Annotated in this window: 113 protein-coding genes, 1 other RNA gene and 2 riboswitches (1 of these 116 cut by a window edge); of the genes, 89 read left to right on the top strand and 25 right to left on the bottom strand. The window is 41.3% G+C overall.

Annotated features, from left to right (window positions below; translation table 11 throughout):
* Positions 1-156: 156 nt before the first annotated feature.
* From ssrA to MKY11_RS16225, 13 genes are all read left to right on the top strand, one after another.
* Positions 157-519, top strand: a transfer-messenger RNA (tmRNA) gene (ssrA, locus tag MKY11_RS16285).
* A 398-nt stretch (positions 520-917) separates the two neighbouring features.
* Positions 918-1415: a hypothetical protein gene (locus tag MKY11_RS16280; RefSeq protein WP_256688717.1), complete on the top strand. Its 498-nt coding sequence runs from the start codon at positions 918-920 to the stop codon at positions 1413-1415.
* A gap of 11 nt (positions 1416-1426) precedes the next feature.
* A complete protein-coding gene (locus tag MKY11_RS16275; protein ID WP_024719826.1) occupies positions 1427-1972 on the top strand; it encodes a hypothetical protein in 546 nt (181 codons plus the stop codon).
* 377 nt (positions 1973-2349) lie between these two features.
* Positions 2350-3948: a histidine kinase N-terminal 7TM domain-containing protein gene (locus tag MKY11_RS16270; RefSeq protein WP_073412728.1), complete on the top strand. Its 1599-nt coding sequence runs from the start codon at positions 2350-2352 to the stop codon at positions 3946-3948.
* 254 nt (positions 3949-4202) lie between these two features.
* On the top strand, positions 4203-4658 hold the full coding sequence (locus MKY11_RS16265) for a DUF6376 family protein (RefSeq protein ID WP_342501610.1): 456 nt from the start codon (positions 4203-4205) through the stop codon (positions 4656-4658).
* 97 nt (positions 4659-4755) lie between these two features.
* Positions 4756-5061, top strand: coding sequence for a metal-sensing transcriptional repressor (locus MKY11_RS16260; protein WP_017359234.1), 306 nt, complete (start codon positions 4756-4758; stop codon positions 5059-5061).
* An 83-nt stretch (positions 5062-5144) separates the two neighbouring features.
* Positions 5145-5351, top strand: coding sequence for a copper chaperone CopZ (copZ, locus tag MKY11_RS16255; RefSeq protein ID WP_017368060.1), 207 nt, complete (start codon positions 5145-5147; stop codon positions 5349-5351).
* Between the two features lie 84 nt (positions 5352-5435).
* Positions 5436-7871, top strand: coding sequence for a heavy metal translocating P-type ATPase (locus MKY11_RS16250; protein WP_342501609.1), 2436 nt, complete (start codon positions 5436-5438; stop codon positions 7869-7871).
* Positions 7868-8065, top strand: a complete 198-nt coding sequence (locus MKY11_RS16245) for a hypothetical protein (protein ID WP_342501608.1) — start codon at positions 7868-7870, stop codon at positions 8063-8065. The genes MKY11_RS16250 and MKY11_RS16245 overlap by 4 nt, the downstream gene beginning before the upstream one ends.
* A 242-nt stretch (positions 8066-8307) precedes the next feature.
* Positions 8308-9585, top strand: a complete 1278-nt coding sequence (locus MKY11_RS16240; RefSeq protein WP_045034049.1) for a cation:dicarboxylase symporter family transporter — start codon at positions 8308-8310, stop codon at positions 9583-9585.
* Positions 9586-9601: 16 nt separating this feature from the next.
* Positions 9602-11047, top strand: a complete 1446-nt coding sequence (aspA, locus tag MKY11_RS16235) for an aspartate ammonia-lyase (RefSeq protein WP_035701391.1) — start codon at positions 9602-9604, stop codon at positions 11045-11047.
* 117 nt (positions 11048-11164) lie between these two features.
* Positions 11165-12481 carry a sensor histidine kinase gene (locus MKY11_RS16230; RefSeq protein ID WP_058336926.1) on the top strand — a complete coding sequence of 439 codons (1317 nt, stop codon included), beginning with the start codon at positions 11165-11167 and terminating at the stop codon, positions 12479-12481.
* Positions 12478-13410, top strand: coding sequence for a response regulator (locus MKY11_RS16225; protein ID WP_039168273.1), 933 nt, complete (start codon positions 12478-12480; stop codon positions 13408-13410). Before MKY11_RS16230 ends, MKY11_RS16225 begins: the two co-directional genes overlap by 4 nt.
* A 13-nt stretch (positions 13411-13423) precedes the next feature.
* Here MKY11_RS16225 and MKY11_RS16220 read toward each other — a convergent pair whose 3' ends face one another.
* Entirely contained in the window at positions 13424-14032 is a 609-nt protein-coding gene (locus MKY11_RS16220) for a TetR/AcrR family transcriptional regulator (RefSeq protein WP_047945415.1), read from the bottom strand.
* Between the two features lie 88 nt (positions 14033-14120).
* Between MKY11_RS16220 and MKY11_RS16215 the strand changes: the two genes are divergently transcribed.
* Entirely contained in the window at positions 14121-14669 is a 549-nt protein-coding gene (locus tag MKY11_RS16215; RefSeq protein ID WP_017368056.1) for a hypothetical protein, read from the top strand.
* A gap of 37 nt (positions 14670-14706) precedes the next feature.
* On the opposite strand, the gene MKY11_RS16210 is transcribed toward MKY11_RS16215, so the two are convergent.
* Genes MKY11_RS16210 through MKY11_RS16200 form a run of 3 tightly spaced genes read right to left on the bottom strand, consistent with a single transcriptional unit; the run spans position 14707 to position 17274 of the window.
* Positions 14707-15645, bottom strand: coding sequence for a metal ABC transporter substrate-binding protein (locus MKY11_RS16210; protein WP_342501607.1), 939 nt, complete (start codon positions 15643-15645; stop codon positions 14707-14709).
* A gap of 13 nt (positions 15646-15658) precedes the next feature.
* Positions 15659-16540, bottom strand: coding sequence for a metal ABC transporter permease (locus MKY11_RS16205; RefSeq protein WP_342468111.1), 882 nt, complete (start codon positions 16538-16540; stop codon positions 15659-15661).
* Positions 16531-17274, bottom strand: a complete 744-nt coding sequence (locus MKY11_RS16200) for a metal ABC transporter ATP-binding protein (RefSeq protein ID WP_342467597.1) — start codon at positions 17272-17274, stop codon at positions 16531-16533. The genes MKY11_RS16205 and MKY11_RS16200 overlap by 10 nt, the downstream gene beginning before the upstream one ends.
* Positions 17275-17697: 423 nt before the next feature.
* Here MKY11_RS16200 and MKY11_RS16195 point away from each other — a divergent pair, with 423 nt between their 5' ends.
* The 7 genes from MKY11_RS16195 to MKY11_RS16165 all read left to right on the top strand — a co-directional run bounded on the left by MKY11_RS16195 (position 17698) and on the right by MKY11_RS16165 (position 26175).
* Positions 17698-19797, top strand: a complete 2100-nt coding sequence (locus tag MKY11_RS16195) for a heavy metal translocating P-type ATPase (RefSeq protein ID WP_039168260.1) — start codon at positions 17698-17700, stop codon at positions 19795-19797.
* 116 nt (positions 19798-19913) lie between these two features.
* The gene (locus tag MKY11_RS16190; RefSeq protein ID WP_342501606.1) at positions 19914-20630 is read left to right on the top strand and encodes a DsbA family protein; all 717 of its coding nucleotides are present in this window, start codon (positions 19914-19916) and stop codon (positions 20628-20630) included.
* Positions 20627-21040: a disulfide oxidoreductase gene (locus MKY11_RS16185; RefSeq protein WP_007500241.1), complete on the top strand. Its 414-nt coding sequence runs from the start codon at positions 20627-20629 to the stop codon at positions 21038-21040. The genes MKY11_RS16190 and MKY11_RS16185 overlap by 4 nt, the downstream gene beginning before the upstream one ends.
* Before the next feature lie 344 nt (positions 21041-21384).
* Positions 21385-21996: a trimeric intracellular cation channel family protein gene (locus MKY11_RS16180; protein WP_041507768.1), complete on the top strand. Its 612-nt coding sequence runs from the start codon at positions 21385-21387 to the stop codon at positions 21994-21996.
* A 316-nt stretch (positions 21997-22312) separates the two neighbouring features.
* On the top strand, positions 22313-24328 hold the full coding sequence (locus MKY11_RS16175; RefSeq protein ID WP_024719813.1) for a Na+/H+ antiporter: 2016 nt from the start codon (positions 22313-22315) through the stop codon (positions 24326-24328).
* A gap of 63 nt (positions 24329-24391) precedes the next feature.
* Complete coding sequence (locus MKY11_RS16170) at positions 24392-25261, top strand: ROK family protein (protein WP_274660935.1); 870 nt, start codon at positions 24392-24394, stop codon at positions 25259-25261.
* A 68-nt stretch (positions 25262-25329) separates the two neighbouring features.
* Positions 25330-26175, top strand: a complete 846-nt coding sequence (locus MKY11_RS16165) for an aldo/keto reductase (RefSeq protein ID WP_041507765.1) — start codon at positions 25330-25332, stop codon at positions 26173-26175.
* A 219-nt stretch (positions 26176-26394) separates the two neighbouring features.
* Here MKY11_RS16165 and modB read toward each other — a convergent pair whose 3' ends face one another.
* The 4 genes from modB to MKY11_RS16145 form a co-directional block, all read right to left on the bottom strand.
* Positions 26395-27060, bottom strand: coding sequence for a molybdate ABC transporter permease subunit (gene modB, locus MKY11_RS16160; protein ID WP_024719810.1), 666 nt, complete (start codon positions 27058-27060; stop codon positions 26395-26397).
* Complete coding sequence (gene modA, locus MKY11_RS16155; protein WP_193803845.1) at positions 27060-27836, bottom strand: molybdate ABC transporter substrate-binding protein; 777 nt, start codon at positions 27834-27836, stop codon at positions 27060-27062. Before modA ends, modB begins: the two co-directional genes overlap by 1 nt.
* A 115-nt stretch (positions 27837-27951) precedes the next feature.
* Positions 27952-29802 (bottom strand): LTA synthase family protein, encoded by a 1851-nt coding sequence (locus MKY11_RS16150; protein ID WP_342501605.1) that lies wholly within the window; start codon positions 29800-29802, stop codon positions 27952-27954.
* Positions 29803-29925: 123 nt separating this feature from the next.
* Entirely contained in the window at positions 29926-30417 is a 492-nt protein-coding gene (locus tag MKY11_RS16145; protein WP_342501604.1) for a metal-dependent hydrolase, read from the bottom strand.
* A 170-nt stretch (positions 30418-30587) separates the two neighbouring features.
* Here MKY11_RS16145 and MKY11_RS16140 point away from each other — a divergent pair, with 170 nt between their 5' ends.
* From MKY11_RS16140 to MKY11_RS16130, 3 genes are all read left to right on the top strand, one after another.
* Positions 30588-31016 carry a MarR family transcriptional regulator gene (locus MKY11_RS16140; RefSeq protein ID WP_342501603.1) on the top strand — a complete coding sequence of 143 codons (429 nt, stop codon included), beginning with the start codon at positions 30588-30590 and terminating at the stop codon, positions 31014-31016.
* An 82-nt stretch (positions 31017-31098) separates the two neighbouring features.
* A complete protein-coding gene (sspJ, locus tag MKY11_RS16135; protein ID WP_008347117.1) occupies positions 31099-31242 on the top strand; it encodes a small acid-soluble spore protein SspJ in 144 nt (47 codons plus the stop codon).
* Positions 31243-31364: 122 nt separating this feature from the next.
* Positions 31365-31543, top strand: a riboswitch (Lysine riboswitch).
* A gap of 192 nt (positions 31544-31735) precedes the next feature.
* Positions 31736-33145, top strand: coding sequence for an amino acid permease (locus MKY11_RS16130; RefSeq protein ID WP_035701368.1), 1410 nt, complete (start codon positions 31736-31738; stop codon positions 33143-33145).
* A gap of 37 nt (positions 33146-33182) precedes the next feature.
* Here MKY11_RS16130 and MKY11_RS16125 read toward each other — a convergent pair whose 3' ends face one another.
* On the bottom strand, positions 33183-34121 hold the full coding sequence (locus tag MKY11_RS16125; protein ID WP_282745716.1) for an ABC transporter substrate-binding protein: 939 nt from the start codon (positions 34119-34121) through the stop codon (positions 33183-33185).
* 259 nt (positions 34122-34380) lie between these two features.
* Between MKY11_RS16125 and MKY11_RS16120 the strand changes: the two genes are divergently transcribed.
* The 20 genes from MKY11_RS16120 to pdxA all read left to right on the top strand — a co-directional run bounded on the left by MKY11_RS16120 (position 34381) and on the right by pdxA (position 59638).
* Positions 34381-35433: an iron ABC transporter permease gene (locus MKY11_RS16120; RefSeq protein WP_008347113.1), complete on the top strand. Its 1053-nt coding sequence runs from the start codon at positions 34381-34383 to the stop codon at positions 35431-35433.
* The gene (locus tag MKY11_RS16115) at positions 35434-36456 is read left to right on the top strand and encodes an iron ABC transporter permease (RefSeq protein WP_007500263.1); all 1023 of its coding nucleotides are present in this window, start codon (positions 35434-35436) and stop codon (positions 36454-36456) included.
* Between the two features lie 21 nt (positions 36457-36477).
* Positions 36478-37293, top strand: coding sequence for an ABC transporter ATP-binding protein (locus MKY11_RS16110; RefSeq protein ID WP_017368048.1), 816 nt, complete (start codon positions 36478-36480; stop codon positions 37291-37293).
* A 179-nt stretch (positions 37294-37472) separates the two neighbouring features.
* Positions 37473-38195 carry a response regulator transcription factor gene (locus MKY11_RS16105; RefSeq protein ID WP_047945406.1) on the top strand — a complete coding sequence of 241 codons (723 nt, stop codon included), beginning with the start codon at positions 37473-37475 and terminating at the stop codon, positions 38193-38195.
* 3 nt (positions 38196-38198) lie between these two features.
* Entirely contained in the window at positions 38199-39953 is a 1755-nt protein-coding gene (locus MKY11_RS16100) for a HAMP domain-containing sensor histidine kinase (RefSeq protein WP_024719802.1), read from the top strand.
* A gap of 136 nt (positions 39954-40089) precedes the next feature.
* Entirely contained in the window at positions 40090-41526 is a 1437-nt protein-coding gene (gene uxaC / locus MKY11_RS16095) for a glucuronate isomerase (RefSeq protein WP_342501602.1), read from the top strand.
* 67 nt (positions 41527-41593) lie between these two features.
* Positions 41594-42604, top strand: a complete 1011-nt coding sequence (locus MKY11_RS16090) for a LacI family DNA-binding transcriptional regulator (protein ID WP_058213615.1) — start codon at positions 41594-41596, stop codon at positions 42602-42604.
* A gap of 58 nt (positions 42605-42662) precedes the next feature.
* The gene (locus MKY11_RS16085) at positions 42663-44114 is read left to right on the top strand and encodes a tagaturonate reductase (protein ID WP_268372742.1); all 1452 of its coding nucleotides are present in this window, start codon (positions 42663-42665) and stop codon (positions 44112-44114) included.
* On the top strand, positions 44111-45604 hold the full coding sequence (locus tag MKY11_RS16080) for an altronate dehydratase family protein (RefSeq protein ID WP_017359255.1): 1494 nt from the start codon (positions 44111-44113) through the stop codon (positions 45602-45604). The genes MKY11_RS16085 and MKY11_RS16080 overlap by 4 nt, the downstream gene beginning before the upstream one ends.
* 20 nt (positions 45605-45624) lie before the next feature.
* Positions 45625-47016, top strand: a complete 1392-nt coding sequence (locus MKY11_RS16075) for a glycoside hydrolase family 28 protein (RefSeq protein WP_039168216.1) — start codon at positions 45625-45627, stop codon at positions 47014-47016.
* A gap of 171 nt (positions 47017-47187) precedes the next feature.
* Positions 47188-48138 (top strand): ABC transporter substrate-binding protein, encoded by a 951-nt coding sequence (locus MKY11_RS16070; protein ID WP_342501601.1) that lies wholly within the window; start codon positions 47188-47190, stop codon positions 48136-48138.
* On the top strand, positions 48104-49162 hold the full coding sequence (locus tag MKY11_RS16065) for an iron ABC transporter permease (RefSeq protein ID WP_342501600.1): 1059 nt from the start codon (positions 48104-48106) through the stop codon (positions 49160-49162). Before MKY11_RS16070 ends, MKY11_RS16065 begins: the two co-directional genes overlap by 35 nt.
* Entirely contained in the window at positions 49159-50445 is a 1287-nt protein-coding gene (locus MKY11_RS16060) for a heme ABC transporter ATP-binding protein (RefSeq protein ID WP_342501599.1), read from the top strand. Before MKY11_RS16065 ends, MKY11_RS16060 begins: the two co-directional genes overlap by 4 nt.
* Positions 50446-50624: 179 nt before the next feature.
* Positions 50625-51527, top strand: a complete 903-nt coding sequence (gene dapA, locus MKY11_RS16055; RefSeq protein ID WP_342501598.1) for a 4-hydroxy-tetrahydrodipicolinate synthase — start codon at positions 50625-50627, stop codon at positions 51525-51527.
* Between the two features lie 4 nt (positions 51528-51531).
* Positions 51532-52704: an iron-containing alcohol dehydrogenase gene (locus tag MKY11_RS16050; RefSeq protein WP_342501597.1), complete on the top strand. Its 1173-nt coding sequence runs from the start codon at positions 51532-51534 to the stop codon at positions 52702-52704.
* Positions 52705-52775: 71 nt separating this feature from the next.
* Positions 52776-54179 carry a sodium:solute symporter family protein gene (locus MKY11_RS16045; protein ID WP_008347100.1) on the top strand — a complete coding sequence of 468 codons (1404 nt, stop codon included), beginning with the start codon at positions 52776-52778 and terminating at the stop codon, positions 54177-54179.
* The gene (locus MKY11_RS16040; protein ID WP_160758009.1) at positions 54179-55354 is read left to right on the top strand and encodes an exo-alpha-sialidase; all 1176 of its coding nucleotides are present in this window, start codon (positions 54179-54181) and stop codon (positions 55352-55354) included. Before MKY11_RS16045 ends, MKY11_RS16040 begins: the two co-directional genes overlap by 1 nt.
* 147 nt (positions 55355-55501) lie before the next feature.
* Positions 55502-57286: a PrpR N-terminal domain-containing protein gene (locus MKY11_RS16035; RefSeq protein WP_342501596.1), complete on the top strand. Its 1785-nt coding sequence runs from the start codon at positions 55502-55504 to the stop codon at positions 57284-57286.
* Positions 57287-57311: 25 nt separating this feature from the next.
* The gene (locus tag MKY11_RS16030) at positions 57312-58658 is read left to right on the top strand and encodes a four-carbon acid sugar kinase family protein (protein WP_138278990.1); all 1347 of its coding nucleotides are present in this window, start codon (positions 57312-57314) and stop codon (positions 58656-58658) included.
* Positions 58634-59638 (top strand): 4-hydroxythreonine-4-phosphate dehydrogenase PdxA, encoded by a 1005-nt coding sequence (pdxA, locus tag MKY11_RS16025; RefSeq protein ID WP_138826415.1) that lies wholly within the window; start codon positions 58634-58636, stop codon positions 59636-59638. The genes MKY11_RS16030 and pdxA overlap by 25 nt, the downstream gene beginning before the upstream one ends.
* A gap of 36 nt (positions 59639-59674) precedes the next feature.
* Here pdxA and MKY11_RS16020 read toward each other — a convergent pair whose 3' ends face one another.
* A complete protein-coding gene (locus MKY11_RS16020) occupies positions 59675-60421 on the bottom strand; it encodes a 3-oxoacyl-ACP reductase family protein (protein WP_039168189.1) in 747 nt (248 codons plus the stop codon).
* Between the two features lie 189 nt (positions 60422-60610).
* Between MKY11_RS16020 and MKY11_RS16015 the strand changes: the two genes are divergently transcribed.
* The 7 genes from MKY11_RS16015 to MKY11_RS15985 all read left to right on the top strand — a co-directional run bounded on the left by MKY11_RS16015 (position 60611) and on the right by MKY11_RS15985 (position 65891).
* On the top strand, positions 60611-61180 hold the full coding sequence (locus MKY11_RS16015) for a cob(I)yrinic acid a,c-diamide adenosyltransferase (RefSeq protein ID WP_138278988.1): 570 nt from the start codon (positions 60611-60613) through the stop codon (positions 61178-61180).
* A 165-nt stretch (positions 61181-61345) separates the two neighbouring features.
* Positions 61346-61741: a hypothetical protein gene (locus MKY11_RS16010; protein WP_024719792.1), complete on the top strand. Its 396-nt coding sequence runs from the start codon at positions 61346-61348 to the stop codon at positions 61739-61741.
* Positions 61742-61756: 15 nt separating this feature from the next.
* Positions 61757-62422 carry a PspA/IM30 family protein gene (locus tag MKY11_RS16005; protein ID WP_138278987.1) on the top strand — a complete coding sequence of 222 codons (666 nt, stop codon included), beginning with the start codon at positions 61757-61759 and terminating at the stop codon, positions 62420-62422.
* A 111-nt stretch (positions 62423-62533) separates the two neighbouring features.
* Entirely contained in the window at positions 62534-63403 is an 870-nt protein-coding gene (locus MKY11_RS16000) for a DUF4097 domain-containing protein (RefSeq protein ID WP_039168176.1), read from the top strand.
* 30 nt (positions 63404-63433) lie between these two features.
* On the top strand, positions 63434-64198 hold the full coding sequence (gene liaF / locus MKY11_RS15995) for a cell wall-active antibiotics response protein LiaF (RefSeq protein WP_007500301.1): 765 nt from the start codon (positions 63434-63436) through the stop codon (positions 64196-64198).
* On the top strand, positions 64195-65259 hold the full coding sequence (gene liaS, locus MKY11_RS15990; RefSeq protein ID WP_007500303.1) for a two-component system sensor histidine kinase LiaS: 1065 nt from the start codon (positions 64195-64197) through the stop codon (positions 65257-65259). Before liaF ends, liaS begins: the two co-directional genes overlap by 4 nt.
* Positions 65256-65891, top strand: a complete 636-nt coding sequence (locus MKY11_RS15985; RefSeq protein ID WP_007500305.1) for a response regulator transcription factor — start codon at positions 65256-65258, stop codon at positions 65889-65891. The genes liaS and MKY11_RS15985 overlap by 4 nt, the downstream gene beginning before the upstream one ends.
* 42 nt (positions 65892-65933) lie before the next feature.
* On the opposite strand, the gene MKY11_RS15980 is transcribed toward MKY11_RS15985, so the two are convergent.
* The 4 genes from MKY11_RS15980 to MKY11_RS15965 are packed head-to-tail and all read right to left on the bottom strand — an operon-like array spanning position 65934 to position 69963.
* On the bottom strand, positions 65934-66302 hold the full coding sequence (locus tag MKY11_RS15980) for a hypothetical protein (RefSeq protein WP_007500307.1): 369 nt from the start codon (positions 66300-66302) through the stop codon (positions 65934-65936).
* Between the two features lie 37 nt (positions 66303-66339).
* Complete coding sequence (locus tag MKY11_RS15975; RefSeq protein ID WP_135226260.1) at positions 66340-67461, bottom strand: Ger(x)C family spore germination protein; 1122 nt, start codon at positions 67459-67461, stop codon at positions 66340-66342.
* Positions 67458-68552, bottom strand: coding sequence for an endospore germination permease (locus tag MKY11_RS15970; RefSeq protein WP_008347081.1), 1095 nt, complete (start codon positions 68550-68552; stop codon positions 67458-67460). Before MKY11_RS15970 ends, MKY11_RS15975 begins: the two co-directional genes overlap by 4 nt.
* Entirely contained in the window at positions 68539-69963 is a 1425-nt protein-coding gene (locus MKY11_RS15965; protein ID WP_008347079.1) for a spore germination protein, read from the bottom strand. The genes MKY11_RS15970 and MKY11_RS15965 overlap by 14 nt, the downstream gene beginning before the upstream one ends.
* A gap of 113 nt (positions 69964-70076) precedes the next feature.
* Between MKY11_RS15965 and MKY11_RS15960 the strand changes: the two genes are divergently transcribed.
* Both MKY11_RS15960 and fumC read left to right on the top strand, forming a co-directional pair.
* On the top strand, positions 70077-70244 hold the full coding sequence (locus MKY11_RS15960; protein WP_017359274.1) for a YvzF family protein: 168 nt from the start codon (positions 70077-70079) through the stop codon (positions 70242-70244).
* 87 nt (positions 70245-70331) lie between these two features.
* Positions 70332-71726 (top strand): class II fumarate hydratase, encoded by a 1395-nt coding sequence (gene fumC / locus MKY11_RS15955; RefSeq protein ID WP_017359275.1) that lies wholly within the window; start codon positions 70332-70334, stop codon positions 71724-71726.
* A 112-nt stretch (positions 71727-71838) separates the two neighbouring features.
* On the opposite strand, the gene MKY11_RS15950 is transcribed toward fumC, so the two are convergent.
* Positions 71839-72717 carry a TetR/AcrR family transcriptional regulator gene (locus tag MKY11_RS15950; protein ID WP_017359276.1) on the bottom strand — a complete coding sequence of 293 codons (879 nt, stop codon included), beginning with the start codon at positions 72715-72717 and terminating at the stop codon, positions 71839-71841.
* Between the two features lie 192 nt (positions 72718-72909).
* Between MKY11_RS15950 and spxO the strand changes: the two genes are divergently transcribed.
* A complete protein-coding gene (spxO, locus tag MKY11_RS15945; RefSeq protein ID WP_096881830.1) occupies positions 72910-73074 on the top strand; it encodes an anti-adapter protein SpxO in 165 nt (54 codons plus the stop codon).
* 20 nt (positions 73075-73094) lie between these two features.
* Here spxO and MKY11_RS15940 read toward each other — a convergent pair whose 3' ends face one another.
* The gene (locus tag MKY11_RS15940) at positions 73095-74426 is read right to left on the bottom strand and encodes a HAMP domain-containing sensor histidine kinase (protein ID WP_058336905.1); all 1332 of its coding nucleotides are present in this window, start codon (positions 74424-74426) and stop codon (positions 73095-73097) included.
* Positions 74423-75097, bottom strand: coding sequence for a response regulator transcription factor (locus MKY11_RS15935; RefSeq protein WP_072367965.1), 675 nt, complete (start codon positions 75095-75097; stop codon positions 74423-74425). Before MKY11_RS15935 ends, MKY11_RS15940 begins: the two co-directional genes overlap by 4 nt.
* Before the next feature lie 337 nt (positions 75098-75434).
* Between MKY11_RS15935 and MKY11_RS15930 the strand changes: the two genes are divergently transcribed.
* Entirely contained in the window at positions 75435-76805 is a 1371-nt protein-coding gene (locus MKY11_RS15930; protein WP_017359279.1) for a trypsin-like peptidase domain-containing protein, read from the top strand.
* A 41-nt stretch (positions 76806-76846) separates the two neighbouring features.
* On the opposite strand, the gene MKY11_RS15925 is transcribed toward MKY11_RS15930, so the two are convergent.
* A complete protein-coding gene (locus MKY11_RS15925) occupies positions 76847-77689 on the bottom strand; it encodes an oxidoreductase (RefSeq protein WP_342501595.1) in 843 nt (280 codons plus the stop codon).
* 113 nt (positions 77690-77802) lie between these two features.
* Between MKY11_RS15925 and MKY11_RS15920 the strand changes: the two genes are divergently transcribed.
* From MKY11_RS15920 to MKY11_RS15910, 3 genes are all read left to right on the top strand, one after another.
* The gene (locus MKY11_RS15920; RefSeq protein WP_171465740.1) at positions 77803-78249 is read left to right on the top strand and encodes a YusW family protein; all 447 of its coding nucleotides are present in this window, start codon (positions 77803-77805) and stop codon (positions 78247-78249) included.
* A gap of 145 nt (positions 78250-78394) precedes the next feature.
* Positions 78395-79225 carry an ABC transporter ATP-binding protein gene (locus tag MKY11_RS15915; protein ID WP_008347057.1) on the top strand — a complete coding sequence of 277 codons (831 nt, stop codon included), beginning with the start codon at positions 78395-78397 and terminating at the stop codon, positions 79223-79225.
* A 72-nt stretch (positions 79226-79297) separates the two neighbouring features.
* Positions 79298-79549, top strand: coding sequence for a YusU family protein (locus tag MKY11_RS15910; RefSeq protein ID WP_017359282.1), 252 nt, complete (start codon positions 79298-79300; stop codon positions 79547-79549).
* Positions 79550-79580: 31 nt separating this feature from the next.
* Here MKY11_RS15910 and MKY11_RS15905 read toward each other — a convergent pair whose 3' ends face one another.
* Genes MKY11_RS15905 through MKY11_RS15895 form a run of 3 tightly spaced genes read right to left on the bottom strand, consistent with a single transcriptional unit; the run spans position 79581 to position 80340 of the window.
* Positions 79581-79928, bottom strand: a complete 348-nt coding sequence (locus MKY11_RS15905) for a spore coat protein (protein WP_060832634.1) — start codon at positions 79926-79928, stop codon at positions 79581-79583.
* Positions 79929-79940: 12 nt separating this feature from the next.
* Positions 79941-80192 carry a hypothetical protein gene (locus MKY11_RS15900; protein ID WP_060698253.1) on the bottom strand — a complete coding sequence of 84 codons (252 nt, stop codon included), beginning with the start codon at positions 80190-80192 and terminating at the stop codon, positions 79941-79943.
* Between the two features lie 10 nt (positions 80193-80202).
* Complete coding sequence (locus MKY11_RS15895) at positions 80203-80340, bottom strand: YuzL family protein (RefSeq protein ID WP_008347049.1); 138 nt, start codon at positions 80338-80340, stop codon at positions 80203-80205.
* 199 nt (positions 80341-80539) lie between these two features.
* Between MKY11_RS15895 and MKY11_RS15890 the strand changes: the two genes are divergently transcribed.
* From MKY11_RS15890 to sufB, 19 genes are all read left to right on the top strand, one after another.
* Positions 80540-82927: a 3-hydroxyacyl-CoA dehydrogenase NAD-binding domain-containing protein gene (locus tag MKY11_RS15890; protein ID WP_342501594.1), complete on the top strand. Its 2388-nt coding sequence runs from the start codon at positions 80540-80542 to the stop codon at positions 82925-82927.
* A gap of 12 nt (positions 82928-82939) precedes the next feature.
* The gene (locus tag MKY11_RS15885; protein WP_058336902.1) at positions 82940-84115 is read left to right on the top strand and encodes an acetyl-CoA C-acetyltransferase; all 1176 of its coding nucleotides are present in this window, start codon (positions 82940-82942) and stop codon (positions 84113-84115) included.
* A 14-nt stretch (positions 84116-84129) separates the two neighbouring features.
* Positions 84130-85911 carry an acyl-CoA dehydrogenase family protein gene (locus MKY11_RS15880; RefSeq protein WP_024719779.1) on the top strand — a complete coding sequence of 594 codons (1782 nt, stop codon included), beginning with the start codon at positions 84130-84132 and terminating at the stop codon, positions 85909-85911.
* A gap of 110 nt (positions 85912-86021) precedes the next feature.
* Complete coding sequence (locus MKY11_RS15875; RefSeq protein ID WP_008356673.1) at positions 86022-86378, top strand: arsenate reductase family protein; 357 nt, start codon at positions 86022-86024, stop codon at positions 86376-86378.
* A gap of 66 nt (positions 86379-86444) precedes the next feature.
* Positions 86445-86828 (top strand): glycine cleavage system protein GcvH, encoded by a 384-nt coding sequence (gene gcvH / locus MKY11_RS15870; RefSeq protein ID WP_008347039.1) that lies wholly within the window; start codon positions 86445-86447, stop codon positions 86826-86828.
* 44 nt (positions 86829-86872) lie between these two features.
* Positions 86873-87109 (top strand): YusG family protein, encoded by a 237-nt coding sequence (locus tag MKY11_RS15865; RefSeq protein ID WP_008347037.1) that lies wholly within the window; start codon positions 86873-86875, stop codon positions 87107-87109.
* A gap of 127 nt (positions 87110-87236) precedes the next feature.
* Positions 87237-87581 (top strand): toprim domain-containing protein, encoded by a 345-nt coding sequence (locus tag MKY11_RS15860; RefSeq protein ID WP_008347035.1) that lies wholly within the window; start codon positions 87237-87239, stop codon positions 87579-87581.
* Positions 87582-87592: 11 nt separating this feature from the next.
* On the top strand, positions 87593-87895 hold the full coding sequence (locus MKY11_RS15855; protein WP_007500346.1) for a thioredoxin family protein: 303 nt from the start codon (positions 87593-87595) through the stop codon (positions 87893-87895).
* A gap of 120 nt (positions 87896-88015) precedes the next feature.
* Positions 88016-88357: an SCP2 sterol-binding domain-containing protein gene (locus MKY11_RS15850; protein WP_008347033.1), complete on the top strand. Its 342-nt coding sequence runs from the start codon at positions 88016-88018 to the stop codon at positions 88355-88357.
* 102 nt (positions 88358-88459) lie between these two features.
* Positions 88460-88568, top strand: a riboswitch (SAM riboswitch).
* Positions 88569-88723: 155 nt separating this feature from the next.
* Positions 88724-89749: a methionine ABC transporter ATP-binding protein gene (locus tag MKY11_RS15845; RefSeq protein ID WP_024719778.1), complete on the top strand. Its 1026-nt coding sequence runs from the start codon at positions 88724-88726 to the stop codon at positions 89747-89749.
* Entirely contained in the window at positions 89742-90410 is a 669-nt protein-coding gene (locus tag MKY11_RS15840) for a methionine ABC transporter permease (protein ID WP_008347031.1), read from the top strand. Before MKY11_RS15845 ends, MKY11_RS15840 begins: the two co-directional genes overlap by 8 nt.
* A 14-nt stretch (positions 90411-90424) precedes the next feature.
* On the top strand, positions 90425-91246 hold the full coding sequence (gene metQ, locus MKY11_RS15835) for a methionine ABC transporter substrate-binding lipoprotein MetQ (RefSeq protein ID WP_007500351.1): 822 nt from the start codon (positions 90425-90427) through the stop codon (positions 91244-91246).
* 309 nt (positions 91247-91555) lie between these two features.
* Positions 91556-91924 carry a carboxymuconolactone decarboxylase family protein gene (locus tag MKY11_RS15830; protein WP_003212803.1) on the top strand — a complete coding sequence of 123 codons (369 nt, stop codon included), beginning with the start codon at positions 91556-91558 and terminating at the stop codon, positions 91922-91924.
* A gap of 215 nt (positions 91925-92139) precedes the next feature.
* Positions 92140-92277 carry a hypothetical protein gene (locus MKY11_RS15825; RefSeq protein WP_162835676.1) on the top strand — a complete coding sequence of 46 codons (138 nt, stop codon included), beginning with the start codon at positions 92140-92142 and terminating at the stop codon, positions 92275-92277.
* 211 nt (positions 92278-92488) lie between these two features.
* Positions 92489-93274 carry a Fe-S cluster assembly ATPase SufC gene (gene sufC / locus MKY11_RS15820; RefSeq protein WP_007500355.1) on the top strand — a complete coding sequence of 262 codons (786 nt, stop codon included), beginning with the start codon at positions 92489-92491 and terminating at the stop codon, positions 93272-93274.
* Positions 93275-93292: 18 nt separating this feature from the next.
* Entirely contained in the window at positions 93293-94606 is a 1314-nt protein-coding gene (gene sufD, locus MKY11_RS15815; RefSeq protein WP_058336898.1) for a Fe-S cluster assembly protein SufD, read from the top strand.
* Positions 94606-95826, top strand: coding sequence for a cysteine desulfurase (locus MKY11_RS15810; protein WP_058336897.1), 1221 nt, complete (start codon positions 94606-94608; stop codon positions 95824-95826). Before sufD ends, MKY11_RS15810 begins: the two co-directional genes overlap by 1 nt.
* Complete coding sequence (sufU, locus tag MKY11_RS15805; RefSeq protein WP_003212941.1) at positions 95816-96262, top strand: Fe-S cluster assembly sulfur transfer protein SufU; 447 nt, start codon at positions 95816-95818, stop codon at positions 96260-96262. Before MKY11_RS15810 ends, sufU begins: the two co-directional genes overlap by 11 nt.
* 17 nt (positions 96263-96279) lie before the next feature.
* Positions 96280-97677 (top strand): Fe-S cluster assembly protein SufB, encoded by a 1398-nt coding sequence (gene sufB / locus MKY11_RS15800; protein ID WP_007500362.1) that lies wholly within the window; start codon positions 96280-96282, stop codon positions 97675-97677.
* Between the two features lie 1079 nt (positions 97678-98756).
* On the opposite strand, the gene MKY11_RS15795 is transcribed toward sufB, so the two are convergent.
* Both MKY11_RS15795 and MKY11_RS15790 read right to left on the bottom strand, forming a co-directional pair.
* A complete protein-coding gene (locus MKY11_RS15795) occupies positions 98757-99068 on the bottom strand; it encodes a hypothetical protein (protein ID WP_342501593.1) in 312 nt (103 codons plus the stop codon).
* Positions 99055-99180, bottom strand: coding sequence for a hypothetical protein (locus MKY11_RS15790; RefSeq protein WP_342501592.1), 126 nt, complete (start codon positions 99178-99180; stop codon positions 99055-99057). The genes MKY11_RS15795 and MKY11_RS15790 overlap by 14 nt, the downstream gene beginning before the upstream one ends.
* 401 nt (positions 99181-99581) lie before the next feature.
* Between MKY11_RS15790 and MKY11_RS15785 the strand changes: the two genes are divergently transcribed.
* Together MKY11_RS15785 and MKY11_RS15780 are read left to right on the top strand one after the other, a co-directional pair.
* Positions 99582-100148 carry a TetR/AcrR family transcriptional regulator gene (locus MKY11_RS15785; RefSeq protein WP_048002053.1) on the top strand — a complete coding sequence of 189 codons (567 nt, stop codon included), beginning with the start codon at positions 99582-99584 and terminating at the stop codon, positions 100146-100148.
* Between the two features lie 57 nt (positions 100149-100205).
* Positions 100206-102062, top strand: a complete 1857-nt coding sequence (locus MKY11_RS15780; protein WP_342501591.1) for an alpha/beta fold hydrolase — start codon at positions 100206-100208, stop codon at positions 102060-102062.
* A 78-nt stretch (positions 102063-102140) separates the two neighbouring features.
* Here the strand turns inward: MKY11_RS15780 and MKY11_RS15775 are convergent, their stop codons facing one another.
* Positions 102141-102785, bottom strand: coding sequence for an NAD(P)H-dependent oxidoreductase (locus tag MKY11_RS15775; protein ID WP_024719774.1), 645 nt, complete (start codon positions 102783-102785; stop codon positions 102141-102143).
* An 83-nt stretch (positions 102786-102868) separates the two neighbouring features.
* On the opposite strand from MKY11_RS15775, the gene MKY11_RS15770 reads away from it, so the two are divergent.
* On the top strand, positions 102869-103801 hold the full coding sequence (locus MKY11_RS15770) for a WYL domain-containing protein (protein ID WP_342501590.1): 933 nt from the start codon (positions 102869-102871) through the stop codon (positions 103799-103801).
* Positions 103802-103984: 183 nt separating this feature from the next.
* Positions 103985-105991, top strand: coding sequence for a DUF6270 domain-containing protein (locus MKY11_RS15765; protein WP_060811905.1), 2007 nt, complete (start codon positions 103985-103987; stop codon positions 105989-105991).
* A 123-nt stretch (positions 105992-106114) separates the two neighbouring features.
* On the opposite strand, the gene MKY11_RS15760 is transcribed toward MKY11_RS15765, so the two are convergent.
* Entirely contained in the window at positions 106115-107329 is a 1215-nt protein-coding gene (locus MKY11_RS15760) for a DUF418 domain-containing protein (RefSeq protein ID WP_039168976.1), read from the bottom strand.
* Positions 107330-107579: 250 nt separating this feature from the next.
* On the opposite strand from MKY11_RS15760, the gene MKY11_RS15755 reads away from it, so the two are divergent.
* The 8 genes from MKY11_RS15755 to MKY11_RS15720 all read left to right on the top strand — a co-directional run.
* Entirely contained in the window at positions 107580-108275 is a 696-nt protein-coding gene (locus MKY11_RS15755) for a response regulator transcription factor (RefSeq protein WP_039168974.1), read from the top strand.
* Positions 108262-109569 (top strand): HAMP domain-containing sensor histidine kinase, encoded by a 1308-nt coding sequence (locus MKY11_RS15750; RefSeq protein ID WP_039168972.1) that lies wholly within the window; start codon positions 108262-108264, stop codon positions 109567-109569. Before MKY11_RS15755 ends, MKY11_RS15750 begins: the two co-directional genes overlap by 14 nt.
* A gap of 37 nt (positions 109570-109606) precedes the next feature.
* Positions 109607-110035, top strand: coding sequence for a phosphate-starvation-inducible protein PsiE (gene psiE / locus MKY11_RS15745; RefSeq protein ID WP_008346998.1), 429 nt, complete (start codon positions 109607-109609; stop codon positions 110033-110035).
* A gap of 291 nt (positions 110036-110326) precedes the next feature.
* Positions 110327-111238, top strand: a complete 912-nt coding sequence (locus tag MKY11_RS15740) for an alpha/beta hydrolase (protein WP_342501589.1) — start codon at positions 110327-110329, stop codon at positions 111236-111238.
* A 71-nt stretch (positions 111239-111309) separates the two neighbouring features.
* Positions 111310-112212 (top strand): alpha/beta fold hydrolase, encoded by a 903-nt coding sequence (locus tag MKY11_RS15735; protein ID WP_061420116.1) that lies wholly within the window; start codon positions 111310-111312, stop codon positions 112210-112212.
* Positions 112213-112351: 139 nt separating this feature from the next.
* Positions 112352-113305, top strand: a complete 954-nt coding sequence (locus MKY11_RS15730) for an iron-siderophore ABC transporter substrate-binding protein (protein ID WP_342501588.1) — start codon at positions 112352-112354, stop codon at positions 113303-113305.
* Between the two features lie 70 nt (positions 113306-113375).
* The gene (locus tag MKY11_RS15725; RefSeq protein WP_008346988.1) at positions 113376-114392 is read left to right on the top strand and encodes an iron ABC transporter permease; all 1017 of its coding nucleotides are present in this window, start codon (positions 113376-113378) and stop codon (positions 114390-114392) included.
* Positions 114385-115343, top strand: the 5' portion of a protein-coding gene (locus MKY11_RS15720) for an iron ABC transporter permease (RefSeq protein WP_039168968.1). It continues 79 nt past the right edge of the window; only the first 959 of its 1038 coding nucleotides appear in the window; it begins with the start codon at positions 114385-114387; its stop codon lies beyond the right edge, outside the window. Before MKY11_RS15725 ends, MKY11_RS15720 begins: the two co-directional genes overlap by 8 nt.

Raw genomic sequence — 115343 nt, 5'->3', positions numbered from 1 at the left:
CGGAAGCATTATGCTACAATATGTTATGCAGTAAACAATCATCGTCGTTTTTTTACAGAAACCACCAGTTGTTTCGAGCGATGAGATTGTTATAATAGTCATATACGGAAGCAGTTAAGCGAAAGAACGTTTCCATCCCGTATATCCCTTTTACAAGGGGACGTTACGGATTCGACAGGGATGGTTCGAGCTTAGGCTGCGAGCCGAGAGGCGATCTCGTTAACACGCACCTAAATGTAACTGGCAAAACTAAAAGTTTTAACCAAAACTTAGCACTAGCTGCCTAATAAGCGCAGCGAGCTCTTCCTGACATCGCCTATGTGTCTGTGAGGAGCCCAATGAAGTAGGCTACGCTTACGTTTTCGTCTGAGGACGTAAGAAGAGATCCATCAGACTAGCTCTCCAAGCGCCCGTCAGCAGGCATGAGGATGAGTGAACACGAAATATGTTGACTACGCTCGTAGACGCTTAAGTAATCGATGTCTCTGGACGTGGGTTCGACTCCCACCGTCTCCATCAAAACTTTTAGAATGCAGTCGTATCAAGGGTTTTAAAAGCCCTTGGTGCGGGTCTGGTATCATGAAAATCTAATTACTCAAAAAAAAGACGCTATGAATAGCGTCTTTTTTTATGTTTTTATTTAATAATAGTTGTTTGTTTAAAAAACATAGGATATCTTCCAATATAGTATTTTTATGTTATAAAAATTGAATTAATTTCTAAACAAACATCTTCATTTAGCCGATGATGAAATGTAGGGATATTTAACCATTACTATATTCTTACGAAAATTTATTTAATTAAATGAAGAAGATAGAACAAATTGTTCAATGTAAAAGCAGAAAATTGCGAACAAACTCGGTATTTGGAAAAATCTCAACAAAAATGTTGAAAGTAAACTAGGAGGATAAGTACTTATGAAATCAGGAAATAAAAAATCGATATTGGCAGTAATTATGATGTCAGTCATGCTTTTAGCATTTGGTGCAGCATGCGGTGACACAAAAGCCTCAGAAAAAGAATACGCTGATTGGTACGAATCAAATCGAAGCGATCTTGAAGATGCTATGCTTACATACGCAAAGCGTATGATGGAGGCTGACCCTACCGACGACCAATGGGCTAAAAACGTTAAAAAATCACTAGATGTTCTGCAAAAAGTTGTCGATGACGTAAAAGCGAAAAAGAACGCACCTGCTGCTTACAAAAAAGCACATGAGCATTTGGTCAAAGCAAGCGAAGGGTATCAATACTTAATTGATGAAACACCTAAAACGATTAAGACAATCGATGAAAATACGGTAGATGGACTCAATGTGATTGAGCACAGACTTGATAAAGCCCTTGAAGAAACGAAGAAAGCAGACGACGAAGTTGAAAAAGTAGCAAGCGATTCAAAAAACGATAAGAAATGAGGAAACAGACCTTGAAAACAAACAAAAAGTCGATCATTGCAACAATCCTTTTAGTATTCGTATTAGCGCTAACAGCAGCGTGTGGTAAAACAGAAACAACATCAGAATTAAGTCGTAAAGAAGCGAATGCTGCGTCAAAACCAAAAGAAACAAAAGCCGAGCAAGAAGCCTATGTTGATTGGTATGACGCACATATGGATGCCCTTGAAGATGAAATCATCGTTTATGAAGACCTTTTAAGAAATTCCGTGGCGGGGGATAAAGTATGGATGTCAAAAGTTGATAAATCTATTGCAAGAGCGCAAAAAATAATCAATAAAGCACAGAAAAAAGAAGCCGTTCCAGCAACATTTAAGACGGCTCATAAGCACACACTCCGTGCCGGAAAGGAATATCAATTCATTGTTGATAATACAGATGAAATGCTGTCTGAATATGATCCCGAACTCAAACTCATGCAAGAGGTAGTGAACACGATTGATGAAGTACATGCTGAAATTGAAAATGCAGACAACGAAGTCGATCGTCTTGTAGATGAAAAACAACTAAAACAATAAAAATGAGTTACTAGCATGAATGCAATCAACCCAGTAGCTATTGATGCAGAACACAGCGGTTATGCTGCTGTGTTTTTTTATAGTTTTTTAGTGAAGATACCTTTAATCTAGAATCTATTGAGAAAGCGCTGTAAATCGATTTGTCCTAATAGATGAAACTTATGAAAACGATTAGACATTGATATTTCTCCTATCACAATATGCTTCTCCAAGTGAAGCATAAAAAATAGTGAAAAGGATAAGGCCTCATGAACAGAAAACATTCGAAACTTTCCAAAAAACCGCCAACCAAATCAAAATCACATCTTCCCATTTGAGACTTCCTCATATATAGTAAGATTAGACTAGTTCTAAATAACTGAAATTGGGGCGTTTACATGGATTCGATTGTTTTACATTTTATTGTGATCATGAGTGTTTCTGGCATTCTGTCCGTAATATTATCAATCATTGCTCATGCAAATCGCCATCGGTATATTGGCTGTCAATTGTTTATGTATATGTCTGGAGCAACTGCGATTTATATTTTTGGACATACATTTGAATTATTGGCGCGCACCCCTCAAGAAATTACATTCTGGGTTAGTTTTCAATACATAGGTCTTCCGTTTATTGCACCGTTCAGCCTGATGATTGTGCTGCAGTTTACTGGTTTCCATCAATATGTAACAAAGCGCCGCGTGCTTCTCTTCTTGTTGATTCCAATTTTAACCACCATTCTGGTGTTCACCAATTCTTTTCATTCACTCTTTTACCGAAGCATCACGATGAATACAGTAGACGGGTTTTTATTAGCTGATTTTACCATTGGTTATTGGTATATCATTCATGGGGTCTATACATTTGGCTGTTCTATGCTCGCTATTTTTATGCTGCTTTGGTTTTTACGTGTGAAGAAAGAATATTTGAAACAGGTGCTGATCTTGCTCGTTGGAATATTATTGCCGATCACGACCTCTTTTATCTATTTATTAGGTGTCACGCCTTTTCACATTGACCCAGTACCAGTGGTGATGTTTTTAACCAACGCACTCTACTTATGGGCGATTATGTCTTTTCATCTCTTTAAGCTCTCTCCCATTGCAATGGAGCGTGTGTTTGAACATATGTCAGAAGGTGTTCTTCTATTGGATCGATACCGAACACTGATTGATTATAACCCTGCGGCTGCATTGATCATTCCTGTGCTCGCTAAAAAGGGAATCGGCTATAAAATCGATGATATATTCTCAGGGATCATCAAAGAGCCAGCGTTTATACAGTGGCTGCGTTCTCCGAAGGATCATTCACAGTATGATTTAATGTGGGAAAAAGAGCAGCCCTTCTATTATCATCTCACTGCTTCTTCTCTTTTTAATAGAAGAGGCGAAGTCGAGGGCAGGCAAATTGTGATCAGCGATGTTACGGAGCAGCGACTATTGCAGGAAGAGCTGGAGCGTCGAGCGTATATTGATGGTTTGACGAATATCTTCAATCGGTCTTCCTTTATTGAACGAACGCAGATGTTATTGGAAGAGGATGCGCAGGATACTGCGATATTGCTATTTGATATTGATTTCTTTAAACAAATCAATGATACGCATGGACATCATATTGGAGACGAGGCGCTGCGTCATGTTGTGTCCATTTGTCAGCAGCATTTGAAGATGGATGATTTATTTGGCCGATATGGTGGAGAAGAGTTCGCCATTTGTCTACCACATCATTCATTTGAAGAGGCATGTCATATTGCGGAACAGATGAGACATTCATTTGAAGTGAGTTTCTTTCAGACAGATGAGAAAAAAGTAAGAGTGACAGCAAGCTTTGGCGTCGCCCATACTGCGAATGATCCCTCTATATTAGAAACGCTTCTATTTGAGGCAGATCAAGCCTTGTATATGTCAAAACGCCAAGGACGTAATCGGATTTATGCATCAACTGGTTCGGACTATATGCTATACCAAAAGCAGGATCTTCCGCCTGCTTCTCATTGACTGTTGTCCTTCATTTAGATATGATAAACGTAACATTTGAACGGTTTCCTAAAGGGGAGTAGCTTTTACGGTTTGGTCGTCATTACAGAAACATCCGTTGTTTCTCGGCCATTCCGGCATGAACATGTTAGCCAGACCTTTGCCTATCACACATGAGGCAAAGGTCTGGCTTTTTTTAAGGTCTTTTTGCATCTGTGTGGTTGGGAGCTGGACAAATGAGGGGTTTCAACATACAGATGAAAGGATGATGGATCTTGAAACAATATGTGATGGCGTTTCTATTTACCGGTACGTTTTTGTTAAGTGGATGTTCAGGACTGCTAGACCAAGTAAACGATACAACGACATATGTCACAGAGGCAAATGAGTATGTGACGGATATTCAGCAATTCACAGAGGATTTTCCACAGCTTGCGGAAGAAGCTGTACAAGATGCTGCCAAAAGAGCAGATTTGACGCAGCAACTGGAATCATTGAAAGTAGACATTCAAGAATTTAATGAACTCACAGCCCCATCAATAGCAGAAGACCTGCATGCACAAATCATAGAGAAAAATAAAGTGCTGTCAGAGGAGATTCAAACCTATTTACAGCAATTGAAAATGGACAACTTCGATGCTGCAGCTATTTTAGAGGATCAGCAAGGCCTCATGAAGCAGCATCAGCAATCGGTCAGCCTTTTGCAAGATATTGAACAACTAACAAACTAGGATAAGCAAACGGTCATCACAGCATATCTTTGCCTTTTCAGGTGAAGATATGCTTTAATTGAATGTAACACAAGTATGATAGAAAAAAGGTGATCAGATGACAGAACATGAAGAAAGACATATCGCTTCGCCTAGAGCTGAGAAGGAAAAAGAGCAATTAATCAATCGCTTAAAACGAGTGGAAGGTCAAGTGCGAGGGATTCAGCAAATGATTGAAAACGATCGTTACTGCATAGATGTCGTGAATCAAATTTCTGCTGTCAATGCAGCTTTAAAAAAAGTGAGTCTTCAATTAATGGAAAAGCATACACATCACTGCGTAGCGGATGCCATTAAGAGCGGTAATGGGGATGAAGCCATTGAGGAATTAATGAATGTCTTCACGAAGCTGACAAAATCGTAGCAAAAAGCGGATCATTTATGTTTACAATGATACCCTACTGGGGTATAGTAAAAATAGAAAATGATTGATGGAGGCGATGAGAAGTGGAACAAGCAACACTACAAGTGCAAGGCATGTCTTGCGGACATTGTGTGAAAGCAGTCGAAGGAAATGTAGGAGAATTAGCAGGTGTTGAATCTGTGAAAGTCCATTTAGATAAGGGTCAGGTGGAGGTTTCCTTTCACCCAGATCAAATTACGTTACACCAGATCTCTGATGTCATTGAAGAACAGGGATATGATGTCGTATAAAATGAGCATACGTGCTGCATAAGACAGCACGTATTTTTTAAAAAATAACAATACCCCCATGGAGTATGTGGAGAGGTGAGATAAATGAAAAAAGAAATTGATTTTCAAATTACGGGAATGACTTGCGCCGCCTGTGCAGGCCGCATTGAAAAGGGCTTGAACAGGTTGGAAGGTGTGGACGACGCCAGTGTGAACTTTGCGCTTGAAACATCCCACATTGTGTATGAAACAGAACAACTCACAGCAGAGGATATAAAACAAAAAATTCAATCTCTTGGCTATGATGTGGTGGTGGAGCAAGCCGAATTTGATATAGAGGGAATGACATGTGCGGCTTGTGCAAACCGAATTGAGAAAAAAGTCAACCGGATGGATGGTATTGATCAAGGATCAGTGAACTTTGCGCTTGAGTCACTTCAGGTGACATATCATCCAGGGAAAATATCTCCAAGTGACATAAAAGAGGCTGTGAAATCCATTGGATATTCATTAATTGAACCAGCCGAAGAGCATGCAGAGGAAGGGAAAAAAGACCATCGCCAAGTAGCGATTGAGAAACAAATGGCACGCTTTTTGTTCTCGATGATTTTGTCATTGCCTCTTCTTTGGGCAATGGTCAGTCATTTTTCTTTCACATCGTTTATTTGGCTGCCAGAAGCGTTTATGAATCCATGGGTTCAGCTCGCATTAGCAGCGCCCGTACAGTTCATTGTCGGATGGCCTTTTTATGTAGGTGCTTATAAAGCGTTGAAAAATAAAAGTGCCAATATGGATGTCCTTGTGGCACTAGGGACATCGGCTGCTTTTTTCTATAGTTTATATGAAAGTATTCAGTCAGCGGTTCAAGGCACACATGAAGCGGCCCTTTATTATGAAACGAGTGCTGTGCTGATTACGTTGATTGTGCTCGGAAAGTTAATGGAAGCAAGAGCGAAAGGGAGATCATCAGAAGCGATTCAAAAACTGATGGGCTTACAAGCGAAAGAAGCTGTGATAGAGCGAGATGGGAAAGAAATGACCGTTCCTATTTCTGAAGTGAAAGTGAATGATCTTGTGTTCGTCAAGCCAGGTGAAAAAGTCCCGGTAGACGGAGAAATCATCGAAGGAACAACAGCGATCGACGAATCGATGATTACAGGAGAAAGTCTGCCGGTTGATAAAACCACAGGAGATACAGTCATCGGGGCAACCATCAATAAAAATGGATTTGTGAAAGTGAAAGCAACAAAAGTAGGAAAAGAAACGGCTCTTTCACAAATTATTCGAGTCGTCGAACAAGCGCAAGGCTCAAAAGCACCAATTCAAAGAATGGCAGATCAAATTTCAGGGATATTTGTCCCCATTGTTGTAGGATTGGCTGTGCTCACTTTTCTGATTTGGTATATCTTTGTTGATCCAGGAAATGTGACATCTGCACTTGAAACCTTTATAGCGGTCATCGTCATCGCATGTCCTTGTGCGCTTGGCCTTGCTACACCGACCTCTATTATGGCAGGCAGCGGCCGGGCAGCTGAATCAGGGATTCTGTTTAAAGGTGGAGAACACTTAGAGGTAACTCAATCACTCGATACAGTAGTGCTAGATAAAACAGGGACTGTGACAAAAGGGGAGCCGAGTCTTACAGATGTGATCGCGTCTGCCAATTGGACAGAAGGTACGCTGCTTCAGTTAGTAGGATCGGCAGAACAGCAGTCAGAGCATCCACTTGCCAGAGCGATCACAGAAGGCATGAAGAACCGGGGTCTCCAAGCGGTCGAGGTAGAAGCCTTTCAAGCAGATCCTGGTCATGGAATTGAAGCAAGAGCTGCAGGACATGAGCTTTTGATTGGCACACGGAAACTCCTAAAGAAACATCATATCAGCTGCGAAGCACTAGAAGCAGTTGTGACTGAGCTTGAAGAACAAGGAAAAACGGCGATGCTCATTGCCATTGACGGCGAGCCAGCAGGTATTGTCGCCGTTGCTGATACAATCAAATCGTCTTCTTCTCAAGCGGTCGCTCGTCTCAAAGAGCAAGGGATTCACGTCGTGATGATGACAGGAGATAACAAACGCACAGCAGAAGCGATTGCGAGTGAGGCAGGCATAGATCATGTCATCGCTGAAGTTCTTCCAGAGGAAAAAGCGGCTCATATTGCAGCGCTTCAGAAACAAGGAAAAAAGGTGGCGATGGTTGGAGACGGCATTAATGATGCCCCTGCCCTTGCAACAGCAAATATCGGGATGGCTGTCGGAACAGGTACAGATGTTGCCATGGAAGCGGCAGATATTACGCTCATGACTGGAGATCTCCATGCCATTGCAGATGCACTTGAATTTAGCAGAAAAACGATGAGAAACATTAAACAGAATCTATTTTGGGCACTTGCTTACAATTGTATTGGCATACCAGTCGCCGCATTTGGGTTCCTGGCACCATGGCTTGCAGGAGCGGCAATGGCCTTTAGTTCTGTATCGGTTGTGCTGAACGCACTAAGATTACAGCGATTGAAACCTGTCAGAGAGGGTGTGGCAAAATGAAGCTGAATGTCAAATGGGTGTGGACGTTGAGTGCTTTGATTTATGTAGCCTTTGTACTGATAGGCTATGCGATTTATGTCGAACTTTCTCCTCTTCAAGAGCTGCCAGCTGATCATATGCAACATGAGACTTCATCAGAAGCGAAGTCCTCGCATTCGGTGTCAGTCCTGCGCTTCGGTGCTCGCCCTTTCTAGACTTCAATGGATTTCTATCACAAATAGCTAACATAAAGTTCATTTTAGCTCTTTCTCAACAACCTGAGACTTCGCCAAAAGCGAAGTCTTTTTTTAACAATTTTGTGGAAAAACCCACCTTTTAAAAGATTTTTCATAAAAAATTCACTTCTTTTTGTTCCTTTTTGTCGTTTTTTGTAGGTTCATCGTTAAGATGCGATTAGGCAACAAAGAAAGCGTTATCAAAAAAAGGGGGTCCACGTATGAAAAAGTTAGGGTTAGCTTCTCAAATACTCATCGCACTTGTTTTGGGTGTTGTCGTAGGAGCACTATTTTATCAAAATGAAACCGTTATTAATGTGTTAACGCCGATTGGCGATATATTCATCCACTTAATTAAAATGATCGTTCTTCCAATTGTTATTGCTGCATTGATTGTAGCCGTTGCAGGTGTAGGCGATATGAAAACCATCGGAAGACTCGGTGGGAAAACGATTCTTTACTTCGAAATTGTGACAACGATTGCATTAGCAGTTGGACTGCTTGCAGCAAACGTTTTCCATCCTGGTACAGGAATTGATATGAGTAACATGGAAAAGGGCGATATCTCTAAATATGAAGAGACATCGAAAGCTTCTTCCGAAAAAGCAAGTTTCTCAGAAACGATTGTTCATCTAGTGCCAACAAACGTGTTCCAATCCATTGCAGAAGGTGATCTATTACCAACAATCTTCTTTACAGTGTTATTCGGATTAGGAATTGCAGCAGTTGGAGACAAAGGAAAACCAGTGTTAGGATTTTTTGAGGGCATCCTCGAAGCGATGTTCTGGGTGACCAATAAAGTGATGAAGTTTGCACCATTTGGTGTATTTGCGCTCATCAGTGTGACGGTGATCAAATTCGGGGTCGGAGCGCTTCTCCCGCTAGGTAAACTGGTACTTGTCGTTTACGGCACAATGGCATTCTTTGTTATTGTCGTACTTGGCATTATCGCAAAATTAGCTGGAACAAGCGTCTTTACACTATTTAGAGTGTTAAAAGAAGAAATCATTCTTGCATTCTCAACAGCAAGTTCAGAAGCTGTATTGCCTAGATTAATGGACAAAATGGAGAAGTTCGGCTGCCCGAAAGCGATCACGTCGTTCGTTATCCCAACAGGCTATACCTTTAACTTAGATGGAAGTGCCATCTATCAATCCATTGCCGCCATATTTGTTGCACAAATGTACGGCATGCCTCTTTCCATCTATGAGCAAATTACGTTACTATTAATCTTAATGCTCACATCAAAAGGAATGGCTGGTGTACCAGGTGCATCGATCGTTGTTGTGATCACAACACTTGGAGCAATGGGACTTCCACTTGAAGGACTTGCCTTCATCGTTGGGATCGACCGTATCCTTGACATGGTTCGTACAACTGTTAACGTATTTGGTAACTCACTTGCAGCCATTGTCATGTCTAAGTGGGAAAAAGTGTTTGATCAAGAGAAATCGAAGAAGTATATTGAGGAATTAAAACAACAAACAAAAGCAGCGTAAAAGGAGATCTTTTCAAATGACGAAGCTACAGGACAAGCAAGTTCGTATCGAACGAGACTTTCTAGGTGAAAAGGAAGTAGACACTCAAGCGTATTATGGAATTCAAACATTACGTGCAGTAGAGAACTTTCCAATTACTGGCTACCATGTTCATGAGGAACTCATCAAAGCATTAGGGATTGTCAAAAAGGCAGCCGCACTTGCAAATATGGATACAAAGCGACTATATGCTGGTCTTGGAGAAAAAATTGTTCAAGCCGCAGATGAGGTTATTGAAGGAAAATGGAACAATCAATTTATTGTCGATCCAATTCAAGGCGGGGCTGGCACTTCAATGAATATGAATGCCAATGAAGTCATTGCAAACAGAGCGCTTGAACTACTAGGAAAGGAAAAAGGCGCTTATACTGAGCTAAGTCCAAACACGCATGTGAACATGTCGCAGTCAACAAACGACGTTTTCCCAACAGCGATTCATATTTCAACATTGAATATGATTGAAAAACTACTTTATACGATGGAAAACATGCATCAAGTCATGACAGAAAAAGCGCAAGAATTCGATCATGTCATCAAAATGGGACGTACGCATCTTCAGGACGCTGTTCCAATCAGACTTGGTCAAGAGTTTAGTGCATATGCAAAGGTTCTTGCTCGTGATATTAAACGAATCAAGCAGTCTAGACAGCATTTATATGAAGTCAATATGGGCGCAACAGCAGTTGGAACAGGACTGAATGCTGATCCTAAATATATTCGCCAGGTAGTTGGTTATCTAGCTGACATTAGCGGATTGCCGTTAGTTGGAGCAGAAGATTTGGTCGATGCTACGCAAAATACAGATGCTTATACAGAAGTATCAGCTGCACTGAAAGTATGTATGATGAATATGTCCAAAATGGCAAACGATATTCGTTTGATGGCTTCAGGTCCTAGAGCAGGCTTTGGTGAGCTGCACTTGCCGCCGAGACAGCCAGGTTCATCTATCATGCCAGGGAAAGTCAACCCAGTGATGCCTGAGGTCATGAACCAAGTGGCATTCCAAGTCATTGGAAATGACCACACGATCTGCCTTGCATCAGAGGCTGGTCAGCTTGAACTGAACGTCATGGAGCCAGTTTTAATATTCAACTTACTACAGTCTCTCAGCATGATGAAAAATGTATTTGAATCCTTTGTCGATAACTGCTTGCGTGACCTAAAAGCAGATGAATCTAGATTAAAAGAATATGTAGAAAAGAGTGCTGGTGTCATGACGGCGGTCAATCCGCATATTGGTTATGAAGCTGCTGCACGAATTGCGAGAGAAGCGATTCTTACAGGCGTATCTGTACGTGAGCTTTGTCTGCAAAATGATGTGTTATCAGAGGAAGAGCTTGATGTCATCTTAAATCCTTTTGAAATGACGAAACCAGGTATTGCTGGTGCATCACTTTTAGAAAAGGATCGTTTAGAAGATTAAGCGGCATCATGAGAAGCGCACACCGACAAATGTCCGGTGTGCGTTTTTTCATGGACTGTTTGTTTTTCTGAAGCTCACATAGTATACTATCGTCAATTATTAGGGATGTGACTGCGTTTGAATCTACTGAAAAAATGGTTGAATACAGAGCCTTATTTAATTATCATGCTCATTGTTCTGACTCCGATTGGGGGAGAGCTGAAATTTTATCCATTTGAGGATAGCTTTCGGGTCAGCTTTGGAACCGTTGTCTTTTTCTTTATTCTGCTTCAAATGAAAAAATTCCCGGCATGGGCAAGCGGCATCATTGCGGGGGGATCAGTGTTTGCATTCCGGGTGCTTCTTGATACTGCTGTGTCAGGCCACTTAGCGCTGGAAGAGGCCGTTTCTTTAAGATTTCCTTCCCTGCTGTATTACGTCGTCTATGGTACGCTTTTTTATGTATTACAGGTCAGACGTTTCCGTGATAAGCCTTGGCTCATTGGGGCAACAGGGATCATCATGGAACTATGTGCAAGTGTAGTCGAAATGATTGCACTCAGGGGAGCCATTGATGAAATTTTAACAGTGAGAACGCTGTTTCAACTATTTGTATTGGCGATTTTCAGAAGCTTTTTCGTATTGGCTTGTTATACGATGATTCGATTATACGAAGAACAGGCGAGAGAGCGCCAAATGAAGAAGGAAAAGGAACACCTGTTGATGCTGCTGTCAAATCTTTATACGGAATCTACATATTTTTATAAAACCCTTGCACATGCTGAGCACATTACAGCTACTTCATATCAATTGTATCAATCTCTGCATCATGCAAAGGATACGGAATCATTAGATTTGAAAAAACTCGGAAAAACAGCCCTGCAAATTGCAGGTGAGGTACACGAAATCAAAAAGGATAATCAGCGGATTTTTTCTGCCTTATCAAAACTGATTCATGAGGAAAACTTTCAGGAGTATGCAAGTCCTGCTCATATCGCTGGACTTGTGATTCGTATCCATGAAAATTACGCGGAATCTCTTAAAAAACAAATCGTTTTTCATTATGATGAAGATGGGCAGCATCCCGCTTATCACGTGTATACCATTCTATCTTTATTAAATAACATTGTATCCAATGCCGTTGAAGCCATTCCGGTGAATGGAGAGGTATCACTATCCATTTTGCGGAAAGAAAATGATGTGATTTTTCAAATCAGTGACAACGGGCCAGGCATTAAAGAGCGTAACCATCATGTGATCTTTAAACCGGGCTTCACTTTAAAATACGACCAAGCCGGGAACCCATCAAGCGGCATCGGTCTTTCCTATGTGAAAGACACAGCCGAGAAGCTTGGCGGAAGTGTTGAAATGAAAAGTGTCCCAAATCAACAAACGATGTTCACTTTAACGATACCAATTGATCAAGTCAGCAGAAAAGAGGGGAATGGGAGATGAGATTTTTTATTGTTGATGATGATGAAGCTGTTCGTTCTTCACTGGCACAGCTCATTGAAGATGAAGAGCTTGGCATTGTGGCAGGGGAAGCAGAGGATGGTGCTGAAGTAACAGCGAGCTACTTAAATGATTTGCATATTGATATCTTGTGTATTGATCTTCTGATGCCGGAAAGGGACGGTCTTGAGACGATTCGAGCGATCAAAGATGAATTTCATGGGAAATATTTAATGCTGTCACAGGTAGAAACAAAGGAACTCATCGGCCAGGCATATACACTCGGTGTCGAGTATTATGTGACAAAGCCGATCAACAGGGTAGAGGTCTTAAGTGTGCTTCATCTCATGATTGAGCGGCTGCATCTAGAGCACTCGATTGAAAATATTCAGCATTCGCTCAAATCGGTCATGCAGTTCCAGCAGCGCGGACAGACGAAAACAAAGCAGCGCGGGAAAAGTCTTGCAGAGGCAGGTCAGTTTTTGCTCGCGGAACTTGGGATTGTCGGTGAAAAGGGGTCTAAGGATTTACTAGATATGATTCTTTTCACAGATCAGTATTTAGCGTTACATGCCGATCAGCACGACTCTTTTCCTTCATTAAAAGTGATTTTCACTGGCATCACAGAGGATAAATTAAACGAACCTTTTACATCAGCAGACATCGCAAGAGAAGCAAAAGCAGCGGAACAGCGGGTAAGACGTGCGATCAACCAATCATTGAAACACATCGCCTCGCTCGGGTTAACCGATTTTTCTCACCCAACCTTTGAAAACTATGCATCAAAATTTTTCGATTTTACCATTGTGCGTAAGAAAATGAGTGAACTCACAAAAGAGACAAGTGGAAGAGAAGAGCACACACGTATCAATGTGAAGAAATTTGTACAGGTGCTTTATTACGAGGCAAAACGTATTTTTATGGAAGATTAAAAAGACATGCTCTCTATAAGGAGGGCATGTCTTTTTTTGTGATGGATTGAAGATGCATCTGCAGCACGGAGCGCATGAGCTGAGGCGGTAAACGATGGGGCTGTACGATTCCATTCAATGCAAGCCCATTGATGACCGCATAAAGCCGCTCAGTTTCTAATAAAAGATCGATATGATCTAGCAGTAGCTTATCCTCTTTCAATTTCATTAAGCAAAATTGAACGGTTTGAAAAAGCTCGTCATACATCTTTGCATTGAGCGGCTGTAAATCTGGTTCAGTCAGTGCCTTGACTGTAAAAGCCTGCCACACCTCCATTTCAAATATTCGTTCTTCGTCTAGTGGAAGAACCTGCTCCAATAAAGTGAATACATTTTCCTCTGTTGAACCGTTTAATGGAAGCTTAGCAATTCGCTCCTTCACTCTTTCCTGAATTAAATTCATGGAGAATAGAAATAATTCTTGCTGTGTGGAAAAATAATGACGCATAGAGCCGGCTGAAATGCCAGCTTCAACGGCTATTTTTCGTACAGAAGCGCTTTCCAATCCCTCTTGTTTAATCACTCTCATAGCAGCTTGAGCGACCTTTTGTTTTTGTTTATGGTGATCGACGATTTTTGGCATACCTTGATTTTAGCACAGCTATTGTTTTTTTAACACAGTTGTGTTATTTTTTATTTAATACAATCGTGTTAAAAAGGATGTGGGGAAATTGGTCGGTTTATTGATTGTGGCATGTGAAATTGGTTTTTGGCTGTTTATTCTTATGGGCTTAACACTGCGTTATGTGTTTAAACAGAAAAAATGGGGTGCTTTCTTTCTTGTCTGTACGCCGGTTTTAGATCTCATCCTTCTTGCGGCTACTTATATAGATTTAAAGCAAGGGGCTGTGGCGAGCGTCATTCACGGGCTTGCGGCTGTTTATATTGGTGTGAGCCTGGCCTTTGGACATCAAATGGTGAAATGGGCGGATGCCCGGTTTGCTTATCGTTTTGCAGGAGGCCCTAAGCCAAAGGGGAAACCAAAGTACGGGAAGGAGCGGTCTTTGTATGAAATGGTGGGCTGGACGCGTCATTTCATCTCTTATGTCATCGGAGCGGGGCTATTATATGGATTGACCTATCTCATCCAAGCACCAGAACGAACGGAATCTCTGATGCAGCTTGTCAGTGTGTGGGGGATGGTCTTAACCATTGATTTCATCATTAGCATCAGCTACGTCATTTGGCCGAAAAAACACCCGGAGAATATAGCAGGATGACAAAAAAGACAGGCGGATTTACTCCACCTGTCTTTTCTTATGATGACAGTCCTTTATAAATGGTGTCAATATTCCATTTCATCATCTTATAGTAGCTGTCCCCATCTTCACCTTCTTTGCCAATAGAATCCGTAAATACTTTCCCCTTAATCTGAACTCCGGTTTCCTCAGATAGGCTTTCAAGGCTGCGCTTATCTACACTTGTTTCAAGAAAAAGGGCAGGAACTTGATGGTCTTTGACAAAATGAATGATGCGCTTCATTTGTCCAGGTGTTCCTTCACTTTCTGTGTTGATTTCCCAAATGTAGCCGGCTTTCAGTCCATACGCATCTGCAAAATATTTGAATGCCCCTTCGCTTGTGACAAGGAGTTTTTTGTCTTTTGGCAGTTGATCAAACTTGTCTTTTGCTTCATCGTGAAGCGTTTGAAGCTTTTTGATATAGGTTTCAGCATTTTTCTCGTAATCCTCTTTATGCTCAGGATCTGCTTGAATGAGCGCATCTCTGGCATTTTGCGCATAAAGAATCCCATTCTCGACATTCAGCCATGCGTGTGGGTCCTGCTGGCTTTCAAGCCCTTTTGAAGACAAATGCTTCACTTTGACACCTTTACTAAGCTCGGCTACAGGTGCATCATCCCCGTCCTTGCCGCTCGATTCAAGCAGTTTTTGAAACCAGCCATTCCCTGTTTCAAGGTTCAAGCCATTAGATAGAACAAGGTCTGCATCCGTCGTATACTGAACATCCTTTGGCAGTGGGTCAAATTCATGTGGGTCTGTACCAATGGGAACAATGCTGTGAATAGAGACATGCTGTCCTCCTACCTCCTTCACAATGTCATAAAGAATGGAGTAGGTCGTGACAACTTTTAATTTACCGTCATCTTTTCCGGAACTTTTTTGCTGAGTAGAACAGCCTGCGATGACCAAAAGGGCAATACATACTGCGGTCAAACGGATTGCTAATACCTTCTTCATATATGTCCTCCTTTTACATAGACGCTTCCTTTTTTAACTGTGTTCGTTTTCGCTTCGATTTTAAGGATCTCCACAATATCCCTTGTTTCGGTGAAAAGATAAAGGCACTGCCGAATAATATGGTCGCGACCAGCACAATGGAAGCACCAGACGACAAGTTATACGTAAAGCTGAGCCCAAGTCCTACGACGGCTGAAACTGCTCCAAAAAAAGCAGATAAATAAATCATGATCCATAGCCGGTCTGTCAATAAATAAGCGGTGGCAGCTGGTGTAATAAGCATTGCAACAACAAGAATAATACCTACAGTTTGCAGGGATGCCACGGTCACTAAGGTTAATAAGGTCATGAGGAAATAATGGATCATGCGATTTGGTAAACCGTAAACGGAAGAAATCACTGGATCAAATGAACTAATGAGCAGTTCTTTGTAGAAAACAATGACAGCCAGTAAAATGAAAATGCCGATGCCAAGCGTGATCCACATATCAGATGAACGAACGGCTAGTACGTTTCCAAACAAGATATGATATAAATCGCTGGAACTTTTTAAAAATGTAATCAAAATGATCCCAATGGAAAAAAAAGCAGTGAATACGATCCCGATGGCAGAATCATTTTTAATACGGCTGTTTTGACTGACATATCCGATGCCGATGGCTGTCAGTACACCAGTTAGAACCGCACCAAAGAAAAAGTTAATGCCGAGCATATAAGAGATGGCGACACCTGGAAGTACAGCGTGTGAAATCGCATCTCCCATCAAAGCCATTCCCCGTAAAATGATAAAGCAGCCAATGACGCCGCAGATGATCCCTACCATAACGGATGTAAATAACGCTTTTTGTAAAAACGCATATTCAAAAAGTCCGGTTAAGAATTCCATTACGCGTATCCTCCTGCTGATTTTAAAAATGGCAGCTGTGTTTCGTATGCTTGGAGCATGACCTCAGGACGAAGAATATCATGGACAGGCCCTGCTTTGACCAGCTTCTTATTTAGAAGAACGAGATGGCTGAAGTAATCATCGGCTTTACTTAAGTCATGGTGGACGACCAGAATGGTTTTTCCTTCATCTCGTAATTCCTTCAAAATGCGGATCATCGTTTCTTCACTTGCCATATCAATTCCGACAAATGGTTCATCTAAACAAAAGAGCTGTGCGTTTTGAGCGAGTGCTCGCGCAAGGAAGACACGCTGCTGCTGACCGCCGGATAATTCCCCAATCTGTCTTTTGGCAAAGTCCTGCATCCCGACCTTTTCTAAGCAATGGTACGCATAGGCACGGTCTTCTTTTTTTGGTCGTTTGATTAGTCCGAGCTTTGGGTATGTGCCAAGCAGTACGGTATCCAGCACATGGATAGGAAACGTCCAGTCTAGATCATTTCTTTGCGGTACATAGGCGATCTGTTTTCTCACTTGTTTAAAGGGTTGTTCAAAAAAACGAATGTCGCCTTGATCCTTTTCAATTAAATCCAAACATGCTTTCAATAAAGTCGATTTACCAGCACCATTTGGACCAATGATTCCAGTCATCGTTCCTTCCTGTATGGAAAGAGAGACGTTTTCTAGTGCATCCTGTCCGTGGTATGAGACATACAGGCGGTCGATTGTTAAAGCATATGACATCTCTTAAGGCCCCTTTCGATCATCAATTGCGTTTCCTAAAAATATATGCATACATTTAATAATTTTGACTAAAGGATGAAATGATTCTCTAACGCTAATTTGTTTCCTTAAGGAAACTTTTATCTTATTCTAATCGTATGTCCTTCTTTTGTAAAGAGAAATGCTGAATATTCCCATCAAGCGATCGTTTTTATGTTATGCGACGAAGAGGGGACATGAGCATGGATTATTGAAAAATTCACGTGACATCCTTGAATACGAAAAATCTCAAACATTTGCTTATAAATGATTGACAGTTTGTAAGAACTCCTCATATAATAAGGGTAATTCAATATATGAATATGTGCTCATATATAATATCTACAGCAGCTGATAGGTTTGATTGAATCAGGGAAGGCTACTTATATAGAAAAAGGTGAGAACATGAAAAAGATGAAGGATGAATACGTATTAAGCGGTCTCGATTGTGGAAACTGTGCACGTAAAATTGAAACAGGTGTCAGCAAACTCGAAGGAGTGGAAGCCTGCTCAATTAATTTTGCGACGGGTACATTAACTGTGACACATGCTGATGCACAAGAAACGATGTCAAAGCGTATTGAAAAAACCGTTCAGTCCATTGAACCTCATGTGAGTGTATCACCAAAAGAAGAAGGACATCACCACGATCACGATCATGGAACAAAGAATTTAAAAACGATTGTACTGAAATTAATTGGTGGTGCAGTCATTGGAACGGCGGCTTATTTTATACCTGACAATGGCTTACTGAAGTTCATCATGTTTTTCGCCGCGTATTTACTAGTTGGCGGAGATGTTGTCTTGAAAGCACTGAAAAATATTGTGCGTGGTCAAGTATTTGATGAGAACTTCTTAATGACCATAGCTACAGTTGGTGCTTTTGTGATTCAGCAGTATCCTGAGGCACTGGCAGTCATGCTGTTTTACCAAATTGGTGAACTGTTCCAAGGGGCAGCTGTGAACCGCTCTAGAAAATCAATTAGCGAATTAATGAATATCCGTCCAGAATACGCAAACCTCAAAGTGGGGCAAGAAACAAAAAAGGTAAAGCCGGAAGAAGTCAAAGCTGGTGACCGTATTGTCGTTAAACCAGGTGAAAAAATTCCTTTGGATGGACGCGTGATAGACGGTTATTCTCTTGTGGATACCTCTGCACTAACTGGGGAGTCTGTTCCAAGAGATGTGGAAGCAGGAAAAGAAGTGCTTGCTGGATTTGTGAACCAAAACGGCATTCTTGAAATTGAAGTGCAAAAAGAGCTCAGTGAGTCAGCCGTTACGAAGATTTTGGATTTAGTCGAAAATGCAAGCAGCCGTAAAGCGCAGACAGAAAACTTTATCACAAAGTTCGCTAAATATTATACACCTGCTGTGGTCGTGCTAGCTTTATTGCTTGCCTTTGTACCACCGCTTCTCATCCCATCAGCTCAATTGTCTGATTGGGTGTACCGGGCACTTGTCTTTCTTGTCATTTCGTGTCCATGTGCTCTCGTTGTATCCATTCCATTAGGTTTCTTTGGCGGGATTGGTGCCGCATCAAAACGAGGCATTTTAGTGAAAGGCAGTAACTACTTAGAAGCCTTGAACTCTGTCCGCTATGCGGTGTTTGATAAAACAGGTACTTTGACAAAAGGGAACTTTACAGTCACTCATATCGAAGCAGCGAATGAGAAATGGTCAGAAGAGGAATTGCTTTCTTTTGCAGCGCTGGCAGAAGCGCATTCTTCGCATCCGATTGCAGAATCGATTAAGGCGGCTTACGGAGCGTCTCTTGATGAGAGCCAGATCGAATCTTACGAGGATATTGCCGGTCATGGGATCAAAGCGACAATTCGCGGAGCTCATGTATTGGCAGGTAATCATCGCCTTATGGAACGAGAGGGCATTGCTTTTGAAAAAGAAAAACGAAGCGGAACGGTTGTGTATTTAGCAATAGACGGTGAGTTTGCGGGATCGATCTTGATTGCAGATGAAGTAAAGGACGATGCAGTTGAAGCGATATCTTCTCTAAAAGCTGCGGGCATTCAAACCGTGATGCTTACAGGGGATGCTTCGCAAGTAGGAAATGCAGTCGCACAGCAGATCGGCATTGACGAAGTTCACACTGAATTATTGCCACAGGATAAAGTCGCCAAAATCGAAGACATGTATGAGAAAAAAGCATCTCAAGACAAATTATTGTTTGTTGGTGATGGCATAAACGATACGCCGGTTTTGGCAAGAGCGGATATAGGTATTGCCATGGGTGGACTTGGTTCAGATGCAGCAGTTGAAGCGGCTGATATTGTGATTATGACAGATCAGCCATCGAAGGTAGCGGAAGCTATTGCTGTCGCTAAAAGAACGAGAGCCATCGTATGGCAGAATATTGCGTTTGCTCTTGGGGTGAAAGCCGTCTTTCTCATACTTGGTGCATTCGGTATTGCAACGATGTGGGAAGCCGTCTTCTCGGATGTTGGTGTCACTGTACTGGCTGTTTTAAATGCGATGAGGGTCATGAAATAAAATTGTAAGGAAAAATTCATGAATAGCGTCTTTCATAATAGACCCCCTCTTGTTAAAATAGAAGAAGTTGGATAATGGCATTTTCCTGAGCTGTTATCCTTTTTCTTTGTGAAGGAATGAATGAAAAAGATAAGGTAGGTGCTTTTGTGAGTAAAAAAAATAATCAATCTTCATCCATCAAGTTTGCAGTTATATTAACCATCATTGCAGCTCTTCTCATCGGTATTTTCGTTGTGATCGGTAACAACAACAGCCAAGAAGCACAAACAGTCGACAGTAAGCCGTCTATTAAAGGACAGCCTGTCATGGGAGATCAAAAGGCAAAAGTGCAAGTTGTCGAGTTTGGGGACTACAAATGTCCATCATGTAAATCATTTGAGACTGACATTTTCCCAAAATTGAAAGCAGACTACATAGATAATGGCGATGTATCCTTCTCATTTATTAACTTACCACTGCCTGTTCATGGGGACGGTGCGGTATTAGCAGCACTGGCTTCTGAAGAAGTGTGGAAAGAAGATCCGAAAAACTTCTGGGCATTTCATGAAGCGGTCTACAAAGCACAACCAGATAGTGAAGCAGAATGGGTAACGCCAGCAAAGCTCACCGAATTGGCGAAGAAGACAACGAAAATTGATACGGACAAGCTGAAAGATAACCTATCAAAGAAAACATATCAGCCACAGCTGAACACAGATGATCAGCTGGTGAATCAATACAAAGTAAATGCAACACCAACTATTTTCATTAACAATAAACAAGTCCAAAACTTTTATGACTATGATGAAATCAAAGAATTAATTGATCAAGAGCTGAAAGGGAAAAAATCATGAAAAATAAACTGATTTACTTATACAGTGCTTGGATCGTCTCAATTGTGGCGACGATGAGCAGCCTGTATTTAAGCGAAGTAAAGAAGTTTATTCCATGTGATATGTGCTGGTTTCAGCGCATTTTCATGTATCCGCTTGTGCTTTTACTTGGAATTGCTACATTCCGTGGCGATGTCAAAGTGAAGTACTACGTTCTCCCTTTGGCCGGGATTGGCGCTTGCTTTTCCATCTATCATTATATGGAACAAAAGATTCCAGGCTTTGCATCGATTCGTCCTTGTCTAAGCGGTATTCCTTGTTCCGTTGATTATCTGAACTGGTTTGGTTTTATCACCATTCCACTCTTAGCTCTCATTGCATTTATTCTGATCATCATTAGTATGCTGCTTTTAAATGCAAAAGAAGATTGAGGAGATAGCCTGCTTAAAAGCAGGCTATCAGCGTGTAGACAAACCCTCGCATTCGGTGTCATTCCTGTGCGCTGGTGCTCACGAATGTCAAATTCGCTCCGCTCCAGTGCTCGTCTTTCCTAGACTGCAAAGGTTTTCTATCACGCTGAAAGTAGACAAAGGGATAAAATCAAGATCATTTTATCCCTTTGTCAACAATCTGAGCCTGCTTAAAAGCAGGCTATTTTTTATTTTTGCAAAAAGATAAAATTTAAAGAAAATTTGTATTGCTTTTCATTTGTGTCAGATATACATTAAGGGGAGAGTGTTAGATGATCAGACAATGGTAAGGAGATAAGCGGAAAATGGCATGGGAAGTGTTAAGTATTATTGGCATTGTGGCATTCGCCATTAGTGGTGCGATTGTCGCAATGGAAGAAGAGTACGATATTCTTGGTGTGTACATTTTAGGGATTGTCACAGCATTTGGCGGGGGAGCAATTCGGAATCTATTAATTGGTCTTCCGGTGTCTGCTTTATGGTCGCAGGGCAAAATGTTTACCATTGCCCTTGTATCCATTACGATCGTGTTCCTATTTCCAAAGCTTTTGCTCAAGCACTGGAGCACGTGGGGGAATTTCTCGGATGCGATCGGTTTAGCAGCCTTTGCGATTCAAGGCGCATTATTTGCTGTACAAAGAGAGCTCCCGCTCAGTGCGGTCATTGTGGCAGCCATTTTGACTGGAAGCGGCGGCGGCATTGTGCGTGATTTATTAGCAGGACGAAAGCCACTTGTGCTAAAAGCAGAGATTTACGCAGTATGGGCAGCCCTTGGCGGCTTACTCGTCGGACTCGGCTTAGCGCAAGGAGAGTTTGCTTTATATCTGCTGTTTGTCATCCTTGTCATATGCAGGGTTTGTTCCTACTTATTCAAATGGCGGCTTCCCGCTAGGTCTTATTTTTTAAATAAAGGGTAAAGAAAAGGGCGATGTCGCTCTTTTTTTTATGTATTATTCGAGCTTGATGTCAGCAGGTCAAACTGTTTTCGTGTAAAATAAAAGTAGGTTCTTTATTCATCATTGGAACAATACACGAGATGAAAATATTGTCATTTGACTGAATATGTAGATTCAGTCTTTTTTTGCCTAGATGGATTGTTATGTGTTGGTTTCGCTTTTTGCGGGATACTAAAAAAACGCTCATGACCGAACGGATGGATCAGAAAGAAATGAACACATCTTTGCATGTAAGCAAAACATGACGGAAAAAATGAAATGGGAGGGACATGTACTAGTGGAGATTTTTTTGGCAGTGCTCGTACTACTAGCACTCATTGCATCATCTAATATTATCAATCGTTTTCTGCCCTTTATTCCAGTTCCATTAATCCAAGTGGGTTTAGGGATATTGGTCGCAGCTTTTCCTTCAGGTTTACATATTTCTTTAAATCCTGAGCTATTCTTCGTTTTATTCATTGCACCGCTGTTATTTAATGATGGGAAGCGTACCCCAAGGGACGAGCTGTGGAAATTAAGAGCGCCCATTCTTCTATTAGCTTTAGGGCTCGTATTTGCGACAGTCATTGTCGCAGGATATACCATCCATTGGATGATTCCAAGCATACCACTTCCAGCTGCATTTGCGCTTGCAGCGATTTTATCACCGACAGATGTAGTGGCTGTAAGTGCCCTTTCCAGCCGTGTGAATATGCCGAAGGGGATCATGAGACTGCTGGAAGGCGAAGGGCTGATGAACGATGCGTCAGGACTTGTTGCTTTTAAATTTGCTATTGCAGCAACGGTTACAGGGGCATTTTCCATTGCAGAGGCATCCTTTAGCTTTGTTCTGATTGCTGCTGGCGGATTATTGACCGGATTTATTCTGTCGTTTTTTATCATTCGTTTCCGCTATTTTCTCCGCCGTTTAGGCATGGACGATGTCACAATGCACATCATCCTGCAAATCCTCACGCCGTTTGTGATTTATTTAGCAGCGGAAGAAATTGGCGTATCCGGCATTTTAGCCGTTGTTGCCGGTGGTGTGACACATGCCATCGAGCAAGACCGAATGGAAGCGAATTTAGCAAAACTGCAAATTGCTTCTTCAAACACGTGGAATATTATTTTATTTATTTTAAATGGCCTTGTTTTCGTTTTACTTGGATTACAAATTCCTGATGTATCGACCGTCATTTTCCAAGATGAAGCCTTTAATAATATGCAGGTCATCAGTTACATTTTAATCATTACATTCTGTCTAATGATTCTCAGATTCCTATGGGTATGGCTGTTCTGGGCAGGGAACTGGAGTGTATCGAAAAAGAAGAACGCGAAAAAACCGAAGCTGCGTGCTTCCATGCTGATGACATTCTCTGGTGTTCGTGGTGCTGTTACATTAGCGGGTGCTTTTTCCATCCCGTTTACGCTTGCAGACGGATCACCATTTCCTGAGCGTCATTTAATTATTTTCCTCGCAGCAGGCGTCATTTTATGTACACTCATTTTAGCGAGTGTGCTACTGCCTATTTTATCGGAGAAAAAAGATAAGCAAGTGGATGTGGACTTAGATACAAAGATTCAGCACGCAAAACGGAAGCTGCTGAGAAGTGCCATTAAAACGTTAAAAGAAGGAATGAATGAGGACAATCGAGAAGTATCCCTTGCACTCATCAATGATTTCCGAATGAAGCTACGAAATATTCAGCGGGAACCGTACCAGTTTGGTATGAGAAAACAAGAGAGAAAAATCAGACTGCATGGTATTAAAGCAGAACAGATGAAACTTCAGCAGTTGATTGAGGAAGAGAAAATCGACAAAGAAGAAGCATATGAGCTGCAAGAGAGATTTCATGAGCTGGAAATGCTCTATTCCAACTCCTTTAAAATTCGTTTCTCAAAAGTGAAGTTTCTGCGCTTACTACAATGGCTTCAATTGTGGCGTCCGCATCAGCGTATTTCAAGCGGCATATTAGAAAACGAGGAATCGTATAAACAAATCCGTAAGAAAACGGCTGAAGCTGCGGTGGATTCTATTAAGCACCATATGACCGAAGACAATCAACAAACGTGTCATCAAGTCATTGGGTTTTACAATCAAGTGATTTTCCGCTGTGAACATGGTCCTTCTTTCTTCCAGCAAAAGGATCGTACGTTTGACCGGAAGAAGAAAGAGCTTAACTTCCAAGCCGTACAGACGATTCGTAATGAAATCCAAACTTTATATGAAAATGGCGAAATCAATCGTGATATTGCCCATCATTTAAGGGAATATATCAATGACATGGAAGCAGTCTTACTGACCAATACATGATGTTGTCATCTTCTCCCCTTTGTTTTATGATGAAAAAAAGAGACGAGCAGGGGGAGAGGCAGGATGACATATTACGGAGCGATTGAAGCTGGGGGGACAAAGTTCTGCTGTGCCATTGGTAATGAGCATGGGGATATCATAGAGGAATTAACCATTCCAACAGAGCACCCGGAAAAAACCATCCAATCACTTATTCCATTTTTTCAGCAACATGAAATTGTAGCATTAGGGGTTGGTTCCTTTGGACCGATTTGTGTCCAGAAAGACGATCCTTCTTACGGTTACATCATGAATACGCCGAAAGTTGAATGGAAGCATTACCCGTTGATACCTGAGCTGGAGAAACAATTAGGCGTACCAGTGTCCTTTACGACAGATGTCAACGCCGCAGCATTAGGTGAACTGACAAAAGGGGCCGCAAAAGGGCTAAGCAGCTGTCTGTATATCACGGTCGGTACGGGGATTGGTGCCGGGGCTGTTGTGAAAAATGAGCTTCTCCACGGTCACTCACATCCAGAAATGGGACACATCCTGGTCAGGCAGCATGAATCAGATCAGTTTGCAGGTGTCTGCCCGGCGCATGGTACTTGCTTAGAAGGACTGGCGGCAGGACCATCTATTGAGGCAAGGTGGGGAAAGCCGGCTAAAGAGCTTACCGAAGAAGATGAAGTTTGGTCTCTTGAAGCAGATTATTTAGCACAGGCATTAATGCAATACACGCTGATATTAAGCCCAGAACGCATCATAATGGGTGGAGGCGTCATGAAGCAAAAACAGCTATTTCCGCTCATTCGAGAGAAGCTGGCTGCGTATGTCAATGATTATGTCGACATGCCGCCGCTTGATACATACATTGTCTCTCCTGGACTTGAGGACAAGGCAGGTATGACAGGTGCTTTACTGCTAGCGATTGAAGCGAAGAGAAACGCCTGATAATAGAGTTTTCAAACGCAACATGAGATAATGAAAAAGATGGAATCTATGAAAAGGTGGTTGTTAACATGGTCAAAAGCTTGAATGATACCGTAACACTAAATAACGGAGTAGAAATGCCATGGTTTGGTTTAGGTGTATTCAAAGTGGAGGACGGCAACCAAGTGGTTGATGCCGTCAAAGCAGCCATACGAAACGGTTATCGCAGCATTGATACGGCTGCCGTTTATAAAAACGAGACAGGCGTAGGGAAAGCCATTAAAGAATCTGGCGTGAAAAGAGAAGAATTGTTCATTACGTCAAAAGTATGGAACACAGATCAAGGATATGACAAAGCACTCGCTGCATGCGACGCAAGCTTAAACCGGCTCGGTCTTGATTACTTAGACCTCTATTTGATTCATTGGCCTGGACCAAATGCAGATACATTTAAAGAGACATGGCGTGCGCTTGAGAAGCTTTATAAAGATGGAAAAGTAAGAGCGATTGGTGTCAGCAACTTCTACGTGCAGCATTTAGAAGAGCTGTTAAAAGATGCGGAGGTTGTTCCAGCGGTGAACCAAGTGGAGTTTCATCCAAAACTGACACTTGTAGAATTACGACAATATGCGAAAGAAAAAGGCATTCAAATTGAAGCATGGTCTCCGCTGATGCAAGGAAAGCTTTTGGATCATGACGTATTAAAGGAAATTGCAGCACAATACAACAAATCTGTGGCTCAAGTGATCTTGCGTTGGGATCTGCAAAGCGGCGTTGTCACCATTCCAAAATCAATCAATGAAGATCGCATTAAACAAAATGCCGACATTTTTGACTTTGAGCTTTCACAAGAAGACATGGAAAAAATCAATGCACTTAATAATAACGAACGTGTCGGGTCTAATCCAGAAACGATGACGGTTGGGTTTGAATAAATAAAATTATCCCCTTAGCGTGTAGACAAACCCTCGCATATTTTGTCAGGGCGTGCTGGTGCTCACGAATGTCAAATTTGCTCCGTGCCAGTACTCGTCCTTCTTAGACTAGCAAAGGTTTTCTATCACGCTGAAAAGAAGACAAAGGGCTAAAATTAAGTTCATTTTGGCCCTTTGTCAACAATCTGAATCCCTTTCTCTTTTTGAGAAGGGGATTTTTTAATTCCTGCTTCGGCGCACAGCCAACAGCATGAGGAAAGACAGGATCACAATACAAATCGTCCAAGCCCACGCAAGTTCCATTCGTCCAGAATCAATCGCCACATAGATGGCTGTTGGGAGGGTTTGCGTTTTCCCAGGAATGTTGCCAGCGAACATTAAAGTCGCTCCAAATTCCCCTAACGCCCTTGCGAAACTTAAAACTGCACCAGAGAGAAGAGATGGCAGTGCGAGTGGGACGGTAATATAGGCAAAGACCTGGAAAGAACGCGCACCATCAACTTTTGCAGCACCTTCAATGTCTGACTCAATCGTAGAAAATCCAGCTTTCGCTGATTGATACATGAGCGGGAATGCGACAACTGTCGATGCAATGACCGCTGCCCAATAAGTGAAGATGACAGGCTGATGGAAGATCCATTCAATCGCTTGTCCAATCACGCTGTTCTTCCCGAACGCAACGAGCAGCAGAAATCCTACGACCGTTGGCGGAAGGACAAGCGGCATCATGAGGAGCGTTTCCACGATCATTTTTCCTTTGAAAGATGTACGGGCCATCCAAAAACCAATGGACGTTCCTAAAACGACAGCCAATAATCCACTGAAAGCAGCCACTTGTACGGACAGCCAGATAGGTGAAAGAAAATCTTCGGTCAGCATCGGCATTATTTCACTTGAAAGCCGTACTTTTTAAAAATCGCTGCGGCTGGATCTGATTGGATATATTGAAAAAATGCTTTCGCCTCTTTCATGTGATCGGTCTGTTTAACAATGCCAACAGGATAAATGATGGGGGAATGCATGTCTTGATTTGCCTCATCTACTATCTTTACTTTGCGAGAAACGAGCGCGTCCGTCTTATACACGACACCAGCTTCCACATTTCCTGTTTCGACATAGTTTAATACTTGACGAACATCCTTGCCATAGACAGCGTTCTGTTTCACTTGATCCCATATATTCAGTTTTGTGAAAATCTCTTTTGCATATGTACCAGCAGGAACAGATTCAGGTGTGCCAAGCGCTATCTTTCCTTTTATGTGATCAACATCGCGAAAGGTTTTGATAGAAGAGGAACCTTCTTTTGGCACGATGAGGACAAGCTCATTTTGTATGACATCCTTTGCATGATCCTGATCAATGTCGCCAGATTGAACAAGGTCATCAAAAGGCTCTTCAGCTGCTGAGAAGAAGAGATCCGCTTTTGCTCCTTGAGCGATTTGCTGTTTCAATGCGCCGGATGACCCGAAATTATTCGTGAGTGTCACGTTTGGATGATCATCTTCATAGGCAGATTCAATCTCTTTCAAAGCATCCTGCAGGCTTGCCGCCGCTGAAATCACAAGTTCTGTTTTTTTGCTTTGATCTGATGACGTCGACTCCGTTTGACACCCAGTCAGGAGCAAACAGATGGTGACGTAGGTTAAGAATAAATATTTCATGATCACACCTCTTTATCATTCAACATCATGTGTATCCTTTATTATAATCAAACTTATTTGACCATTCATAGGCTTTCAGGAAAAGAGAAAAGAAAAAGCCGCCAGAGGGCAGCTTTTAATGCTGATAAAAACGTAGTAAGTTCCCGTTGATCACTTTATCTGATAGAGACAGCTCTTTATTGGCTTTTTCTATATAAGGCTGGCATACTTCATCTTCTTCAACAGGTTGTTTTGTTTTTTGATCATAGCACGTGTTCTTTGTATAAAGATAATCATCCGTAATAAAGTTTCCATTTCTCAGCACAGCGAACGGTGTCCGTTCATTGGAGAAAAGATCATTCCCAAATTGAATAGAATCTTTTGATTCAATGCCGAGTAAATGAAGAAGTGTCGGTTTGACATCCATTTGACCGGCTGTTTCAGAAATGGTTTGAGGGGCCTCGTCTGTCACCCCAGGAATGTAAATCAAAAAAGGGACCCGCTGCAGTTTAACCGCATCAAACGGTGTGATTTCATCCTGCTTTAGCAGCTCTGCCATTGCCTCATGATGTGCTTCTGAAATGCCATAGTGGTCTCCCAACAGGACAAACATTGTATTTTCATATAGTCCTTCTTCTTTCATTCGTTCAAAGAACCTTTTGATGGCTTCATCTTGATAGCGGACGGTGGTCACATAGCGGTTTAAAATGGTGCTAGTCGAATCGTATTCATCAATGAACTGATCCTTTGGATCAATTTCAAATGGGAAGTGATTGGTTAAGGTAATAAACGTGCTGTAATAAGGCGTCTTCAGCTTTTTTAAATAATCGATGGATTGGTCAAAAAAGTCGATATCCTTTAAGCCCCAGCCAGTCGAATTCTGTTCATTGACATCAAATGAATCGACATCATAAAAGCGGTCAATCCCAAGAGATTCATACATCACATCACGATTCCAGAACGTTTTATTATTCGCATGAAATTGGACGGATTGATAATTCTCTTTTTTCAATTGCTTGTACAGTGTGTCATATTCGTTGTCACTCGCTGTGAAAAAGACAGCGCCACTGCTAGATGGATAGAGGGAGTTTGCGACGATAAACTCTGAGTCCGACGTTTTGCCTTGCTCTGTCTGCTGATAAAATTCATCAAAATTGAAGCTTTTTTTGGCAAGTTCATTTAAAAATGGTGTGATGTATTGTCCATTCACCTTTTGATTCATGACAAATTGCTGCGTTGATTCAAGTGAAATGAACACGACATTTTTGCCTTTAGCAAGTCCAAAGTAGTCTTCATTCGGTGCACTGTAATCAGCTTTTGTGTAGTTTGCCACTGTTGAAAGTGTATCTTCGTCAGCAAAGGCTTTTTGTCCAATTCGTGCTGTTTGAGCGGCACCGTCATACAAATGGAATTGAAACAGCCCAAGGTTTCGTACAATGACTTCTCGATCATATGAGCTTGTCAAAAATCGAGGGTGGTCCATCAAAGCTGAGCTGACATGGAACAATAGCAAGCTGCAGCAAACCACATAGTATGTTTTGATTGTCTTAAAAGACGCTTTAGGTGATAACGGTTTCCGTTTTAAGAGCCATGCCAGCACCACAAAATCAATCAGCATGAGTATAAATAGCGGATGAAACAATTCAGTCATACTGCTGCCCATATCTCCCATGTTCTTTGCTTGAAATAAGACAGGAATGGTAATGAAATCAATATAAAAACCGTAAAAGATCGTATTCGATATCAAAATGGCTGTCAAAATAAAATTTGTGGTCAATAAAAAGACCTTTTGTTTCGTTTCATTTAAGAAAAGAGCAATCCCAAACAAAGGGAGCAAAAAGCTAAGTGGATTGATCAAAAGCAGCCATTCGTGAAACAGATTGGCCGTTCGTATATGAAATCCGAATTGATAAATGATGTATGTTTTCATCCACATAAAGAGGATGGAGTACACTAAAAACCAGTGATTTTTGAAAAACGCTTTCATTTATGTAACTCCTCACCATTCTGTATTCAGCTGCAAGGCAAAAACACTTATCTTAAAACTACTAAAAAAATGAGGAATGATCAATTCATATCCTGCTTTTTTGCAAAACTCTTTTTTCTTTTTCTAAAACGGCAATGGGATGGATATTCCGCAAATGAGAGCCATGTAATAGCAGGTGACAATGGTCAGAGCAGCTAGTACGACTTGTTCTCCTGTGCTGCCTGTTTTGACATAAAAGGGGAGACGTACTTTCATGGTTGCAGGGAACAAAAATTTAATACCGTTCACTGTGCCTGCATCAAGGATGAGGTGGCTTGCCATCCCAACTAGTAACCCGGTACTGAGGCTGTCATTTGGAATGTATGTTGTCGCAATAAAATAAATGATCAGCAGAAATAATAAACTATGTGTAAAGGTGCGGTGACCGAACACACTACTGATCAGTGTGGAAAGGAGCGGGAATTTCCTGCCGATTTTGCTTTTCGTATGACATAGATCTGGGATGAGGGCACCTACTGATCCAGCAGCAGCCATCGTCACTGGTTCGAATCCGTAATAATAGGCGACGGCTGTGGAGGCGGCAATTCCGCCCATAATATGTGTTTTTCCTGTCATGATGCGTACTCCTGTTCTGTTTTTTGTTCAAGTACTCACTATATCAAGGGTGATTCCATTCAGCAAGGCTTATTTCTAAAGAAAATGGGATAAAATAGTTGGCTGTTTGGAAAAACATTCTATAATAAGAAGGAAGTCATGTTGACACTAACGATAAGGATGCGATTCGGATGAGTAATGCAAACATTTTAAAAGAAATTGTTCTTGTACATTATGAAGTCAGCCGTAAATTAAACCGCAAGTTACTTGAGTTAGAAAAAGACATCACGCCTCCACAGATATATGCTCTTTCTATATTGATACAAGGAAAAGTATCACATGCTGAAGAGCTCAAACAAAGACTCTCTCTCAACCCAGGTGCCGCTTCCATAGCCCTCAATAAATTATGTGAGCAAGGCTACATTCAGAGAGAACGGGACAAGGACGATCATTCCCTTGTCCGGCTAGAAGCCACGGAAAAAGGGCTGGCTATTTATGAAAAGCATACACGTCTTTTTGGAAAGGTGATTCAGCATATGATGTCAGACTTCACAGAGGAAGACTTAAAGACCTTTCTAACGTATTTGCAAAAAATGAGACAGACCTTTCACGATGAATGAACCGCTCCTCTTTGTATAATGCTGAGCGCTGTAGCACAAATTAAACAGGCAAAGGCATTTTATGAAAAGGGGGGAAATAGCGATGTCATTTTTCCAAAAGGATAAAAAGGCGAAAAGCGAGAAAGACCATCAGCAGGTAGATCAGCTGTTAGAAGAAGCAAGTAAAGAACTAGCAGGCGATCCGCTTCAGGAAGCTGTCCAAAAGAAGAAAAACAACCATCAATAAGCTGACAAAAAGGCGGAGAATCATTTCTCTGCCTTTTTTCTATGTTTTTCCCTTTGACAGATATGAGAATGTTTGATAACCTTCGTGTAGTAAAAATGAATAGAAATCCTCACGCTATGTCTCAGTGAGGTAGAGGTTGCGCGGATGATGAGTCACTCATGGGAGAGATGGAATCGTTGATCATGAGAAAAAAGGCATCAGCGCCGAAGTGTAGAGAGAGCTCCAACTTTCTTTATGCTGGGTCTGCATTGAACAAATGCAGGACTGCCACGTCTTTGAAGCGTGGAGGGCTATCCGGAGATCAAGGTGTATGTTTTGAAAAGCATGGACTTTTGTTCAGGCTTTTTTTTATGTTCTGATTGCCTAAGAAAAGGGTATGCTGGTAAGAAAGTGACCCAACATGAACATAAAGAATGCAAGTCATTGCTTCACAAATATATCAATGAAGATACTGCCGGGTCTGGTCCAAAGTGAATATAACGGAGGTACGAAAATGGAACAGACAAAAAAATGGGGTTTTTGGTTATTGACGGCTTTTGTCGTCGGAAATATGGTAGGTTCAGGCATCTTTATGCTGCCTAGTACACTTGCCCAGCATGCAAGTCCTTTAGGTGTGACGATGGCATGGCTTGTCACAGGTGGCGGCGTACTGATGATTGCCTTTGTGTTTGGACATTTGTCCATTCATAAACCGCAGCTGACAGCTGGACCACAAAGCTATGCAAGAGCGCTTTTTAAAGATCCGAAAAAAGGAAAAGCAGCCGGTTTTACAATGGTTTGGGGATATTGGGTGGCAAGCTGGATTAGTAATGTCGCCATTATCACAAGCCTAGCTGGTTATTTAACAACCTTTTTCCCAATTTTAACCGTGAAAACGGAGATCTTTACTTTTGGAAAAGAAGCGATCACACTTGGTCAGCTCACAACGTTTATCGTATGTACAATCCTTCTATGGGGGACTCATACGATTTTAATTACAAGCTTAAGTGCAGCAAGTAAGTTGAACTTTATTACGACCTTTTCAAAGGTGCTTGGATTCGTCCTTTTTATTGTCGCAGGCTTATTTGCATTCCAAACCGCATTATTTGAACATTATTACTTCCCTGTTGAAGCAGCAAGTGGTGAAGGAGTGCTCGGACTTGGAGGCCAAATTCATCATGCGGCCATTTCCACACTATGGGCATTTATCGGCATCGAATCTGCTGTCATTTTATCAGGAAGAGCCTCTTCGCAACGTGATGTCAAACGTGCGACGATTACAGGACTTTTAATTGCACTGTCTATTTATATGATTATTACCTTGATTACAATGGGCGTTCTGCCGCATGATCAATTGCAAGGTTCTGATAAACCATTCGTAGACGTGCTTCAGCTCATTATCGGACCGGCTGGCGGCATTGTCATGGCACTTCTTGCGATCATTTGTTTATTTGGTTCGATGCTTGGCTGGATTTTGCTTGGTTCTGAAGTCCCTTATCAAGCAGCAAAAGCTGGCGATTTCCCAGCAGTGTTTGCAAAAACAAACAAAAAAGGCAGTCCTGTTTTTGCTTTGACTGTCACAAATATCATGTCACAGCTGTTTATTTTCTCAGTCATGTCACGTACGATTAATGAAGCCTTTACTTTCTTAACAACATCAGCGACACTTGCGTATCTCATTCCGTATATCGTGTCGTCGATCTACAGCTTTAAGGTCATCATGCAAGGTGACACATATGAGCTCCAAAAAGGAAACCGGACAAGAGACGGGATCATTGCGCTTGTGGCCATGGGGTATTCCGCTTGGGTCATTATTTCAGGCACAGCTGATTTAAAAACATTTGGTCTTGGTATTGGATTGTTCTTAGTTGGCATTTTACTCTACCCATTCATGTCCAAAAAATTTGCCAAAGGTACAGTTTAAAAAATACGTTTCTCCAGCATTGGAGAAACGTATTTTTTTATGAGGCAGATGTTAATCGATCCACAATAAATTCGAGCTGACCTTCTAGTGACACAGGGTCATTAAAGAAGTAACCGACTGTATCTGTTTCAAATACACGTTTGTTTTGGACCGCAGGAAGTGATGCCCAGATGCTGCTTTTATACACTTGATCGCCATTACTTTTTGAACCGCTCCATGGGCTTGTGAAAATATAATCACCTGCAAATTCTGGAAGCTTTTCAAGAGAAATGTTTGCATAACCGACACCACTGTCGATGGCTTCTTTTTGGACAGCCTTCGGAGCTTTTAATTTCAGCTCGTCATAAATGATTTCACCACCGCGTGCAAAAGTGTTACCGAAAATGTAAATGCCCTTATCGAATGGTGATACGATCGAAACGGTTTTGTTTCCTACAGCTTTTGTTACCTTTGGTTTCACTTCAGCAATTTTGGCATCCCATTTTGTGATCCAATCCGTTGCTTTTTTTGATGTGCCTGTCATTTTACCGAATTCTTTTAGCTGGTCTTTAAACGAATATTGATTGTATTGAATGGCAACTGTAGGTGCAATTTTTTTGTATTGATCAAATTTCTCATCTTCTCCCCAAGCAATGATCATATCCGGCTTCAAAGAGGCTACTTTCTCAACAGAGGGAGATTTTCCAATATTTTTCACTCCATCTGTTTTTCCTTTATAGAAAGGGTTTTTAAAGATGGGCGCAGTGGCAGCAATTGGGGTTTTGCCGAGTGTGACGAGATCCCCGTAATAGCTTTCCGCCAGAAGCACAATACGTTTTGGGTTTTGAGGCAGTTTCACGTCACCCTTTACATCTTGATAGGTGATCGTGTCATTTTTTTTGGCTCCCGATTCTTTATTGGAAGTGCTGCCGCAAGCAGCAGTAAAAATCATAAGGGTCATGAAGGAAATCAAAAGAAGTCCAGTTCGTTTTTTCACTAAAGTTCGCTCCTATTCAATTGTTTATGATAATGATTCTCATTCGCGATTATATCTTAACATGATAGAAGAAAAAATGCATCGGCTATTTTATGACCAAAATGAAAATGGTGAAATTCTCCCGGTTTTTTGATGAAAATAAAGAAATTTATTAGAACAAGGATTTCAAAACGTGAAGAAAGTGATATACTAGACTCCGAGATTGATAATCATTATCATTAATAACGAATAGATATGAACGGAAGGGAAGAGACTGGTTTTGGGCTCACAATCAAATAAACAGCTGTCAGCTAAAGATGATGCGATAGATATTGTGACAAAGCCTTTTGGTACAGCAGCTGTTGTCATCATAGGAATCATTGCTTTAGCATTTGGTCTTTTTTTATCAGTATCGCTAGGAGCGGCAAACATTCATTTACACACGGTATGGGAAGCCGTCTTTCATTTTGACTCACAACAAACCTCACATCAAATCATTAGGGAACTAAGGCTGCCGCGTACAGTTGGTGCCGCACTTGTCGGTGCCTTTTTAGCAGTATCAGGTGCCATCATGCAAGGCATGACAAGAAATGCGCTTGCGTCTCCTGAAATCATGGGTGTGACAAATGGCTCTGCATTTGCGATTGCCATTGCGTTTGCTTTTTTCCCAGGCCAATCTTCTTTTACATTAATTCTTTGGTCATTTTTGGGTGCAGCACTTGGCGCCTCTATTGTATTTGGGGTTGGAACCCTTTCAAAAGGGGGACTTACTCCTGTGAAGCTCGCATTAGCCGGTACGGCTGTTGGCGCACTTTTAAGCTCAATTTCCTCAGCGATTGCCATTCGATTTGACGTCGCGCAAGATATGAGTTTTTGGTACGCAGGCGGTGTGGCTGGTGTAAATTGGAGCAATATTAAGATCATCATTCCAGTTGCGGCTGTAGGACTGATCATCGCAATGATTCTTGCCCGCTCCATCACGGTTTTAAGCTTAGGTGATGAATTAGCAAAAGGGCTTGGACAATATACACGAACAGTCAAGGTACTTGGCATATTGGTCGTGATCCTTTTAACAGGTGCAGCCGTGTCAGTTGCAGGTTCTATTGGCTTTATCGGGCTTGTGATTCCTCATGTTACGCGTTTCTTGGTCGGCGTTGACTATCGCTGGATTATCCCTTGCTCAGCTATTTTAGGGGCTATTTTGCTCATTTATGCAGACATTGCGGCAAGGCTTGTCAATGCGCCGTTTGAAACGCCAGTTGGTGCCATTACAGCCATTATAGGCGTTCCTTTCTTCTTATATTTAGCGAGACGTGAAAGGAGCGGAATTTAAATGGAAATGGTACAGCAGGCAAAGAAAAAGAAATACAAACGAACGATGGTCATGATCTTTTTAGCCATCGTGGCTGTGTTCCTAATAAGTTTAAATACCGGAGAGATAAGGATTTCTCCGATGGATACATTCAAAACATTTTTTGGACTCGGAAGTGAAATGGATGAGCTTGTATTATTCGAGTTCAGACTTCCGAGGATGGTCATCGCTTTACTTGTTGGCGCTTCTATCGCTGTATCAGGAGCCATTTGGCAAGGTGTTTCTCAAAATGGTTTAGCTGATCCCGGCATTCTAGGTGTAAATGCGGGTGCAGGTTTTGCGGTTGTTTTGTTTATCTTTGCCTTTCAGGGCTCGATGTCGAACTTAGGTGATTTTACGATATTTGTACTGCCGCTTTTCGCTTTCGCAGGGGCAGCCTTTGCTGCATTTCTCATTTATGTGCTAGCGTGGAAAAAGGGCATTACGCCTGTTCGATTGATTTTAACTGGTATTGGGATCAATGCTGCATTTTCGGCAGCAATTGTGGTCATTCAATTAAAGATGAGCCCAAATGATTTTAACCAAGCCATTGTGTGGCTGTCAGGAAGTATTTGGGGCTCAAGTTGGACATATGTCTTATCAGTCGTGCCGTGGATGCTGATTTTTCTTGTATTAGCGATGGTGAGGGCACGCTACTTAAATATCATGAATTTGGGTGATCAGATATCTTATGGCTTAGGGATTTCAGTTCATAAAGAAAGAAGTTTTCTCATGCTGATTGCAGTTGCATTAGCCGGTGCAAGTGTCGCTGTTGCAGGGAGTATATCGTTCCTAGGGTTAGCGGCACCACACCTCGCAAGAAAGCTAGTTGGACCGAAACATCAAGGAATGATACCGGCGTCCGCTATGATTGGTGCACTGCTGTTATTACTTGCAGATACACTTGGGCGTGTCATACTTGCTCCATCAGAGGTGCCCGTTGGACTTGTCGTTTCTGCCTTAGGCGCACCTTACTTCATTTACTTATTGATGAAAACGAACTAATGAGGAAGGAGAGTACAACAGATGAAATCACTTGAAACAGAAAAGCTTTGTATTGGCTATCATGACCGTTTGATTGTAGACGATTTAAATATCAGCATCCCAAAAGGCAAGGTGACGACATTAATTGGGCCGAATGGGTGCGGGAAGTCAACGATTTTAAAAACAATGTCTCGTATTATGAAGTCCCATCAAGGTGCTGTTTATTTAAATGGCCAGGCTATCCATCAAACACCAACAAAAGAAATTTCAAAACAAATGGCCATCTTACCGCAGACGCCTGAAGCACCAAGTGGTCTGACCGTTTATGAGCTTGTGTCATATGGACGTTTCCCGCATCAAAATGGATTTGGCCGTTTATCAAATGAGGACAAACGAATCATCAGATGGGCACTTGAGGAGACGGGAATGATTGCATTTCATGACCGGCCAATTGAAGCACTCTCCGGTGGACAGCGTCAGCGGGTATGGATTGCGATGGCACTCGCTCAGGAAACAGAGCTGCTTTTATTAGACGAACCAACGACGTATTTAGATCTTGCTCATCAGCTGGAGATCCTTCAGCTATTAGAACGCTTAAACAGAGAGCAGGGCAGAACGGTGCTGATGGTGATTCATGACCTGAATCATGCTGCACGCTTTTCACATTACATGATTGCCCTCAATCAAGGGAAAGTCATTAAAGATGGTACGCCTCATGAGGTCATGACAAAAGAGGTGCTCAGTCAGGTGTTCCACATCGATGCAGAAATTGTTCTTGATCCGAGAACGAATAAGCCGATCTGTTTAACATATGACTTAATGAATCATGAAAGAAAGCTTGAAGCTGTGAACGGATAATAGATGGACAAAAAACTCGGTATGTATGACCGGGTTTTTTTTGCATTTTTTGATATTACCTTGTTATGCCATTTTCTCCAGTTGATCTTTTTTCGCTTTTATGCAGAAAAGAGGTACTTTTTTACTTTGGACAATGGTAATATACGGTTAGAGATCATAGCTAGAAAGGAAAGAGATGCGTGGAAACAGCAAAAATATTGATTGCAGATGACGAAGAAGCAATTGTAAAAATGGTTGAACGCGTATTAAAAAAAGAAGGGTTTCAACATATTTATAAAGCCTATCATGCAGATGAAGCATTAGATATTGTCAAAAACGAGGACATCCACCTCTTACTTCTAGATGTGATGATGCCCGGTAAGTCTGGCTTTGATGTTCTACCTGAAATCAGGAAAATGACGAAGGTACCGATTTTCTATTTAACAGCAAGAACGTCTGATGTAGACAAATTGACTGGATTTGCACAAGGTGCAGACGATTACATCACAAAGCCATTTAATCCGTTAGAGCTAGTAGCTAGAATTAAGGCGCACTTAAACCGAACTTATATCTCCTTACAGGAGGAGCAGGAAGAAGCGCACAGTCAATATGAATATGCTCATTTCTCGTACCATCCTCATGCAGCCGAGTTGAAAGTAAGGGGAAAGGTGACGGCTTGCTCAGCTCAGCTTTTGTCCTTGCTGAAGTATTTTTGTGACCATCCGAATGTGGTACTTTCAAAAGATCAAATCTATGAGAAAGTATGGGGTGTTCCGTCATATGGTGACAACAACACCGTCATGGTTCATATCCGAAAGCTGAGAGAAAAAATAGAGTTAGATCCAAGCCAGCCTGAATATATTGTGACGATCCGTGGTATGGGCTATAAGTTCATTCCGCAACCTGTGAAGGTTCTTCAATAGTTTATGAATTTACGAACAAAACTTTTCTTTCACTTTGTCGGACAAATGTTTATTGTCATCGTCATTCTGACGATCGGGCAAACATTCTCTGAAAATCTTTATTTTCAAAAGCGCTATGAGAATATGACTGAAACTGGTTTAACGAAGGCAGATGGAGATACACTCATGAGCTGGCTTTATTTTAACGAGGATGGAAAAATGGAAGCCGATGATCAGCTCAAACAAGCAGTGGAAAAACGTGATGGCTGGCTGCAAGTGATTGATTCCAAAAAACGCAACGTCTATAGCTATCAACTCCCTAAAAACATTCCAACATCCTATCAAAAGGATGAAATGATCAAGATCTTTGAAAAAAGACAATTTAAAGATTACAAGATGTACTTCTGGCCAATTGAGATTGATCAAGAAAGCTTTATCGTCTTATATGGATTTAAAACGAACAGCACAAAGGTAGCCAATTATCTCAAGCAGCATGAAAAAAACCTGGCTGCATTGTCTCAATATTCAGTTGAAACAAAAGAATTTTTGAAAAGAATGAATGGATCGGTGCATCTGTTTAATGAAGAAGGAAAATACTTAAAAGGTATCCGAGCCAAAAATAATTTGAAAAATAACGTAACGGATGTTGAACTGCTCAAGTATCAATCAAAGCCTTGGGAGTTTAGAAGTGACCTGTCTTATATCAGAGTGAATAAAGATCTGTATATGATTGTTTCGGTGCCAAACAAAGTATACAGCCCAGACGAGCTTTATGATAAAGAGACAGAGGCTTTAAACCAATATACAACGCTTTTGATTGCAGGTCTTGCGCTTACGATTATTATCGTTATGACATTATGGTACTCGTATCGCTATGGGCTACCGATCTATCACATTATCCGCTGGCTGATTTTCTTATCAAGAAATAAATTGCAGGAGCCAACAAATAGAAAAGGTATTCCAGTAAGTAAAAATAAAAAGGGCCGTATTAAGCGAGAGTATCGGCTGTTTGAGGATATCCTTAAAACAATGGATCAGCTCACCAATACGTTAAAAGAGAATGAAGCAAACCGAAGAAAAATTCAAACCACAAGGGAAGAATGGATCGCAGGGCTGTCTCATGATCTAAAAACGCCTCTTAGTACGATTTACGGCTATGGATTAATGCTAGAATCAGATCAATACCAATGGTCCAAGGAAGAAGTCATGGAAATGGGACAAGTCATTCGTGAGAAATCAGAATACATGTCGACCTTGATTGAGGATTTAAACCTCACGTATCGATTGAAAAATGGTGCATTGCCTATTAATCGAAAACCTGTTGAGCTTGGTGAATTTTTAGCCTCCATTATGGACGAGTTTTCAAGAAGCACGCTTTCTGAAGATTATATGTCATCCTTTGAAGATCAAACAGAGGGTGTCATGTTTGAGATCGATAAAGCCTGGTTTAGACGAGTCATTGAGAACCTGCTGGCAAACGCAGTGAAGCATAACCAGAAAGGTACTCTTATTCAAGCTGTTCTATCTGAAACAAATGATGAAGTTCGGATCGAAATGAAAGATAACGGACGCGGAATGGCGCAGGAAACGGTGGATCATTTATTTAATCGCTACTATAGAGGGACAAATACGAATGATCCAACAAATGGAACAGGATTAGGACTGGCGATTGCAAAAGAGCTTGTCTTGCTGCACGATGGCGATATTCAAGTAGAAAGTGAATTAGGTCAAGGAACAACTATTGCGATTATCCTAAAGAAAACACCATCTGTAAAATAGCCAAAAAACGATTTTCTTTTCTAAAGGAGATCGTTTTTTCTTGTTTTAGGATTGAAATCGATTTTGTAAACGATTACAATAAAATTGTTAACGTGAACAAAATCATTTTCATCATTATAAGAGATGGGGGAGTTAGATGAAAGCCTTTTTAGATGAGCAGTTTTTATTAAACAGTCAAACGGCGGAAAAGCTATACCATGAGTTTGCAAAGAACCTTCCGATTATTGATTACCATTGTCATTTAAGTCCAAAAGAAATCTATGAAAATAAAACGTTCCAAAATATAACCGAAGCATGGCTTTACGGAGATCATTACAAATGGCGCGCCATGAGAACAAATGGGATACCTGAAACACATATCACAGGAGATGCCTCAGATTATGATAAATTTTTAGCATGGGCGAAAACCGTTCCGATGACGATTGGAAATCCTCTCTATCACTGGACCCATCTAGAGCTAAGACGATATTTTGATGTCGAAGAACTGTTGAATGAAGAAAGCGCAGACATCATCTGGAAAAAAGTAAATGAAAAGTTGCAAGGAGATGGATTTGGTGCGAGAGATTTCATTGTGAAATCAAATGTTGAAACGGTTGTGACGACAGACGATCCGGTTGATTCGTTGATTTATCACCAACAACTGCGGGAAGAAGGCTTTTCTGTGCAAGTACTGCCAGGGTTTCGGCCAGATAAGGCATTAGATATCACAAATGATTTGTTTATCGAGTATGTTCATCAGCTGGCGGAGGTTTCATCTATCAAGATCGAATCCTATCAAGACTTCATAAAAGCACTTCATATGCGAATCGATTTCTTTCATGAACAGGGCTGTTTGATTTCAGATCATGCCATCAATGAAATGACGTACGAAGACACGACGGAAGAAGAAGCTACGATCATTTTTCATAAAAGAATGTCTGGACATTCATTGACGGAAAAGGAGAAGGTTCAATTTAAAACGCACACATTCATTGAACTAGGTCAGGCATATGCTCAGCGGGGATGGGCGATGCAGCTTCATATCAATGCGCTCAGAAACAACAATTCCAAAATGTTTGAGCGGCTTGGACCAGATACCGGATATGATGCAATGAATGATGAAGACATTGCAAAACCCCTTTGCCGCGTATTAGATCGGTTAGAACAAGCACATGCATTACCAAAAACCATCCTCTATTCCTTGAATCCAAGGGACAATGTGGTGATTTCAACAATAGCTGGAAGTTTTCAAGATGGAAAGACTCCTGGGAAAATGCAGCATGGAACAGCCTGGTGGTTTAATGATACAAAGCAGGGAATGACAGAGCAGATGATGGCACTCTCCAGTATCGGACTGATCAGCCGATTTATTGGAATGCTGACAGATTCACGAAGCTTCCTGTCGTACACAAGACATGAATATTTCCGTAGACTGTTATGTGACATCATTGGAGATTGGGTGGAAAAAGGTGAAGCGCCTAATGATCTCAATTTGCTAGGGGGAATGGTAAAAGGAATCAGCTATGAAAATGCAAAGCAGTATTTTCAATTTGAACGGGCAAATGAGCTTCCGCATAAAAGCAAGATGATATGAACAAAAAGCAAGAATATGAAAGCGTTTTTATGATAAGATGATAAAAAATCATAAAAGGCGGAATAGCATGACAGTCACAATCAAAGATATAGCAAAATTGGCAAACGTTTCTCATACCACAGTATCAAGGGCTTTGAATAATAGTCCTTTTATTAAAGAGAAAACAAAACAAAACATCTTGTCGATTGCAAAACAGCTGAATTACTCACCGAATGTCCATGCCAGAGGCCTTGTCTCGCAAAAATCATTTACAATTGGTCTGTTTTTTACGAGTTTAACAGAAGGCACATCCTCAAGTTTCTTTGTTGATGCATTAAAAGGCGTCAACAGTGTGATAACAGAAAACTATCATTTGGTTGTAAGAGGAATTGACGATTTTCACGATTACACAACCATTCATAAACAGCGGTATGATGGTATTTTGCTCATGAGCCAAAGCGAGCATGATGAAGCGTTTATCCATCATGTGAAAAAGCAGGGCATTCCCATTATTGTACTGAATCGCCGTGTAGAAAGTAATCAAGTGATGAATATATTAGCGGATGATGGTGAAGGGGCATACCAAGCTGCACACTATTTCATTCAGCAGGGGCATAAACAAATTGCCATTATTGAAGGGAAAGAAGGGTTTAAATCCACACAGGAAAGAAAAGCTGGTTTTTTGCAAGCACTCATTGACCATCATGTACCCATGAAGAAAGAATACATGATCATAGGCGACTATCATATGAAGAGCGGCTATGAATCAATGGAAGCCTTACTCACTCTTGATGATCCGCCAACTGCCCTTTTTTGCTCAAACGATGACATGGCGATTGGTGCGATGAATGCATTGTTTGCAAAAGGTAAAAGGTGTCCTGATGATCTCTCTATTATCGGTTTTGATGATATTTCATTTTCATCTTATACAACGCCTGCCCTCACAACAGTCAAAAAGCCAATTGAAAAAATGTGTGCGCTTGGAGCAGAAGCCATCCTTTCAGTCATCAACGGTGAAAAACAAGAAGACGATCATCTGGAAAAAGTGTATGTCCACACAGAGCTGATGATTAGAGATTCAGTAAAAAAGGTGCAGTAATCAGCATCTTTTAAATAAAAATGTTCACGTGTGCAAAAAATGCGGGGAGGAAAAGCGTTTGAGACGATTATCCAAAGATGTGTACCCAGTGGCTGAATATCCTGAAACCATTCTACAAATTGGCGAAGGGAACTTTATGCGGGGATTTATGAATTGGCAGATCCAGAAGCTAAACGACTGTACAGATTTTAAAGGAAGAGCAGTGGTTGTTCCTCCTCGAAAAGGATCAGTGACCGCTCTAAATGAACAAGATGGTTTGTACACTTTATGTATTCAAGGATTTCATGACCAAAAAGAAATGAACGAACGGATCGTCATTCAATCCATCAGCAGGGGAATCAGCACATATACAGATTATGAAGCCTTTTTACATGTAGCGGAAAGTCCTGATGTGCGCTTTGTCTTTTCTAATACAACAGAGGCAGGACTTGTGTTAAGAAAAGAGGACCGATTAGAAGATCGGCCGCAAGCAAGTTTTCCAGGAAAGCTGACAGCCTTCTTGTATCACCGCTTTAAAGCTTTTTCTGGAGATGAGAAAAAGGGCTTGATCATCTTACCTTGTGAATTGATTGAACAAAACGGTGATCGATTAAGAGAATATGTGATCACAATGGCAGCTGAGTGGAATCTTCCGCCTGATTTTGTGGCTTGGGTCAAGGAAGCCAACACGTTCTGTAATACGTTAGTTGATCGGATTGTCCCAGGATTTTCTCGGAAAGCAGCGGAGACTGTTCAAAAAGAAGAGGGGTATATCGATGAATTGCTTGTCACGGCAGAATATTATCACCTGTTTGTCATTGAAGCACCTTCGTTTGTTCAAAAAGAGCTTCCTTTTCAAGAAGCAGGGTTAAACGTACTTTTTGTGGAAGATATCGCTCCCTATCGTATGAGCAAGGTTCGCATTTTAAACGGTGCACATACAGCGATGGTGCCGATTGCATATTCGTGTGGCTTGGACACTGTCAAAAAAGCGGTGGATGATGAGCATGTTGGTGTGTTCATTCGCCGCATGCTTGAGGAGGAAGTGTTGCCAAGTTTGCCACTTCCTGAAGAAGAGCTGCTTCTTTATACACAATCCGTTTGGGATCGATTCTGCAACCCTTTTGTCAAACATCAATTACTCGATATTGCCTTAAATGGTGTATCTAAATTTCGGGCACGAATTCTCCCGTCTCTTCTAGATTATATAGAGCTAAAAAAACAGCTGCCTACGAAGCTTATGTTCTCACTGAGCAGTTTGATTTATTTTTATCAAGTCCATGCAGATCAAATAAAGGATGATGAGTCTGTGATGACATTCATGAAGGAAGCATGGGAGGAAGTGGACCATTCCTATGAATTAATGGTCGATCAACTTCTTTCAAACGAAGTTTTATGGGGGATGGATTTGACGAGGATCGCAGGGCTGAAGGATGCAGTAGCCGAGCAGCTCACCTGCATACATGAAAATGGCATGAGAGCTGCTGTTCACCAAATACTTCAATATGAAAGTCAGGGGGAGAAGGCATGAGAGACTTTGTTGTGATTCATCCTTCAGATAATGTTGGCATCGCTTTAAAAGTGCTTGAGCAAGGCGAAGAGCTTCAGCACCAAGGTCATACAATCATTTTAAAAGAAACCGTTGCTAAAGGTCATAAATTTGCATTGGCTGAGATCAAAGAAAAAGAGAATATCATCAAATATGGCTACCCCATTGGTCATGCATCCACTGCGATTTCGACTGGAGAATGGGTGCATACGCACAATATCAAAACGAATCTATCAGGTAAGCTCGATTACGAATACCGCCCTTCTTTAACAGAAAACCCCTATGAAAAAACGAATCTGACATTCAAAGGGTATAAAAGAAAAAATGGCGCAAGTGGTATACGAAATGAGCTTTGGATTGTCCCAACAGTTGGGTGTGTCAATGGCATTGCCGATCAAATCATTCAAATATTTACCGCTGAAATGGGGGGAAGCATCCATCCTTTTGAAACGGCGTTAGTATTAAAACACAATTATGGATGCTCACAACTTGGGGATGATCATGAAAACACAAAAACAATACTTCAAAATGCCGTAAAACACCCAAATGCTGGAGGGGTTCTCGTTCTAGGGCTTGGCTGTGAAAACAATGATATTGAGGATTTTAAAGCTACATTAGGGGAGTATGACCAGACGAGGGTGAAATTTTTAAGAAGCCAAGAAGTAGGGGATGAGATTGAGACGGGTGTCGCTTTGCTCAAGGAAATTTATGACGCAGCGAAAGAAGATCAGCGTGAAGACATTCCGTTATCTGAGCTGAAAATTGGCTTGAAATGCGGAGGATCAGATGGGTTTTCAGGCATTACCGCAAATCCACTTTTAGGTAGACTGTCCGATTTCATTGTGGCTCAAGGAGGGACCACCGTCTTAACAGAAGTGCCGGAAATGTTCGGGGCTGAAGAGATCTTAATGGAGAGAGCGGAATCAAAAGCGACATTCGACAATATTGTGCAGATGATCAATGATTTTAAACAATACTTTATGGATCATCGACAGCCAGTATATGAAAATCCTTCCCCGGGAAATAAAGCAGGAGGAATTTCGACATTAGAAGATAAATCTCTCGGTTGCACACAAAAAGCGGGTACTTCCGTTATAAAGGATGTTTTAACATACGGGGAGCTGCTAAAACGAAAAGGATTGAATTTATTAAGTGCGCCCGGGAATGATTTGGTTGCTTCATCTGCTCTCGCAGCGTCTGGCTGTCAGCTCGTCCTCTTTACAACAGGCAGAGGCACACCGTTTGGCACATTTGTTCCAACGATGAAGGTATCGACCAATACCGCTTTATATGAAACAAAAAAACATTGGATCGACTTTAATGCGGGGGAATTGCTTGAAGATGTACCAGAAGATGTGGTGCTAGAGAAATTCATTGCCACGGTGATTGATGTGGCGAGTGGAAAGCTGTTAAATCATGAAAAAAACAATTTTAGAGAGCTGGCCATTTTTAAAACAGGTGTGACACTTTAAGACGTCTGGGGGATAAGGAAATGTCTAAAAAACGGAATTTGATGTATGTGACAGCAGGAACAGTACTAACAGGAATTGGACTCGCACGTTTAGCAAAGCAAGGGAAAAAAGACAAAGAAACAAATGGCATAGATCAGGTGTTAAAGCAGATAAAAGCGCCAAAGTTCCCAGATCGTGAATTCAATGTCATTCATTATGGTGCAGATAACAAAGGGATAGAGCTTTCGACAAATGCTATTCAGTCTGCCATCGATGATGCACATCGTTTGAAAGGAGGGCGTGTGCTAATTCCTGAAGGGACATTTTTGACAGGCGCTCTAGAATTGAAAAGCAATGTAGAGCTTCATCTTCATGAAAACGCCTATGTGAGCTTCAGCCAAGATACACGTGATTATCTCCCGCTTGTTCTAACAAGATATGAAGGAATTGAGCTTTATAATTATTCACCACTTATTTATGCCCATCATGCAGAAAACATCGCGATTACAGGAGCAGGCACGCTGGACGGGAGAGGGGATGAACACCACTGGTGGCCTTGGAAGTATGGAACAAATGGTCAACCCTCTCAAGATCGGGATCGTCAGCTTCTTTTTGAAATGGCTGAAAAAAGAATACCAGTGGAAGAAAGGGTGTTTGGCGAAGGACATTATTTAAGATCAAGCTTTATCCAGCCATACAATTGCCAAAACATTCTCATTGAAGGAGTAACAGTAAAGGATTCACCGATGTGGCAAGTCCATCCGGTGTTAAGTGAAAACGTTATCGTCCGTGGGGTGAATATCATCGGTCATGGCCCAAATACAGATGGTGTGAATCCAGAGTCGTGCCGACATGTGCTCATTGAAGATTGTTATTTTGATAATGGCGATGATTGTATTGCCATTAAATCGGGCAGAAATGAGGACGGCCGGAGAATCGGTGTTCCATCTGAAAACATCGTCATTCGTAGAAATACGATGCGTGATGGTCATGGCGGAGTAACGATCGGGAGTGAAATCTCTGGAGGCGTCAAGTATGTATATGCAGAGGATAATGTCATGGACAGTCCGAACCTCGACAGGGCATTGCGCATTAAGACCAACTCTGTCAGGGGCGGTACCATTGAACACATCTATTTTAAAAACAATCTAGTGAAAAGCTTAAAGCATGAGGTGGTCTGTATCGACATGATGTATGAGGAAGGGGATGCCGGTCCGCATAGGCCTGTAGTCCGTCATATTGAAGTAGAAGGGTTAAAAAGCAGCGGAGGGCGATATGGCGTGAAGATCGCCGCATACTCACATTCCCCGGTCACACACTTTAAAATGAAAGACTGTGTCATTGACGATGTCACGTACCCTCTTTCATTGGAACATGCAGTATCTCCTTCATTTCAGAAAGTTGTCATTAATGGTGAACATATCAACCAATAGCGGAAGTGAAAACAGCCAGGTCAAAGGCTGTTTTTCTTTTATAAGGACAGACAAGACGTATTCGGAATCACATATACAACCTATCTGCACTGTAGTATAATATTCCCGAAATTAGAAAAGAATTGACGAAAGAGATGACGTCAAGCAGTACATAAAGCAGGGGGTTTATTGATGAAGAAGTTAACTGGTATTTGGCTATCATTGTTACTTGTGATCGGTGTTTTAGCAGGGTGTGCAGGTGCGGAAACGGACCAAAAAACAAACAGTTCAAAGCCTAAAGAGACAGAGGCTGCGGCATTTCCTGTATCCATCAAAGATGCAGCTGGTAAAACCGTTGAAATCAAAGAACAGCCTAAACGAATTGTTTCGTTAATTCCAAGTAATACAGAGGTTGCCTATGCCCTTGGCCTTGGAAATAAAATCGTTGGTAGATCAGACTTTGACAACTATCCAAAGGAAGTAGAAAAGGTGGAGAAGATTGGCGGTCTTGATTTCAATGTAGAGAAGGTTATTTCCTTAAAGCCTGATCTTGTCTTAGCACATGCATCACAAATGAGTTCAAAAGACGGCTTTAAACAGCTTGAAGATGCAGGTATTCAAGTGCTGACTGTTAATGATGCAGCTTCCTTCAAAGATGTGTATAAGTCTATTAATATGATTGGTGAAGCAGCTGGCGTAAAAGAGGCATCAACGAAGCTTGTAGATGAGATGAAATCAAAACTGAATGACATCAAAAAACAAGCAGAATCCATCTCCAAAGACAAACAAAAAACAGTTTTTGTCGAAGTATCAGGTGCGCCTGAAATTTATACAACAGGTAAACAAACGTTTATGGACGAAATGTTGTCTGTCATTCATGCAAAAAATGCTGCTGGCGACCAAACAGGCTGGGTGCAAATGACGGAAGAATCAATTATTAAACGAAATCCTGATGCCATCGTTACGATTGATGGCGCAAGTTTAGCTGATCTGAAAAAAAGAGACGGCTGGAAGGCGATCAAAGCAGTCAAAGAAAAACAAGTCTTTCAATTGAATACGGATCTGGCATCACGACCGGGACCGCGATTGGTTGAAGGAGTGGAGGCTCTTGCGAAAAGCATCTATCCTGACACGTTCAAATAAAATCATCATCGCATACACAGCAAGTGCTTTACTTCTTGTCGTGAGCATTGGAATGGGAATCTCATTTGGCAGTTTAGGGATTCCCATTCCTTCTATACTTCGGATCTTTGTTCATGAAGTATTTGGAATTCAGGCCGGAACCATTGATACAATTGACCGCAATATTATGATGAATATCCGGCTGCCGAGAGTGATATTAGCGGCGTTAGTCGGAGCAGCTCTGGCGTTATCTGGTGCAGCCTTTCAAGGTTTATTAAAAAATCCTCTCGCTGACCCTTATACACTTGGGGTATCTCAAGGGGCATCTGTGGGGGCTGTAGCCACATTGTTTTTCAGTTTGCAGTTTCCTTTGCTTGGCAGTTTTACACTGCCTTTTTTGAGTATGACAACAGCGCTTGTCACACTATGTCTCGTCCTCTTTTTTGCCCGTATGGTTCACCGAGGAATGAGCATTTCTTCTTTAATTTTGACGGGGGTCATCTTTAGCTCTTTTTTAGGAGCCCTCATTTCATTAATGATTGCGTTAACAGGTGATGATTTAAAAGAGATTATTCATTGGCTTCTAGGCAGTGTGTCTATGAGAGGCTGGCGATATATTGCTCTTTTCCTTCCTTTTTTCCTCATTGGTACATTTGCACTGATCTTGATAGGAAGAGATTTAAATGTGATGACATATGGCGAAGAAAAGGCAAAACTGTTAGGGGTGCATGTGAAACGGAGCAAATATGTTGTGCTGCTTGCTGGTTCGATTCTGACTGGAAGTGCGGTGGCTGTGTCAGGAACGATCGGATTTGTAGGACTGGTGATTCCACATTTTATCCGTCTTTTATCCATTACGGATCATCGTCATTTGCTGCCTTTGTCGATGCTGAATGGTGCTTCCTTTCTCGTTTTAGCAGATGTGCTCTCCCGTACGATCATTGAACCGACTGAATTGCCTATTGGCATCATTACGGCGTTAATTGGTGCTCCTGTCTTTGGTATCATCCTCATCCGCAGATATAGAGGAGGGACGCATCTATGATTCAAGTGAAGGAAGTTAGAGGAGGATATGGTGTAAAAGAGGTCATTCACGGCGTGAGTTTTGAAGTGGAGCGAGGGGAATTCCTCGGCATCCTTGGTCCAAATGGGAGCGGTAAAACGACGCTACTTAAAATGATCGCAGGTATTTTAGCACCTGAGAGTGGCCAAGTAACACTAGATGGCCATCCAGTTCAATTCTACCGGCCAAAGGCACTTGCGCAAAAATTGGCGGTTCTTCCCCAGAAGACCGATCAAGCCTTTTCATTTACAGTGGAAGAAACGGTCCAGTTTGGGCGTCATCCTTATCAGAAAGGGTGGCTACAATCTGTTACGAAAGAAGATATCGAGATTGTCGGCAAGGTGATGGATCAAACAGATATTGCTCAATTTAAGGATCAATCCATCCATGAGTTAAGCGGTGGAGAACAGCAGCGGGTTTACTTAGCTCAAGCGCTGGCTCAGTGCCCTGACTATTTATTGCTGGATGAACCAACCAGTTTTCTTGATTTAGCTTATCAAAAAGAGTTACTCGATTTGATTAAACAAGAGACGGTTTCCTCTAACTTAACGGTGATCGGTGTGTTTCATGATGTGAACATTGCCAGTTTGTATTGTGACCGCCTGCTTTTGCTGAATGAAGGAAAGACGGACATGCTGGGAGAACCGCATCATGTGTTGACCACCGAACGGGTGAACCGGGTGTATGAAACAGATGTAACACCTCTCCAACATCCACTGCGGGCAAACCCTCAGCTGGTAATTGAACCTGCGTCCATCTCTGAACATTCAAGGCTGAACTTAGCGAATGGGTGGAAAACATATGGCGCAAACGGAATGACATTTTCTACTCATCAGCCATTGCGCATCCTTTCATCACATGAGAAAAGCGGGGGTTTCTTTTGGACACGGTCCCTTGGAACGGGAACTGAAGCACTCCATGACATGCTGGATGATGAGGAAGGGAATTTATTTCTTGGTCAATCTGATGGGCCGAAGCAATACGCCGCTGAAGATGATGATGAAGATGTCCTTCTTTATGGGATGCATCAAGAAGGAGAGCTGTCCGTTTGGCTTGTGCTGAAAGGAACGATATCAGATGGTGCGTCTGTCCAGCTAATGGGCGAGCTGATGCACTTCATTAAACAAGAGACAAGTATCCAGGTACATCATCTTTGTATCGCTGCTGCCAATGCAGAAGAAAAGGAGCATACTGCTCATTTACATGAAAGAGTCAGACTGAAAGTGAAGCATCTTCTGCATACATTGAACGCCATGAAAAAGTGAACCGGTTGGTTCACTTTTTTTGTTGAAAACATCAACATCTACTTATGTCACCCACTGAATATTTGAAAAAAACGAAAAATATGTTGCTAAATAAATCATATTGCTTTTATAATAAGAATCATGAAAGCGTTTTAATAATTAGTTGTTTAAAAATGCAACAATCGGAAGGGGAGGATCATTTGAACATTCAGGGAATCATTCCAGCCATTTTGACACCGCTTACAGAAGAAGAGCATTTTCATCCAGAAGTGACAAAGCAACTCATTGATCATTTAATCGACTCAGGTGTGCACGGAATCTTTGCTTTAGGGACAAACGGCGAATTTCATTTGTTTTCAGAGGAAGAAAAGCTTCAAATTGCTGAAACTGTTGTAAAGGCTGCGGGCGGCAGGGTGCCTGTATACATGGGAGCAGGTGAGAATAGCACTGATGCAACCATTAAGCTGTCAAACAAGTTCGCAGAATTAGGCGTAGATGTCTTGTCGGTTATCACCCCTTATTTTGTTGCGCCATCACAAGAGGAGCTGTATGAGCATTTTCGTCATATTTCAGAAAATGTGACCATCCCCATTTTACTTTATAACATTCCATCAAGAACAGGTGTGTCACTTGCGCCAGAGACGGTTGCAAGGCTCAGCGTCCTACCGAATGTGTTAGGTATTAAAGACAGTAGTGGAGATATTGCCAATATCAAAGCGTATCTCGATGTCACAAAGGATGAAGAGTTTGTCGTGCTTGCAGGAACGGATTCCCTCATTTTAGAGACATTGAAGCTAGGCGGAACAGGTGCAGTGGCGGCAACGGCAAATGTGCTTCCCAAAACCGTCGTTGGCATTTATGAATCGTTTCAGCAAGGAAATCTTGACCAAAGTGAGCAATGTCAGCAGCAGCTGCAGCCGTTAAGAGCGACATTCACATTAGGAACGTTACCAGCACCTTTGAAAAAAGCAGCTGAACTTTCAGGGATTCCTGTAGGTCCGCCAAAAAGCCCGGTCAAAGCATTATCCGGCGAGGCTTTAGAAGCTGTGGCGAACATGATGGAGAATTATCGGATACAAGCAAAAGCAGCAAAGGAGTCGTGAAGAGATGACAATATCACATTATCACTTTCAAACGGCATCACACATTGTTTCTGGCGCCCACTCTCTAGAGCTCCTTGGGGAGAAACTAGAGCTATTAGGACTTAGTAAGTTGAGATCGATTTTTATTTTAACGCAGCCATCCATCGTGTCTCTTGGTTACGCAGATCAAATCAAAACAGAACTTGCGAAAAAAGGGATTGCGAGTGAGATCAGCACAGAGATTAAGCCTGAACCAACGGAAGAAAATATCGAGGACGTATTCCAGACATTTTTAAAAGGGGAGCATGAAGCCATTATTGGGATTGGTGGCGGGAGTGTGCTGGATGCGGCCAAAATATTAGCTGTTCTAAAGACGAATGATCAGCCAATTTCTGATCTCGTTGGCACGAACCTTGTTAAAAAAAGAGGAGTTCCAACGATTCTCATTCCAACAACCTCAGGTACGGGATCAGAAGTGACACCAAACGCGATTGTTACCTTTCCGGAAAAAGAATTAAAAATTGGCATGGTCAGCCCATACCTTTTGCCTGATCTTGTGATCTTAGATCCCGCACTGACACTCAAATTGCCAAAAGCCATTACCGCAGCTACAGGGATGGATGCGTTTACGCATGCGCTTGAATCGTATATTTCAAATAAAGCCAATCCATTTAGTGATATGTTTGCACTCGAATCGATGAGGCTCATTTCAGGAAGTATTCAGGAGGCCTATCATCACGGGGATAATATGACAGCAAGGGAAGATATGCTGGTTGGTGCCATGTATGGCGGGATGGCGCTCACAAGTGCTGGAACCGCTGCTGTTCATGCAATGGCTTATCCGTTAGGGGGGAAATACAAGATTTCACACGGTGTCGCTAATTCCATGCTGCTTCCTCATGTCACGGCGTTTAATGCAGACCATATCAAAGATCGTCTTGAAGATATTGCTAGAGTGATAGGGATCGAAGAGAAAGGCTCAAAGCATACGCTTGCAGAGCAAGTGATTCGTCAAGTTGAAGAGTGGACAGCGGATTTACACATTCCTCAACAACTCAAAGCCTTCGGTGTGTCAAAAGAAGATGTGCCGGCACTTGCTGAAGCTGCTTCAGAGGTGAAGAGATTAATGGATAACAACCCGAAGCCGATGTCTGTCTCTGATATTGAACAGGTCTACATGAAACTGCTCCACGTTTAACACTTCATACGTCACTGGGATGGGACATAAGAAGTTGCTTCATACGGCTTGCACACAAAGGGGGATTTTAAGTGAATGTCTTAAGCAGTTCTGTCATCACATTTATTTTAATCGTCATTATTCTCTATATTCTGTTTACGACCTGGCTGACGATGCGTTTCCGCAGTAAGTCTAACTCAGAATTTAACAATGCCGCTAAGTCACTTCCAGCTATTGTGGTCGGTATTTTGTTAATGAGTGAATTCATTGGGACGAAGTCAACTGTCGGAACAGCTGAATCTGCTTTTACACATGGGCTTTCCGCTTCATGGTCTGTTATCACAGTTGCTATTGCCTTTTTTATTTTTTCCTTTTTCTTAGTGGGAAAGTTTTATCGAACAGGACAATACACGATTTCAGGTATTATTGATCAAAAATTTGGGAAATCAACAAAGCTTGTTGTCTCTGTCATTATGATTGCAGCCCTGCTCTTAGTGAATCTAGGAAACTATTTAAGTGGTTCAGCTGCCATTGCATCCATTCTTGGCCTTCCTTTAATGACCTGTGCCATCATCACGGCGGTTGTGAGTACATTTTATTTTACTTTCGGAGGAATGAAGGGGGTTGCATGGGTCACGATCCTTCATTCAATTGTGAAGTATGCGGGGATTTTAATTACACTAGGGGTAGCCCTTTATTTAACAAAAGGCTTTGAGCCAATGAAACAAACATTACCCGACCATTTCTTTACATGGGATGGGACCATCGGTTGGGGAACGATTGGAGCTTGGTTTATAGGAAACATGGGGGCCATTTTTGCGACGCAGTTTATCATTCAAGCGATCACCTCGTCGAAAAGTGAGCGAGAAGCGAAAAAATCGACCCTGTATGCAGCACTCCTTTGTTTGCCGCTTGCCATTGCGATCGGGATCATCGGTGTCTCAGCCCGTTATTTGTATCCAGACATTGACCCTATTTATGCTTTCCCTGTCTTTTTACAGCATATGAATCCGATTTTGAGCGCTATTGTGGCAACATCGCTTGTCGCATCCATTTTTGTTGGTGTCTCGACGGTTGCACTTGCTACAACCACGTTGATTATTGATGACTTTTATGTACCGAAAAAGAAACCATCACCAGAGCAGCGTATGAAGGTGACTCGGTATGTAGCTGTCATGGTTGGGATTGTGCCGCTTGTGGGGGTCGCACTTGCACCAGAGTTGCTGTCACTTTCCTTTTTTACACGAGCACTTCGAACATCGATTGCAGTTGTAGCAGCAATGGGCTTTTACTTGCCATACTTTAATTCAAATAGAGGAGCAACCATTGGTCTTGCCGCTTCAGGCATCGCCACGACGGTGTGGTATTTACTCGATAATCCATTTGGAATCGATAATATGTATGTGGCCATTATCATTCCTTTCCTAGTTCTGGTGATGGATCGATGGATCAGCCCGCCAGCTAAAAAGGATCAATCACTGAAAGGAGAATTATGATGACAAATGAAGACATCATGATCAAAGTAGATGGAAAATTGCGACAAAATGAACAAGACGCAGCAAGAAAAGAAGCCTTTCTACCAACAGATTGCGTGCAAAACCATGCGGCTAATCTCATCGAGCTGGATAATGGAGATTTGCTGTGTGTATGGTTTGGCGGTACGCAAGAAGGAATTCCTGATATCTCTATCTATATGTCAAGGCTCAAGCAAGGAAGTAATCAATGGACGAAGGCTGTGAAGCTGTCTGATGATTCTACACGATCTGAACAAAATCCAGTTCTTTTTCAAGAGAAAGATGGCAGGCTGTGGCTGCTTTATACAGCACAACTTTCTGGCAATCAAGATACAGCTCTTGTGAGATATCGTTTATCGGAGGATAGAGGAGAGACTTGGGGAGAGATTGGTACTTTATTTGATCAGCCGGGGACGTTTATACGACAGCCTATTGTTGTATTGGATAATGATGATTGGCTCCTTCCGGTGTTCTATTGTAAAACGATTCCTGGCGTAAAATGGACAGGAAACCGTGATGTCAGTGCTGTGAAGATTTCCTCAGATCAAGGGAAGACCTGGGAAGAGGTCACTGTGCCAAACAGTACTGGCTGTGTTCATATGAATATCGGAAAATGTGCGGATGGTTCCCTGCTTGCCCTCTTTAGAAGCCGGTTTGCTGATTCGATTTATATGAGCCGTTCAGTGGATCATGGACGGACATGGTCTGAGCCAAGAGCAACAGAGCTGCCAAACAATAACTCATCCATTCAATTTACGGTGCTCCATAATGGTCATCTTGCCCTCGTTTATAACCATATCAATGCGGATGATCAAACAGAAAGAAGAGCGTCCTTGTATGATGAGATTGAGGATGAAGGCGATACACGAACGGCTGTTGATACAGAGGCGCGTCCAGCCTTTTGGGGAACACCGCGTGCGCCAATGACACTTGCCATCTCGACGGATGATGGTGCGACATGGCCCGTCAGACGTAACCTTGAAATTGGCGATGGATATGCCATGACAAACAACTCAAAGGACAAATTGAATCGAGAGTATTCCTATCCATCCATCACAGAAGGAAAAGATGGTAGTCTGCACATTGCGTTTACTTTTTACCGGCAGGCCATCAAGTATGTGTGTGTGAAAGAAGAATGGACTCATCACACGTCTTAACCGCAAGGGATCAGTGTTTCCGTGAATTGTAACCCTCATTTTCTTCATTTATAATTGATGTTTGGAGGGTTGTCTCAATTTGCTAACATTTGGACTCCCTCAACGTATGTCTCACGATGAAGAGATAAAAAATGGGGGGTCCTTTTCATGAGTATAAAAGTATTAGGTATTGCGCCGTATAAAGGATTAGGCGATGTATTAATCGACCTTGCCAAAGACGAAAAAAGCATCACATTCCAGCTTGAAGTCGGAGATCTTAGGTCTGGTGTTGCACTGGCAGAACAGGCCGAGGCTCAAGGAATGGATATTATTATGAGCCGCGGGGGGACAGCTGCGCTTATTCAAAAACACGTCAACATTCCAGTGGTGGATATCCCTGTGTCAGGCTACGACTTGCTTCGTGCCCTCACGCTGATTAAAGATTACCAAGGGAAAAAAGCAGTTGTTGGATTTGAAAATATTACACAAGGTGTACGCACCATCGGAGAGTTATACGGGATCAAAATTGATATTTATACGATACAGCAAGAGGAAGAAGTGTGGGATCTTTTACAGCAGTTACAGGAACAAGGGACACAGGTTGTGCTGGGGGATGTGATTACAGATAAAGCGGCCAAGGAGTTGGGGATGCAAAGCATGCTCATTACCTCAGGACGTGAATCTGTCAAAGAAGCGTTTCATCAAGCAAAACAAATGTACCGTTTATATAAAGAGGCGACAGCTGAGCAGCGCCTCTTTCGTGAAATGATTGATCAGGAGTCAAAAGGGATGCTGATCATTGATCAGCACAATCAGCTTTATTTTATCAATCAACAAATGAAAGAATGGACAGAAAAAGGGTTATTTGCACCGTTTACGTCTCATGTTGATGTGATGGCTTGGTGCCCGGCGCTTGAACCAGCAGTAAAAGCGGTTCGAGAAGGAAAACAAAATGGATATTCTCAAATCTCCTTTCAGCAGCAAGTGTGGCATGTCAAAGGAAGCTTATTATCTAAAGGTGAGCTGCTTTTGACGATTGAGAAGCCTTCTGCTGTGATTAATAGGGAGGGGCAGCGTATATGGACGCTGGCTGCACCTGTTCATTCAGCACATCCATTTGCTCTTTTTACTGAGCAGAGTTCAAATATGAAAGATGTGATTAAAAGGGCAAAGGCGTTCAGCCAAACAGATCGATCGATTTGTCTCTATGGTGAACAAGGAACTGGTAAATCCATCCTTGCTTTTGCTATTCACCAAATGAGCGAGAGGAAAAATGAGAGCTTTATGACGGTGCATTGCAGCCGTTTGGCTGAATTAGATGATGTAAACATAATTCCGGTGCATCAAAAAGGGACGATCTTTCTGAAGGATATTGATCGTGTCCCAATGGCTATGCAGCCCCTCATGGCCGAGCAGCTTATTCATCATCAGCAGAACATTCGCTGGATGGCTGCATCTACAGTTGATTTGTTCAAATTGATGCAATCTGGGGCGTTTCATGAAGACCTATATACGTGTTTGCAGGAGCTCGTCATTCATGTCCCGCCGTTATCTGAACGGGCAGAAGATATTGAGGATATGAGCCGGTTATTTATAGCTGAATTAAATTCTCTTTATGGGACGCAGGTTGTTGGGCTGTCAGCAGAAGTGATTGCCGCCTTTCAAAACGAGCGATTTAGAGAAAATGTCCGGCAGTTCAAGCGGATTATGGAAGAACTGGTGCTGACAACAAAAAGTGGATATATCACGTTGAGTAAAGCAAAGCCGGCAATTGAGCAACTTGCTTCTGAGAATGAAGAAAAACAGCTGTCCAGCTATTTACATGGCACGCTTGACGAGATTGAAAGACGAATCATTCGGACGGTGCTGGAAGAAGAAAATATGAATCAATCAAAAGCAGCAAAGCGGCTAAATATTAACCGCACGACGCTGTGGAGAAAGCTAAAGGAATAATATGTAATGAGACCGAGGTGTCTAAATGACAAACGATCTATTAAAAAAAGGAGCGAACTTAGAGCAAAAGGTGATCATTGTGGCTGATGATTTAACAGGCGCAAGTGATACAGGTGTTCAATTTGTGAAGGCCGGTTTAAAAGCCTCTGTGCTGTTCCAGCCGTCACTTGAGGATATGAGCCGGTACAAGGAGGAAGATGTACTGATTGTCGATACAGACTCACGAAGTATGTCTTCTGAAAGAGCGTATAATGAGGTCAGTCAAGTGATTCAGCCGTTTCTACAAGGGGATTCGCACCTTTTCTTTAAAAAAATAGATTCAACGTTAAGAGGAAATATAGGAGTAGAGCTTCAGGCACTAATGGATCTTGGCCGGTTTGATGCGGCAGTCATTGCCCCCGCTTACCCTGATGCGAATAGATCTACGGCCTATGGGATTCATTATGTGGAGGGTGTGCCTGTTCATCTATCAGAAGCAGCGAAGGACCCAAAAACGCCTGTCCTGACATCCAGTATTTCAGACTTAATTGACGAGCAGACAAACATCAAGCCAAAACATCTTTCGCAGCAAGCGGTCTATTCAGAGCTAAACGAAACGAGTCATGACATTTCATCTTTATTAAAACATGGTCATCAATGGTTTGTGTGTGATGCAGAAACGAACAATGATTTAACACAGATCGTTGATTTGTTTATGAAGATCAATCAAAGAGTGCTTTGGGTCGGGTCAGCCGGACTCGCTGGCGCATTATCATCCTATGTCGCGAAACACTGCAATCTTTCTCATGCAAAAAAGCATGAATCTGTTCTCATCGTTTCAGGAAGTGCTTCTCAAAAAACAAATGAGCAGTTTGCTTTTTTAAGAGAAAAACACGATTGTCTCGAGGTGAAAGTGAACCCGTTGAATGTATTAAACGGCCGTGAAGCATGGGAAAGGAAATCAGTCATGGATCAGCTGCTCATGCGTCAGGATGAAGATATTCTCCTTTATACAGACGCAAGGCCAGAAATGGTTGAACAGATGTTGGCATACGGTGAAGCGAATGGCATGACAAGACAAGAAGTAGGAAGTACCTTATCTGTCTGTCTTGGTAAGATCACAAAAGACATTGTTGAATTAACAGGGATGAAACGCCTTTTTTTAACTGGTGGAGATACGGCGCGTGCGATATGCCATGAGCTTGGAGCAGGCGGGATTCAGCTGTTGAAAGAAATTGAACCCGGCATCCCGCTTGGGCGGCTCGTTGATACGAGTGTATATGCGGTCACAAAAGCAGGGGCATATGGTCAAAAAGATTCTGTGCTCCATGCGGTTGAAGTGTTGAAAAACATAGAGGGGGTAGACGAATGGCAAAACCAATCATTGCTGTAACGATGGGAGATGCTTCTGGGGTTGGTCCTGAAATTATTTTAAAAGCCTTCCAGCAAAGCCGTTTACATGAAGAAGCCGTTCTATTTGTCATTGGAGACACCCATATATTAAATAGGGCGAAAGATTTTGTGAATACAGATGTGGAGATCGTCAGTATTAAAGAACCGGAGGAAGCGGAACAAGTAAAATCTGGTGCCGTTCCTTGTCTTGATCTTCATCTATTAACAAGCGATATTCCAGTAGGAGAGATTTCAAAAGAAGCAGGGAATGCCGCTTTTCGATATCTTGAAAAAGCCATTACACTTGCGAATGACCGTAGAATTGACGGCATTTGTACAGCACCGTTAAACAAGGAAGCACTTCATAAGGCTGGTCATATGTATCCAGGGCATACAGAAATTTTAGCTGACCTGACAGGTACGGACGATTATGCCATGATGCTGGCAGCTCCTAATTTAAAAGTGGTGCATGTGACGACACATATCGGATTAATGGATGCCATCTTAAAAATCAATCCTGAGCGTGTATACACAACGATTAAACTGGCTCATGATACCCTCGTTCGATCTGGTATCCCTGCACCTAGAATTGCTGTGTGCGGGATTAATCCGCATGCCGGGGAGAATGGTCTGTTTGGAAACGGAGAAGAAGAGGAGAAGATCATTCCAGCGGTAGAACGAGCACAGGATGAAGGGGTTCAAGTATTTGGCCCGCTACCAGCTGATACACTGTTCTTTAGGGCGACAAGAGGCGACTTTGATATCGTTGTGGCGATGTATCATGATCAAGGGCATGGGCCAATCAAGGTGCTTGGCTTAGAATCAGGCGTGAACATTACAGTTGGATTGCCTATAATCCGTACAAGTGTCGATCATGGGACAGCATTTGATATTGCAGGAACAGGAAAGGCTGATTCTGCGAGTATGGAAGAAGCTATTCGGCAGGCAATCATGCTTTCTGGTACGAGAGAGAACCGATAGTAAAAGAGAAAGAGCCATCCAATGGAGGCTCTTTCTTTAGTTCATATACGTTCCGCCATTCATGTTGATGGTTTCCCCTGTGATAAAATCTGATTGATCAGAGGCTAAAAAGGTAACGGCGTTTGCGACTTGCTGCGGTGTTCCAATTGTTTTCAGAGGAATTCTTTCTAAAACAGATCTACGGTATTCATCACTCCACTGTTTGCTCATGTCTGTCTCAATTGGCCCAGGACAGACAGCATTTACATGAATGTGATGTGCTGCTAATTCTTTGGCAAGATGCATCGTTAAGTAATTGATCCCTGCCTTTGAAACGCCGTAAGCGGGTGATGCATTGTGATGAGGGGTTTTGCCAGTAGTTGAACTCATGTTGACAATCTTCCCGCCTTGCTGTTTGATCATGTCAGGAATGACTGCTTGACACATGAGAAACGTACCCGTCAAATTAATATCAATTAGTCTTTTCCATTCATCAACAGATGTATCGACTGTTGATTTCCGCAAATTGATCCCAGCATTGTTGACCAATATATCAATCTGTCCAAAATGGTTTTTTGCCTTCTCAACGAGGGAGGCAGCTGTCGCTGGTAAACTAGCATCACCAGCGACAGAAACAGCGCGTGTCTCTTTTTTATTCAGAGAGGAGCAAACGTCTTGCAATAGCACTTCATTCGTTCCGTTCAGCACCACTTTAGCTCCTTCAGAGACAAATGCCTCCGCAATGGCGCGGCCAATCCCTCTGCTTGCACCTGTAATGATGGCTACTTTGTTTTGTAAAGTCATCTATCATCCCACCCATCTGTCATAATTAAAAAGCGCTTTCATTTATTATAAAATGTGATGTTTCATCATTCAACATATAAAGTGGAAATGAAGAGGTTTTGAATAAAAGTGTTTCATAATAAAACAAATACATCTTTTCCACTTCAGGGTATACTAAAAGGAACAAGCAATGGATAAGGGGGAACCTCAATGAAACTTTATACAAAAACCGGAGATCAAGGTCAAACAGGCTTGATTGGCGGGCGGGCTGATAAAGATGACGCAAGGGTAGAAGCGTACGGTACATTAGATGAGGCGAATAGTTTGATTGGACTAGCCCATGCAAACTTAAGGCAGCATGGCGAATTGTTTCAAGATATTCTGTCTGAGCTGATGGTCATTCAGCATGAACTGTTTGACTGCGGCGGTGATTTAGCAGCGGTGAAACCACCTAAAGAAGGCAAGTTAAAAGAAGAATCTGTCACAGTCCTTGAAAAGCGAATGGACGTGTATGTAGAAGAAGCCGCGCCGCTGACTAAATTTATTTTACCTGGCGGCCAGGAAGGTGCTGCCCTCTTACACGTAGCGCGAACAGTCGTCAGGAGAGCCGAGCGGCATATTGTGACACTCGCAAAGCAGGAGGAAATTTCAGCAGTTACGCTCACATATGTGAACCGTCTATCCGATTATTTATTTGCTGCCGCCCGTATTGTGAATCATCGGCTCGGTGAAGCAGATGTTGAATATGAACGAAGTGCAGATGTGTTTCGTTCTAAATGAGGAAAAGCACTCTTCTAGTCGAAGAGTGCTTTTTCTATGGATTCAACCGTTCAGTCTGAGCCATGTTACGACTCTGGTCGCAATCAAAGATCAATCTACGACACGTTTTGTCGGCTTCCTTTTTTGACTATAGTTAAAGCAAGGAGCAAGAAAGGAGGCATGAAGATGAAAATCACAAGTAAAACCATCATCGGTTCAATCCTGATGTTTATCGGTTTATCCATCTTCTTTGGTGGTTCATTGGGCGGGCTGATCCCGACTTTGATTGGGGCGTGGCTCATTTATGTAGGTGTCAAAAAATATGATAAAGGCAGTAAAACAACAGGGGTCATACTCTCTATTATCGGTGTATTGCTCGTCGCACAGTCACTGCCATTTTTACTCGGAATCGCATTTGCTGGAGTACTTCTCTACTTTGGTTGGAAGATGATCAATGGTGAATCTGCAAAGGAATCATCCGGCAGAACAACATATATGGAGCCAAACACGGCACCGAACATGGAAGAATCTATGCACACGTCATTTGATCAAGAATGGGAAGACTTTTTAAAGAAAAAATAAAGGGAGGAATATGAAATGGTATTAAGAAGAGTACGTGATATGTTTGTTGCAACAGTCAATGAAGGCTTAGATAAATTGGAGAATCCGCGTGTCATGCTGAATCAATATGTTCGTGATATGGAGGACGATATTGCCAAAGCGAAGCATGCGATTATCAAACAGCAAACCATTCAGCAAGGTTTCTTGAGAAAAGCAGAAGAAACAGAAGCATTTGCTGATAAGCGAAAGAAACAGGCGGAGCTGGCGTTTCATGCAGGAGAAGAAGAACTTGCACGGAAAGCACTGACTGAAATGAAGTATTTTGAAGAAAAGCACAACGAATATCAAGAAGCCTATCAGCAATCTGTTAAACAGCTGAAAGAGCTGAAAGAACAGTTGCAGCATCTAGAAACAAAGCTGCGTGATGTTAAAGACAAGAAGCAAGCGCTGATTGCAAGAGCCAATGCCGCACAGGCAAAGCAGCATATGAATGAATCTATGAATAAGGTTGATAGTGAAAGTGCTTATAAAGAATTTCTACGCATGGAGAACCGTATAGAGGAAATGGAGACAAAAGCGGGTAGCTATGCACAATTTGCCGATCAGGGTGCTTATGCTCATCTTGATTACGCTGATGAGGTTGAAAAGGAATGGCAAAAGCTTAAGCGATCAAAGCAGCTTGAGAAACAGCCGACAAACTAATGGAAATGTGTCAAAACGGAAGAAAAACAGGATTTTTCTTCCGTTATTTGATTTCTTTCTGTTTCGCTTTTCCTTATAATAAAAAGGTCAAAGGATAAAGGGATGATATAAATGAAACGGTTCATTGGTCTAATTTGTATACTTGTTGGTGTTTTTTTGATGATTGGGATGCTTTTCAAAAATGGAGATCTCTTTCATTTGAGCTTTTCTCGTGATAAAGCGGTCACAACAGCTTCAGCGAAAAAGGATGAGGTTGAACAATTAGATATCTCTCTTTCTGGATTTCGCATCAAGGTGAAGCCGGAAGATCGTTCGGATATTTCTGTGATGGTTGTGAATGGAAAAGGGAAAATGTATGCGGAACAAACAGGCGGAACATTCAAAGTCCGTGCTGAAAATAAAGGATTTTTGTTTTTCTCTGCATTTGAAAAAGGAGAACTCTTAGTCAAAATTCCAACAGATTATCATAAAGATGTGAAAATAACAGGTGGAATCGGCGTGAGCGAAGTAAATGGCGAAGGAAAGCTGTCTCTTCAAGATGTGACGCTCAAATCAACGAGCGGAAACCTCACAGCTGAGAACTTCTCAGCAAATCGTGTGGAAATCAAAGCGACTTCTGGCAGACTTTCGGTGTCTCATATTGATGCGAAGGAAAGTGATATTGGTGCCACTTCTGGTCGTGCTGATATTCAAGATGTAAAAGGAAAGCTGCAATTAGGCATGACAAGCGGCAGGCTGACAGCAAGCTTTGATACAATTGATTCACCAGTCGACTTTCACATGACATCAGGCAGTGCGAAATTTAACTTGCCAGATGAGGGAGATTTCAAAGTCCAAGTGAAAAAAACGAGTGGACGTATTGATCATTCGTATGATTTTGACCAAGCGGACAGTGAAGGCCGAGGTTTTACAGGCACGCATGGGAAAGGGACACACTTAGTCGATATTGAGATGACAAGCGGAAGCTTAAAATTGCGGTAAACAAACGTAAAAAGGAAGGAGGCGAGTCAACTGCGTTTTTCTAGAAATCAAATTTTAGGCATCATTGTGGTGATTTTTGGTATAAATCTTTTTCTCAAAATTATTGGGATTGGGGCAGACTTATTTTGGCCAGTGTTTTTTGCTCTAGCTGGTTATTGGCTGCACTCTCGATCTAAACGTTGGCTCGGTTCGGTTTCCTATATTTTTGCAGGCTTTCTCTTCTTGAAGTTTCTACTAAATATCACGTTTAGTTTGACTGGGTATTTATTTGCTGCCTTTTTGATCTATGCGGGCTATCGTTTATTGAAAAACAAACCTGTTTTTGATGTCGATAAAAAGGAATCATCAGACGATGGAAAGCCTTCACTGAAAGTCAATCTTGAAAAAGAGGGCGATCAGAAGAAAACAAAAAGCCAGACAAAGCCGCGCAAAGAACATGATTTCTTCATCGGTGAAGTCAGGCTGATGAAAAAACCATTTCAATTAAGCGATTTGACCATTTCAGGTTTTATTGGCGATGTCAAAATCGATTTATCAAAGGCCATCATTGCAGAGGAAGAAAGCACCATCGTCATTAGCGGGCTCATCGGAGATGTCGATATTTACGTACCGCAGGATATTGAAGTGTGTGTGAGTGCTTCGGCTGCAATTGGTGATATGAAAATCATTGATGAAAAAAGAAGCGGGTTCGGCAGTAAAGTGTATGTCATGACAAATGATTATGATGAGAGCAAGCGAAAAGTGAAAATCTCCATTTCTCTCCTGATTGGGGATGTGGATGTGAGGTACTTATGAGGAAACTGCATTTAGGCATCCAGTGGCAATCTGTTCGTCTTGCAGTCGGTATCTCGCTTGGTGTTGTCATCATGACGACACTCCCGATGTTTTTTTATTACCAGCTTGATCCCATGATTTTGCTGTCTACGCGGTGGTTCGGCATCCCGTTTTTTTGTATTTTACTCATTATTAGTCTCGCCATTGGTGTATCAGCGGGGCATGTGTTTGGCTATCAGCATAAGAAGCGGCTGGATCAGCTTGTAGAGTCGATTTTGAAGTTTGAAAATGGGAATTTTGCCTATAGACTGCCTTCTCTAGGTGATGATGAAATTGGTTTGGCGGCAGATCAATTAAATGAAATGGCGAAACGAGTGGAAGGGCAAGTAGCCTCCTTACAAAAGCTCTCAAATGAGCGAGCTGAATGGCAGGTTCAAATGAAAAAATCGGTTGTCTCAGAAGAGCGTCAGCGTCTAGCGCGTGAGCTGCATGATGCAGTCAGCCAGCAGCTATTCGCCATTTCGATGATGACGTCTGCGATTCTTGAGGGGATGAAGGAAAAGGATGAAAAGATTTTAAAGCAAATGCGTCTTGTGGAACGAATGGCTGGCGATGCACAAAATGAGATGCGTGCACTCCTTCTGCATTTAAGACCGATCACCCTTGAAGGAAAAGACTTGAAAAAAGGCTTGATTGAGCTACTCAATGAATTTCAGGCAAAGCAGCCAATTGATATTGATTGGGAAATAGAAGATGATGCTCCGCTGTCTAAAGGGGTGGAGGACCATCTGTTCCGAATTGTGCAAGAAGCCCTTTCCAATGTGTTTAGGCATGCAAAGGCGACAAAGGTGACAGTACGTCTGCTTATTCGGAACCGTCAAGTTCAGTTGAAAATTATCGACAACGGGATTGGTTTTCAAACAGATCATGTGAAGACTGCTTCCTACGGACTTGAATCGATACGAGAAAGAACAAGTGAAGTAGGCGGTGTCGCAGAGATTATGTCATTTGAGGGAAAAGGCACACAAATTGATGTGAAGGTTCCCATTTTTGATGAAGGAAAAGGAGAGAACGTTCGATGATTCGAGTGCTTTTAATTGACGATCACGAAATGGTGAGAATGGGTCTTGCTGCTTTTTTAGAGGCACAGGCGGATATTGAAGTCATCGGTGAAGCGTCAGATGGACAAAAAGGTGTAGAACTAGCGGTTGAATTAAAGCCAGACGTGATTTTAATGGACCTTGTCATGGAAGGCATGGATGGCATCGAAGCAACGAAAAGAATTTGTCAGGAAATAGAGGATGCCCGGATTATTGTACTGACGAGCTTTATTGATGATGATAAAGTGTATCCAGTTATTGAGGCTGGTGCATTAAGCTATCTTTTAAAAACATCGAAAGCAGGAGAAATTGCTGATGCCATCAGGTCTGCGAGTATCGGCGAACCAAGACTTGAATCAAAAGTAGCTGGAAAGGTCATGAACAAACTCCGCCATTCATCAAATGGGTCCATTTTGCACGATTCTTTAACCGCAAGAGAGATGGAAATATTAAAGCTGATTGCCGATGGGAAATCGAATAAGGTCATTGCTGAGGAATTGTTTATTACCATCAAAACAGTCAAGACGCATATTACCAACATTCTTTCCAAGCTTGATGTAGAAGACCGCACACAAGCAGCCGTGTATGCACATCGCCATAAGCTGATTCAATAAAAAAACAGCTTTCAAATGAAAGCTGCTGGAACATGCGCAAAATTAGTCCTTCTGTCCTGTGATTGGACGTTCGGATAGTTGATGGAGCTCAGGAACTGGAAAAGCCTCCTGCTCCTCGGCCGATTTGTCTTCTAGGGTTTTCTTCATCTCGGAAAGCAGTTTGACGCTTTCCTTTGCCACTGCCGCTTTTTTCTCTTGCAAATCAATGATCTGTGAAAGTCCAACAAATAAACCGCCTCCAATCAGAAGGAGCGCAGGGGTTTGTCCATAATAAATCACGATCAAAAATGTGCTTGAAAAGCTGTCGGCTTCAATGAAGAAATCTTCTTTTGATTGCATGAATACCACGACTAACAGAAGTATTCCTAGAATCAAAAATAGAATGCCGGCCGAAAGTAAAGCTCGTTTCATGATTGACACCCTTTTTTTCTTACCATTTTAACATACTCTATAAGGATTGTGTTGCGCCCTTAGTCCCGAAGTCACGGATTTTCACATTTACCTTGTAACGAATATCGGATTCACTAAAAATGTCATCCCAATGTTTTGCTTCTTTTCGGAATTCCTTCGGATAGGCAATACTCGCTTTTTGATAAAATCCACAAATATCTGCTTTGATCTCATGCTGTAATTCCCCGATAAAATCTTTTACATTTTCCTCAAGTCGATGTGCCACGACTTTCTCAATTTCTTGGAGGTATTTTTCATTAAATGAATTTTCCCGTTCATTCCAATCCTCAGACAATCTTCCATCAAGCTCCACTGACACATCAAATTCATATTTGCCACTGGCTGTTTTATGGGTGTCAATGTTGTGTTTGATTTTAAAGATCTCAAAAGAATAAATGCTATGTTCATATTGGAATTCAATCACTCCGCCTGTTGCATCTCCAGTCAGCAGGTTGTAGGACTGCACCGCTAAAGGAGAGATGTTGGTGAGAAATCGTTTGTTCTGAATAATCGAGGCACCATCCAGCATTAATTTGCCCTGACTGACACTGACTTTCGGAATGGCAAAGGATACGTTGTTTTGCATAGCAGAAGAAATATCTCCTAAGGAAACGGGCTTGAACATACGAATGGTCGTTTTTGTATTCGAAGAAATATCGTATAAGGTGGAAGCGGCAGGCTGGCCGTCGTCATTGATTTTCAGCATATCTCCAGGCTTCTCAGAGGCCATAAAGACAAGGCTTCCTCTTCGTGTTTCATTGTCCCGAATGAATTGATTGATGACCAAATCGAAATTATTTTCATTGATAAGGTCTTGAGAAAACAAATAAACCCTCAGCTGCTGAGCAAAAATGCGGTGTGTTTTTAGGGCCGTCGTACGAAAAATTTGGTGTATGGAATCACCGCTTGTCTCAATAATCTTCGTCGGATCTTTCACGCTTGATTCTTGCTCAATTTTTTGCGGAACGAGCACCTGCATAGACAGCTTCAATTTATGTCCGCCATCTCCTTTATCTACAGCAAATCCAATTGCCATGTTGAGCTCCTCGATATTTGTACTATCCCAGCACCCGCATAATAGAATCAGTGAGAAGAGCGCAAGAACCGCTTTCTTTTTCATGCTGTTTTCCGCCTCCTTTTGAAAAATACGATGATAAATAAAAGAAACGGGAGTATACCAAATAGAAGAAAGAACAAGTTGTTTACGTAGGTTAAATAGTCTCGGACCGTATCAACATCTTTTGGGAAAAGAGCAGCAAAGAAGATCACAATGCCCATCAAGGCGAGCGCGATTTTTTTAGGGAATTTAGTCAATTTGATGACTCCTATCGTAGCAAAAAACGTATATCCTACAAAGCTCGTATAAAGCTGGACAAGCCAAACAATCAGCAAAAAGGATTCAATCCGTTCAATAAAAATCCCCTGAATATCAAATGATTGAAATAAGGCAATGGTCGGCCACGTCAGAGTCGCCGTTTCTTTCACCGTGAGCGCACCAACCACAAGAATATAGGTGAAAATATAGATGATCGCAGGAATCAAAAAGCCGATGGAGCCATATGCAAAAGTGTGTTTTTGCGTATTCATATAGGCAGGCATGAAAAGCATCATTTCAATGCCGACAAACGAAATGGCCGAAGCATTCAAGGAATTGAAAACAGGGGAAATGCCCTCTCCTAAAACTGGCCGTAGGTTATCGAGCTTAAACTCTTGTACACTAAGTCCGTAGGCTACAAATAAGATGATGAGTGTGACAATCAGAAAAAAAGGGCACAGCCGGGCAAAATCACCAATCCCCCCAATCACAAGGTAAAAACCAACCAAAATAAAGCTGATCATCGTCACGGCTACAGGTGTGTTTTGAAGTAGAAAGAATTTCACCATCTCAGACATGGCTCGTACTTCATAGCTGGCAACGCCGAGAAAGTAAATAATAATCAACAGGTTGGCAAGTGAGCCAATCCATTTCCCAAGTCCTTCTTTTGTATAGTCATAGTAGGAAGAAAAGGAGACCTTTTTCATCATGAGCACATTGACAAAAATGAACACAATGTATATCACACTCATGAGTAAGAGTGCAATCCAGCCGTCAGGTGTAGGCGCAGCTTGAGCCATTGATCTTGGCAGAATCATCATACTTGCGCCTAGTGTGGTATTGGCGATAATGGCACTTGCCTGATAGCTTGTGATCGACTCTTTATGATTGACCATGTCGTTCCCCTTTCTTTTGATTTTTCAAAGGCAATCTGATGATGGAATTGTCCTCATTTTTATAACTGAACACAAAATCTGGTGAAAAATATGGGGTGCCAAAGCTTTTTTGTCTTGTCAAATGAGTGAGTAAGACGAGCATAAACAGGACAAGTCCATATAAACCGAATGCAGCTGCAGTAAACATGGACACAAAGCGAAGGACACGAAATGATATCCCCATTCCATATTGAGGAAAGGTAAAGGATGCAAGTGCAATGACGCTGACAATAATGACCATAATGGAGCTGACGATATGGGCTTGTACGGCTGCCTGCCCAATGACAACACCGCCCACAAGTCCGATTGTTTGTCCAAGTGGATTAGGAAGCCTTAACCCAGCCTCTCGCAGCAGCTCAATGGTCATTTCCATGATGAGTGCTTCCACAATAGGAGGAAAGGGGACATTCTCTCGTGTGCTTGAGATGGAAATAGCTAAAGTTGTGGGCAAAAGGCCTTGATGGAAGGACACAAGGGCAATATAAATGGCTGATAAAAACAATGTGAGAAAGATGGACGTAAAACGTAGCAAACGAATAAGAGAGGCGGCGATCCATCTTTCATAATAATCATCAGGTGACTGCATAATCGTCGCGAGGGAAGCAGGCACAATTAAGATAAAAGGCGAATGATCAACAAAGATGGCGACGCGCCCATTGTTTAAAGCAGATGCCACTTTATCAGGCCGTTCTGTGTTTTGAATTTGCGGAAAAGGAGAATACACATTGTCTTCAATGAGCTCTTCAAGGACGCCAGAGTCTTGTATATCATCAATGGTGACTTGTTTGAGACGCTTTTTTACCTCTTTTAAAACAGAGGGCTCAACGATACCGTCAATGTACATGATCGATACTTGGGTGTATTTCTTTTCGCCGATTTTCATGTCTACTGTTTTGAGATCAGGGTTTTTCAAACGCTGTCTGACGAGAGCTAAGTTCGTGTTGATATCTTCAATGAAACCAATCTTTGGTCCTCTTACGACGGTTTCAGATGTAGCATCTCCTAAATTACGTTTCTTCGTTCCATGTGTTTCTAAAATATAAGCGTGCTGAAATCCATTAATCAGTACGACACAATGTCCTTGAAAAATAGCATCTACTAGTTCTTCAGAGGTTTTTACCGTACGGGTAGTCATCATCGATAAATTGGATTCTAGCTTCTCTTTTGTTAGAGAGGCATGATCTTGCAATAGTAGCTTTAAGAAGGTTTGAATCTGCATCGCTTCGTTCATTTCTTTAATGTATAAATAGTAGACAACCTGTCCATGAGGCAATGTTTTTTTCTCATGGATCAAATCATCCATGTCCTTTAACTGAGGGAGAATGACAGAGAGATTATCGTATAAGTGCTCTTTCAATGGAGTTTGATTCAAATGGATCACCCGCCTCAATTTCTTTTTCTTAGCATTACCTGCTTGAAAAAACAATATTCTGTGTTACATTATTTTGTGGTATATGAAAGAATCACGGTGTTGGAGGAAAGAAGATGGCGCAAATTCGTTTAGCAGGAACAAAAGAGGAGATCGACCTTATTCTACAGTCGTTTGACAAGCATTATGAGGTGACTTATACGTCAAAAGATTACGGAAAAACAAATCCAAAATACAAATATTCCAAAGATGTTCGTGTTTATATTGAACTAAAATTAAAATAAAGATAAAATTTTAATTGAAAACGCTTAAAGGATTTTTGTTTTTTGTATAGAATAGAGTTGAGTGATGAAGCTATGGAGGGATACATAATGACAGAATTTAGAATCGAAAAAGATACAATGGGCGAAATCAAGGTGCCACAGGACAAGTTCTGGGGTGCACAAACACAACGAAGCAAAGAAAATTTCAAAATCGGTTCTGAGAAAATGCCAAAGGAAGTTGTGAATGCGTTTGCAATTTTGAAACGTAGCACAGCGATTGCGAACGAACGTCTAGGCAACTTAGAAAGTGAAAAAGCAGAAGCGATTGCTGCTGTATGTGATGACATCATCAGTGGAAAGTATGACGAGCATTTCCCGCTTGTTGTATGGCAAACAGGAAGTGGAACACAAAGTAACATGAACATGAACGAAGTCGTTGCAAATAGAGCAACTGCTTACTTGAAAGATAAAAATAGTGAATTCAGCATTCATCCGAATGACGATGTCAACCGCAGCCAAAGCTCAAATGATACATTCCCAACGGCTATGCACGTGGCAGCTGTTTTAGCTGTGTACAAAAAGCTATTGCCTGCGATTGACCAGTTAAGAGCGACGCTTGATGAGAAAGCAAAAGCATACCAAGAGATCGTGAAAATTGGCCGTACGCATTTGCAAGATGCAACACCTCTTACAGTGGGCCAAGAGATTAGCGGCTGGGTGTACATGCTTGATCGTTCAAAAGAAATGATTTTAGAATCTACTGAAAAAATGAGAGAACTTGCCATTGGCGGAACAGCTGTTGGTACGGGAATTAACGCACATCCTGAGTTTGGTAAATACGTGGCAGAAGAAATCAGCCAGTTAACAGGTCAAACGTTCAATTCTTCACCAAACAAATTCCATGCGCTGACAAGTCATGATGAAATCACATATGCACACGGTGCGCTTAAAGCTCTTGCAGCTGACTTAATGAAAATTGCCAATGATGTGAGATGGCTTGCAAGTGGTCCTCGCTGCGGAATTGGTGAATTGATCATTCCTGAAAATGAGCCAGGCAGCTCCATTATGCCAGGAAAAGTCAACCCAACTCAAAGTGAAGCTTTAACAATGATTGCCGCACAAATCATGGGGAATGATGCAACAATCGGTTTTGCCGCAAGCCAAGGAAACTTCGAGCTGAACGTATTTAAGCCGGTCATCATCTATAACTTCTTACAGTCGGTTGAATTGCTTGCTGACGGTATGAACTCATTCCATGACAAGTGTGCCGTTGGAATTGAACCAAACCTAGAAACGATCGAGAAAAACCTAAACAATTCATTGATGCTTGTGACGGCACTCAACCCGCACATCGGATATGAAAATGCAGCAAAAATTGCGAAGCTTGCGCACAAAGAAGGATTAACACTAAAAGAAGCTGCCCTTCAATTAGAACTATTAACAGAAGAGCAGTTTGAAGAGTTTGTGAAACCAGAAGAAATGGTGACACCGAAAGCAAAATAAGACACCAGAGGCCTCTGTGCCTCTGGTTTTTTATGGAAACTCCCTGAAATCACAGAAAAGAAGTTTGATTGTTTGTCACAATCATAAACCCAGGGCAACCAAGCCCTGGGTTTTATAAATGATCTTCTTTTAGAATGCGTAATAAGGAGCCTGAGACCGGCTGAAGTGGTGTGTATAATTTCAATTGGTAAAGCATGCCTTTGACGATGACTTGTCTTGGTTTTTGTTTGTTTAACTCATTTTCTAAAATGCCAAGCGCTTCAAATAAATCTGGCTCGTCTTTTACTTCATAATGTGCTTCTGCCAGTTCTCTTAATTCTTTTAATAGTGATTCTGTGAGCGGGTCAAATGATCGTTCATAAATCGGGCCGAACCAGTCGCTTGCTTGGTCCACAGAAATGAGTGGATGGTCATTTCGCTTCATCATACCGCCCATTAGATCATCGATACGGTGAATCATTGTTGCGGCAAGCTCCTCTGCTTCGAGCTGAAAATCATATAAAATGGCAAGCTCAAAGTAAACGTGACTCATGCCCTCAATCGTTAAACATAGATCAGCCATATAAGGAATGGCTGCATCTCCATACACTTGCTTAATGTTATCAATATGCAACTGAATCGTCGCAAGTCGAATTTGCTTTGCGAGCTGCTGCGTTTCTTCGTTCAATGGGAGCGCCCTGTCGCTTAGCTGCATTTTAATAAAATCTTTTTGCTGCAAAATATTATCGTAATAGACAGTGAGCTGTTTCCGGTAGGCCTCTTTTGGTGTGCCGCCCTCTGTTTGAACCTCGTGAATCCGGGTAAATACCTTATCGTAATAGTAATGCAAGATCGAAATAAGCAGTGCTTCCTTCGATTTGAAATAAAGGTAAAACGCACCCTTTGACATGTGGCATTCATCTGCAATTTCCTGAACAGACGTTGTATTATAGCCTTTGCTGGCAAATAACTTCATACCAGCCTCAATAATCATTTTTTCTTTCTTTTTCAATATGAATGTCATCCTTTCTTACCGAGAGACAAATGTCTTAGGAAACGTGCGCAAAGAGATGTGACTTATTGGTCATAAACGACAAAACTTTTCAAAAATTAATCAGATTGTAACTTGTTTTTTACAGTGTAATTCTTTATATTATAAAGTAAGGTGACCAACCGGTCAAAAAATGTGAAAGGATGATGTTCCATGAGAGAAATTGATGATATGATTAGACGCTTGAAAACAAAAGGAATTCAAGTAGAAAAAGTCAAAATGCCGAAAGAGACAACCATTGAAAAGAAATGGATGTATCAAGCTGGCAAGAAAATCAAAGCCACATACCGTGATTTCAATGGGTATTCATTCATCTAAAAAAGACTGCGGTGTAAAACCTACAGCCTCTTCTTTGGAACAGTGATCGTATAGCGTACACCTAGTTCATCATTTTCAATTGATATGGACGCTTGATGCATTGAAAGAATTCGTTTGACAATGCTTAATCCAATGCCGAATTCGCCCTTTTTTCCCTTACTAAAAGGTTCGTATAGGCTGGATAGCATGTGTTCTTCAATTGGAGGGCCATCATTACGAATGACGATGCGAATTTGTTCCTCTTCCTGCTTCATATGAATATCAATTTTATTTTTTGCGTAGCGAAGTTGATTTTCTAATACATTTTCAAATAGTTTGCTCCATTGTTCTGGATCGCCTTCAAGTGCAGCCTCATCATCTAAGTCCACGTTCCACTGCAATTCATTTTTCGACCAGCGTAAACGGTCAACCACTTCCAGCATTGTATTACTCACAAGGAAGGGAGAATGCGCCGGATGTTGTTTTGATAAATAATCAAGCTTTGTTAAATACAGCAAATCTTTGATTTTCTTCTCAAGCTTTTCCGCTTCGCCTTCAATCACTTCCACCGTTTGTTCAAGATCTCCTTTAGGGAAAATTCCATCTTTAATAGACTGCGTATAACCGCGGATGACCATCACAGGTGTTTTTAAGTCGTGTGATATATTTTGCAAAAGCGTTCGTTCTGTTTCATCCTTTTGAATGAGCTTTTGTCTCATTTCTTCAATCGTATGCCCCAGTTTGCCAATTTCATCTTGCCGGTCAACAATCACAGGATCGTCCCAGTCTTCTTGTGCAATGCGCTTGACGTGCTTTTCAAACGCGACAATTGGACGTGATAAGTAGCGGGCGAGCCAAATCGATGGAATCCAGCTTAGTAAAATAACCGTTCCTAAGATGAAAATCAGCTGTTTAAACAGTGTAAAGGACAAGTCATCTCGATAAGAATCGGGTGCATATGACAAGAGAATATATTGTGTATTGCCTGTTGAGACTTTTTTGATCACAAAAAAGATATGCTGACCATTCACTTCTTCAGAATAGCGTTTTGTTGCGCTTTTTTGTTTTTTAACAAAGGACTGCACTTTTTCAATAAAGGCATGCGGGAAAAACTGAGCCATTTGATTTAATTCATCTGACGGAATCAGAATGTGCTGAACCGAGCGGTTTTCTGGTGTCGACTTTGGTGAGCCGTCTCGATTCAGAGGGTATTCTGTTAACACTTGCTGCTCGTTTTCGATGTTTTTATAAATTTCATTCGTAAAGAAGCTGCGTAATGTATTTGAAAATAAAATGATCAGGACAATCGAGATGGTGAGTAAAATGCCAGAGATGACAACCCAAATTTGAAAAGCGAGTGGTTTGTTCTTCATCCTTTTAGCATCCTATAGCCAAATCCATAAATGGTCTCGACTTTTAAGTCAGGCATTTTTTTGCGCAGCCGTCTGACAAGATCATCGACCACACGATCTGTCCCGAAGTAATCGTGCCCCCAGATCTTGACGAGGATATCTTCCCGGGAAAAGGCATGTCCTTGATGATGGGTAAATAAGAGCAGCAAATCAAATTCCTTAGACGTTAAGTTAATCAGCTGATCTCCTTCATACACCTCTCTTACGTCCTCATGAATGATATAGGAAGAAACGGGTGTGACGCTTTGCTGCGGTGTGTCACTGTTTTTATATACAAGCTCCAGCAGCTTTTGCACACGGATGATCAGCTCGCGCGGAAGAAAGGGTTTCGCAATATAATCACTGCTCCCGAGTTCTAAGCCAAGCACACGATCAATATCTGCATCACGTGCCGAAATAAAAATGACCGGTACGTCAGGCGAGGCTGCTTTGATTTCTTTAATGAGTGTGTAGCCGTCTGTATCAGGCAGCATAATATCTAAAATCCATAGATGCGGGGGCTTGTTCATTGCTTCGCGTGCCGCTCCTCCGGTTAAAAAAGAGGACACATTCCAATTTTCACTCTCTAAATATTTGGTTAACAGTTCATTTAAATTCTGCTCATCTTCAACTAAATAAATGGTGTACGACAAAGTCTTCCACATCCTCTCAACGTCATTATAACGGGATACAAAGGCGGCATGTCAACAATCACACGCTTTTTTCACAATTTCACATATTCTTCTCATCATTATCCCATAATGTTTGTTTATGATAAGCTCAAGGGAAAAAAGGGCATAGACAAAAGGCTAATGAATAGGTGCTGTTCACCAATGTGCACACCTTGCTTTTTTTCTATGAATAAGTATTATATAATTTGACATATTGTCATAAAGAATTTTTCAATGATATTGCCATTAAGAGGACATGAGTCCTGTCTAGACATATGAATGAAGCATTTCATGAAAATGATGCAAAGGAGTGCAAGCGATGGATTTCCGAAGAGAAGATGAAGAGAAAAAGATGAATGATCAAGAACACGCACATCAAGAGAATGAGAAACAAATAGAAGAACCAGAAAAAGAGAAAGAACTCGTTTTTCACCATCATGAAAACGAAGCATCTGCCTCTCAGGAGAGGGTGTCAAACGGGTCTCCTCAAGTGATTGATGACCGTTCGTCTAAAAAGGAGAAAAAACGGAAGGCTGCATGGCTGAGTCCGATTCTTGGAGGGATTATTGGTGGCGGTCTTGTGCTTGGCATTACACCGCTTTTACCGCAGTCACAAGATACAGCGGCAAACACTCAAACCCAAACAGCATCAAGCGAACCGGCTTCATCTGAAAATTTCTCAACAAAACAAATCACCAATGCGACGAATGTTGCTGATATGGTAGAAGATTTAGAGCCGACGATTGTAGGGGTTTCAAACTATCAATCTACACAAAACTCGTTCGGTCTTAGCGGTGATTCAACTGAAGCAGAAGCTGGAACGGGTTCTGGTGTCATCTTCAAAAAAGATGGCAAAAAAGCATACATTATCACAAATAACCATGTAGTCGAGGGTGCCAATAAATTAAAGGTCACACTATACGATGGAAAAACAAAAGATGCGAAGCTTGTCGGCAGTGACGTAATGACAGATTTAGCTGTCGTGGAAATAAATGCTGACGGCATTGATAAAGTTGCAAGCTTTGGAGATTCTTCTAAGCTTCGGGCTGGAGACAAAGTCATCGCAATCGGGAACCCGCTTGGTGCGCAGTTCTCTGGTACAGTAACAGAAGGGATTATTAGTGGTCTCGATCGTACCGTTGAAGCCAATACATCATCTGGAACTGTTGAGATGAATGTGCTTCAAACAGATGCAGCCATTAACCCTGGAAACAGTGGCGGTCCGCTGATCAATACAGACGGTCAAGTCATCGGCATCAACAGTTTGAAAATTAGCGAAAGCGGAGTAGAATCACTCGGATTTGCGATCCCAAGTAACGATGTAAAACCGATCGTAGATCAGCTGTTGAAAAATGGAAAAGTCGAACGTCCTTACCTTGGCGTACAAATGATTGACCTTGAGCAAGTGCCTGAAACGTATCAGGAAAATACACTTGGCCTATTTGATAAACAAATCGGTAAAGGCATTTATGTAAAAGATGTTTCAAAAGGATCTCCTGCACAAAAAGCAGGCTTGAAGTCTGGAGATGTCATCATCAAGTTCAAAGGAAAAGATGTAGCGAACAGCTCACAGCTGAAAGAAATCCTTTATAAAGAAACAAAAATTGGCGATAAAACAACAATGACTGTCATCCGTGATGGAAAGAATAAAAATCTTGATATTACCCTTGGGCAGTCTGATAACGAATAAAAGAAAACAGGTGGATAATCGATCCACCTGTTTTTTTGTGCCTATTTTTTTGAAGATAGTGTCCGTAAAATAATGTTTTCCCATACATTCCAAGGCAAGAGCTGCTTTGCTATGAATGAAAGCCGAACACCTTTCCCGACAAGATACCTTAGCTTCTTTAGCCGCTTCTTCTCTGCAAGCGAAACCACAAGCTCTGCAACTTCGCCGGGATCTCCATAGTTGTTTTTTTGCGCCTCTATATAGGACATCATGTTTTCATAAATAGTTGTGTATTTAGAACCTGCTGCGGGTGGTGTCATTTGCTCATTCATGGAGGTGTTCCAAATGTTCGTTTGGAAAGAACCCGGCTCAATCAAAACGGCTTGAATGCCAAACGCAGCCAGCTCAATTCGCAAACTCTCTGTATAGCCCTCTAGCGCAAACTTTGACGATACATATGGAGAGAGTGCGGGCATTCCCATGAGTCCGCTGATACTGCTCATATTGAATATTTTTGCACCGCTCGTCATCAACGGAAGGACTGCTTGTGTCATTTCCATCACACCAAAGACATTCACTTCAAATTGCTCACGGTACTGATCAACAGGCACCTCTTCAGCAAAACCAGCATAGGCCGTTCCCGCATTGTTCACAAGCAGGTGAATGGGAGCATAGGCATTAAGCCTTTTCTGAAATGCTTGAATGGACTGTGTATTTGTCACATCTAATGCTTCAATATGTATCGATTCGGATAAAGCGGCGTTCTTTACTTCTTCGGCAAGCTTTTTCGCATTGGTTTCCTGTCTTACGCCAGCAATCACAGTGTACCCTTGCTGAGCGAGGCGCAGTGTGATGAGCTTTCCGAAACCGCTGTTGGCACCAGTCACAATGGCTGTTTTATTCATCATCCGGTTCTCCTTTTTGTTTTAATCTACCATAGTCTGCTGTTTTATTGAATAACGAAAAGGGGCTTGGAGAAGAATAAAAAACGATGCTATGAAATAGGAGGAAATACATGATGTGCTGGAAGAAGGCGGGACTGCTAGGAGTGCTGTTCTTTATGCTGTCTGGCTGTCGTTCAATCGAACCAATACAACATCCGCATGAAGCAGAAGCTGAAAGTCTGTCAGCTGTTCAAATGAAGGAACTGCCATTTCAGCATTTGCAATTGCACGTACAATATGGACAAAAAAGCGAATTATATGAAGCTACCTATCGTCAAGCTGGTGGAAGAGAAGAAGCACTAATTCGAGATCATATGAATGGTGTCCGCTATGAAGGAGAAGAAGCTTTACGTGAAATGAAGATGAAGCTCAATGATATGTCGATTCCTAGTGCAAAGCTGAATGAAACATATGTCAATGAATTATTATCTGCTTTTAATTTAGATGATGATTATCAGCGGATACGAGTCGATATCAAGCTCGAAGATGGGACAAAACGTGCATTCGAAAAGAAAAAGTAAACGAGACTTTCTCATTTTTTAATTGAAAATGATTTTCAAGATCACTTAAATCTGATACACTAAATTGAGATAAGTGATCTTTGACGTCTACATAGACGATATTCAATATAAAAAATTTGGATGAGAAAAGGAGCGTTTGAGCGGAATGAGTGCCATTTCTACTGAAGGTTTAAGCTTAGGCTACGGAGAAACAATGATCATAGACGAACTAAATGTATCGATCCCTAAGGGTGAAATCACAGTATTTATTGGCAGCAATGGATGCGGTAAATCCACGCTACTTCGCTCTTTGGCCCGTCTCATGAAGCCAATGGGTGGTTCTGTCCTGCTTGAAGGTCATTCCATTGCCAAATTACCAACAAAGGAAGTGGCGAAACAGCTCGCCATTCTTCCGCAAGGACCGGAAGCGCCAGAAGGGTTAACGGTACATCAACTCGTCAAGCAAGGGCGATATCCTTATCAAAATTGGCTGAAGCAATGGTCAAAGCAAGATGAAGAAGCGGTAAATCGTGCACTGAAGTCAACGAAGATGGAAGACCTTGCTGATCGAACGGTTGATTCATTATCAGGTGGACAAAGGCAGCGTGCATGGATTGCGATGACATTGGCACAGGAGACGGATATTATTCTATTAGATGAGCCAACAACGTATTTAGACATGACGCACCAAATTGAAATCCTGGATCTTCTTTTTGATTTAAATGAAAAAGAGCAGCGCACGATTGTCATGGTTCTGCATGACCTCAATCTCGCTTGCAGATATGCGCATCACCTTGTGGCCATTAAAGACAAGTCAATTTATGCAGAAGGAAGACCGGAAACTGTCATTAACTGTGATCTTGTGAAAAATGTCTTTGATATGAACTGCCAAGTAACAACAGATCCTTTATTCGGAACACCGTTATGTATTCCGCACGGCAGAGGACGCTGTATTGTCCAACAGGCACAAGCTGAGACATTTCTTGCTGCAAGATAATCGTATGTGAAAAGCCTGACATCTGTTACACGCAGAGTCAGGCTTTTTTCTGAAAAAAGGAGCGGAATACAAATGGGAAATGAATTAGATGAAAAGCTCGAAGGCCTGCTTGATAAATATACAGAGTTGCTGCTTGGTGAAACGAATGAGGAACTGAAAAGAGATGTCTCGCAGTGGATCATCTATTCTCATATTGCCAAAAGCATGCCGCCTTTAGCCAAGCATTTTAATGACACGTATCCAGAGGCAAAAGAAGACATCAAAGAAACGATTCAGCGGATCAAGCAATTAAATGAAGCTCATCGTGCCAATAAAGACCGTTAAAAAACTGCCAGTACGAGCTGGCAGTTTTTCTTTATGACATGGGTGATGATCCGTACGGTGATTGATCTGTCAGTGTTTGCTGGAACTTCTGATGTGCCTGCTGGAGCTTCTGCTGGTCAGCGGCTTCGACAGAGTACCAGCCATATTGGAACATGACATCATATAAATGTCTTTGCGTTTTTTGTGTTTCTAGCGCAATTCGCTGAATATCTTGGTAAAGAGATTCATGGCTGAATTCATTGAGCGCTGTGTTATATCCGCTTGTCATATATTTTTCAGTCGACAAAAGGTCTGTGACAAAGTCTCGATCGTTCATGTTTGTCGTTGTTGGAACCGGCGTTTGTGGATTCCCGATTTTTTGTTGGTTTTGCTGTTCCATGTCTGTTACCTCCTATTGCATAAAGCCAGAAGACTGGCCTTGCCCTGAGCTGCCTAAATGTTGAAGTATTTGTGTGTAATGCTGATGGTGCATTTGACCAACTTGATTGAGTTCTTGTTTCAATGTTTGGTCCTGACAATGCTCAGCCATAAAGTGGGCCTTTTTCATCGCGATCAAATTCCAGTTCAGCATATCCTCTAGGTACAAGGAATCCTTTACTGAAATTACCTGTGGGGGCATATTCATTTGCTGGTTGTTCAAGATGTGTTCCTCCTTACGATTTCTTTTTATATTGCTGATTTTGACTGGTCTTTTTACCGCCTAGGTCTGCTTCTTGTGATGGACCTGCGTTTCCTTTCACACTTGCAGCACTTACGCCTGCTTTTGATGGGTTCTTTTGCAAACGAGACATGTGGACATCACCTCCATTCTTACAATTCCCCCTCGTCTTTAATTCATACGCTGTAAAGAAAGACGCATGAGAATGTGTAAATTTTTGAAATCTGCTATTGAACTGTTTCGGAAAATCTTTTAAGATAAAGAAAGAGGCATTGCTTTTTTTTGGACAAAAAATGAATGACTGTTCATTCAAAATGTTTAGGGGGATATTTATGGGCAAACATATTCGCAAGGCGGCTGTCATTGGTTCAGGTGTCATGGGCTCAGGCATTGCTGCACATCTAGCCAATATCGGGATACCAGTAACATTGCTAGATATTGTGCCACATGAACTGACAAAGGAAGAAACGGCAAAAAAGCTAACGCTTGATCACCCTAGTGTTCGGAATAGATTAAGCCAAGACGCAATGAAAAAATTGTTAAAGCAAAAGCCAGCACCTCTTACTTCAGCCAAAAACCTATCATACATCACACCCGGAAATCTCACAGATCACCTTTCCTTATTACACGATGCTGACTGGATCATTGAAGTCGTCACTGAAAAGCTCAGCATTAAACAACACGTATTCTCTCTCATCGACGAACACCGCAAAGAAGGCAGCATCGTATCCAGCAATACATCCGGTATTTCTGTTGAAAAAATGGCAGAAGGCCGATCAGCTGATTTTAAACGCCACTTTTTAGGCACTCACTTTTTTAACCCAGCTCGTTATTTAAAGCTGTTAGAAGTAATTCCTATTCAAGAAACAGATCCAGAAGTACTCTCATATATGAAAACATTTGGTGAAGATGTACTTGGCAAGGGTGTGGTCGAAGCAAAAGATACACCGAACTTTATTGCCAACCGAATTGGCACTTATGGGCTTCTTGTCACAGTGCGTGAAATGCTTGAGAACAAATATACGATCGGAGAGGTCGATTCTGTCACAGGTCCACTCATTGGCAGACCGAAAAGTGCGACCTTCCGCACACTTGATGTGGTGGGACTCGACACATTTTCTCATGTAGCCCGCAATGTGTATGAACAGGTAGAAGGAAAGGAAAAAGATATTTTTCAGCTGCCTGAGTTTATGGAAAGAATGCTCGAAAAAGGGTGGATCGGCAGCAAAGCAGGGCAAGGATTTTATCAAAAAAACGGAAAGACCATTTTAGAGCTTGATCCTGTCACACTCACATACGGAGAACGGACAAAGCTGAAGGATCCGGGCATTGACATTGCCAAGCAGCAAAAGGGGACAAAAGCGAAATTGAAAGCGCTTATTTATCAAGATGGCCGTGCTGGGCAATTGCTTTGGAATATGACCGCACCTGTTCTTCTTTATTCAGCTCATCTAAAAGGCGACATTGCGGATGATATTCAGTCCATCGATAACGCCATGAAATGGGGATTTGGCTGGCAGCATGGTCCGTTCGAGCTGTGGGATGCGATTGGCGTAAAAAAAGCCGTCAGTCGAATGGAAGCGGAAGGGCACAGCATCCCGACCTGGGTGCGAGATATGCTTTCACAAGGACATGACACATTCTATCAAGAAAATGCCGAAGGAGACCGTGCATTTTATCAGAATGGTGCTTATGAACAGGAAAAGGGAAACGACAAGAATATTTCGTTAGCTAGATTGAAAAAGAAACACGATGTCATTTTTAAAAATACAGGTGCAAGCTTGATCGATATCGGGGATGATGTTGCCTTGCTTGAATTTCATTCGAAAAGTAATGCCATTGGGCTTGATGTCATTGATATGATCAACCGTGCTGTAGATGAAACGGAAAAGAATTATAAAGGGCTGGTCATCGGTAACCAAGGAAAGAACTTCTGTGTTGGTGCGAATCTCGCCTTAATTTTAATGGAAGCACAGGACGACAACTTCTTTGAAATTGATTTTGTCATTCGCAGGTTCCAGCAGGCGATGATGAAGGTGAAGTATAGTGACCGTCCAGTTGTGGCTGCACCATTTGGTATGACACTTGGCGGAGGGACGGAGCTTTGTCTACCAGCAGCCGCTATCCAAGCGTCCAGTGAAACGTATATGGGGCTTGTCGAAGCGGGGGTCGGACTCATACCGGGCGGAGGCGGAAACAAAGAACTCTATATTCGCCATCTGCAAGGAGCGGAAAAGCCATCAGCAACTGCAATCCAAGATGCTACGCTACAAACCTTTGAAGCCATTGCGATGGCAAAGGTATCTACATCAGCAGAGGAAGCGCGTGATATGAAGATGCTCCGAGTGAATGACCGGATCAGCATGAATGGTGATCATTTAATCCATGATGCGAAACAACTCGTTCTTTCTCTTGATGAAGCGGGTTATCGTGCACCTCTGAAGCGAAAGGTGCCCGTGATGGGGGAAACAGGCTACGCAGCAATGGTGCTGGCTGCTGAAAACATGAGATTGTCTGGATACATTTCAGACCATGACATGACCATTGCGAAAAAACTAGCGCATGTCATTTCTGGCGGCAAATTGCCATTTGGTACAGAGGTGGATGAACAATACTTATTAGAGCTTGAAAGAGAAGCCTTTTTAAGTCTTGTAGGGGAAGTCAAATCTCAGGCACGCATGCAGAACATGCTCGTTAAAGGAAAACCTTTACGTAACTAGGGGGGAGTCAAAATGAGAGAAGCAGTGATTGTAGCTGGCGCAAGAACACCAGTAGGGAAAGCCAAAAAGGGATCATTAAAATATGTCAGACCTGATGATATGGGCGCATTGTGTGTAAAAGAAACGCTAAAGCGTGCCGGTGATTATGATGGAACAATCGATGATTTAATCATCGGATGTGCGACACCAGAAGCAGAGCAAGGGCTGAATGTGGCCCGGAATATTGGGGCGTTAGCAGGTTTGCCATATACAGTACCTGCTATCACCATTAACCGCTATTGCTCTTCTGGTCTGCAGTCAATTGCTTATGCAGGTGAACGAATTATGCTTGGGCAGGCAGAAACCATTTTGGCCGGAGGCGTCGAATCGATGTCGCAAGTCCCAATGATGGGTCACTCCATTCGTCCAAACGCTCTTTTGGCAGAGCAAGCGCCTGAATACTATATGAGCATGGGCCACACAGCGGAGCAAGTGGCGCAAAAGTATCAGGTCACAAGGCAAGATCAAGATGCTTTTGCGGTGAGGAGCCATCAAAAGGCAGCAAAGGCACTTCAAGAAGGGAAATTTTCAGATGAAATTGTTCCCGTTGATGTGACAGAAAGACGGGTAGGAGAGCAGAATCAACTAGAAGAACGCCAATTTACGTTCTCACAAGATGAAGGTGTCAGAGCGGGCACAACAGAGGAGGTTCTCTCAACGTTACGACCTGCCTTCTCAACAAAAGGCACAGTGACTGCAGGAAACTCTTCGCAGACGAGTGATGGAGCGGCATGTGTCATGATGATGGATCGCGAAAAAGCATCTTCTCTTTCTCTTCAGCCGCTCGCCAAGTTCAGAGCGTTTGCTGTTGGTGGTGTACCACCTGAAGTCATGGGAATTGGGCCGGTTGAAGCCATTCCGCGTGCGCTGAAAATCGCTGGTCTAGAGCTGAAGGACATCGGGCTGTTTGAATTAAATGAAGCATTTGCTTCTCAGGCGATTCAAGTCATTCGTCATTTAGGGATCGATGAAGAGAAGGTAAATGTCAACGGCGGCGCCATTGCATTAGGACATCCGCTAGGCTGTACAGGAACGAAACTCACGCTGTCCCTCATTCATGAAATGAAACGGCGAAATGAACAATTTGGTATTGTGACGATGTGTATCGGCGGGGGCATGGGAGCAGCAGGCATTTTTGAATTGATCTAAAGGGGGAAAACAGGATGAAAGCAATGGAAGAAGTAAAAAAGGGTGGCAGTTTCTTAATTGATGAGACGAATTATGAGCATATCTTTACACCAGAGGATTTCTCTGATGAACATCAAATGATCGGGAAAACAACAGAAGATTACATTTTACAAGATGTCGTTCCGCACATCGATCAAATTGAAAATCATGAATTCGAGCATTCTGTTCGTCTCTTGAAAAAGGCTGGAGAGCTTGGCCTGCTTGGTGCTGATGTTCCTGAGGAATTTGGCGGGCTTGGGCTAGATAAAATCAGCTCAGCCATCATTACTGAAAAATTTGCAAGAGCAGGCAGCTTCTCTCTTTCTTACGGCGCCCATGTCGGGATCGGTTCTTTGCCGATCGTGCTATTCGGCAATCAAGCGCAAAAGGAAAAGTACCTGCCAGGACTCGCCTCTGGAGAAACAATTGCGGCATATGCCCTAACAGAGCCAGGGTCAGGTTCTGATGCGCTAGGTGCGAAAACAACGGCAGTCCTGAATGAAGCTGGAACACATTATGTCCTCAATGGGGAAAAACAATGGATCACAAACTCCGCATTTGCCGATGTGTTTGTCGTGTATGCGAAGATTGATGGTGAACACTTCTCTGCTTTCATCGTAGAAAAGGATTTTCCTGGAGTCAAAACAGGACCTGAAGAGAAAAAGATGGGCATTAAAGGGTCATCGACGAGAACGTTAATCCTTGAAGATGCCGAAGTGCCAAAGGAGAATTTGCTTGGTGAAGCAGGCAGAGGTCATGTCATTGCTTTTAACATTTTGAACATTGGACGCTATAAGCTGGCTGTAGGGACAATCGGAGCATCAAAACGAGTCATTCAATTATCGGCAGAGTATGCCAATCAGCGTAAGCAGTTTAAAACACCAATTTCTCAATTTAGCTTAATTGGCGAAAAAGCAGCCAACATGTCGGCAAAACTTTATGCCATGGAAAGTGCTGTATACCGCACAGTCGGGTTATTTGAACAAAGAATGGGTCTGTTAAGTGACGAGGAGCAAAAGGATGGGAAACAAATTGCGCAATCCATTGCAGAATATGCGATTGAATGCTCTCTTTGTAAAGTGCTTGGCTCTGAAACGCTCGATTATATTGTGGATGAAGGTGTGCAGATTCACGGCGGATATGGTTTCATGCAAGAATACGAAGTCGAAAGAGCCTATCGCGACTCACGAATTAACCGTATTTTTGAAGGAACGAACGAAATTAACCGATTGCTTGTGCCAGGCACCTTCTTGAAGAAAGCGATGAAAGGAGAGCTTCCGCTTCTTCAAAAAGCGCAAACCCTACAGGAAGAGCTGATGATGATGATGCCGGAAGAGCCGGGTGATCAGCCGCTTGATCAAGAGAAATACTTACTTGCCCATGCGAAAAAGATCGCCTTGATGGTGGCAGGTATGGCAGCGATGAAATATGGGAAAGCATTAGACAAAGAGCAAGAAATTCTTGTGAATATAGCAGATATCGTCAATGAACTCTTTGCTGCTGAGTCGGCGGTCTTGCGTACGGAAAAAGCAATCGCTGCATCAGGCGCAGAAAAAAATGCACAAAAGCTTGCGTATACACAAATTTTCACGCAGGAAGCCTTTTTAAAAATTGAAGCTCATGCGAAAGAATCATTGATTGCCATGGAAGAAGGAGATTCACTCCGTATGAGTCTGTCAGCCCTTCGCAAGCTGACAAGATTCACGCCAATGAATGTCATTGCGAAAAAGCGTGAGGTGGCGAAACGAATCTTTGAAGCAGAGAAATATATCGTATAAGACGGCTTAAAAGGTGCGGATATCATGCCGCACCTTTTTGTAAGCATACATTTAGGTTTTTCATATGTTTTGTGATAAAATGTTGTCACTATTTGCAGGAGGTGAAAATGGTGGCTTTAGATTTTTACGAATACCCATCTTGCGGTACATGCCGAAAAGCAAAGAAATGGCTGGAAGAACACAATAAAGACATCAACAGCATACATATCGTCGAAGAGACGCCTGATAAAGAAACATTAAAAGCCCTTTACGAAAAAAGCGGTTTAGAGCTGAAGAAATTTTTTAATACGAGCGGTCAGAAATACAGAGAGCTGCAGCTGAAAGATAAACTTCCTGCAATGTCAGAGGACGAGCAGCTTGAATTACTTGCGTCTAACGGAATGCTAATCAAGCGTCCAATTACAACAGACGGCAAACGAGTGACAGTTGGATTTAATGAAGATACATTTAAAAGCGTCTGGAAATGATGTAACTTTCATTCAGATTGTGGTATCTTCAATATAGATTGTAAGAAAAGACTGGAGGGGTATGAAATGAGCACACCAAAAGATTTACGTTATTCAGAAGAACACGAATGGGTCAAAGTAGAAGGAGATAAGGTGCGTATCGGTATTACGCATTTTGCTCAATCTGAGCTAGGCGATATCGTGTTCGTTGAGCTTCCTGAAGTAGGAGACAAAATTACAGCGGACGAGCCTTTCGGAAGTGTAGAATCAGTCAAAACAGTTTCTGAACTATACGCACCGATTAACGGCACAATCGTTGAAGTAAACGATGAGCTTGATGACAGCCCAGAGTTCGTCAACGATTCTCCATACGAAAAAGCTTGGATGATCGTAGTAGAGCCAGCGGATGCATCTGAAATCGAGAACTTAATGACTGCTGAGCAATATGAAGAAATGACAAAAGAAGACTAATTCATGTGAAATTGGACACTCTACCTTTATGGGGGGTGTCCAATTTGTCTTTTCAAAAAGAACAGGTGGATATAACAGAGCATGTCACTGGACGATTCAAAGAGAGTGGCATGGTGCTTTACCATCAAAACGAAGAGATTGGTACGATGATTAGTGAAAATCAATATGAATTAAAATCAGGTTATTCCTATGATCAAAACCGTTTTTATCGTCTGTCAGATACATTGACCCATGGGACTGAAAAATATGTAGACTGTGACGATGAAAATGGCTGGTGCTGATCACAGATAAGGCTGCAGTGAGTGCTGCAGTCTTTTTGTTGATCAATTGCCCAATCTTTACAACCTGAATGAAAGATTGTAATCTAAGGAAGAAGTGAATCAACGTCAAAAGGGCCGGGTGATCGTGATGAATGTCGAGATAGAAAAGGTCATCATTGTAGAAGGTAAATCAGATAAACAGAAGCTAAAAGAAGTCATAAGTGAACCTGTTACCATCATTTGCACCAATGGCACGATCAGTACATCGAAGCTGGATCAGCTTGTGGACGATTTATTCGGGAAAGACGTTTACATATTAGCAGACAGTGACGATGCTGGCGATAAACTGCGGAAGCAATTTCGAAAAGAATTCCCTGAAGCACTGCATCTTTTTGTCGACAGAACGTACCGCGAAGTGGCCGCTTCACCGTCAGCCCATATTGCATCTATTCTATTAGCTGCAAACATTGATGTTCATTCGAAATATTTATAAGGGTGACGTATATGAAAGAGATTGAAGAGCATGAATTCAAGGAGATAGAGGACGATTTATTTCTTTTGTACTTATATACACCATTTTGCGGAACATGCCAGCTGGCAAAGAAGATGCTGGCAGTGGTTGATGCCATGCAGCCGGAAGTTCCTTTTTATGAGAATAACTTAAATTACTCGCCAAGTTTTGCGAAAGCATTTGAGATCGAAAGTGTCCCTTGCTTTCTCCTGTTTAAAAAGGGTGAAATCGTGCAAAAAGGCTATGCCTTTCACTCCGTTCCATATCTTCATGAAATGATTGAAACCGCTAAATAAAGCGGTTTTTTGTCATATTTCAAGCAATTCATTTGAAAATTTGTCGAGCTATTTATAAAGGACAAGCCGATGTTTGTAGAGAAATGTTATGTATAACCAAATGACAGGGAGGTTATACATGTGGAAAATGTGAAAGCCCATGGAAGTGCAGGGCAGCGATTATTGTTAAAGCCGTTGCTCTCATCATCATCCTTGAAGATTACATTTGAGGCGGAAACGGACTCTTGTACATTGATTGTGGATGAACGTGGTGAAGTGAAGAAACTACCTGCAATTGAGTTATCGGATCTCATCTTTTATGGTGAGCGAAAAGAGATTTTGCAATTATTAGATGGAGACATGTCCTTACAGCAGCTGATCAGCAGAGGACAAGTGAAAGTGAAAGGCTCATTTCGAGCACTTCTTCGACTAGAAGCAGTACTTTGGCTGACGAACGGTTTTTTTCGAAAAATGATAACGTAGTCGTTTACTTGGAAATTAGCGATTTACAGCGTTGACATATCTCAGATAGCATGATATTCTACGTTAGTAAAAACATGAACATCACATAAAACAACATATTTTCTCTTATTAAGAGAGGTGGAGGGACGTGCCCTATGAAACCCGGCAACCGTCAGCATAGCTGAAATTGGTGCCAATTCACTCAAAGCCGCAATGCTTTGAAAGATGAGAGAAAGGCGTATTTGATATAAAAGGCCTTTCTGCTTGCGTTGCAGTTAGGTCTTTTTTACTGACCTGGCGTCAGGCTAGCGTCATAACAGTCGGAAGAATAAATGAACGTATGTGATGGCAACCTATAGATTCAGCAAGAAAGCAGGTGAACAGACTGTGATCCATTTACAGAATGTATCAAAAACGTATCATTCAAAAAGCGGAAATGTTGATGCCGTGAAAGACGTCAACTTGGATATCGATAAAGGTGAAATATTCGGAATTATCGGGTATAGCGGCGCAGGGAAAAGCTCCCTGATTCGCCTATTAAACGGTCTGGAGCTGCCAACAGAAGGAATCGTTGAAGTGGCAGGCAACCGAATCAATGAAGTATCGAATGCGAAACTTCGGAAAGCAAGACAAGAAATCAGCATGATTTTCCAGCACTTTAACTTGCTCTGGTCAAGAACAGTGAGACAAAATATTATGTTCCCGCTCGAGATCGCAGGTGTACCAACATCAAAACGGAGAGCTCGTGCAAACGAACTGATTAAATTGGTCGGTTTAGAAGGAAAAGAAAATGCATATCCTTCTCAGCTCAGCGGCGGGCAAAAGCAGCGTGTAGGGATTGCGAGAGCATTAGCGAATGACCCAAAAGTTCTGCTATGTGACGAAGCGACATCTGCGCTTGATCCACAAACAACGGATTCCATCCTTGAGCTTTTAGCCGATATTAATAAACGACTAGGACTCACCATTGTATTGATCACACATGAAATGCACGTCATTCGCAAAATTTGTCATCGTGTGGCGGTGATGGAGAATGGCCGTATTGTCGAAGAAGGCGAAGTATTACGTGTCTTCAGACAGCCGAAAGAAGAAATGACGAAGCGATTCGTGAAACAGCTTGCTGAACCAGAAGAAGCAAAAGAAACGATCGAGCACGTCCTAGAGAGAGTAAAAGAAGGTCAGGTCGTCCGGTTGTCCTTTATCGGAGATTCTGCCGAACAGCCGCTGATCACGGAAATCATTCGATCCTTCAAGGTCGATGTGAACATCCTGCAAGGAAAGATTTCTCAAACGCAGGAAGGCGCGTTTGGAACACTCTTTATCCATATAAATGGAGACGAGAACGAAGTTGAAAAAGCCATCGCCTATATCCAAAGCAAACAGGTTGAAATCGAGGTGATGACACATGTTTGAGAAATGGTTTCCGAACGTTGATCTAGAGGTTATTTGGAACGCGACGGGTGAAACAGTGTATATGACACTCATTTCATTGGCATTTGCCTTTGTGATCGGTATTATTCTTGGCCTACTGCTCTTCCTTACAGGAAAAGGCGGTCTTTGGGAAAATAAACCGATCAATGCTGTCATCGGCGCAGTCGTCAACATTTTCAGATCGATTCCTTTTATCATTTTAATTATTCTTTTACTAGGGTTTACGAAATTTTTAATGCATACAATTTTAGGCCCAAATGCAGCATTACCTGCCCTTGTCATTGGCTCAGCTCCTTTCTACGCACGTCTTGTTGAAATTGCACTGCGTGAAGTAGACAAAGGAGTCATTGAAGCAGCACGATCTATGGGAGCGAAAACGTCAACAATCATTTTCAAAGTATTGCTGCCAGAATCATTGCCAGCCCTTATTTCAGGAATTACTGTAACAGCGATTGCTCTGATTGGCTCTACTGCGATTGCAGGAGCAATTGGAGCAGGTGGACTTGGTGACCTTGCTTATGTGGAAGGATACCAATCTGGTAATACAGATGTCACACTTGTAGCCACTGTGTTTATTCTGATCATCGTCTTTATCATTCAAATAATCGGTGATTTGATTACAAATAAAATTGATAAACGTTAAGGGAGGAATTATTCATGAAGAAATTGATTTTAAGTGCACTATTTCTAGCATTTGCAGGCATTTTAGCTGCGTGCGGTTCATCAAATAACGCAAGCGATAACAAAACCATCACGGTTGCCGCTTCAAAAACACCACATGCCGAGATTCTTGAAGAAGCAAAACCACTTCTAAAAGAAAAAGGCTACGATCTAAAAGTGAAAGTACTGAGCGATTATAAAATGTACAACAAAGCATTAGCTGAAAAAGAAGTGGATGCAAACTTTTTCCAACATATCCCTTACTTAAACGAAGAAAATAAATCAAACAAAGATTACAACTTAGTGAGTGCTGGTGCCGTTCACCTTGAGCCTTTCGGTATCTACTCTAAGAAATACAAATCAGTAAAAGATATTCCAAACGGCGGCACGATCATCATGACAAACAACGTAGCTGAGCAAGGACGTATGCTTGCCCTATTACAAAATGCTGGTGTGATCAAGCTTGATCCAAAAGTAGATACAATCAACGCAACAGTCAAAAACATCAAAGAAAACCCGAAGAACCTAAAATTCAAAAAAATCGCTCCTGAACTAACAGCGAAAGCTTATGAAAACAGTGAAGGCGATGCAGTATTTATTAACGTTAACTATGCGATCCAAAATAAATTGAATCCGAAAAAAGATTCAATTGAACTTGAGCAAACGAAAAACAACCCGTATGCAAACATCGTCGCTGTTCGCAAAGGTGACGAAAAATCAGAGAAGATCAAGGTATTAATGGAAGTTCTTCACTCTGATAAAATCAAAGAATTCATCGACAAAAAGTATGATGGTGCAGTATTGCCTGTATCTGAATAACAACTTGTAAACCTCGCTTTCATCAAAGCGAGGTTTCAACGTGTAGACAAACCCTCGCATTCGTTGTCAGGTCTGCGCTCCGGTGCTCACGAATGTCAAATTCGCTCTGCTCCGGTACTCGCCCTTCCTAGACTGCAAAGGTTTTCTATCACGCTGAAAAAAGAAGACAAAGGGCTAAAATAAAGATCATTTTAGCCCTTTGTCAATCATCTGCAACCTCGCTTTCATCAAAGCGAGGTTTTTTTGTGTATTTTTTCAAATCTCGCTCATAATAAAAACGAACAAATGACCTGAAGGGATGGAATGAAGATGAATGAACAACATATGAGCGGATCGATGCAGCAATCACTGACGGATTATAAAACGGCAATGGGTGAATTTCAGAAGAAAATGCCGGTGTTTGGCAAGAAATTCAATGAATTTACGGAGCAGTGCTTTCAGAGCGATTCATTAACACAAAAAGAAAAACAAATGATTGCCCTCGGCATCAGCATTCATGCACAGGATGAATATTGCATGATCTATCATACAAAGGGAGCGCTCGATCAAGGCGCAACAGAAGAGAATTTGCTAGAGGTCGTCAGTGTGGCGGCAGCGTTTGGCGGCGGTGCTGCGCTAAGTCAAGGCATAACAGTTGTTCAGCAATGTATCGATGAATTTGGAGGACAGACGCATTAAGGGAAGGATAAGATGGTATTTATCCATCTCAGTGAGTTGAGTCGTTCTCAGCCGGTTGTGTGAGAAAATATGCCAGCATAGCGTGTTATATCCCTTTTGAGTGAAGCCGCATGTCTTTGATACAATAAAGCTACACTCAAAGAAGGGAATGGTTTATTATTTGTTCGGACCATAGTACACTGGGATTGGATTATACCGCCGAGATGGAAAAGGCCATGCATAAAGCTCATGGCATGAGCTATGCAGAGTACGAAAGAGACCATGACTTAAGGATGAAAGTGGAATATAAACGAGAGCAGTCCTATCGAGATGAGAAAAGGCAGCTCGCAAAAATGAATATACAAGGCTATTAAATAGCTAAGGGACGGGGAGAATAGTTTCCCGTCCTTTCTTTATGAAAACTGTCTTTTCGACATAAATCCTTTTATCTACCTGTATTTTTTGTTAGAATTTTGAGAGCATCCTCTCACGCTTGTCGTGAATGTGTTGTATTCACTTTTAATTTGTTATAAAATTAGAATGAGAATAAATTGAGAATAATGATTATTTTGGAGGTATCGATATATGACTGCTTCGACATTAACAATTAAGGACTTGCACGTTGAGATTGAAGGGAAAGAAATCTTAAAAGGTGTAAACCTAGAAATAAAAGGTGGAGAATTCCACGCAGTAATGGGACCAAACGGAACAGGTAAATCTACTTTATCTGCTGCTATCATGGGCCACCCTAAGTATGAAGTGACAAAAGGCAGCATCTTGCTTGATGGCGAAGATGTTCTTGAAATGGAAGTAGATGAGCGCGCGCAAGCGGGTCTTTTCCTTGCAATGCAATATCCATCTGAAATTAGTGGTGTGACAAATGCAGACTTCCTTCGTTCGGCTATTAACGCACGCAGAGAAGAAGGCGATGAAATCTCTCTCATGAAATTCATCCGCAAAATGGACGAAAACATGGAATTCCTTGAAATGGACCCAGATATGGCACAGCGCTACCTAAACGAAGGTTTCTCAGGCGGGGAGAAAAAACGCAACGAAATTCTTCAATTAATGATGATTGAACCAAAAATCGCCATTCTTGACGAAATCGATTCTGGTCTTGATATCGATGCGCTGAAAGTTGTTTCTAAAGGAATTAATAAAATGCGCGGCGAAAGCTTTGGCTGCTTAATGATCACTCACTATCAGCGTTTATTGAACTACATCACACCAGATCACGTTCATGTCATGATGCAAGGACGTATTGTGAAATCTGGCGGACCAGAACTCGCGCAGCGTCTAGAAGCAGAAGGTTATGACTGGATTAAAAAAGAGTTAGGAATTGAAGACGAAACTGTTGGTCAAGAAGCGTAAGCGTTAGGAGGATTATTGATGACATTAGAAACGAAATTATCAGTAGATCAAGATTATGTCAAAAGCTTCTCCGAGAAGCATCAGGAACCGGCATGGATGAGTTCCCTTCGCTTACAGGCTCTTGAAAAAGCAGAAGACCTTCCAATGCCAAAGCCTGACAAAACGAATATTTCTAAATGGAATTTAACCAATTTCAAACAGCATACAGTCGAAAGTGCGCCATTTGGATCTTTAGAAGAGCTTCCTGAAGAAGTGAAGTCTCTTATTGATTTAGAGGACACGGATAAGACAGTCTATATACAGCGTGATCAAACGCCAGCATACTTGTCTCTTTCTACGGAAGCAAAAGACAAAGGCGTGATCTTCACTGATATCCATACAGCGATTCGCGAACATGGAGACCTAGTGAAGAAATATTTCATGACAGATGCAGTGAAAGTGGATGAGCACAAATTAACAGCTCTACATGCTGCTTTAGTGAATGGCGGAGCTTTCCTCTATGTACCGAAAAACGTAGAGCTTGAAGCACCCATTCAAGCCGTTTATCTTCATGAAAATGACAAAACAACGTTGTTCAACCATGTCATCGTTGTAGCAGACGATCATAGTGCTGTGACATATGTCGAAAACTACATCAGTACGGCAACACCAGAAGAAGCGATCTTCAATATCGTGTCTGAAGTCTTCACGGGTGCAAATGCCCGCGTCACTTACGGTGCAGTGGATAACCTTGCAGAAGGTGTGACAGTCTATGTGAATAGACGTGGTATGGCAAATGGTCGTGACAGTAAAATCGAATGGGCACTTGGCCTGATGAATGATGGAGATGTCGTGTCTGAAAACATCACGAAGCTTATGGGCGACGGTACATTCGGTGATACAAAATCAGTTGTTGTTGGCCGCGGGAATCAAACGGAAAACTTCACAACAAGCATCATCCACTTCGGTAAAAACTCTGAAGGGTATATCTTGAAGCATGGTGTCATGAAGGATCAAGCATCTTCTATCTTTAACGGGATTGGTAAAATCGAGCATGGCGCAACGAAGTCAAATGCAGAGCAAGAATCTCGTGTTCTCATGCTGAGTGAGAAAGCACGCGGTGACGCTAACCCAATTCTTTTAATCGATGAAGATGATGTAACAGCAGGGCACGCTGCTTCTGTTGGGCGTGTTGATCCAATTCAACTCTATTACCTCATGAGCCGTGGGATTTCCAAAGAAGATGCAGAAAGACTTGTCATTTATGGCTTCTTAAATCCAGTCGTCAAAGAACTGCCGATTGAAGGAGTTAAAAAGCAGCTCGTTTCTGTGATTGAAAGGAAAGTAAAATAATGAATATCAAAGACGTTCGTGAGCAGTTTCCAATCCTTCATCAGCAAGTGAACGGACATGATTTGGTTTATTTGGACAGTGCAGCGACATCTCAAAAACCACGAGTTGTCATTGAAGCAATGAATGAGTATTACCGGTCTTACAACTCGAACGTCCACCGGGGTGTTCATACCCTTGGCACAAGAGCAACGGACGCATACGAGGGTGCAAGAGAGAAAGTTCGAGCATTCATTGGCGCTTCTTCTGTCCAGGAGATTATTTTTACTAGAGGTACAACAACAGCACTGAACACAGTGGCAATCAGCTATGCTAGAGCAAACCTTAAAGAAGGCGATGAGATCGTCATTACGCATATGGAACATCATGCGAATATCATCCCTTGGCAGCAGGCAGCAAAAGCAACTGGCGCCACATTGAAATATATTCCGTTACAGGAAGACGGCACGCTGTCGCTTGAAGATGTGAAGCAAACCATCACACATCAAACGAAAATCGTTGCTGTCACACATGTTTCAAACGTATTAGGAACCATCAACCCAATTAAAGACATCGCAAAGATTGCTCACGATCACGGTGCAATTATCGTCGTCGATGGTGCCCAGAGCACCCCTCACATGCAAATTGATGTTCAGGACTTGGATTGCGACTTTTTCGCCTTCTCTGGGCATAAAATGTGTGGACCGACTGGCATTGGTGTTCTTTACGGGAAGAAGGACCTTTTGAATAATATGGAGCCTGCTGAGTTTGGCGGTGAAATGATCGACTTTGTGGATCTATATGATTCTACATGGAAAGAGCTGCCGTGGAAATTTGAAGCGGGAACACCGATTATTGCAGGAGCAATTGGGCTCGGAAAAGCGATTGATTTCTTAAATGACATCGGAATGGAGGAAGTCAGCCGTTACGAGCATCAGCTTGCGACTTATGCACTTGAGCGCTTTAAGGAGCTTGAAGGTGCCACGGTTTACGGACCGCAGCACCGAGCTGGACTTGTGACGTTTAACTTGGACGACGTCCATCCTCATGATGCCTCAACTGTTCTAGATACGGAAGGTGTCGCCATTCGTGCTGGACATCACTGTGCACAGCCGCTCATGAAATGGCTTGGTGTATCAGCGACTGCAAGAGCAAGCTTCTATCTGTACAATACAGAAGAGGAGATTGACGAGCTCATGGCAGCGCTCCGTAAGACAAAGGAGTATTTTACGAATGTCTTTTAATGTAAACTTAGACACACTGTACAGACAAGTGATTATGGATCATTATAAAAATCCGAGAAACAAAGGTGTGTTAAACGACAGCATTGTCGTCGATATGAACAACCCTACGTGTGGTGACCGCATTCGTCTCACGATGAAAATCGAAGACGAAAAGGTCATGGATGCGAAATTTGAAGGAGAAGGATGCTCGATTTCGATGGCATCTGCCTCTATGATGACGCAGGCGATTAAAGGGAAAGATATTGAAACAGCTTTGAAAATGTCTCAGATTTTCTCCGATATGATGCTAGGAAAAGAATACGACGATTCCATTGATCTTGGTGACATTGAGGCGCTGCAGGGAGTGGCAAAATTCCCAGCGCGCATCAAATGTGCAACATTATCCTGGAAGGCGCTTGAAAAAGGCGCATCTGCCGAAGATAACGGCAAATCATAAGATTGGAGTGAAAATGGATGGCTAAAAAAATGCCAGATGTTGGTGAATATAAATACGGCTTTTCTGATAAAGACGTTTCCATTTTCCGTTCAGAGCGCGGACTGACAAAAGAGATCGTTGAAGAAATTTCTCGTATGAAAGAAGAGCCTCAGTGGATGCTCGACTTCCGTTTGAAATCTCTTGAGCACTTTTACAACATGCCGATGCCACAATGGGGCGGAGATTTAAATGCATTAAACTTTGATGAAATTACGTACTACGTAAAACCATCAGAACGCTCTGAGCGTTCTTGGGATGAAGTACCAGAAGAAATCAAACAAACCTTTGATAAGCTTGGAATCCCTGAAGCAGAGCAAAAGTACTTAGCAGGTGTATCTGCTCAGTATGAATCTGAAGTTGTGTATCACAACATGAAGCAAGATCTTGAAGATCTAGGCATTGTGTTTAAAGATACAGACAGTGCATTAAAAGAGAACGAAGACATCTTCCGTGAGCACTGGGCAAAAGTCATTCCTCCGACTGACAACAAATTTGCTGCGCTTAACTCGGCTGTATGGTCTGGTGGTTCATTCATCTACGTACCAAAAGGCGTAAAAGTAGATACACCACTTCAAGCATACTTCCGAATCAACTCTGAGAACATGGGTCAGTTCGAACGTACACTGATCATCGTTGATGAAGGCGCACATGTGCATTACGTAGAAGGTTGTACAGCTCCAGTTTACACAACAAACTCACTTCATAGTGCGGTTGTTGAAATCATCGTGAAAAAAGGCGGCTACTGCCGTTATACAACGATTCAAAACTGGGCAAACAACGTCTTCAACCTTGTGACAAAACGTACAGTATGTGAAGAAAATGCAACAATGGAATGGATTGATGGAAACATCGGTTCTAAGCTGACAATGAAATACCCAGCGGTTATCCTAAAAGGTGAAGGCGCTCGTGGTATGACATTAAGTATTGCCCTAGCAGGTAAAGGTCAGCACCAAGATGCAGGTGCAAAAATGATTCACCTTGCACCAAACACATCTTCAACGATCGTATCGAAATCGATTTCCAAACAAGGCGGTAAAGTCACATACCGCGGAATCGTTCACTTCGGACGCAAAGCAGAGGGTGCACGCTCAAACATCGAGTGTGATACACTCATCATGGATAACAAATCAACATCTGATACGATTCCTTATAATGAAATCTTAAACGACAACATTTCATTAGAGCACGAAGCGAAGGTATCAAAAGTATCAGAAGAGCAGCTATTCTACTTGATGAGCCGCGGAATTTCTGAAGAAGAAGCAACAGAAATGATCGTCATGGGCTTCATCGAACCATTCACAAAAGAACTACCAATGGAATACGCCGTTGAAATGAACCGTTTGATTAAGTTTGAAATGGAAGGTTCGATTGGTTAATAATCCTTGAAAAGCCTAGAGGTATTGTAAGAATAATGAGATCGGCGATACCAAATTAGATATTATCTTTTGCATAGGAGGCGAACTTTTTTAGTTCGTCTTCTTCTATTTTCTCAGTAATCTCAATTCATTCTGTTTCAACTTGAATTTTTTAAGTTCTTCTAATACTGCACCATTTAATCATGCGATAAGGTGATGATGTGTTCTTTAAGGTTGTTAAAGTTACTTTATATTGTTGTTATCCCATCTAACCTATCTTTTCAAAATTCACTTTATTTCTTCAAGATCCCCTACCACTTTAAAATTAGCGCTCCGCTTATAAGCAAGTCTGTTTCTCTCAAAAAGTACGTAAGCATATCTGATAATCTTTGTATCGCTGGTGTTTATAGGTTTTCGTGTTATCGAGTATTTGTTTTAATTCATCCAGACTATAATATTTTACTTCATTATTATTTAGATTAACATTATCTTTCACTGTAACCCTTTCATCTATCAGATGGACTTTTTCTAGTATATCTAGCTCATTATCAGCATAATGCAAGTCTATTATCACGTTGTAGTAAATTGATAATGAGATTACTCAAGCAATACATTTTAATTGAAATGCTTGGCACTGTGGGGAAGATGGAGGTAGGTAGATCCTAACGCTTTAAAAAAAGGGAATCTCCTTTCTATTGTTTAAACGTATTAATCTATGGAATCAAATGAATCAGAATAACAACTTGAAGAGGATGGTGATACTATGAGACAACCAAGATGATCGATAAATTTTGATCGGAGAAATTTGTAATAGCATTATGACAATTGGTGATTTTGAGGGACTTAAAATGATCTATCATTGCAGAGCAGAGTAAATAAATGAAGGTATAATTATAATGGATATTAAAAAGACTATAATTTCTAATTAAAACTTAAAAAATATGCAATTTGAACAATCTGAAATGACCGTTTAGTAGAATTGTATATTGCAATTCTACAATGACATAATAAATAAAGTAAGACCTAGATAGCTTTTAATTGCCGTCTGGGTCTTATAATCTCAAAATTAAATAAACAATTCCTAAATATGTACTAACAAATTAATTCCATTGTATATATAAATCAAAGTATGATGCGCCAAGACTAGGTCTTGTATCTACTACTTCAATATAATTCCAACCTAAAGTTATGTCCGGAAAAAATGCAATGTCTGTTCCAACTTCAAAAAAATTCCCATTTAATATACTTATTTTATGAGATCCCTTACTATCAAATATTACAGAGACGCCCTCATAACCATCAAAATAAAATTTATAATATTTAATGGGATAATACTTGCTGGTATGAGCATTACCTATACCTCCATTTTTCAGTTCAAAAGCTTTATCATGAATACTGCTAGATGTATTCATGATAAAGCTTTTGATTTTGATTGTAGTTTTTTGTTTCAGCAGCAGATACATCATCAGTTATTCCACTAAATAATCCTAGGGAAATAATGGGGATGAGTAATAATTTTTTCATAAAGTAAAACCTCCTAAAGTTAGAAATAAATTACAATATTATGATAACATAGATATTTTTGGCTATCAATACAATTATTAGTTTTATTTAATAGGTATATATGCCAATGAAACCTCATAGACACATTTAGGTATTGTTTATTAGTCATCAAAATAAATAACCAGACGCTCATGAAAGTGAGAACCTGGTCCTATTTTGTTTATTCGTCATATCGTCTATATTTCTTGTGTAGTGTTTCGAGTTTCTCTATTTTCTCTATCATTACGTTCAAAACCTCTTGAAAAATAACATTACCCTTTATATAGAATTGTTTGTAATAATCATTTTTTCTAAATAATCATAAATACTTGCAACATATAATTTAGTACTGTATAGTTCTAATTATGACAAAGATAAAATTAATGAATCAAAAACGTGTACTTGAAGTAGCTGCAACATTATTTTTAGAAAAAGGATTTGCTTATACGAGTATGGACGAATTAGTTCGTGTTAGCAAAGTATCAAAGTCTAATGTGTATTATCACTTTTCTAATAAGGAGGAATTATTAGAAGGGGTCGTTGATTATTGGATTGATATGTATCAATCTGCAATGGATGACGTACTGTCTCAGACCCAATTTTCAGTTGAAGATCGTATTCAACTGTTTTTAAAGCAATTATCACAAGGAGTTCAGTCGAGAGAGTATAAGGGCGGCTGTCCATTTATTACTCTTTATATTCAAAGTCCTGCAAAGGCCACACAAATAAAAGAAAAAATAGGTCTTTTTTTTACAGGATTACAAAAGAAAGTTTCTCTATTACTGAAACAAGGGGTAGAGAACGGGGAATTCAGAGATTCGATTCAGATTGATGAGGTGGCATCACTTTTTATGACAAATCTTGAAGGAGCGTTATTTATTTCAGAAACATTGAAGGATGCCACTGTCATCACAAAAACAGCAGATCATTTATTTAACTTGCTTCGATAAAGAAGCATTTTTTTTACATAAAATTAGTACTGTTTAGTACTAAAGAGGAGACCTCATATGAAAACAGTATTTTTAATTGGTGGAACAGGGTTTATCGGAAAGCAATTAGTCGAAGAATTAGCGAAAGAGGATGTGAACATTTTTCTTTTAGTAAGGTCGAAAAGTAAAGCAACACGCATTTTTCAAGAAAGAGGCATTTTAAAAAAGGGAGTGATGCACTTTGTTGAAGGTGATTTGACGAAAGTCGATTTGGGTCTAAGTCCTGAAGATCAGGAGAGGGTATTGAAAACGGATGTGATCATTCACGCAGGAGGCACGATGGATATTCAAGCAACCAGTAAAGAGGCAGCTTCTGTCTTTTTAAATGGCGCCAAACACATTAGTGAGTTAGCTAAAAGTATTCATCAATCGAAGGGGTTGCAACAATTTATTCATGTTGTCGGTTATATGAGTCCCTTTGATGATCAAAATAGCAAGGTTGCTATCGACGTGTTTGAAGAAGGAAACGATTACTTGAAAATAAAAAATCCTTATGAGAGAACAAAGTTTTTAGCAGATCTTTATATTCGTCAACAGGCATCAGCAGTAGGTTATCCGCTTTCTGTCATTAATCCGCCAACTGTCGTTGGTAGTAGTCAAACAGGGAGTACAGAACAAATTGCAGGATTGGGTTTGCTTGTAAAGAGTATGCGAAGAGGGCTCATGCCGGTGATTCCTGGAGGTAAGGACTATCGGTTACCACTTATTTCAAACGATGAGTTTGCGAAGTTTATTGTACAGGTTTTCAAGTTGGAGCAGCCGGCTATTCAAACATATACACTTGTTGAAGACAAAGAGCACGATCAGAACGTTGCTGGACTATTAAGTATTATGTCAGAAAGTATGAATATGAAGGCACCTAGCATCTCTGTTCCTATGCCACTGATGAAAGCTATCATGAAGAGTGGTGTAAGTAAACTCACAAACATTCCTTCTGACGGATTGAATTTTATGACAAAACGAATGTTCTCAAATGTTTCAGTGAAAAAAATAATGGGAGAAGATTGGTTTAAGAAGACGAGTGTCATGACATTTTTCCCTGCTGTAGTAGCTGATCTAGATTATCGAATGATGGCCCAAAATGGTGAGCACCAACATTTATTTAAACGAACATTATGCGATAATAACACCCTTTACCAATTACAAGGAGAAGGGAAGCCGTTTATTTTATTACATGGTTTATTGAGTGATGGAGAAGATTTATTTCCTTTAGCACAGGAGCTTCATGAGGAAACAGGTCAACCTGTATGGATTTTGGACCTTCCTGGTTTGGGGCGTTCTCCATTTAAACGAGAGAAACATCTTCTAGATATCTATTTAAATGTAGTGAAAAAAGTAATAGAAAAAGCGACGAATGGTGCACATCTAATCGGCCATTCATTCGGTGCGTATATTCTTCTAGAAGCTTTGACACAAAAGTACATAGATAAGAAGTATTCAATCACTTTACTTCAGCCGCCTGTTGCTAAACAAAAGGCAAAATCACTACATGTTCCTCAATTTCTGAACAAATGGACATTAAGATTGGCAACGACTCATTTGATAGAGCGTTATGTGTTAAGAAATGGTTTGTTTGAAAGCACGGAGAGCATCCCTGAACATTATATTGAAAAAATCAGAAACAGCTTTACTTCTCCTAGAATTTTAAATACGACGGTTCAGCTTAACCATTTATTACTGAAAACCGATCAAGGTGACTTTAAAGAAGTCACAAAGGATCATCTTCACATGATTTGGGGGGAGTATGACAGAGGCTATTCTGCGCCATCGCATCTTGGGAAGGTTGATTTTGTTCCGTATGGCCACCATTTCCCTCTTAGCCATCCGAGTGAAACGGCAGCATTAGTCATCAATAATATTTGTACTAGCAGATAGGAGTCACCCCAAAACGAAAAAATAAGATTGATGACAAGTGAGCAAAATTTTTCGTTCTGGGTCTTGAAAAAATAGAGGTTAACGAGGTGCATAAAACGCATCTAAGGTTTTCGTCATATCATCAGATGCAGATTGTAAGATAGTCCTTTGATCTAAAATCGCTGTTCCTTGTGCCCGGACAATATGAAATTGATGAAAACCCATCAAGTTTTGGAATATTTCCTTTAGGTAGTAATGTGAGAATTCCAGAGGTGTGTAGCGATCGTTATTTGTGAAAATTGAGCCGCTTGCTTGAAGCAAAAGTACACGATAATCATCAGTCATCAGACCAACTGAACCATTTTCTGTATATTTGAACGTTTCTCTAGCAATGAAGATATTATCTATATAATCTTTCATACGTGACGTCACATTGAAATTATGAACAGGTGACACGATCACAATTCGATGATGTGCTTTGAATTGGGCCAATAAAGCAGATGAAGCAGCGGCGATTTTTTCCTCCGCAGCTGTTAATGATTGTTCAGATGCCTGCTTATCCCAAATACGTAGCAGCTGGTCTTTTTCGATACGAGGAATTTCAGTTCCATATAAATGTAAAATTGTTGGCTCCTCATGAGGGAATCTTTTTTTGAACTGTTCTAAAAATAGTGTTTGCAGTTTGTTTGAATAACTTTCTTGATGAGTGAAATCAGGGTGCGCGTTAATAATGAATGTTTTCATATGCATGCTCCTTTTCTTTTGATAAACTGAGTATAAAATATAAAGGTGACAAAACATGTCACCTTTTTCAGAAGGAAAATCAAATGAAAAAATCAGAACGCTTAAACCAAGAGCTTATTTTTTTAAGTGATAAATATTCATTTCAGTTAAAGGATTTAGAATCGGAATTCGGCATTTCTAAACGTACGGCTTTAAGAGATATGGAAGAGCTAGAGTCCATGGGCTTAGCTTTTTATGTTGAAAATGGCAGACATGGAGGATATCGGCTCGTGAATCAATCTCCATTGGTTCCGATCTATTTTCAAATAGATGAAGTTCAAGCCATTTTTTTCGCCCTTAAAGCCTTAGATCTGTTGTCAGCAACACCATTTAAAAAGTCTTACTCACAGATTCGCCAAAAACTGTTTGCTACAATGTCTGATGAGAGAAAACATCGGATCACGGAGATTTTGGATGTGATTCATTACTATCATGTCGCGCCAGTGAGTGAACAAAATCATTTGGATTTGATATTGCAGGCAATGATGGAAGATCAAATCGTGAAGATGACATACATTCAATATGAAAATAAAAGGATCAGGCTACAATTTCTTGAGTTGTTTTATCGAAATGGGATTTGGTTTACCGAAGCATATGATGTTCAGAATAAAAAGTGGGGCATCTACAGATGTGATTGTATGATGGACATGATGATCGAAGAAGAAACGAAAGACACTTTTACGAAGGAAGAATTAAAAGCACTGCAGCTCAAATACGAAAAAACCTATCATGATATCTCTTTTAAATGTCGATTAACGGAACAAGGGAAAGAGAAGTTTTTGAAGAATCATTATCCGAATATGAGATTGGAGACCATTGATGATACGCCTTATATTGTAGGGGGATACAACCAAGAAGAATTATCGTATATGACTCACTATTTGATCTCATTTGGGAAACATGTGAAAATTGAATACCCCGATGAATTAAAAGAGAGTTATTTGACTCAATTGCAAGAAATGATGGATCAATATTAAAGTTGAACTTCTACAGAAAAGGCGAACTGCTAAAGTTCGCCTTTTTTCTTTAATAAAAATTAATGTTAAATTATTCTTTATCATGTAAAATAAAACTAGTTAGGAAAGATTACATATGCTTAAAAGACTGGTTTTAAATCAGTTTTGGACCAAATAATAACCGATATGAGGGGTAATTTCATTATGCATGCAAATATAATATCGTATATTTTTGACAAACAAACTGGCGATATGGAAATGAAAGTTAAATGTGATACATCAAATAATAACTTGACATTGCTGTGGCAGAAAAGACAAAGTAGTAGTAATTTGAATTTGTATGGTGGAGTGTACTTTCATAGTTCTATAAATAATGGAATTGCAATCTTTAAAATGAACGTAAATGAAATATTAGATATCTCTACCTTTCATGATAAAGAAATCATTTGGGACTGTTTTTACGTAAATGGAAATGAAAAAGTTGGGGTGAATTTCCCTGAGGTTCATTCTAATTTTGAATATCATATTTTTGAAAGAGATTTGTATAAAGTAGTACCATTTATAACAAAAGGCGCTAAAACGCTGGCGTTATTTATAAGGACTGTAGAGATTAAAAGTAATATTCATCTTTTAGAAATTCAAAAAGATGGGGTAAAAGGAATAGTGGAACTGGAATCAAAGGAAATAGATATCCAACAGTTCCAAACATACTTATGCTTGCGTAAAAGAGATCATAATTCTTTGACAGAATATACACAAGAGGTCTCCACAAAACTTTTTTATATAGATAATAAGTATCAAATTGAAGGCGATTTTAAAGAATTCTTTCATAGTATAACCAACCAAACATCATGGGATATATTTGTGAAAGTCGAAAGTTCCAAAAATAAAATTTATGTGGCAGCAAATTTCGAGCAGCTCACTTCTATAAGAATAGATTTTCATGATTTGTTTTATTCTATAAAAGCCTTACAAACTCTTCAACAAAATATAATTACGTTACAAATTAAACAGAAAGAGTTTGCTTCCTTGGTTTCTTCTGTTTCAGAAAATGAAGATGTTTTTTATTTCAAAGGGGATTTACCGAAAATTGGAGGTGAAAAGAGGTACAGCTTAGTTAGTAAACTCCGTGGGAAAGTAGCTGATAACTTTGAATATTTCAATGAAGTTGAAAATGAAATATCAACGGATGATAATTTAACTTTTGATATCAAAGTTTCTCTTGCTGAATTGATTCCCAATTTTAAAGACAAGGATATATGGGATTTGTTTATCAGATGTAGACAAGATGGTGAGTTTTGTTATGATATACCTTTATCGTCTAATAGCAAGCAGAAAATAATGTCGACTAATAAAAAAGTTACTTTATTTGTAAATGGTGCACATTCTTATTCAGTTTGGGTAAATGTTGATAGAGGACCTCGAGATAATCTAACAAACATTGCAATATTAGGTACTTGTTATAGTCGAAATGCTTTTAATACATCAGATTTTTTCAATCCATACTACAAAAAACTATACAAATGTTCTTATACTCAGTTCCATTCAAATATTATGAGTATAGTATCTGATCCAGTAGTGTTTGATGAAACTGAATTTCTTGATTGTGGATTAAAACCTTCAGACATTAGTTATATTAGATCAGATTTTCAAAAAGATTTTTTTGAAAACTTATTAGAAAGTAATGCAGACTATTTAATAATAGATTTTTATGTTGATGCTTGTAGAGAAGTCATTCAAATTAAGGAAAATGCAAATATCACATTAAATTACTTACTTCCTCGAACAAAATACTTTAAACAAATTAAAAATAAGCCTGTCATATCTCATACCAATAATGAAATGTATTTAGATTTATGGAAAGAAAAACTTAAAGTATTTGTTCAAAGACTTCTTGAAATAATGCCGGCAGATAAAATAATTTTAAATAGAGGACGGTTAACATCAAAATATTTAGATTCAAACAATAAAATTAATGATTTCCCTAATCAAGATATTATAAAGAGGAACAATATATTATGGGATAGAATGGATCATTGCTTAATAAATTTGATACCAGAAATAAAAACAATTGATATGCGTGATACGTCTTTTATTGGTCATTATAATCATCCATTTGGCAAAAGTTATGCACATTATGAAAGTGGATATTACAAAGAGTTTTTGTCGAAATTAAATGAGATAGTCTTAATGGATAAAAGTAATCAATAATGGAAAGTAATATCTTTTCTAATCATTCGAAGTGTTAAACTAGACATATTAGAAAATGACAACTATGAAAGCAAAAAAACCGATTTTCTCAAAGAGATAATCGGTTTTTTATTATTTGCGAGACTATTTTTTAATTGAGGATGAATGTACTGTATATACTTTAGAAATTTGTTTTACCTTTCCATACGTCAGCTGCCGCCAAATATATTCCATCGGTCCATACTTAAACCGCTTTAACCAAAACGTACTGAAAAGCACAAGGAAGACATACACGCCAATAGCCAGGAAGAACGTACCAGCCGGCTGAAGATGATCGACAAGCCCCGCTCCATACTTTAGAAATAGCAAGGTTCCAATGATCGAGTGAAGCAAATAACAGGTTAGTGACATCCGTCCGACTTTTGTAAAGACCATCAAAGCACCTCGCAGCTGAGGAACGTGTAGAAATAGCATCGCGAGTGTACTCATATAGAACATACTGCCAGTTAATCCTCCGTTTTGTTCAAGGGCAGTGGCCATGTTCACCCAGAGTGTATTTTCAAAAGGATTGATCGCTACTATGATCGTACTGCTTTGAGTGATGAGAAAAGCGATTGTACAGATGATCCAAATGCGATTCCAAATTGCTTTTTTCGCCTCCATGTTTTTGAAAAACTCCATTTTCACAAAATACACACCAAGTAAAAACATGAAGAACATGGAATAGACAGTGAAAAATGAACTGGAAGCCATTGTCACCATATCTGCCCACCGGTCACCAATAGATGCTAAATAAGTCAGACTGTTGTGGCTGATTAATTCAAAATCGGCAAAGTCTGGCTTGCCTGATGATCCTGAACTGATGGTATTGAGCAGCATTGTGAAAAAGGGTGTGAACAATTGAATCACAAAGAGTGTGATCAGCCAGTTTCGGATGGTTTTGGCTGTGCGTTTGTAAAAGAAAAGCAATAAAAAGCCAGCAACTGCATAATAGGCCAAAATATCACCAATCCAAACAAAAGTTAAATGCAGAAGGCCAAACCCTAAGAGAATGGTTAATCTGCGGGCAAACAGTTTGTTCGGACTGTCCACCTTCTGAGCAGCTCGATCCATAAAAATCATAAACCCAACCCCGAATAGAAAGGAAAATAACGTAATGAACTTTCCTGAAGCAAACCAATTCACCAAGTTGTGAGATACATCATTAGACTCCATCTCAAATCCCTTGACCGAATCCACAATCAAAAAATAGTTGACCAAAATAATTCCCATTAAGGCGAATCCTCGTACGATGTCCAAGAAATGCACCCGTTCCCGCAGACTCATCGGTTGTCCGTGTGCTACTTTGTTTGCATTCATATCCATGCCCCTTTTCTTGTTATGATAAATGTCATTAGGATCAATCCATTGATCCTTACAATGAATCAATATACGTCCCAATTCTTAACAATTTATGAAGATCTAATTCTTTGAAAATAAATGTGACAAATTGATGGAGAACGGTCAATTTCATAAACTGTTAAGATTTATGCTGTATCTTTTCACATAGCTAGATGATATATAGTAAAGACATAAGAAAGTACATCACGTATCATGAGGTGAGAGAGACATGACACATCGAATATTAGTCGTAGAAGATGATCAGGATATTGGAGACCTTTTGCAGGAATCCCTTGCACGTGCTGGATATGAGGTGCTGAGAGCGATGAATGGCGAGCAAGCATTGAAGTTTGTGGACGATTCGCTCGATTTGGTGATTTTGGATGTGATGATGCCAGGCATATCAGGCATCGAAACGTGCCAACAGATAAGAGCCTCTTCTAATGTCCCGATTCTATTTCTAACAGCCAAATCAAGTACATTCGATAAAACCGAAGGCTTACTTGCCGGCGGAGATGATTATATGACAAAACCTTTTTCACAAGAGGAGCTTCATGCTAGAGTGATTGCACAATTACGCAGGTATACTGTCTATCAGGAAAAGAAGGAACAGGAAGAAACTTATCTTGTTGGAGGCAAGCTAAGGGTGAGCGAAGAATTTAATGAAGTGTGGAAAGAAAATCAACAACTCAAGCTGTCTGATTTAGAATATCGTATGTTGAAGCTGCTTATGAGCAGGCGAAACAAAATCTTTTCAGCTCAAAATATTTATGAGAGCGTGTGGGGACAGCCTTATTTCTATTGTTCTAACAATACGGTGATGGTGCATATTCGAAAGCTGCGTGCCAAAATTGAGGATGATCCGGCACGTCCTATATATATCAAAACCGAATGGGGAAGAGGATACCGATTTGGCACATCGTAAGTATACGCTAGCTAAAAAGCTGGCATTGTTGATTTTGGTGGCTGCCATTGTGAGCGGTCTTGTTTTTATGACGCTGCAAAAGATCACCAATGAGCTCATTGATGGATACTTGAGTTCGGACGAGTATTACGAGGAGGAGTCAGCTAAATATATTCAAAAATTCAGTCGTTATGTGTCTGAGAATAAGCTGTCTTCAACAGATCGACAAGCGTTTGGTGAGTGGGTGAAAAAAGAGAATTACATTAATTTGACTATCTTCAAGGATGAGGTGCTACAATATGACTCCATCTATTCATCTGCGGATGAATCGGCGTACGGAAAAGAAAAGGTGACCCAGTACGCCGATCATCATTCGTTTCCTGTTCAGTTTAGCGACGGTGAAGGTCGGGTCATGGTGGATGGTTTCTATTCGTCTCGTTACCACGATCTTGCGTTTACGCTCGAGCTGCTCGGAGCAACGCTTATTTTTCTCCTCATTGTTCTTCTCGGTATTCGCAAAAGTTTACGCTACCTGCAAACGATTCACCAAGACATTCATATTCTTGAAGGCGGCGAGCTGGACTATGAGATGACGGTGAAAGGGCATGACGAATTAGCGATGATTGCCAAAAGTATTGAGGACCTTCGTAAAGCTTTTTTGGACAAGCTTCAAGCCATCGACGAGTTGCAAGAAGAGAGCCGCAGCTTGGTTACTGAAATGTCACACGATATGAGAACACCGCTAACGTCGCTGATGATGAACTTGGAGTTTGCGAAAAAAGAGGAGGATGGAGCGGATACCCGTAAGGATCAATATATAGCAAGTGCTTATGAAAAAGCACTGCAATTGAAAAATCTATCTGATAATCTGTTCGCCTATTTTCTACTTGATAAAGAACATGAACCTGAGCTTGAGACAGTTGCAGTCAAAGAGGTCATTTACGATCTCTTATCAGATCAGGTGTCGATCTTGCAGCAAGAGACATTTAAGGTTTATCTTTTAGGAGAGCTGCCAGACAGCTATATCAATGTGAATGTCGAGGAGCTTGGCCGAGTATTTGATAATCTGATGTCGAACATACTGAAATACGCTGACCCGAAAAAAGATATCAATCTCACGTTTCTATCCGACCAAGAAATCTTTGAGATCCATATCAGCAATGCGATAAACGATACAAATGACACACAGGAAAGCACTGGACTTGGTGAACGAAGCATAAAACGAATGATGTCCCGCATGCACGGGCAGTTTGAAAGGATGGAAAAGAACGGCGTTTACTACATCGTGCTGCGTTTCTGGCACATCAAAATATAGGTGGCAAATGAATAACATGGAATGGGGAAACAATCTGATGAAACGATTCAACAATTTCCAAAAGGTACCTGATCTTCTGCAAGCCCTTCTGAATATCTGCCTGTTCTTTCTAGCGATTGCGCTAAGCGTACTCTTAATTAGTGAAACATGGTACATCGTGCAATTCGTCTATAAAACATTGTTTAACAAAGGAGAAAGCTATTATGGAATGCTTGGCGAGCTGCTGATCTTTTTTATGTATTTTGAGTTTATTGCCTTAATTATTAAATACTTTAAATCCAATTTTCATTTTCCGCTGCGCTATTTTATTTATATTGGCATCACAGCTGTCATCCGTTTGATTATCATTGATCATGAACAGGCCGTATCGACATTCTGGTGGGCACTGGCCATTCTTGCGATGACCTGTGCACTCTTTATCGCGAGCAAAAGAGATACTGCTCATGAGCATGAGGAAGTGAAGTGAGGAAGAAGAAGGACGAGTGGTCAACACCCGTCTTTTTTGTGTTTAAATGAACAGTTTTTGAATATGTGTTGATTAATGAACAATGATTGAAAGATTGACAATTGATGATGATGGATCTAGAAAATATAATATAAATAGACAGGTGTTCATAAATGAATAGATGTATAGAAAAAGTATTCTGTCCAAAGCAGTTAACGGATTCACAAGTTCTTATGTTATGCTTTAGAAAAAGAGAAACCATTCTTTTCCTAGACATTGATTGTCATCATTCTATCTATAGGGGTCGATCGTATGCGAAGTATTCAAAGTTTGTTTGTTGAATGGTTACTTGTACTTACAAAGAAGAAACTGAATGTTGAGGGGTATTTAGAAGAACGAAGAATGGCGAATCAATTACCTTATGTGCTGCCTGAGAAGTTAAAAAAGAAATATCATATCACCAAAAGCAGCGCGTTTTCAGTCGATACGTACATGTTGAAATCAGATGTGCAGCCAGATGATCATCAGGTGCTATTTTTACATGGAGGAGGCTATATTGAGCAGCCGCTCGTATGGCATTGGCGTTTCTTGGATCGATTGACGAAGCAATTAAATAGTACGGTGTATGTGCCAGTTTATCCTAAAGCACCGAATCATCAGTATATGGATGCAATCGAGAGTGTTCTCCCAGTTTACCAAGCTCTTTTAGAAAAAGGAACACCAGAAAAAATCGTCATCATGGGTGATTCTGCTGGCGGCGGTTTATCGCTCGCCTTTGCTCAATACTTAGCAAAAAAAGGTCTTCCGCAGCCTGGAAACATAATTCTATTATCACCATGGCTTGATGTGACATTAAGTAATCCTGATATCGCTAAAATGGTTCCAAAAGAGCCAATGCTCAACCTAGATTTACTGATCGAATCGGGCAAAGCCTATGCAGGTGATACAGATGAAACACATCATTTGATCAGCCCGATCTATGGAGAAATCAAATCGTTAGGACGAATTTCTGTTTTTATTGGCACTCATGAATTCTTTCTCCCAGATGCCCGGAAATTCAAAGAGATGGCAGACAAGCAGGGTGTTCCCATCAACTATATCGAATACCCAAAAATGAATCACGTCTTTCCTGTCTTCCCTATTCCCGAAGCGAACCAAGCGTTAAAACAAATTGTCGCTATTATTGAGAGTAAGACGTTCCCTTTGAGGGATATGACAAAATAGGATGCGAACATGAGGATGGCCAGCAATGCTCTAGCCATTCTCGTGTCTAATTGGAGGATCAAAAGTTAATTATGAACGAAACAGAACCGTTCTCATTTACAAGTATGCAGGAAGCAGCTCCTGTAGCTATTCCAGAAAGACAGTTCATTCAATCACATGACGGCATACGTCTTGCTTATTATCCGTTTTTATCAGAAACAAATACGCAGACCAATGTGATCATCATTCATGGTGGAGGCGCTCACAGCTTGGCTGGTTATGAGCATATCGCCTATACATTGCAACATGATTTTCACGTGAATGTGTTTTTGCTGGATTTGAGAGGCCACGGATATTCTGAAGGAAAGAAGGGGGATACACCCAAAGTCACTGACGTGTGGCAAGATATTTCGCAAGTTGTGGATGTCATCAAACAGCAGCACGAAGGAGCACTTTATCTTTGTGGTCATTCCTCTGGAGCTGGATTGCTGCTTCAATATCTATCTTGGGATGAAAAAAGAAAAGTAGACGGTTACTTTTTTATTGCTCCTGAATTTGGCTACAAATCTGACACAGCGAAGTCTAATCAAGTCCCTTTTGCCACAGTTCAAGTTTGGAAATTCGTGCTATCTGCGATGACAAAAGGAAGGCTGATGGGGCATTCAGAAGCTGTACGATTTCACTACCCAGCATGGGTGATTGCACAAGATCCACTTCTTTTAACAGGCATTACCATCAATATGTCTCTTGCCTTAACGCCATCTGCACCTCAAAAACAATTTGCAAGGCTGGACCAGCCTTATGGCATGTTTGTTGGAAGCGAGGATGAGTTATACGACGTAGACAAATTTCATCCATATCTGGCGCTTCCAAATCAGCAGGTGAAAAATCAATCTGTTTACCAAGTGATAGAAAACCATACTCATTTGTCCATTTTACTAGAATCGGGAAAAAAGATTGGGCGTACCATCCAAATGTGGAAAAGTTCCAATTAACCTGAACAACTAGTCAACACTCTACCTTTTTCTTAAAAATTTACATTGACACCATCCTTTTCTATGATAAAATCATAGTGTGATAATGAGAATCGTTATCAAACGATATGACTACATATAGAATGGATAGGTGAGGTACATGTTCAAAAAATCTTTTTGGTCGCTATTAGTTGTGCTCTCCATCGTATTACTTGCGGCTTGTGGCAGTAATAGCAGTGAAGGCAAGTCAGATAGTAATGAGAAAACAAGAACCGTTGAAAGCGCTATCGGTTCAACTGAAATTAAAGGATCGCCTAAACGTGTGGTGACGTTGTATCAAGGAGCAACAGATGCAGCCGTCGCTATGGGCATTAAACCAGTGGGTGTTGTAGAATCTTGGCTTGAAGCACCTACGTATAAATATTTAAGAGATGATTTAAAGGGTGTCAAAATTGTTGGGCAGGAAACACAACCAAACTTAGAAGAAATTGAAAAGCTGAAGCCAGATTTGATCATTGCATCAAAAATCCGTCACGAGCAAATTTTTGATCAGCTGAAAGAAATCGCTCCAACTGTTGCAACAGAAACAGTGTTCACTTTTAAAGACACAGTGAATTTAATGGGTGAAGCGTTAAACAAGCAAGACAAATCAAAAGAATTGCTGACGAAGTGGGATGACCGCGTCGCTGACTTCAAAGAAAAAGCAAAGAAAGACATTAAAAACTGGCCAATGAGTGTGTCTGTGGTGAACTTCCGTGCAGATCATGCAAGAATCTATCAAACTGGGTTTGCAGGTTCAATTTTAACAGAGCTAGGCTTTGAAGGTCCTAAAAATGTCAAAGATAAAAAGCAAGATATCATTACACTTACAGACAAAGAGAGCATTCCACAAATGGATGCAGATGTGATCTATTACTTCATGGATGATCAGGATAAAGCAGTTGAAAAAGCATATAAAGAGTGGACAAGTCATCCTTTATGGAAGCAGCTTGATGCAGTGAAAACGAAACAAGTGCATAAAGTTGATGAAATCACTTGGAACATGGCTGGCGGTATCACCGCTGCAAACATGATGCTTGATGATATTTATGATCGTCTAGGGCTTGATAAATAAGTGTAGCAGAGGAGAAAATGTGAAAAACCATTTTCTCCTTTTTCCATAACAGATTGAAAGCGGGAATCAGATGAGAAGTTTATTAAAAAAGGATTCGAGCAAGGCATTGCTATTTGCTGGATTCATCGTGTTGATGTTGGTCTTTTTTATGCTCAGTATTTCTCTTGGGCAAACCTCAATTTCCCTCAAAGCCACCATCCATGCGTTTCTTCAGTTTGATGAGTCAGATCCAAACAGTGTGATTGTCATGACATCCAGATTATCAAGAGCTTTAATTGCGACGGTTGTTGGATCAAGTCTAGCGATTTCAGGTGCACTCATGCAGGCATTGACGAGAAATCCGCTGGCTGCACCAGATCTTTTAGGTATTAATGCAGGTGGACTCTTTTTTATTGTGATTTCGATTGTTTTCTTTTCTACCGAGTCGTTAACAGGTTATATGTGGACGGCCTTTTTAGGCGCTGCCATTGCAGGTATGCTTGTCTTTCTTCTAGGCTCCATTGGAAGAGACGGACTGACACCGGTCAAAATTGTACTCGCAGGTGCTGCGATATCTGCTCTGTTTGCGTCCTTTACTCAAGGACTTTTAATCGTGAATGAACAGTCCATTCAAAGCATCCTGTTCTGGATGGCTGGTTCAGTGTCAGGAAGAAGTATAGATATGCTGCTGCCTGTGCTGCCTTATATTCTTGGGGCGACTGTGGTGGCGCTGCTTCTTGGCCGCTCGATCAATGTCCTTTTATCGGGTGATGATATTGCGAAAGGGCTTGGCCAGCGTACGTTGCTTTTGAAGATGACGATGGGGGTACTTGTCGTCTTTTTAGCAGGAGGTTCCGTCGCTGTCGCAGGATCCATTGGATTTGTTGGTTTTCTTGTGCCGCATATTGTGAAAAAGCTTGTTGGACCTGACCACCGCTGGGTACTGCCGTATTGTGCCGTTGTAGGGGCGTCGCTTTTACTTGTCGCAGATCTTGCCGCTCGTTTTCTGATCATGCCGCAGGAAGTACCTATTGGTGTCATGACGGCAATTGCAGGAGCGCCTCTATTTGTTTATCTCGTGCGCAAGGGGTTGAAGACAGGTGGCTAAAACATATACAGTGCGTTCAAAGGGCGGGCGCATTTCATTTCAATTTTCAAAGCGGACGTTTTTGATTTTACTATTATTGACAGGCGTTGCCTTTGGTTTATTTATTCTGAGCCTTTGTATGGGCAGCCGCTTTATTCCGCCTACTGATGTGCTGCTGCATATCTTCGGACAAGGCGAGGGAAATACGTTTGTATTAAATACGTTGAGGATTCCAAGGACCCTGCTTGCGGTTTTAGTGGGAGCGGCACTTGCGGTATCGGGGCTTATTTTACAAGGTCTCATTCGAAATCCGCTTGCATCGCCTGACATCATAGGAATTACGAGCGGTGCGTCGTTTGGCGCCATTATGTTCATCGTCTTTTGGATGGGCACTGTGCCTATTGCTTATCAGTCGTTGTGGGCCATTGCAGGCGCTTTTGCGGTATCATGCCTCATTTATTTGCTTTCATGGAAAAAAGGCGTCAAGCCGATCACGCTCGTCTTGATGGGGATTGGGATTTCCGCCATTATGAAGGCGTGTGTGACGTTTACTCTTGTGCTCAGCGATACGATGACCACGACCAAGTCATACATCTGGCTGACGGGCAGTTTATATGGTTCTACAATGAAGGACGTCATCGCAATGCTTCCTTGGGTATTGATTATTTTACCGATTGTCATGGTGCTGGCAAGAACGATGAATGTGAAGGAGCTTGGAGATGATCTTGCAACAGGTCTCGGGGTCAAGGTTCAGGCGAAGCGGTTATTCTTTCTACTGATGAGTGTGACATTAGCCGGTATTGCCGTTGCATTCGCAGGTGGTATTGAATTTGTCGGACTGATGGCGCCACATGTGGCAAGGATGATCATCGGTCGTTCCTTTATTGCGCTTGTTCCAGCATCTGCGCTTGTTGGAAGTATTCTCGTGATGCTGGCAGACTTAGTTGCGAGAACGGCTTTTCTCCCGTTAGA

The sequence above is a fragment of the Bacillus sp. FSL W7-1085 genome (assembly GCF_038595035.1).
Taxonomy (GTDB): Bacteria; Bacillota; Bacilli; order Bacillales; family Bacillaceae; genus Bacillus; species Bacillus altitudinis.
Note: the sequence above shows the minus strand (reverse complement) of the source record. Positions and strands in the feature narration are given on the sequence as shown.

What these genes read in the sequence shown, in the direction of transcription:
- MKY11_RS15890 (WP_342501594.1), top strand. Translation starts at nt 80,540, where the DNA reads ATGGGCAAACATATTCGCAAGGCGGCTGTCATTGGTTCAGGTGTCATG.
- MKY11_RS16090 (WP_058213615.1), top strand. Translation starts at nt 41,594, where the DNA reads ATGACAGTCACAATCAAAGATATAGCAAAATTGGCAAACGTTTCTCAT.
- MKY11_RS15880 (WP_024719779.1), top strand. Translation starts at nt 84,130, where the DNA reads ATGAAAGCAATGGAAGAAGTAAAAAAGGGTGGCAGTTTCTTAATTGAT.
- spxO (WP_096881830.1), top strand. Translation starts at nt 72,910, where the DNA reads ATGAGAGAAATTGATGATATGATTAGACGCTTGAAAACAAAAGGAATT.
- MKY11_RS16245 (WP_342501608.1), top strand. Translation starts at nt 7,868, where the DNA reads ATGAAGCTGAATGTCAAATGGGTGTGGACGTTGAGTGCTTTGATTTAT.
- MKY11_RS15925 (WP_342501595.1), bottom strand. Translation starts at nt 77,689, where the DNA reads ATGAATAAAACAGCCATTGTGACTGGTGCCAACAGCGGTTTCGGAAAG.
- sufC (WP_007500355.1), top strand. Translation starts at nt 92,489, where the DNA reads ATGACTGCTTCGACATTAACAATTAAGGACTTGCACGTTGAGATTGAA.
- MKY11_RS16185 (WP_007500241.1), top strand. Translation starts at nt 20,627, where the DNA reads ATGAAAAATAAACTGATTTACTTATACAGTGCTTGGATCGTCTCAATT.
- MKY11_RS16220 (WP_047945415.1), bottom strand. Translation starts at nt 14,032, where the DNA reads ATGCCAAAAATCGTCGATCACCATAAACAAAAACAAAAGGTCGCTCAA.
- MKY11_RS16005 (WP_138278987.1), top strand. Translation starts at nt 61,757, where the DNA reads ATGGTATTAAGAAGAGTACGTGATATGTTTGTTGCAACAGTCAATGAA.
- MKY11_RS16270 (WP_073412728.1), top strand. Translation starts at nt 2,350, where the DNA reads ATGGATTCGATTGTTTTACATTTTATTGTGATCATGAGTGTTTCTGGC.
- fumC (WP_017359275.1), top strand. Translation starts at nt 70,332, where the DNA reads ATGACAGAATTTAGAATCGAAAAAGATACAATGGGCGAAATCAAGGTG.
- MKY11_RS15780 (WP_342501591.1), top strand. Translation starts at nt 100,206, where the DNA reads ATGAAAACAGTATTTTTAATTGGTGGAACAGGGTTTATCGGAAAGCAA.
- MKY11_RS16035 (WP_342501596.1), top strand. Translation starts at nt 55,502, where the DNA reads ATGAGTATAAAAGTATTAGGTATTGCGCCGTATAAAGGATTAGGCGAT.
- MKY11_RS15830 (WP_003212803.1), top strand. Translation starts at nt 91,556, where the DNA reads ATGAATGAACAACATATGAGCGGATCGATGCAGCAATCACTGACGGAT.
- MKY11_RS15765 (WP_060811905.1), top strand. Translation starts at nt 103,985, where the DNA reads ATGCATGCAAATATAATATCGTATATTTTTGACAAACAAACTGGCGAT.
- MKY11_RS15855 (WP_007500346.1), top strand. Translation starts at nt 87,593, where the DNA reads ATGAAAGAGATTGAAGAGCATGAATTCAAGGAGATAGAGGACGATTTA.
- MKY11_RS16195 (WP_039168260.1), top strand. Translation starts at nt 17,698, where the DNA reads ATGAAAAAGATGAAGGATGAATACGTATTAAGCGGTCTCGATTGTGGA.
- MKY11_RS16250 (WP_342501609.1), top strand. Translation starts at nt 5,436, where the DNA reads ATGAAAAAAGAAATTGATTTTCAAATTACGGGAATGACTTGCGCCGCC.
- MKY11_RS16180 (WP_041507768.1), top strand. Translation starts at nt 21,385, where the DNA reads ATGGCATGGGAAGTGTTAAGTATTATTGGCATTGTGGCATTCGCCATT.
- MKY11_RS15970 (WP_008347081.1), bottom strand. Translation starts at nt 68,552, where the DNA reads ATGGTCAATCATAAAGAGTCGATCACAAGCTATCAGGCAAGTGCCATT.
- MKY11_RS15960 (WP_017359274.1), top strand. Translation starts at nt 70,077, where the DNA reads ATGGCGCAAATTCGTTTAGCAGGAACAAAAGAGGAGATCGACCTTATT.
- MKY11_RS16140 (WP_342501603.1), top strand. Translation starts at nt 30,588, where the DNA reads ATGAGTAATGCAAACATTTTAAAAGAAATTGTTCTTGTACATTATGAA.
- MKY11_RS15730 (WP_342501588.1), top strand. Translation starts at nt 112,352, where the DNA reads ATGTTCAAAAAATCTTTTTGGTCGCTATTAGTTGTGCTCTCCATCGTA.
- MKY11_RS16080 (WP_017359255.1), top strand. Translation starts at nt 44,111, where the DNA reads ATGAGAGACTTTGTTGTGATTCATCCTTCAGATAATGTTGGCATCGCT.
- MKY11_RS16210 (WP_342501607.1), bottom strand. Translation starts at nt 15,645, where the DNA reads ATGAAGAAGGTATTAGCAATCCGTTTGACCGCAGTATGTATTGCCCTT.
- MKY11_RS16225 (WP_039168273.1), top strand. Translation starts at nt 12,478, where the DNA reads ATGAGATTTTTTATTGTTGATGATGATGAAGCTGTTCGTTCTTCACTG.
- MKY11_RS15915 (WP_008347057.1), top strand. Translation starts at nt 78,395, where the DNA reads ATGAGTGCCATTTCTACTGAAGGTTTAAGCTTAGGCTACGGAGAAACA.
- MKY11_RS15860 (WP_008347035.1), top strand. Translation starts at nt 87,237, where the DNA reads ATGAATGTCGAGATAGAAAAGGTCATCATTGTAGAAGGTAAATCAGAT.
- MKY11_RS16240 (WP_045034049.1), top strand. Translation starts at nt 8,308, where the DNA reads ATGAAAAAGTTAGGGTTAGCTTCTCAAATACTCATCGCACTTGTTTTG.
- MKY11_RS15885 (WP_058336902.1), top strand. Translation starts at nt 82,940, where the DNA reads ATGAGAGAAGCAGTGATTGTAGCTGGCGCAAGAACACCAGTAGGGAAA.
- MKY11_RS16060 (WP_342501599.1), top strand. Translation starts at nt 49,159, where the DNA reads ATGATTCAAGTGAAGGAAGTTAGAGGAGGATATGGTGTAAAAGAGGTC.
- MKY11_RS16015 (WP_138278988.1), top strand. Translation starts at nt 60,611, where the DNA reads ATGAAACTTTATACAAAAACCGGAGATCAAGGTCAAACAGGCTTGATT.
- MKY11_RS15790 (WP_342501592.1), bottom strand. Translation starts at nt 99,180, where the DNA reads ATGAAAAAATTATTACTCATCCCCATTATTTCCCTAGGATTATTTAGT.
- MKY11_RS16145 (WP_342501604.1), bottom strand. Translation starts at nt 30,417, where the DNA reads ATGACAGGAAAAACACATATTATGGGCGGAATTGCCGCCTCCACAGCC.
- MKY11_RS16010 (WP_024719792.1), top strand. Translation starts at nt 61,346, where the DNA reads ATGAAAATCACAAGTAAAACCATCATCGGTTCAATCCTGATGTTTATC.
- MKY11_RS16110 (WP_017368048.1), top strand. Translation starts at nt 36,478, where the DNA reads ATGAAATCACTTGAAACAGAAAAGCTTTGTATTGGCTATCATGACCGT.
- MKY11_RS15770 (WP_342501590.1), top strand. Translation starts at nt 102,869, where the DNA reads ATGAAAAAATCAGAACGCTTAAACCAAGAGCTTATTTTTTTAAGTGAT.
- uxaC (WP_342501602.1), top strand. Translation starts at nt 40,090, where the DNA reads ATGAAAGCCTTTTTAGATGAGCAGTTTTTATTAAACAGTCAAACGGCG.
- aspA (WP_035701391.1), top strand. Translation starts at nt 9,602, where the DNA reads ATGACGAAGCTACAGGACAAGCAAGTTCGTATCGAACGAGACTTTCTA.
- MKY11_RS15910 (WP_017359282.1), top strand. Translation starts at nt 79,298, where the DNA reads ATGGGAAATGAATTAGATGAAAAGCTCGAAGGCCTGCTTGATAAATAT.
- MKY11_RS16020 (WP_039168189.1), bottom strand. Translation starts at nt 60,421, where the DNA reads ATGACTTTACAAAACAAAGTAGCCATCATTACAGGTGCAAGCAGAGGG.
- MKY11_RS15980 (WP_007500307.1), bottom strand. Translation starts at nt 66,302, where the DNA reads ATGAAACGAGCTTTACTTTCGGCCGGCATTCTATTTTTGATTCTAGGA.
- modB (WP_024719810.1), bottom strand. Translation starts at nt 27,060, where the DNA reads ATGCCGATGCTGACCGAAGATTTTCTTTCACCTATCTGGCTGTCCGTA.
- MKY11_RS15940 (WP_058336905.1), bottom strand. Translation starts at nt 74,426, where the DNA reads ATGAAGAACAAACCACTCGCTTTTCAAATTTGGGTTGTCATCTCTGGC.
- MKY11_RS15755 (WP_039168974.1), top strand. Translation starts at nt 107,580, where the DNA reads ATGACACATCGAATATTAGTCGTAGAAGATGATCAGGATATTGGAGAC.
- sufU (WP_003212941.1), top strand. Translation starts at nt 95,816, where the DNA reads ATGTCTTTTAATGTAAACTTAGACACACTGTACAGACAAGTGATTATG.
- MKY11_RS16030 (WP_138278990.1), top strand. Translation starts at nt 57,312, where the DNA reads ATGACAAACGATCTATTAAAAAAAGGAGCGAACTTAGAGCAAAAGGTG.
- modA (WP_193803845.1), bottom strand. Translation starts at nt 27,836, where the DNA reads ATGAAATATTTATTCTTAACCTACGTCACCATCTGTTTGCTCCTGACT.
- liaS (WP_007500303.1), top strand. Translation starts at nt 64,195, where the DNA reads ATGAGGAAACTGCATTTAGGCATCCAGTGGCAATCTGTTCGTCTTGCA.
- MKY11_RS15740 (WP_342501589.1), top strand. Translation starts at nt 110,327, where the DNA reads ATGCGAAGTATTCAAAGTTTGTTTGTTGAATGGTTACTTGTACTTACA.
- sufD (WP_058336898.1), top strand. Translation starts at nt 93,293, where the DNA reads ATGACATTAGAAACGAAATTATCAGTAGATCAAGATTATGTCAAAAGC.
- MKY11_RS16165 (WP_041507765.1), top strand. Translation starts at nt 25,330, where the DNA reads ATGGTCAAAAGCTTGAATGATACCGTAACACTAAATAACGGAGTAGAA.
- MKY11_RS16190 (WP_342501606.1), top strand. Translation starts at nt 19,914, where the DNA reads ATGAATGAAAAAGATAAGGTAGGTGCTTTTGTGAGTAAAAAAAATAAT.
- MKY11_RS16100 (WP_024719802.1), top strand. Translation starts at nt 38,199, where the DNA reads ATGAATTTACGAACAAAACTTTTCTTTCACTTTGTCGGACAAATGTTT.
- pdxA (WP_138826415.1), top strand. Translation starts at nt 58,634, where the DNA reads ATGGCAAAACCAATCATTGCTGTAACGATGGGAGATGCTTCTGGGGTT.
- MKY11_RS16280 (WP_256688717.1), top strand. Translation starts at nt 918, where the DNA reads ATGAAATCAGGAAATAAAAAATCGATATTGGCAGTAATTATGATGTCA.
- MKY11_RS15810 (WP_058336897.1), top strand. Translation starts at nt 94,606, where the DNA reads ATGAATATCAAAGACGTTCGTGAGCAGTTTCCAATCCTTCATCAGCAA.
- MKY11_RS16170 (WP_274660935.1), top strand. Translation starts at nt 24,392, where the DNA reads ATGACATATTACGGAGCGATTGAAGCTGGGGGGACAAAGTTCTGCTGT.
- gcvH (WP_008347039.1), top strand. Translation starts at nt 86,445, where the DNA reads ATGAGCACACCAAAAGATTTACGTTATTCAGAAGAACACGAATGGGTC.
- MKY11_RS16075 (WP_039168216.1), top strand. Translation starts at nt 45,625, where the DNA reads ATGTCTAAAAAACGGAATTTGATGTATGTGACAGCAGGAACAGTACTA.
- MKY11_RS16050 (WP_342501597.1), top strand. Translation starts at nt 51,532, where the DNA reads ATGACAATATCACATTATCACTTTCAAACGGCATCACACATTGTTTCT.
- MKY11_RS15785 (WP_048002053.1), top strand. Translation starts at nt 99,582, where the DNA reads ATGAATCAAAAACGTGTACTTGAAGTAGCTGCAACATTATTTTTAGAA.
- MKY11_RS15920 (WP_171465740.1), top strand. Translation starts at nt 77,803, where the DNA reads ATGTGCTGGAAGAAGGCGGGACTGCTAGGAGTGCTGTTCTTTATGCTG.
- sspJ (WP_008347117.1), top strand. Translation starts at nt 31,099, where the DNA reads ATGTCATTTTTCCAAAAGGATAAAAAGGCGAAAAGCGAGAAAGACCAT.
- MKY11_RS16070 (WP_342501601.1), top strand. Translation starts at nt 47,188, where the DNA reads ATGAAGAAGTTAACTGGTATTTGGCTATCATTGTTACTTGTGATCGGT.
- sufB (WP_007500362.1), top strand. Translation starts at nt 96,280, where the DNA reads ATGGCTAAAAAAATGCCAGATGTTGGTGAATATAAATACGGCTTTTCT.
- MKY11_RS15930 (WP_017359279.1), top strand. Translation starts at nt 75,435, where the DNA reads ATGGATTTCCGAAGAGAAGATGAAGAGAAAAAGATGAATGATCAAGAA.
- MKY11_RS15840 (WP_008347031.1), top strand. Translation starts at nt 89,742, where the DNA reads ATGTTTGAGAAATGGTTTCCGAACGTTGATCTAGAGGTTATTTGGAAC.
- MKY11_RS15795 (WP_342501593.1), bottom strand. Translation starts at nt 99,068, where the DNA reads ATGAATACATCTAGCAGTATTCATGATAAAGCTTTTGAACTGAAAAAT.
- MKY11_RS15825 (WP_162835676.1), top strand. Translation starts at nt 92,140, where the DNA reads ATGCATAAAGCTCATGGCATGAGCTATGCAGAGTACGAAAGAGACCAT.
- MKY11_RS16200 (WP_342467597.1), bottom strand. Translation starts at nt 17,274, where the DNA reads ATGTCATATGCTTTAACAATCGACCGCCTGTATGTCTCATACCACGGA.
- MKY11_RS15760 (WP_039168976.1), bottom strand. Translation starts at nt 107,329, where the DNA reads ATGAATGCAAACAAAGTAGCACACGGACAACCGATGAGTCTGCGGGAA.
- MKY11_RS15895 (WP_008347049.1), bottom strand. Translation starts at nt 80,340, where the DNA reads ATGTCTCGTTTGCAAAAGAACCCATCAAAAGCAGGCGTAAGTGCTGCA.
- MKY11_RS16115 (WP_007500263.1), top strand. Translation starts at nt 35,434, where the DNA reads ATGGAAATGGTACAGCAGGCAAAGAAAAAGAAATACAAACGAACGATG.
- MKY11_RS16130 (WP_035701368.1), top strand. Translation starts at nt 31,736, where the DNA reads ATGGAACAGACAAAAAAATGGGGTTTTTGGTTATTGACGGCTTTTGTC.
- MKY11_RS15725 (WP_008346988.1), top strand. Translation starts at nt 113,376, where the DNA reads ATGAGAAGTTTATTAAAAAAGGATTCGAGCAAGGCATTGCTATTTGCT.
- MKY11_RS15905 (WP_060832634.1), bottom strand. Translation starts at nt 79,928, where the DNA reads ATGGAACAGCAAAACCAACAAAAAATCGGGAATCCACAAACGCCGGTT.
- MKY11_RS16150 (WP_342501605.1), bottom strand. Translation starts at nt 29,802, where the DNA reads ATGAAAGCGTTTTTCAAAAATCACTGGTTTTTAGTGTACTCCATCCTC.
- psiE (WP_008346998.1), top strand. Translation starts at nt 109,607, where the DNA reads ATGAAACGATTCAACAATTTCCAAAAGGTACCTGATCTTCTGCAAGCC.
- MKY11_RS15975 (WP_135226260.1), bottom strand. Translation starts at nt 67,461, where the DNA reads ATGAAAAAGAAAGCGGTTCTTGCGCTCTTCTCACTGATTCTATTATGC.
- MKY11_RS16260 (WP_017359234.1), top strand. Translation starts at nt 4,756, where the DNA reads ATGACAGAACATGAAGAAAGACATATCGCTTCGCCTAGAGCTGAGAAG.
- MKY11_RS16000 (WP_039168176.1), top strand. Translation starts at nt 62,534, where the DNA reads ATGAAACGGTTCATTGGTCTAATTTGTATACTTGTTGGTGTTTTTTTG.
- MKY11_RS15775 (WP_024719774.1), bottom strand. Translation starts at nt 102,785, where the DNA reads ATGAAAACATTCATTATTAACGCGCACCCTGATTTCACTCATCAAGAA.
- metQ (WP_007500351.1), top strand. Translation starts at nt 90,425, where the DNA reads ATGAAGAAATTGATTTTAAGTGCACTATTTCTAGCATTTGCAGGCATT.
- MKY11_RS16040 (WP_160758009.1), top strand. Translation starts at nt 54,179, where the DNA reads ATGACAAATGAAGACATCATGATCAAAGTAGATGGAAAATTGCGACAA.
- MKY11_RS15985 (WP_007500305.1), top strand. Translation starts at nt 65,256, where the DNA reads ATGATTCGAGTGCTTTTAATTGACGATCACGAAATGGTGAGAATGGGT.
- MKY11_RS15735 (WP_061420116.1), top strand. Translation starts at nt 111,310, where the DNA reads ATGAACGAAACAGAACCGTTCTCATTTACAAGTATGCAGGAAGCAGCT.